General features: G+C 42.1%; 82 protein-coding genes, 2 tRNA genes, 3 rRNA genes, 1 pseudogene and 1 riboswitch (2 of these 89 cut by a window edge). Of the genes and pseudogenes, 48 read left to right on the top strand and 40 right to left on the bottom strand.

The genetic code is table 11. The features are described from left to right. On the top strand, nucleotides 1-336 hold the 3' end of the coding sequence (locus K8P02_RS13315) for a DUF3843 family protein (RefSeq protein WP_223381365.1). The gene continues 654 nt to the left of window position 1, outside the view; 336 of the gene's 990 nt are visible here — the last part of the coding sequence; its start codon lies beyond the left edge, outside the window; its stop codon occupies nucleotides 334-336. Nucleotides 337-581: 245 nt separating this feature from the next. Here the strand turns inward: K8P02_RS13315 and K8P02_RS13310 are convergent, their stop codons facing one another. From K8P02_RS13310 to K8P02_RS13285, 6 genes are all read right to left on the bottom strand, one after another. Continuing rightward, nucleotides 582-2738, bottom strand: a complete 2157-nt coding sequence (locus K8P02_RS13310) for a TonB family protein (RefSeq protein WP_025866742.1) — start codon at nucleotides 2736-2738, stop codon at nucleotides 582-584. Nucleotides 2739-2750: 12 nt separating this feature from the next. Continuing rightward, complete coding sequence (locus tag K8P02_RS13305; RefSeq protein WP_007487070.1) at nucleotides 2751-3113, bottom strand: BlaI/MecI/CopY family transcriptional regulator; 363 nt, start codon at nucleotides 3111-3113, stop codon at nucleotides 2751-2753. Nucleotides 3114-3230: 117 nt separating this feature from the next. Further along, on the bottom strand, nucleotides 3231-3437 hold the full coding sequence (locus K8P02_RS13300) for an Arc family DNA-binding protein (RefSeq protein ID WP_002562434.1): 207 nt from the start codon (nucleotides 3435-3437) through the stop codon (nucleotides 3231-3233). A gap of 134 nt (nucleotides 3438-3571) precedes the next feature. Then, the gene (locus K8P02_RS13295; protein WP_025866743.1) at nucleotides 3572-4510 is read right to left on the bottom strand and encodes an SPFH domain-containing protein; all 939 of its coding nucleotides are present in this window, start codon (nucleotides 4508-4510) and stop codon (nucleotides 3572-3574) included. 500 nt (nucleotides 4511-5010) lie between these two features. After that, on the bottom strand, nucleotides 5011-6243 hold the full coding sequence (locus tag K8P02_RS13290; RefSeq protein ID WP_025866744.1) for a PLP-dependent transferase: 1233 nt from the start codon (nucleotides 6241-6243) through the stop codon (nucleotides 5011-5013). Between the two features lie 36 nt (nucleotides 6244-6279). Next, the gene (locus tag K8P02_RS13285) at nucleotides 6280-7449 is read right to left on the bottom strand and encodes a MalY/PatB family protein (protein ID WP_223381363.1); all 1170 of its coding nucleotides are present in this window, start codon (nucleotides 7447-7449) and stop codon (nucleotides 6280-6282) included. 185 nt (nucleotides 7450-7634) lie between these two features. On the opposite strand from K8P02_RS13285, the gene K8P02_RS13280 reads away from it, so the two are divergent. The 4 genes from K8P02_RS13280 to rpiA all read left to right on the top strand — a co-directional run bounded on the left by K8P02_RS13280 (nucleotide 7635) and on the right by rpiA (nucleotide 11975). Next, entirely contained in the window at nucleotides 7635-8072 is a 438-nt protein-coding gene (locus K8P02_RS13280) for a hypothetical protein (RefSeq protein WP_025866745.1), read from the top strand. A 74-nt stretch (nucleotides 8073-8146) separates the two neighbouring features. Then, on the top strand, nucleotides 8147-8932 hold the full coding sequence (locus K8P02_RS13275; protein ID WP_195570438.1) for a Cof-type HAD-IIB family hydrolase: 786 nt from the start codon (nucleotides 8147-8149) through the stop codon (nucleotides 8930-8932). Between the two features lies 1 nt (nucleotide 8933). Next, on the top strand, nucleotides 8934-10982 hold the full coding sequence (locus K8P02_RS13270; protein WP_122201857.1) for an AAA family ATPase: 2049 nt from the start codon (nucleotides 8934-8936) through the stop codon (nucleotides 10980-10982). A gap of 285 nt (nucleotides 10983-11267) precedes the next feature. After that, on the top strand, nucleotides 11268-11975 hold the full coding sequence (gene rpiA, locus K8P02_RS13265; RefSeq protein ID WP_025866746.1) for a ribose 5-phosphate isomerase A: 708 nt from the start codon (nucleotides 11268-11270) through the stop codon (nucleotides 11973-11975). Between the two features lie 61 nt (nucleotides 11976-12036). On the opposite strand, the gene K8P02_RS13260 is transcribed toward rpiA, so the two are convergent. Together K8P02_RS13260 and K8P02_RS13255 are read right to left on the bottom strand one after the other, a co-directional pair. Next, nucleotides 12037-12549, bottom strand: a complete 513-nt coding sequence (locus tag K8P02_RS13260; RefSeq protein WP_044157945.1) for a TlpA family protein disulfide reductase — start codon at nucleotides 12547-12549, stop codon at nucleotides 12037-12039. Nucleotides 12550-12728: 179 nt separating this feature from the next. Continuing rightward, nucleotides 12729-13577 (bottom strand): outer membrane protein assembly factor BamD, encoded by an 849-nt coding sequence (locus tag K8P02_RS13255; RefSeq protein ID WP_002562425.1) that lies wholly within the window; start codon nucleotides 13575-13577, stop codon nucleotides 12729-12731. A 154-nt stretch (nucleotides 13578-13731) separates the two neighbouring features. Between K8P02_RS13255 and K8P02_RS13250 the strand changes: the two genes are divergently transcribed. From K8P02_RS13250 to K8P02_RS13240, 3 genes are all read left to right on the top strand, one after another. Next, a complete protein-coding gene (locus tag K8P02_RS13250) occupies nucleotides 13732-15165 on the top strand; it encodes a CCA tRNA nucleotidyltransferase (protein ID WP_122201858.1) in 1434 nt (477 codons plus the stop codon). A gap of 288 nt (nucleotides 15166-15453) precedes the next feature. Continuing rightward, nucleotides 15454-17550: a WD40 repeat domain-containing protein gene (locus K8P02_RS13245; RefSeq protein ID WP_155921408.1), complete on the top strand. Its 2097-nt coding sequence runs from the start codon at nucleotides 15454-15456 to the stop codon at nucleotides 17548-17550. A gap of 7 nt (nucleotides 17551-17557) precedes the next feature. Further along, nucleotides 17558-20320: a caspase family protein gene (locus K8P02_RS13240; protein ID WP_025866749.1), complete on the top strand. Its 2763-nt coding sequence runs from the start codon at nucleotides 17558-17560 to the stop codon at nucleotides 20318-20320. 94 nt (nucleotides 20321-20414) lie between these two features. Here K8P02_RS13240 and K8P02_RS13235 read toward each other — a convergent pair whose 3' ends face one another. The 3 genes from K8P02_RS13235 to K8P02_RS13225 all read right to left on the bottom strand — a co-directional run bounded on the left by K8P02_RS13235 (nucleotide 20415) and on the right by K8P02_RS13225 (nucleotide 25554). Beyond that, a complete protein-coding gene (locus tag K8P02_RS13235) occupies nucleotides 20415-21575 on the bottom strand; it encodes a M24 family metallopeptidase (protein WP_007487086.1) in 1161 nt (386 codons plus the stop codon). Nucleotides 21576-21846: 271 nt separating this feature from the next. After that, a complete protein-coding gene (gdhA, locus tag K8P02_RS13230; RefSeq protein WP_002562420.1) occupies nucleotides 21847-23184 on the bottom strand; it encodes an NADP-specific glutamate dehydrogenase in 1338 nt (445 codons plus the stop codon). 255 nt (nucleotides 23185-23439) lie between these two features. Further along, nucleotides 23440-25554 (bottom strand): prolyl oligopeptidase family serine peptidase, encoded by a 2115-nt coding sequence (locus K8P02_RS13225; RefSeq protein ID WP_025866750.1) that lies wholly within the window; start codon nucleotides 25552-25554, stop codon nucleotides 23440-23442. 141 nt (nucleotides 25555-25695) lie between these two features. On the opposite strand from K8P02_RS13225, the gene K8P02_RS13220 reads away from it, so the two are divergent. Then, on the top strand, nucleotides 25696-28665 hold the full coding sequence (locus tag K8P02_RS13220; protein WP_002562418.1) for a PEP/pyruvate-binding domain-containing protein: 2970 nt from the start codon (nucleotides 25696-25698) through the stop codon (nucleotides 28663-28665). Nucleotides 28666-28881: 216 nt separating this feature from the next. Here the strand turns inward: K8P02_RS13220 and K8P02_RS13215 are convergent, their stop codons facing one another. The 3 genes from K8P02_RS13215 to K8P02_RS13205 form a co-directional block, all read right to left on the bottom strand. Then, nucleotides 28882-29106, bottom strand: coding sequence for a winged helix-turn-helix domain-containing protein (locus tag K8P02_RS13215; protein ID WP_155921406.1), 225 nt, complete (start codon nucleotides 29104-29106; stop codon nucleotides 28882-28884). Nucleotides 29107-29889: 783 nt separating this feature from the next. Continuing rightward, the gene (locus tag K8P02_RS13210; protein WP_002562416.1) at nucleotides 29890-31029 is read right to left on the bottom strand and encodes a PDDEXK nuclease domain-containing protein; all 1140 of its coding nucleotides are present in this window, start codon (nucleotides 31027-31029) and stop codon (nucleotides 29890-29892) included. Between the two features lie 131 nt (nucleotides 31030-31160). Further along, nucleotides 31161-31595 (bottom strand): helix-turn-helix domain-containing protein, encoded by a 435-nt coding sequence (locus K8P02_RS13205; RefSeq protein ID WP_002562415.1) that lies wholly within the window; start codon nucleotides 31593-31595, stop codon nucleotides 31161-31163. Nucleotides 31596-31789: 194 nt separating this feature from the next. Here K8P02_RS13205 and K8P02_RS13200 point away from each other — a divergent pair, with 194 nt between their 5' ends. Next, on the top strand, nucleotides 31790-32068 hold the full coding sequence (locus K8P02_RS13200; RefSeq protein ID WP_025866752.1) for a hypothetical protein: 279 nt from the start codon (nucleotides 31790-31792) through the stop codon (nucleotides 32066-32068). A gap of 183 nt (nucleotides 32069-32251) precedes the next feature. Here the strand turns inward: K8P02_RS13200 and K8P02_RS13195 are convergent, their stop codons facing one another. The 5 genes from K8P02_RS13195 to K8P02_RS13175 all read right to left on the bottom strand — a co-directional run bounded on the left by K8P02_RS13195 (nucleotide 32252) and on the right by K8P02_RS13175 (nucleotide 38167). Continuing rightward, nucleotides 32252-33586 (bottom strand): NADP-specific glutamate dehydrogenase, encoded by a 1335-nt coding sequence (locus tag K8P02_RS13195; RefSeq protein WP_002562413.1) that lies wholly within the window; start codon nucleotides 33584-33586, stop codon nucleotides 32252-32254. Between the two features lie 222 nt (nucleotides 33587-33808). Further along, a complete protein-coding gene (locus K8P02_RS13190) occupies nucleotides 33809-33985 on the bottom strand; it encodes a hypothetical protein (RefSeq protein WP_155921407.1) in 177 nt (58 codons plus the stop codon). Next, nucleotides 33982-36270, bottom strand: coding sequence for an NADP-dependent malic enzyme (locus K8P02_RS13185; protein WP_007487109.1), 2289 nt, complete (start codon nucleotides 36268-36270; stop codon nucleotides 33982-33984). The genes K8P02_RS13190 and K8P02_RS13185 overlap by 4 nt, the downstream gene beginning before the upstream one ends. Nucleotides 36271-36495: 225 nt before the next feature. Next, nucleotides 36496-36978 carry a PepSY-like domain-containing protein gene (locus K8P02_RS13180; RefSeq protein WP_025866753.1) on the bottom strand — a complete coding sequence of 161 codons (483 nt, stop codon included), beginning with the start codon at nucleotides 36976-36978 and terminating at the stop codon, nucleotides 36496-36498. A 343-nt stretch (nucleotides 36979-37321) separates the two neighbouring features. Then, nucleotides 37322-38167 carry a helix-turn-helix domain-containing protein gene (locus tag K8P02_RS13175; RefSeq protein WP_195350697.1) on the bottom strand — a complete coding sequence of 282 codons (846 nt, stop codon included), beginning with the start codon at nucleotides 38165-38167 and terminating at the stop codon, nucleotides 37322-37324. 199 nt (nucleotides 38168-38366) lie between these two features. On the opposite strand from K8P02_RS13175, the gene K8P02_RS13170 reads away from it, so the two are divergent. The 4 genes from K8P02_RS13170 to K8P02_RS13155 are packed head-to-tail and all read left to right on the top strand — an operon-like array spanning nucleotide 38367 to nucleotide 44738. Then, nucleotides 38367-39497 carry an efflux RND transporter periplasmic adaptor subunit gene (locus K8P02_RS13170; RefSeq protein WP_195350699.1) on the top strand — a complete coding sequence of 377 codons (1131 nt, stop codon included), beginning with the start codon at nucleotides 38367-38369 and terminating at the stop codon, nucleotides 39495-39497. Between the two features lie 22 nt (nucleotides 39498-39519). Continuing rightward, entirely contained in the window at nucleotides 39520-42717 is a 3198-nt protein-coding gene (locus tag K8P02_RS13165; RefSeq protein WP_007487114.1) for an efflux RND transporter permease subunit, read from the top strand. Between the two features lie 31 nt (nucleotides 42718-42748). Then, on the top strand, nucleotides 42749-44122 hold the full coding sequence (locus K8P02_RS13160) for a TolC family protein (RefSeq protein ID WP_223381353.1): 1374 nt from the start codon (nucleotides 42749-42751) through the stop codon (nucleotides 44120-44122). A 16-nt stretch (nucleotides 44123-44138) separates the two neighbouring features. Then, a complete protein-coding gene (locus K8P02_RS13155; protein ID WP_195450161.1) occupies nucleotides 44139-44738 on the top strand; it encodes a TetR/AcrR family transcriptional regulator in 600 nt (199 codons plus the stop codon). Nucleotides 44739-45317: 579 nt separating this feature from the next. Here the strand turns inward: K8P02_RS13155 and K8P02_RS13150 are convergent. Next, nucleotides 45318-46598 (bottom strand): O-acetylhomoserine aminocarboxypropyltransferase/cysteine synthase family protein, encoded by a 1281-nt coding sequence (locus tag K8P02_RS13150; RefSeq protein ID WP_002562404.1) that lies wholly within the window; start codon nucleotides 46596-46598, stop codon nucleotides 45318-45320. Nucleotides 46599-46947: 349 nt separating this feature from the next. Here K8P02_RS13150 and K8P02_RS13145 point away from each other — a divergent pair, with 349 nt between their 5' ends. Both K8P02_RS13145 and K8P02_RS13140 read left to right on the top strand, forming a co-directional pair. Further along, a complete protein-coding gene (locus tag K8P02_RS13145) occupies nucleotides 46948-48003 on the top strand; it encodes an N-acetylmuramoyl-L-alanine amidase family protein (protein WP_002562403.1) in 1056 nt (351 codons plus the stop codon). Between the two features lie 87 nt (nucleotides 48004-48090). Next, nucleotides 48091-49029, top strand: a complete 939-nt coding sequence (locus tag K8P02_RS13140; RefSeq protein WP_025866754.1) for a homocysteine S-methyltransferase family protein — start codon at nucleotides 48091-48093, stop codon at nucleotides 49027-49029. A gap of 174 nt (nucleotides 49030-49203) precedes the next feature. Here the strand turns inward: K8P02_RS13140 and K8P02_RS13135 are convergent, their stop codons facing one another. The 3 genes from K8P02_RS13135 to accC all read right to left on the bottom strand — a co-directional run bounded on the left by K8P02_RS13135 (nucleotide 49204) and on the right by accC (nucleotide 52870). Further along, a complete protein-coding gene (locus K8P02_RS13135) occupies nucleotides 49204-50739 on the bottom strand; it encodes an acyl-CoA carboxylase subunit beta (protein ID WP_007487123.1) in 1536 nt (511 codons plus the stop codon). A gap of 1 nt (nucleotide 50740) precedes the next feature. Beyond that, nucleotides 50741-51250 carry an acetyl-CoA carboxylase biotin carboxyl carrier protein subunit gene (locus K8P02_RS13130; RefSeq protein ID WP_002562400.1) on the bottom strand — a complete coding sequence of 170 codons (510 nt, stop codon included), beginning with the start codon at nucleotides 51248-51250 and terminating at the stop codon, nucleotides 50741-50743. Between the two features lie 108 nt (nucleotides 51251-51358). Further along, on the bottom strand, nucleotides 51359-52870 hold the full coding sequence (accC, locus tag K8P02_RS13125; protein WP_007487126.1) for an acetyl-CoA carboxylase biotin carboxylase subunit: 1512 nt from the start codon (nucleotides 52868-52870) through the stop codon (nucleotides 51359-51361). A 136-nt stretch (nucleotides 52871-53006) separates the two neighbouring features. Next, nucleotides 53007-53221, bottom strand: a riboswitch (cobalamin riboswitch). Nucleotides 53222-53394: 173 nt separating this feature from the next. Here accC and K8P02_RS13120 point away from each other — a divergent pair. Further along, nucleotides 53395-55641 carry a cation:proton antiporter gene (locus tag K8P02_RS13120; RefSeq protein ID WP_007487127.1) on the top strand — a complete coding sequence of 749 codons (2247 nt, stop codon included), beginning with the start codon at nucleotides 53395-53397 and terminating at the stop codon, nucleotides 55639-55641. Nucleotides 55642-55729: 88 nt separating this feature from the next. Here K8P02_RS13120 and pncB read toward each other — a convergent pair whose 3' ends face one another. The 3 genes and pseudogenes from pncB to hdhA all read right to left on the bottom strand — a co-directional run bounded on the left by pncB (nucleotide 55730) and on the right by hdhA (nucleotide 58560). Then, nucleotides 55730-56896 (bottom strand): nicotinate phosphoribosyltransferase, encoded by a 1167-nt coding sequence (gene pncB, locus K8P02_RS13115; RefSeq protein WP_223381351.1) that lies wholly within the window; start codon nucleotides 56894-56896, stop codon nucleotides 55730-55732. A gap of 329 nt (nucleotides 56897-57225) precedes the next feature. Then, a pseudogene (locus K8P02_RS13110) lies at nucleotides 57226-57636 on the bottom strand (TetR/AcrR family transcriptional regulator); the annotation flags it as partial. Nucleotides 57637-57780: 144 nt separating this feature from the next. Then, nucleotides 57781-58560, bottom strand: a complete 780-nt coding sequence (gene hdhA, locus K8P02_RS13105) for a 7alpha-hydroxysteroid dehydrogenase (RefSeq protein ID WP_007487134.1) — start codon at nucleotides 58558-58560, stop codon at nucleotides 57781-57783. 710 nt (nucleotides 58561-59270) lie between these two features. Here hdhA and K8P02_RS13100 point away from each other — a divergent pair. The 12 genes from K8P02_RS13100 to leuB all read left to right on the top strand — a co-directional run bounded on the left by K8P02_RS13100 (nucleotide 59271) and on the right by leuB (nucleotide 74419). Next, the gene (locus K8P02_RS13100; RefSeq protein WP_025866755.1) at nucleotides 59271-60137 is read left to right on the top strand and encodes a DUF6845 domain-containing protein; all 867 of its coding nucleotides are present in this window, start codon (nucleotides 59271-59273) and stop codon (nucleotides 60135-60137) included. A 109-nt stretch (nucleotides 60138-60246) separates the two neighbouring features. Further along, entirely contained in the window at nucleotides 60247-60711 is a 465-nt protein-coding gene (locus tag K8P02_RS13095) for a MaoC family dehydratase (protein ID WP_002562392.1), read from the top strand. Between the two features lie 1577 nt (nucleotides 60712-62288). After that, nucleotides 62289-63811 (top strand): 16S ribosomal RNA (locus K8P02_RS13090). Between the two features lie 220 nt (nucleotides 63812-64031). After that, nucleotides 64032-64105: transfer RNA gene (locus tag K8P02_RS13085), tRNA-Ile, on the top strand. An 84-nt stretch (nucleotides 64106-64189) separates the two neighbouring features. Then, nucleotides 64190-64263: transfer RNA gene (locus tag K8P02_RS13080), tRNA-Ala, on the top strand. Nucleotides 64264-64458: 195 nt separating this feature from the next. Then, a 23S ribosomal RNA gene (locus K8P02_RS13075) occupies nucleotides 64459-67345 on the top strand. Between the two features lie 78 nt (nucleotides 67346-67423). After that, nucleotides 67424-67534, top strand: a 5S ribosomal RNA gene (gene rrf / locus K8P02_RS13070). Together the 16S, 23S and 5S rRNA genes with 2 tRNA genes alongside form the textbook arrangement of a ribosomal RNA operon. A gap of 505 nt (nucleotides 67535-68039) precedes the next feature. Then, on the top strand, nucleotides 68040-69536 hold the full coding sequence (locus K8P02_RS13065) for a 2-isopropylmalate synthase (RefSeq protein WP_002560884.1): 1497 nt from the start codon (nucleotides 68040-68042) through the stop codon (nucleotides 69534-69536). 42 nt (nucleotides 69537-69578) lie between these two features. Next, on the top strand, nucleotides 69579-70970 hold the full coding sequence (gene leuC, locus K8P02_RS13060) for a 3-isopropylmalate dehydratase large subunit (RefSeq protein WP_122202362.1): 1392 nt from the start codon (nucleotides 69579-69581) through the stop codon (nucleotides 70968-70970). A 78-nt stretch (nucleotides 70971-71048) separates the two neighbouring features. After that, nucleotides 71049-71639: a 3-isopropylmalate dehydratase small subunit gene (gene leuD, locus K8P02_RS13055; protein WP_223381348.1), complete on the top strand. Its 591-nt coding sequence runs from the start codon at nucleotides 71049-71051 to the stop codon at nucleotides 71637-71639. 54 nt (nucleotides 71640-71693) lie between these two features. Next, nucleotides 71694-73226 carry an alpha-isopropylmalate synthase regulatory domain-containing protein gene (locus K8P02_RS13050; RefSeq protein ID WP_002560887.1) on the top strand — a complete coding sequence of 511 codons (1533 nt, stop codon included), beginning with the start codon at nucleotides 71694-71696 and terminating at the stop codon, nucleotides 73224-73226. A 131-nt stretch (nucleotides 73227-73357) separates the two neighbouring features. Further along, nucleotides 73358-74419 (top strand): 3-isopropylmalate dehydrogenase, encoded by a 1062-nt coding sequence (gene leuB / locus K8P02_RS13045; protein ID WP_002560888.1) that lies wholly within the window; start codon nucleotides 73358-73360, stop codon nucleotides 74417-74419. A 400-nt stretch (nucleotides 74420-74819) separates the two neighbouring features. On the opposite strand, the gene K8P02_RS13040 is transcribed toward leuB, so the two are convergent. Both K8P02_RS13040 and K8P02_RS13035 read right to left on the bottom strand, forming a co-directional pair. Then, nucleotides 74820-75485 carry a phosphatase PAP2 family protein gene (locus K8P02_RS13040; RefSeq protein ID WP_025868106.1) on the bottom strand — a complete coding sequence of 222 codons (666 nt, stop codon included), beginning with the start codon at nucleotides 75483-75485 and terminating at the stop codon, nucleotides 74820-74822. A 51-nt stretch (nucleotides 75486-75536) separates the two neighbouring features. After that, entirely contained in the window at nucleotides 75537-77369 is a 1833-nt protein-coding gene (locus K8P02_RS13035) for an LTA synthase family protein (protein ID WP_025868107.1), read from the bottom strand. A gap of 88 nt (nucleotides 77370-77457) precedes the next feature. Between K8P02_RS13035 and cysK the strand changes: the two genes are divergently transcribed. After that, nucleotides 77458-78408 carry a cysteine synthase A gene (cysK, locus tag K8P02_RS13030; protein WP_025868108.1) on the top strand — a complete coding sequence of 317 codons (951 nt, stop codon included), beginning with the start codon at nucleotides 77458-77460 and terminating at the stop codon, nucleotides 78406-78408. A 131-nt stretch (nucleotides 78409-78539) separates the two neighbouring features. Continuing rightward, nucleotides 78540-79358, top strand: coding sequence for a tetratricopeptide repeat protein (locus tag K8P02_RS13025; RefSeq protein WP_025868109.1), 819 nt, complete (start codon nucleotides 78540-78542; stop codon nucleotides 79356-79358). Between the two features lie 11 nt (nucleotides 79359-79369). Here K8P02_RS13025 and recQ read toward each other — a convergent pair whose 3' ends face one another. After that, complete coding sequence (gene recQ, locus K8P02_RS13020; protein WP_223381346.1) at nucleotides 79370-81175, bottom strand: DNA helicase RecQ; 1806 nt, start codon at nucleotides 81173-81175, stop codon at nucleotides 79370-79372. 291 nt (nucleotides 81176-81466) lie between these two features. On the opposite strand from recQ, the gene K8P02_RS13015 reads away from it, so the two are divergent. The 7 genes from K8P02_RS13015 to hisS all read left to right on the top strand — a co-directional run bounded on the left by K8P02_RS13015 (nucleotide 81467) and on the right by hisS (nucleotide 89216). Next, a complete protein-coding gene (locus tag K8P02_RS13015) occupies nucleotides 81467-81934 on the top strand; it encodes a helix-turn-helix domain-containing protein (RefSeq protein ID WP_002560894.1) in 468 nt (155 codons plus the stop codon). A gap of 175 nt (nucleotides 81935-82109) precedes the next feature. Next, nucleotides 82110-84161, top strand: coding sequence for a dipeptidyl-peptidase 3 family protein (locus K8P02_RS13010; RefSeq protein WP_025868110.1), 2052 nt, complete (start codon nucleotides 82110-82112; stop codon nucleotides 84159-84161). Between the two features lie 5 nt (nucleotides 84162-84166). Next, on the top strand, nucleotides 84167-84826 hold the full coding sequence (locus K8P02_RS13005; RefSeq protein ID WP_025868111.1) for a DNA alkylation repair protein: 660 nt from the start codon (nucleotides 84167-84169) through the stop codon (nucleotides 84824-84826). Nucleotides 84827-85009: 183 nt separating this feature from the next. Next, nucleotides 85010-85498, top strand: a complete 489-nt coding sequence (locus K8P02_RS13000) for a Fur family transcriptional regulator (RefSeq protein ID WP_002560897.1) — start codon at nucleotides 85010-85012, stop codon at nucleotides 85496-85498. Then, the gene (locus tag K8P02_RS12995; RefSeq protein WP_002560898.1) at nucleotides 85495-86766 is read left to right on the top strand and encodes an adenylosuccinate synthase; all 1272 of its coding nucleotides are present in this window, start codon (nucleotides 85495-85497) and stop codon (nucleotides 86764-86766) included. The genes K8P02_RS13000 and K8P02_RS12995 overlap by 4 nt, the downstream gene beginning before the upstream one ends. Before the next feature lie 125 nt (nucleotides 86767-86891). Beyond that, nucleotides 86892-87572: a zinc metallopeptidase gene (locus K8P02_RS12990; RefSeq protein ID WP_002560899.1), complete on the top strand. Its 681-nt coding sequence runs from the start codon at nucleotides 86892-86894 to the stop codon at nucleotides 87570-87572. A gap of 279 nt (nucleotides 87573-87851) precedes the next feature. Next, entirely contained in the window at nucleotides 87852-89216 is a 1365-nt protein-coding gene (hisS, locus tag K8P02_RS12985) for a histidine--tRNA ligase (RefSeq protein ID WP_223381344.1), read from the top strand. Nucleotides 89217-89341: 125 nt separating this feature from the next. Here the strand turns inward: hisS and hydF are convergent, their stop codons facing one another. The 4 genes from hydF to K8P02_RS12965 all read right to left on the bottom strand — a co-directional run bounded on the left by hydF (nucleotide 89342) and on the right by K8P02_RS12965 (nucleotide 94567). Further along, a complete protein-coding gene (gene hydF / locus K8P02_RS12980) occupies nucleotides 89342-90520 on the bottom strand; it encodes a [FeFe] hydrogenase H-cluster maturation GTPase HydF (protein WP_025868112.1) in 1179 nt (392 codons plus the stop codon). A gap of 120 nt (nucleotides 90521-90640) precedes the next feature. Then, the gene (gene hydG, locus K8P02_RS12975) at nucleotides 90641-92059 is read right to left on the bottom strand and encodes a [FeFe] hydrogenase H-cluster radical SAM maturase HydG (protein ID WP_025868113.1); all 1419 of its coding nucleotides are present in this window, start codon (nucleotides 92057-92059) and stop codon (nucleotides 90641-90643) included. Nucleotides 92060-92070: 11 nt separating this feature from the next. Next, complete coding sequence (gene hydE / locus K8P02_RS12970; RefSeq protein ID WP_025868114.1) at nucleotides 92071-93117, bottom strand: [FeFe] hydrogenase H-cluster radical SAM maturase HydE; 1047 nt, start codon at nucleotides 93115-93117, stop codon at nucleotides 92071-92073. Next, the gene (locus tag K8P02_RS12965; RefSeq protein WP_025868115.1) at nucleotides 93101-94567 is read right to left on the bottom strand and encodes a monomeric [FeFe] hydrogenase; all 1467 of its coding nucleotides are present in this window, start codon (nucleotides 94565-94567) and stop codon (nucleotides 93101-93103) included. Before K8P02_RS12965 ends, hydE begins: the two co-directional genes overlap by 17 nt. Before the next feature lie 205 nt (nucleotides 94568-94772). Between K8P02_RS12965 and K8P02_RS12960 the strand changes: the two genes are divergently transcribed. Continuing rightward, nucleotides 94773-94928, top strand: coding sequence for a hypothetical protein (locus tag K8P02_RS12960; protein WP_002560905.1), 156 nt, complete (start codon nucleotides 94773-94775; stop codon nucleotides 94926-94928). Between the two features lie 160 nt (nucleotides 94929-95088). On the opposite strand, the gene K8P02_RS12955 is transcribed toward K8P02_RS12960, so the two are convergent. Both K8P02_RS12955 and K8P02_RS12950 read right to left on the bottom strand, forming a co-directional pair. Continuing rightward, entirely contained in the window at nucleotides 95089-96933 is a 1845-nt protein-coding gene (locus K8P02_RS12955; protein ID WP_195351189.1) for a heparinase II/III domain-containing protein, read from the bottom strand. 18 nt (nucleotides 96934-96951) lie between these two features. Then, nucleotides 96952-98202, bottom strand: coding sequence for a hypothetical protein (locus K8P02_RS12950; protein ID WP_025868116.1), 1251 nt, complete (start codon nucleotides 98200-98202; stop codon nucleotides 96952-96954). A gap of 628 nt (nucleotides 98203-98830) precedes the next feature. Here K8P02_RS12950 and K8P02_RS12945 point away from each other — a divergent pair. From K8P02_RS12945 to groL, 3 genes are all read left to right on the top strand, one after another. Further along, nucleotides 98831-99982: an ISAs1 family transposase gene (locus K8P02_RS12945; RefSeq protein ID WP_025868361.1), complete on the top strand. Its 1152-nt coding sequence runs from the start codon at nucleotides 98831-98833 to the stop codon at nucleotides 99980-99982. Between the two features lie 594 nt (nucleotides 99983-100576). Continuing rightward, complete coding sequence (locus K8P02_RS12940) at nucleotides 100577-100849, top strand: co-chaperone GroES (protein ID WP_002560908.1); 273 nt, start codon at nucleotides 100577-100579, stop codon at nucleotides 100847-100849. A gap of 41 nt (nucleotides 100850-100890) precedes the next feature. Further along, entirely contained in the window at nucleotides 100891-102528 is a 1638-nt protein-coding gene (gene groL, locus K8P02_RS12935) for a chaperonin GroEL (RefSeq protein ID WP_002560909.1), read from the top strand. A 126-nt stretch (nucleotides 102529-102654) separates the two neighbouring features. On the opposite strand, the gene K8P02_RS12930 is transcribed toward groL, so the two are convergent. The 4 genes from K8P02_RS12930 to K8P02_RS12915 form a co-directional block, all read right to left on the bottom strand. Next, nucleotides 102655-104202, bottom strand: coding sequence for a RagB/SusD family nutrient uptake outer membrane protein (locus tag K8P02_RS12930; RefSeq protein WP_025868012.1), 1548 nt, complete (start codon nucleotides 104200-104202; stop codon nucleotides 102655-102657). 20 nt (nucleotides 104203-104222) lie between these two features. Then, complete coding sequence (locus K8P02_RS12925) at nucleotides 104223-107342, bottom strand: SusC/RagA family TonB-linked outer membrane protein (RefSeq protein WP_002560911.1); 3120 nt, start codon at nucleotides 107340-107342, stop codon at nucleotides 104223-104225. 810 nt (nucleotides 107343-108152) lie between these two features. Continuing rightward, complete coding sequence (locus tag K8P02_RS12920; protein ID WP_025868013.1) at nucleotides 108153-109043, bottom strand: YitT family protein; 891 nt, start codon at nucleotides 109041-109043, stop codon at nucleotides 108153-108155. 285 nt (nucleotides 109044-109328) lie between these two features. Beyond that, a complete protein-coding gene (locus K8P02_RS12915; RefSeq protein WP_025868014.1) occupies nucleotides 109329-111068 on the bottom strand; it encodes a thiamine pyrophosphate-dependent enzyme in 1740 nt (579 codons plus the stop codon). A 241-nt stretch (nucleotides 111069-111309) separates the two neighbouring features. On the opposite strand from K8P02_RS12915, the gene K8P02_RS12910 reads away from it, so the two are divergent. Beyond that, entirely contained in the window at nucleotides 111310-111528 is a 219-nt protein-coding gene (locus K8P02_RS12910; protein ID WP_002560914.1) for a winged helix-turn-helix domain-containing protein, read from the top strand. A 171-nt stretch (nucleotides 111529-111699) separates the two neighbouring features. Here K8P02_RS12910 and K8P02_RS12905 read toward each other — a convergent pair whose 3' ends face one another. Further along, complete coding sequence (locus K8P02_RS12905) at nucleotides 111700-112116, bottom strand: DUF6249 domain-containing protein (protein WP_002560915.1); 417 nt, start codon at nucleotides 112114-112116, stop codon at nucleotides 111700-111702. Between the two features lie 230 nt (nucleotides 112117-112346). Between K8P02_RS12905 and K8P02_RS12900 the strand changes: the two genes are divergently transcribed. The 5 genes from K8P02_RS12900 to K8P02_RS12880 form a co-directional block, all read left to right on the top strand. Then, the gene (locus K8P02_RS12900) at nucleotides 112347-112895 is read left to right on the top strand and encodes an RNA polymerase sigma factor (RefSeq protein ID WP_025868015.1); all 549 of its coding nucleotides are present in this window, start codon (nucleotides 112347-112349) and stop codon (nucleotides 112893-112895) included. Between the two features lie 2 nt (nucleotides 112896-112897). Continuing rightward, nucleotides 112898-113266: a hypothetical protein gene (locus tag K8P02_RS12895; RefSeq protein WP_002560917.1), complete on the top strand. Its 369-nt coding sequence runs from the start codon at nucleotides 112898-112900 to the stop codon at nucleotides 113264-113266. A 217-nt stretch (nucleotides 113267-113483) separates the two neighbouring features. Next, nucleotides 113484-113843 carry a YkvA family protein gene (locus K8P02_RS12890; protein ID WP_002560918.1) on the top strand — a complete coding sequence of 120 codons (360 nt, stop codon included), beginning with the start codon at nucleotides 113484-113486 and terminating at the stop codon, nucleotides 113841-113843. A gap of 339 nt (nucleotides 113844-114182) precedes the next feature. Continuing rightward, entirely contained in the window at nucleotides 114183-114989 is an 807-nt protein-coding gene (locus K8P02_RS12885) for a carboxylesterase family protein (RefSeq protein WP_007486101.1), read from the top strand. 109 nt (nucleotides 114990-115098) lie between these two features. Then, a protein-coding gene (locus K8P02_RS12880) for an RNA polymerase sigma-70 factor (RefSeq protein WP_007486103.1) crosses the window boundary here: on the top strand, nucleotides 115099-115343 show its start. 373 nt of this gene lie beyond the right edge of the window; only the first 245 of its 618 coding nucleotides appear in the window; the start codon lies at nucleotides 115099-115101; its stop codon lies beyond the right edge, outside the window.

The following is a 115343-nucleotide window of genomic DNA, read 5'->3' as shown; positions in this document are numbered from 1 at the left end:
TGGAGTCGGACAGATATACCGGATAAGCTGGATGCGGAGTTTGGTAATACGGTTGTTTTTGCTAACCCCAAAGGAATTCTCGTAGCACCTGGTGTGGCATGGTTCTTTTGTGATAAGCGTAATGAAGTGGCATATGATAAGGAAATGGCTATGAAAGAGGGTTACAAGTTGTTTACGGATAAGGGGTATTGTCCGTTTGATTTGTTGAAATATGGTGTGGAACGGAATTTGTTCCCTGATGTCCGGTTGCCTTTTGAGAATGGAAAAGAAATATTAGGAAAGAACTGGGATTTTATTGCCCGTTACTTTCTGGGTGAATATTATGAAGGAACCTAATTATGACGATAAAAAATAATAATACCCGTTCAGGTGCTTCCCGCTCTAAAAGTAGCGAAAAGGCAAAGCCTACTGGGAAACGAATTGGAAAGTCAAAACCCGCTAAGGCGAACAATCAACTGAATAGACGGGTGAAATAATGTACTAAACCGGGAATTGTGTTAAAAGTTATATGAAACAAGGAATGGCGGACTCTATGTCCGGCACTCCTTGTTGAAACAATTAAGAGAGAGAGTATTTGTTTATTAATCAGCTTTTAGAGTAACAATAAGTGGAGTAGTGTTCTCTACTTTTACTTTCGCTGTTTTCATATCAATATAACTGATAGAAAGAGTTGAATTTTTAGGGGCATCCAATACGAAAGTTCCATCACGGTCTGCCACAGTACCGGTGGTGGTTCCTTCAATAAGTACACAGGCACCTACTACAGGGTTGCCGCTTGTGTCTTGTACTTTACCTGCTATTCTGATCTTTCCGTCCGATGGCATATTTACGCTTTGAACTTCTCCACGAACCCCACGGATGCGTATTCCTGTATCATTTGATCGGGTTATTATTCTTACTTCCGTTTTTCCGGATACATTCATAACTTTTATTCCATACGTGTTACCTTTTTCTGGGCGCAGTGCCTGGATTTCTGTAGCAGAAACAGGTTTGTCATTCAGAAAATAGGAAACGTCTTTAGCTTTCACATTATTTTCTTGATAGAGGGCGTCTAATCTTTCACCCAGAGTTTTCGTTGGTTTCTCTTTTTGGGCCGCATATTCTTCTTTGGTTTTCAAGGTTATCAGAATAACACCATTCGCTCCGCGTGCACCATAAATAGCAGTTGCCGAAGCATCTTTCAGTACAGAAATAGATTCTATCCAGTCCGGATTTATCGCATTCATCATATTATTACTAATTTCTTTACCATCTACGATAATGAGCGGATAGTCTGTTTTTTCAATTGGAAAACTTTCTTTAATCGAAAATGAAGTACTCTTTTCCATACGAAATGCTATAGGGAGGGTGTACTGGGTAGCTACTGCTTTGCTTTTTCCTTTCTCGTCTGTTTTCTTGCCGGGGGTCCATTGCGGCATATTCTCTATTAACCGGAGGGCTTCTGCATCTAAGGAAGGATCTACGCTACGTGCGATTTTAGGAGAAGTCACTTTTCCTTTTTCATCTACTACAAATTGTACGATAACACGCCCTTGTGTGCCTTTCTCTTTGGCTTCGGCCGGGTATTTCATATTCTTATCCAGATACTCCTTAAGGGCTTCTGTACCACCGGGAAACTCTGGCATTTCCTCCATATCTGACAGAGCGTCTTCTTTGGAAGAGATAGTAACGATAACGGCCTCTTTTTGTTTTGTTTTCACGGTATCCTTCACGGTAAGAGGTGCTGGAATAACTGTTGGATTTACTACGGTACTCTCAGCAGAAGGAATATTTTCTGCCACTTTCGTTTCTACAATTGCTGTCAAATCATTAACTTTGACGGCTGAAATCTCTGCAGCTTTTTCAGAGATCTCGGGACGGGCAAAGGCTGTTACTGTAACGGCTGCTAACGGGAGTACATACAGATACTTTAAGCGTGCCCATGGATTGGATTTTTCTTTTAACATCATAGTGATACGTTTTTTAAGTGTACTGTGATTAAAGCTGTTGGCCATAGAGTAGAGCCTTGTGCCGACAGCTTTTTTAATTAATAATAGTTGATATTGTTTTGCATCGACGCCTTCTTTAATAACCGTTTCATCTGCTTCATATTCATGAATGTTTTGCAATTCCTGTTTCAGTAACCAGGCTGCGGGATTAAACCATTGGAAGAATATGCAGACGTCTGCTATCAGTAAATCGATAGAATGACGGTTGCGGATGTGTGCTGTTTCGTGGATGAGTATTTCACGTCCGTTTTCCTCGATATCAGCACGGGAAATAACGATATATTTCATCCAGCTAAAAGGGGCTATCTCCTTATTATGTGTGATAACCTGTATACCGGAGTAATATTTTTCTTTTTTACCCGAACGGAGCAGTAGTAATAACCGGGTGAGTGAATAGAAATTTCGACAGGCAAAAAACAGAATACCTGCAAGGTAAGTAATCAGCCCTATCTGTATGCCCGACAATGTATTGCTATTAGCCTCTACAGGAGTAGTAACACTAACTGTGTCCTGATAGAAATTTGCCATTATCAGAAGTTGTTCAAGGGTGAGCATCGTTTTTGCCATTTCGGTGTGCTGGGTAGTAGTGACCTCAATCAGAGGAATGAGCAATGACAGGAGTAGAATCCCGAGCAGGGCAACCCTGTTGAAGCGGTGAAAGGTTTCTTTGCTTAGCAACAGTCTGTAGAATAGGTAGAACAATGCCAGGCAAATAGCTGATTTGAGTATGTAGGCAAAAAAGAGTCCCATAGTATTCGTTTTTTATTTGTTTGCTCGTTCTACTTCGTCAATGAGCTGCCTGAGATCATCAAGAGAGATATCTTCTTCCTTGACCAGTGAAGATACGGCACTAAGATAAGAGTTATTGAAATATTTGCTAATGACATTTTTTAAAGTACCCTTACGGAAAGCTTCTTCACTGACGATAGCGTAATATTGATAGGTATTGCCATAAGTATTGTGTGCAAGAAAACCTTTATCCTCCAGTCCGCGGACAATGGTGGACAGTGTATTGAAATGTGGCTTCGGTTCATTATAGAAAGCCAGCATCTCTTTTACAAACAAAGGGCCTTTTTCCCAGAAAAAACCCATGATCTCTTCTTCTTTCGCTGTTAGTCCTTTCATAACTTTATCTATGTTTAAGACAAAGAACGAAAAGTTTTAGTTCATAAACTAATTTTTGTAGTTAATAAAAACTAAAGAGATGATTTATACAGGGAGTCTGTTTAAACAACTCGTATTTTATGTATTTTCCTCTTCTTCTTGTTCCGGTTTTGGATTCTTAGATTTTTTGATTCGTCCACTTTTCTTCAACGCTTCGGCAATGATCCACTGAAGCTGGCCGTTCGTACTACGAAACTCATCGGCTGCCCATTTTTCAATGGCATCCATTGTTTCGGCATCTACGCGCAGAACGAAACTTTTAGTTGAAGATTCTTTTTTAGCCACGGTACTTATTCCTGTTTTTATGTCCTACGCCCCATCATCAATGTCTGATAATGAGGCGCAGAGAGATTTATTATTTTATTATTCAAACACTCTGTTTGCAGCATTAGTGGTATTTGCCACGAAATTCATTCTGATTAATGATTCAATGTTCCGGTATTTACTACTGGTTGGGCAGCCTCATCAGCGCAGAGTACAACAAGCAGGTTACTCACCATTGCTGCTTTCTTGTCTTCATCCAGTTCAACAATTTCCTCCTCCGAAAGTTTATGAAGTGCCATTTTTACCATAGAAACGGCTCCTTCTACTATTTTTTCTCTTGCACTGATAATGGCTGACGCTTGTTGACGGCGTAACATGACTGCAGCAATTTCGGGAGCATAGGCAAGGTAGTTGATACGAGCTTCAACAACCTCCATTCCTGCCATGGCGAGACGTTCGTTGAGTTTTTGTTCCAGTTGTTCGTTGATTTCTTCACCCCCAGAGCGTAGAGTAAGTTCTTCGACGTCGGATTCACTATCGTCATAGGCGTATTGTCCGGCTACCTGTCGGAGAGCGGCATCACTCTGTATCATCACGAAATTCTCAAAAGCATTCATACGACTGGCTACAGCATTACTACCGGTTGCCACGTTGGCCATGGTTTGAGAGTCTATTTCAAACATGGCTTTATAGGTATCTTTTAATTTCCATACAAGTACCAGTCCGATAAGAATCGGATTGCCGATTTTATCATTTACTTTGATAGGTTCTATGTCAAGGTTACGAGCGCGGAGAGAAAGCTTTTTTGCATCCAGGAAGGGATTCATCCAAAAGAAACCGGTTTCTTTGAATGTACCTTTGTATTTGCCGAAGAAAACCATAGTACGGGCTTCGTTTGGTTCCAGGCGATTGAATCCAGGTATAAAAAGCATGGAAATAAGGATTCCCAAAAGTCCTGCAGTGACAGTGAAACCATTGGGACGAGCAATGAGAAAGAACGAAGCAATACTTACTCCCAATAATAAAGCAATAATAAACAGCATGGCAAAACCATTCATCTTAAAGCCAGTGAAAAGAGTTTCTTTTGTTTCCATAAGTTATGATTTTAGTGATATCATTTTGATATCACAAATATATCATTATTATTTTAGTATAAACAATGGAAAAGGAATATATTCTTATATGTATTAATGTTTTTTATGAAGAAAGATTATAATAACGTAGTTAACTCGTTTTTGTACGGTTTTGAATGTATTTCACCACAGAGGTCGCAGAGGGCACAGAGTTTAAATTTTTAATGAAACGCAGATGAACGCAAATTCTCGCAAAGGGAAATAACGATAAAATAAAGAACTACAGTTTTTTAATCTGCGTTCTGCGATCATCCGCGTTTCATCAGAGAAAATAATATCTCTGTGCCCTCCGTGTCCTCTGTGGTGAACTGATTCATTTCGGATCAGCTTTGAATAAAACTTGAAACAGACTTCTATATTTAGTATATAAAAATTCCACAGACTAATATTTTCTCACAATAAGTGAAATAAAATATTAGTTTGTGGAAAACGATATAATCCGTAGAATTTCTCAGGCAGGGTTATACTAATGCCTGGCTGATATCGGTTAGTAAGTCTTCTGCACTTTCAAGCCCAACCGAGAGGCGGATTGTTTTTGGACTGACATCCATGCTTTGCCGTTGTTCTTCGGTGAAAGAACCGTAGATAGTGCTGGCCGGATGAATGGCAAGTGTTTTATTATCAAATAAATTGGTTGCCCGCCGAATGAGCTGCAAGCGATTCATAAAACGGAAGCAGGCTTCGCGTGATGCAAGGTCAAATGTAAGCATAGCACCGGGATAAGCACCAAACTGTTTCGTACTTAATTGATAAAACGGATTGGATTCGAGGCCGGTATAGTTAACCGCTTCCACTTGAGGCAGGGTTTGCAGGCGTTGTGCTAACTGTAGGCAAGTGGCAGCCTGCCGTGCATAGCGTACTTCCATAGTTTCGATACCTAACGTCTGCATATAAGCAACCTGGGGAGTCATGTATGCACCTAAATTACGGTGGATTTCCTTACGTAACTTCGCAGTAAAGGTAGAAGCACCAAACTGATCTGCCATGGAACGAAGTTTTTTCGAGTTCCTCCAGTCGAAGGTGCCATAATCGAGAATAAGACCACCCAGACTGGTGGCTCCGCCAGAAATGTATTTGGTACTGGAAACAATCTCGATATCTACCCCGAATTCATTGGCATGAAAGATGTGAAACGGCACAACAGTAGTATCTGCTATCAAAGGAGCACCTATCTGGTGTGCTATGCCGGAGAGTACTTTTAAATCGGCTACTTCAAGCTGGGGATTGGTGATAACTTCAAGAAAGACGGCGCAGGTGTTTTCATCAACCTGAGCACGAACAGCTTCGGGGTTTGTAAGGTCGTAAAAGCGAACTTCAACTCCGAATGCAGCGAGCGTACTTTTAAAAAATGAATAAGTATTACCGAAAAGGTGGGCGGAAGTAACAATGTTGGCTCCTGCTTGTGCCAATGTGAAAAAGATATTGCTGATAGCCGCCATACCGGAATTCAATGCTGTGACGCTTAGCGCACCTGTGATTGTTTGAATACGTTTCTCAAAATACTGAACGGTGGGATTGGTTATTCGCGAATATGCATGATCTGCCGTATGTCCGCAAAAAGCTTCCTCCATAGCTTCCGCCGTATCAAATTCATAAGCAGCAGTATTATATACCGGCATGGAGAGTGAATGATAAGCATCTTCTTTATCAAAAGGAGTATGCAGAAGTTCCGCTTCAAAGCTGTTCTTATTCATTTTATCTTTAGTTATTAATTCTCTGTTTATTATTGTTTATCGGTTGTCACATGCTTTTTTCAATTGTTTTAATGCTTTTTCGAGCACACTGCGTGGGCAGGCTACATTGAGTCGCATGAAACCTTCACCTTCTTTACCAAACATAGTTCCGTCGTTTAGTGCAAGATGTGCACCGTCCACAAAAAGGTCTACCAACTCTTTTTGATTCAGTCCCAATGTTCTGCAATCAAGAAAAACGAGGTAAGAAGCCTGTGGACGAATCATTTTAATATTCGGAATATATTCGCTAAGAAAGGCATCTGTGAAATCGATATTCGACTGAATATAGGCAAGAACCTGATCGAGCCATTCGGTGCCGTTACTATAGGCGGCAGCTACACTAAGGTAAGCGAACAAGTGTCCTTCGCTAAGCTCGCTTGCCTCCATGTATTCCTGAAAACAGCGACATATCTCTTTGTTCTCGATGATGCAGTACGAGCTTGCCAGTCCCGGCATATTAAATGCTTTGCTGGGAGACATGAACACGAGTGAATTTTGACGTGCTTTCTCTGACACAAGTGCAAAAGTGATATGCTGATACGGTGGTAAGGTCAGATCGGCATGAATTTCGTCAGAGATGACGAGTGTCTTGCTTTCATAGCATATTTCAGCTATTTGTTCCAGTTCTTCCCGTGTCCATACACGACCTCCGGGGTTGTGCGGATTGCTAAGAATCAATATCTTACATCCCTGTATGTCTTTACGGAAACGGTCAAAGTCAATATAATACTGTCCGTCGCGAAGTACCAACGGACTATACACCACTTCACGTTTATTTTTCTCTGTTACCAGAAAAAAAGGATGGTATACAGGTGGCATCACCATTACTTTATCGCCCTTTTCTGTGAAACATTGTATGGCAAATGCCAACCCACGGACAATACCCGGCATAAAAGTCAGTTCTTCACGCCCTACTTTCCAGCCATGACGACTCTGCAACCAATTGATAATGGAAGTATACCACTCTTCGCAGGCAAAAGTATAACCCAGCACTTCGTGTTCCAACCGTTTCCTCAAAGCTTCCATTACGAATGGCGGAGTACGAAAATCCATATCCGCTACCCACATAGGGAGCAGATCATTACGTCCCCAACGTTCGCTCACGGCATCCCACTTTACGGATTCCGTTCCACGACGGTCTATTATTTCATCAAAATTATATTTCATCTTAATATTCTGTTTTAGTACTAATATGCTTGCAAATGTACAATTCATCTGTTGCATAATGAAAACAGAAGTAAGAAAATTAATCCGGAAAGAAAAAAATACCACAAATGTGGTAGGGGATATGCAGTATTTACTATAATTATGCATTTTCTAATAAAGAATGCTAACTAAAAACATCTCATCCTATGAAAAAAATATCTGTTATTCTCCTTTTATTGGGACTTGTTGTTATTGCAGGATGCCATAATGATAAAGAAGAAGAGAGTGTTGTTTGTACGTGTGAGCTCCGCCAAATCAATATTCGTGCTGTTTATACCGATGGAACTCCGGTTGTTTTGGATAAGTTTGAAACGATTAATTTAGAGACCGGACAAAAAATGGAATTTGGCGGCGATACGCATTATATTATGGATGCGTATTATAAAGATAGCGGGCAATATCCGGTTATGAACGATGATTACCGGAAGGAATTGGAAAATAAGCCCTTAAAAATCAAGTTTCTTGGTTATAAGAACGAACAAGTTGTTATAAAAGAAGCCTTTATTGTTTCTGCTGATGAATGCCATGTATATATGGTTGATGGAAATGATAGCGTCATTTTGCCGTTACCCGATAAGCATTAACGTTCGCAAAGATTAAATAAAACCACAGCCGTTCTACTTCTTTTTTGTACTTTTGTAGCATAAAAAGGAACACTATGACGAAAGCCCTGTTTTTTGATATCGACGGTACATTAGTGAGTTTTGATACGCATGCTATCCCGGCCTCTACTATCGAGGCGTTGATTGCCGCTCACAAGAAAGGAATTAAGATTTTTATCGCCACAGGACGTCCGAAAGCGATTATCAACAATTTGTCTGCCATTCAGGATCTTGGATTGATAGACGGTTACATCACTATGAACGGAGCTTATTGCTTTGTGGGTGATGAAGTTATTTATAAGAGTGCTATTCTTCCCGGTGAAGTACAGACATTGGCACAAATCTGTGAGAAGAAAGGATATCCTTGCATTTTTGTCAGCGAACACAACTTGTCTGTTTGTCAACCCAATGAACTGGTTCATCAGATATTTTACGACTTCCTGCATGTGAACAAGATGCCGGTGAAGACTTTTGAAGAAGCCATACAAGAGGAAATTTTTCAGATGACTCCGTTTATTACCGCAGAAGAAGAGAAGGAGATACAATCGTTGATTCCAAATAGCGAATCCGGACGTTGGTTTCCGGCTTTTGCAGATATCACGGCAAAAGGAAATACAAAGCAAAAAGGCATTGACGAGATGATTGCACATTTTGGTCTTAAACTGGAAGAGACTATGTCATTCGGTGATGGAGGTAATGATATCAGCATGTTGCGTCATGCTGCCATTGGTGTCGCTATGGGAAATGCCAAAGATGATGTAAAGCAGACGGCAGATTATATAACTGCTTCTGTAGATGAAGATGGAATCGCAAAGGCTTTGAAACACTTCGGAGTGATTTAGAGTGGGTGCAACAACAGTAGATACTAACAATAAAGAGTTTCAGGATGCCCTGAATCTTATCCAATATACCCGCCAGTCTGTCTTTCTGACAGGAAAGGCCGGTACGGGTAAGTCCACGTTTCTGCGCTATATCTGTGCCAATACAAAAAAGAAGTATGTAGTGCTTGCTCCTACCGGTATTGCTGCCATTAATGCAGGTGGAAGTACTATGCATAGTTTTTTCAAACTTCCTTTTTATCCTATTCTGCCGGACGATCCGAATCTGAGCCTTCAACGGGGGCGTATCCATGAATTCTTTAAATATACAAAGCCACACCGGAAATTGCTTGAGCAGATAGAATTGGTGATTATTGATGAGATCTCGATGGTGAGGGCGGATATTATTGATGCTGTAGATCGTATTCTGCGGGTATATTCCCGTAATTTACGGGAACCTTTCGGGGGGAAACAAATACTGCTTGTAGGAGATGTATTCCAGTTGGAACCTGTGGTGAAAAACGATGAGCGGGAGATATTGAATCGTTTTTATCCTACGCCTTATTTTTTCTCTGCACGTGTGTTTGGTGAGATTGACCTCGTGTCAATTGAGTTGCAGAAGGTGTATCGGCAGAGTGATCCGGTCTTTGTCAGTGTACTTGACCATATACGCAATAATACTGCCGGAGCAGCCGATTTACAACTACTTAATACACGATATGGTACACAGATAGAAGAGAGTGAAGAAGATATGTACATCACTCTCGCTACACGACGGGATAATGTGGACTATATCAATGATAAAAAACTGGCCGAACTTCCCGGTGATCCGGTAACTTTTGAAGGTGAAATAGAGGGGGACTTTCCGGAAAGTAGTCTGCCCACTTCCAAAGACCTGGTGCTGAAGCCGGGTGCACAGATTATATTTATCAAGAATGACTATGACCGCCGTTGGGTAAATGGTACTATCGGTACCATAGCAGGTATTGACGATGACGACGGAACGATTTATGTTATAACAGATGATGGGAAGGAATGTGATGTAAAGCTGGATTCCTGGAGAAATATCCGTTATCGCTATAATGAAGAAAAAAAGGAGATTGAAGAGGAGGTTTTAGGAACTTTCACCCAATATCCCATTCGCCTGGCATGGGCTATCACTGTACACAAAAGTCAGGGATTGACATTCAGCCGTGTGGTTATCGATTTCACCGGAGGAGTCTTTGCCGGAGGACAGGCGTATGTGGCATTGAGCCGTTGTACATCGCTGGAGGGCATTCAACTAAAGAAGCCGATTAACCGGGCGGATGTTTTTGTACGACAGGAGATTGTGAATTTTGCCCAGCGTTTCAATAACCGGCAGGCTATAGACAAAGCGTTGAAACAAGCGCAGGCAGATGTGCAATATGTAGCTGCTGCCCGTGCTTTCGATCGTGGGGATATGGAGGAGTGTCTGGAACAATTCTTCCGCGCCATTCATTCACGTTATGACATTGAGAAGCCGGCTCCCCGCCGACTGATCCGTCGGAAGCTGGAAGTAATAAACACATTACGTGAACAGAACCGGCAACTGAAAGAGCAGATGCGGGCACAGCAGGAATATCTCAAGAAGTATGCCCGTGAATATTTACTTATGGGCAATGAATGTATCACGCAGGCACATGATGCCCGTGCTGCCCTTGCAAATTATGATAAAGCATTAGAGCTCTATCCTGACTACATAGATGCCTGGATTCGTAAAGGGATCACCTTATTTAATAATAAGGAATATTTTGATGCCGAAACTTGCTTTAGTACGGCTATACGCATTAGCCCTGCCAGCTTCAAGGCTTTTTATAACCGTGGGAAGCTTCGTCTGAAATCCGAGAATACGGAAGGAGCCATTGCCGATCTTGATAAGGCAACTTCATTGAAACCTGAACACCCTAAAGCGCATGAATTCTTTGGGGATGCTCTGTTGAAAGCAGGCAAAGAAGCGGAAGCAGCCCTTCAATGGCGTATCGCCGAGGAATTAAAGAAAGCGCTTTCCGCACGGGGAAGTACGCCAGGCGATGATAACAAAAGGGGTACTTAATTCGTTATTTATAGATAAACTTGTTTCAGTGTTATTTAAATTTGAACGGAAAGAAATCAAACTCATCACAGAGTGACACAGAGTAGTATTCCTCTGATTAAAATGCGGATGATCGCAAATGAACGCAGATTAAAAGACTGTAGTTCTTTATTATATATTTGTTTCCCTTTGCGAAAATCTGCGTTAATCCGCGTTTCATCAAAGATTTAAACTCTGTGGAACTCTGTGTTACTCTGTGGTGAAACACACTCAAAACTGGAAGTATAATAAACAAAATACATGATTATGGAATGGAGGAATAACTTGATTACCGGCTTGCAGTGGTCCGATGATATAATTAACAGGGAAGGCAAGGAACAGGTGGCACACCAATTGGCTGCACGGGTGAAAGACGGTGAAGTAATTGGTGCAGGTTCCGGTTCCACTGTCTATCTCACTCTTTTTGCCATAGCCGAAAGAATCCGGAAAGAACAGCTTCATGTTGAGGTGATTCCTGCTTCGATAGAGATTTCAATGACTTGTACGCAGTTGGGCATTCCACAGACAACTCTTTGGGAGAAGCATCCGGATTGGACTTTTGATGGTGCCGACGAGGTAGATCCCTTCCGCAATCTTATTAAAGGAAGAGGAGGAGCGTTGTTTAAAGAAAAACTATTGATAAAAAGCAGTGACCGGATTTTTATTGTTGTGGACGATAGTAAGTTTGTTTCCCGGCTGGGTAGTAAGTTTCCTGTTCCCGTTGAGGTCTTTCCTACTGCGATGGTGTATGTAGAAAATCAGTTGAAAGAACTTGGAGCCTCAAAGATTATCTTGCGCATGGCTAAAGGAAAAGACGGACCAATACTCACCGAGAATGGAAATTTTATTCTTGATACCTGGTTTGGGGAAATTGGTGAGTCCTTAGAAAAAGAGATAAAAAATATCACAGGGGTAATTGAAAGCGGACTTTTTATAGGATATGATATAGAAGTATTAGTCGCCAAACAAAAATAAGAATTGGGGTGCTTCCCGCACGGGGAGGTACGACAAGCGATGGTTTATCTTGAGTTCCGGATTATTCCGGAACTTTGATAAGGTTATTTATTTGTGTACTGATTGTTTCTGCAACAACATTGGAAGAGTCATCGGAAGTGAAAACAATAATCCCCTGGGGAGAGGCAATATAAATGCGAGGTATATTCTGTGAAGCGAACTTCTTGAAAACAGCATCATTCTCCTGGGCGGAATAGGGGATTGTAAGCTGGTTATTAGTCCAGTATTCTGTCAGACTTTCGTATCCCTGAGATCTGCTTATAATTATGAAACGGACAATCTCATTATCTTTGAACTGCTGATAAGCACTTTCTATTTCCGGCAGTTCTTTCCGGCAATCGGGGCATCCGGTATTGACGAATGCAATCAGGCATACCTTACCACGGAGTGTAGCTGTTGATACAATATTTCCACCATTATCCTCTACCGAGAACTCCGGTAAGGTATCTCCCGGTTTTAATGAAAATACATCCGGATCTTCCTGAATACACCTTCCGAAGATGAACAGGAGTGAAATTAACAATGTCAATCTCATGAAAGCTGACGCAATTGTACTTTTAGTATAGGGTATTGAAATTAACATTGCTGACGGTAAATTGAGTGATCTTGTTTTTACTTTGCAAAAGTACGTACTTCATACATACCAAAGTACGTACTTTTATCTATATAAAGTACGTATTTAACACAGTATTAAATACGTACTTTCTTTCTTACTTATTTGGTTTCTTTTTCAGTCGCTTCTTTCTGTTGTTTCTGTTCTATTTTCTTTGTTACAAATTGTATTTTCAGGTTAGCTTCTTCCTGTTCCTTCTTTATTTGCTCGATGGACGACAGTAGTTGTGATAATTCATAAATACCGGCAAGTGCTTGTCTGTCGGCAGAGGTCATGGTAGTAGTATACTTGCGGTCTCCAATGTATTCTACTTTGATATTTTTGTCCCGGTTCAGGTAGAGGAATCCCATTACATTGCCATCTGCCCCCATTTTATAATCTGCTTTTTCTATTTTTTCTCCCAGATCAGTTGTTTCATAACTGTCTTTAGATGCAGGAGTTTCGGCAAAACTACCATCAGGAGCTATTACTTTCACTGCAAAGTGATGAAGGTTACTTCCGCCGCAATAAATAGAAGTCATACTCATCACTCCCTGTTCATTCACTTGAAACCGCAGGAAGGAGCGGTGTAGATTCTTCTCTACCGTTTGGGTAGGCCAGAAGTAGTTACCCGTTTGTTGGTATTCAGCATCTTTTTCCAGTACGTATTTGTTTTTAATCGATTCAAATTCTTTCTGCTTTGTTTGCAAAATACTGTCCAGATAAACCAGGCTCTGCTGTTGTTCTTTTAATTCTATCTGCTGCATCAGGCTTATACCTTCTCTCCGTGCATCGAAAGCTTTGGGATAGAGTATTTTGATACTGTCTATCTGCAATTTGGCTTCGTTGTAATCTCCTTGCTCAAAGGCTGTACGGGCTGTAGTCAGTCTTTCATTGGCTTTTTTTTCTGCGTCGTTACCGCAAGAGGCTAATACAAGCGTGGCACATAGTCCTACAATCAGTTTCTTCATTTTGTTGTTCTTTAGTTATGAATGACAAAAATACAAATTTAGTGTGAAGAGCGTAGCGTGAAGGATGAAAAGTTGTACCTTTGCACTCCAAAAGTAGTAGTTGGCAGTTGGAATTCAATTCCGGCTACTAAATTCTAACTTCTAAATACCAATTATGATAGAGTTGACTCAGGAAGAACTGAAACAGCGATTTAACGATAAGATATTCGGTCAGATTTCAGAAACAGCCGATGCGCTCGGATTAGAGTGTTATGTGGTGGGCGGATACGTCCGCGATATTTTTCTGGAACGCCCTTCTAAAGATGTAGATGTAGTAGTGGTGGGAAGCGGCATTGAGATGGCGCAAGCATTGGGCAAACATTTGGGCAAAGGTGCTCATGTGGCACTTTTCAAGAATTTTGGTACTGCGCAGGTGAAGTATCACGGCACTGAAGTGGAGTTTGTGGGTGCCCGCAAAGAATCTTACCAGCGTGATTCACGAAAGCCCATTGTGGAAGACGGTACATTGGAAGATGATCAGAATCGTCGTGATTTTACGATCAATGCGCTTGCCGTTTGTTTGAATAAAGCACGGTTTGGTGAATTAGTCGATCCGTTTGGAGGGATAAATGATCTGAAAGAAAAGGTTATACGTACTCCGCTTGATCCGGATATAACATTTAGTGACGACCCTTTGCGGATGATGCGTTGCATTCGTTTTGCTACCCAACTTGGCTTCTACATTGATGATAATACTTTTGAATCGTTGTGTCGCAATTGTGAACGGATTAAAATTATTTCGCGTGAACGGATTGCAGATGAACTGAACAAGATCATTCTTTCTCCTGTACCTTCTAAAGGTTTTATCGATCTGGAACGGAGTGGGTTATTGCCACTTATTTTTCCCGAACTGGCAGCGTTGCAAGGAGTAGAAACACGGAATGGGCGGGCACATAAAGATAATTTTTATCATACGCTCGAAGTACTTGATAATATCAGTAAGAAAACGGATAACCTTTGGCTTCGTTGGGCAGCTCTGTTACACGATATTGCCAAACCTGCTACCAAACGGTGGGAACCTAAAATCGGATGGACTTTCCATAACCATAATTTCATTGGTGAAAAGATGATTCCTACCATCTTCCGGAATATGAAATTGCCCATGAACGAGAAGATGAAATATGTGCAGAAAATGGTAAGTCTGCATATGCGTCCTATCGTGATTGCCGATGACGTTGTGACGGATTCTGCCGTGCGTCGTCTGCTTTTTGAGGCAGGAGATGACATTGATGATCTGATGACTTTGTGTGAAGCTGATATCACTTCTAAAAATATGGAGCGTAAACAACGTTTCCTGAATAATTTTAGTTTGGTACGTCAGAAGCTTAAAGATCTGGAAGAGAAAGATCGTATTCGTAATTTTCAGCCTCCGGTAAGCGGTGAGGAGATTATGGAAATATTCGGACTTTCTCCCTGTAAGGAGATTGGTTCGTTAAAAAGTGCTATAAAAGATGCGATTTTAGATGGTATTATTCCTAACGAATATGAGGCTGCCCGTGAACTAATGCTCAAGAAAGCAGAAAGAATGGGACTTAAACCAATAAAGTGAAATAGGGATTCAGAGAAAAGTGCCGGTTGTATTTAAGTGAAATACAACCGGCACTTTTTATATATATAACTATTTTATAAAATGCTGTGTTGTAACGGAAAACCGTGATGGTTCTTGTCTTTTTGTTTGTTTCTGATGTTATTCTTTTTTCTTTTCTGTTTTATTTTCAAATAAAACTGTCTTTGCAATAAAAAAATACCGTTCATGTTATGGCTTGTTCGATAATTAATGTTTATTTTGCAAAACACATTTAAACATAAACTAAATCATTTTAAAGGTATGAATGGGATGGTACGTGAATTTAGCTCTTGTAGGAGCGTGGCTTTATTGTTTGTAGCTACTCTTTTTTGTGGACAAGCGATGGGGCAATTGGTCGAGAAAAGAACCTTTGTTTCACAAAAAAAAATCAATGCATTTGATAATACTACTTTTTGTACGGCCTATTTGTCGGACGGGACAATGTATACGATGCGTGACATTACGATTAGTGATTTAAGGAACATCGATCGTATTGTTTTTAATCCGACAGGAAGTTCACTGGCTGTGTTGCGCCAGAAGAAGCCGGTAGCTATTTTTTCTTTTCGCGACAGGAATAAAAAACTATTTGAACTGAAAGAAAAAAGAAAGGGACTGAAAGAAAAGCCGTTGGCACTGGCAATGTGCTACGGAAGTGATGCACGCAATTTTATTGTATCCAATTCGCTCGGGGAAATTGTGGTGTATGACACGAAAGAATATTTGCCTCAGGCTTATATTCAGGGAGATGCTCCTGCTACTTCGCTGGCGTTGAGTTCTAATAACTATTTTATAGCTTCGGCTGTAGGAAAAGAGGTTGTTATCTGGAATTTTCAGACCCGGGAAAAGCGAAAGTCTATTCCGATGCCGGCGGTAGTGAAAGAAGTTGCTTTTTCTCCGGATGCTTCGCTGTTGGCAGTGACGACGGATGATAAACGGCTCACGATTATTGATACCAAGAATTGGGATAAGGTGGATATCTTTGATAAACTGGGAGGAATACTGACCTCACCTTCTTTTCATCCGGAAGGAAAATATGTAAGTGTGGTACGCGATAATAAAGATATTATAATAGTCAATCTGAAAAATAGTGTTGTTGAGCAGGAACTACCCGAAGCACAAATAGGTGTTATGGGGACTCGTTTCTTTAAAAATAACCAGAACAGTGAAGTCTTTCTGTTGTCGAACCGCCCTTATCAGATTGTATTCTGGGATGCCAATGGTCTGAATCCTTTCTATGGTAAGATTATGGGTAAAGAGGTGGATGCCAAAATGAACGAATGGGTGAAGATGATGCAGGGTGAATCGATGGAAGATTATGCGATTCGTGTGAATGACGAAAGCCGTTTGAAGCAACAGCAGTTGTTTGCCCAGGAAGTGGCAACCGAACTGGCAGGCGATCGTATCTCTATTGACAATCCGTTCGTGGGCGATTATGATACTTCGAGCAACCTGCTCAATATCGGTTTTAAGGAGTTACCCTCTATCGCATTGGAAGTTCCGGCAGGCGAAGCAGGAGATTTCAATGATGCGAAGAATCTGAAATTTGAGAATGCTGTCTATGTACTGAATGACAAAGATGAATTTGAGCTTGCTTATGTGGAAGTGAAAAATGAAACGACCAATAAGGTGTATATTTATGATAATATCGGGCGTACAAAGCTGACTGCTTTGGAGGCAGATGCCAACTTTGTTCCGCTTGAAATTATGCAGCAGGCTACTCGCGAAGAAGTGCAGTTGAAGGAGATAAAGGAACAGGTGGTGGAAGAGAAAAAACAAGATAAACTGATTACAGATAATACACAGATTAATGTAAAAACAGAAGTAGTGCCGGGTGTGAATGCCGATGGTAAAAAGATTCTGAACTATAAAGTGGGGTATCAGTACGAAGTTATTAATAAGGAGTTTTCTGCAAAAGAAGATTTCCCCTCGGGAGGCTATAACATTGAAAAATCCAATGCTGCTATGTCTTTGATGAAGATTATCAAGAATGCCTTCGAAGGTGATTTCTCTAAATATCTTGCCGAAGGAAAACAGGTAAAAGTGATCATTACCGGTTCTGCCGATGCCAGTCCGATTCGTGGACGTATTGCTTATGATGGCCGTTACGGTGAATTTATGGATGAACCTTATTATAAAGACGGTAATCTGGATAATATAACGGTGACCAAAACATCGGGAATAACCCAGAATGAGCAACTTGCTTTGCTGCGTGCTGCCGGTGTACAAAACTATATTGATAAAAATGTAACAACATTGAATAATACGAAGAACGAATACGAGTATCATGTGGAAGTGGCCAAAGAACGTGGTGGTGAATTCCGAAAGATCAATGTAGAGTTCGTAATTATGGATGCATTCCAACAATAAACAAACAATGAAAAGATTTTTTTTACTGACAATCATTCTCACTGCGGGAGCAGTTGCAGGCAGAGTAGTAGCACAGGATGCTGCCTCTGCTTCCAAACGTGCCAATCAGCAGTATGTGCTTTTTGAAAGTGAGCGCGATAAAGGAACAAACGTAACTGCCATGTATGATTACCTGCTGGATAGTTATGCCAATTTCATTAAAGTGGTGGAGGCACCGGATAACGGTCAGTATCTGGAGGGGGCAAAGAACCGTTTGCGTTCTCTGTATCCCTACCTACTGAACGGAGCGGTGTATTACTCCGAGCAAAAGCAGCCGGCAAAAGCGCTGGATCTTGCTGCTGCTTATATTGATATGCCGCAGTTGCCGGCGTTTAGTAGTGAATTGCTGCCTAAAGACAGCCGTTATGCCTCGGTAGTGTATTACGCAGCTGTTTCGGCCTATAATTTGCAAAAGAATGAACAGGCTCTGAAATATTTCCGGGAGTATTTGAATACAGGTACGGAAGCACAGGAAAAAGACTGCTATGTATATATGAACATGATTTATCAGTCGCAGAAGAAGTATGCCGATCAGGAACGTATCTTGTTGAAAGCAAATGAGAAGTATCCGGTATCGCTCGATTTTTTGTATAATTTGGTTAATGTGTATATTGCTACCAATAATATGGAGAAACTACTGGGAGCAATTGACAAGATTTTGGCTGTTGATCCAAATAATGATAAGGTGTTGCCTATTAAAGCACGCATTCTCGAACGTCAGGGTAAAAATATAGAAGCGCTTGATATCTACAAACGTCTCTATGCACTTTATCCCAATAACTTTGAGTTGATGACCGGTGTGGCCCGTGCCAACTTTAATTGTGCAACGGAAATAGTAAATAACGGTGCTACGATTGCCAATGATACTGAGTATGCATTGGTTCGGCAGCGTGCCTCCAGTTATTTGTTGGATGCAAAAGATCTCTTTTTGAAGATTCTGGAGAAGGACCCCTCTTCCAAACTGTATATGCAGGGGCTTGCTGGAGTTTACCAGTATATGGACATGAAGGCCGAATATGAAGTGCTGAACAAAATAATTGAGGATGGTGCCTCCTATACTTCATTTCCCGGTCGTTTACTGGCTTATAATGAAAGCTTGAAAAATACTGAAAATGTAGTTCGGGAGCAACCATCCGTTCCGGTTCCGGTAGATCCGGCTATGTTAGTGATCCGGGTGGATAGTTTTATCGATGCCAATAATAATAAAGTGATTGATGCCGGTGAAAGCTTTGCTGTTCAGTTTACTGTTGAGAATAAAGGAAAGGGAGATGCTTATAATATTCGTCTCCGCTTGTCCGAACAGCAAGGGTATGATCAGTATTTTGAGGGGCCGCGTGAACTGGATGGAGGAAACATCCCTGCCGGTACTTCCAAAGAGTATACCTTCCGTTATATCGCTAAGAAAGAGATGCCTACTGCATTGGCTAAAATCAATATTTATGCTTTTGAAGCGAATGGATTTGATGCCGATCCTTCTGAATTGATAGTGAATGCACAGGAATATTCGATGCCGCGTTTGCGTATAGCCGACCATCAGTTCTTTGCATCTGAGGGATCTTCGATCACTTTGGGTAAGAATGGTAAACTGACAATTGCCGTACAGAACTTCGGAACAAAAACAGCGCATAACGTAAAACTGAATTTTACACTGCCGAAGAATGTCTATACTACGGATAGTCCGGAAATGACCATTGATAGTATTGCTCCGGGTGATGTGGCGACACTGGACTATGGTTTTCTCGTGAATAAACGTTTCGATGAGGATTCTGTGGCAGTGATGCTGGCAGTGACTGAATCTACGCGTTCGGCTTTTCTGAATGAAGCATATAAAGTGAAAGTGGGTGATTACCTTACTGCGGCAAGTACCATGAATTTAAGCGGAAATGTTATTGCGCGTAAGGCTGTTGCCAAAGACTTCTCGCTTACTTTTAAGAGTGAATTGATGGAAGATATTCCGGTAGGTGCTGTAAACCGTCATCGTTATGCATTGATTATTGGTAATGAAGATTATAGCATGACCGGTGCCAATGCAGAAATCAATGTACCTTATGCCGTGAATGATGCCATGGTATTTCGTGAGTATTGTATTCGTACATTCGGTGTGCCCGATAATCAGATAAAGGTGGTGCCTAATGCTACAGCCGGTATGATGCATGAGCAACTGGATTGGCTGGTAAATATGGCAAGTACTGATCCGGAAGCGGAGCTGATATTCTATTATTCGGGACATGGCAATAATGACGAAGCAACCAAAGAACCCTATTTGTTGCCTGTAGATATTACCGGTAAAAATATCCGCTTGGGTATCTCGTTGGCTGAGTTATATAAAGAATTGGCTACTTATCCGGTGAAGGGTGCGTACGTATTTCTCGATGCTTGTTTCAGTGGTGGCTATAAGAGTGCTGCTCCGCTGCTTGCACAGAAAGGAGTACGCGTAGTGCCGAAAGTAGGATTGCCTCAGGGTAACACTTTGAGTTTCTCTTCGAGTAGTGGTGATCAGACCTCAAGTGTTTATCACGATAAAAAGCAGGGCTATTATACTTATTTTCTGATTAAAACGATTAAGGATGCAAAAGGAAACCTTTCAATGAAAGAACTCTTTGAGAAAACCAGTGCTGCCGTGAAAAAAGCAACTGCCATGATTGGTAAAATACAGGAGCCGCAGTGCATGGTTTCTCCTACATGGACGGAGTGGGAGAATTTAAGGTTGGAAACTCAGATGGAGGAGTAGTGAGGAATGATTAGTGAGTAGTGATAAGTGATTAGTACCGTGCGACATGATGCGCAGCCTACTAATCACTTATCACTACTCACTAATCACTATTTCAGAGTTCAATAATTTCTTCATTACAGATCGTCAGTTTTTCAACTCCTTCGCTGGTGACAGCCCATGAGTTTTCAATACCAACAGGACCGACACCTGGTAGAACGATTTTGGGCTCTAAAGCAAATACCATACCTGGTTCCAGCTCTTGTTTCATACGTGGTGCAATTACAGGCATTTCGTTAATTTCCAATCCAATGCCATGACCGATGAAACGTGCCTGTTGGCTGATGCCCATGAAGTTTTCTGCAAATCCGGCTTTGGTAACCATCTCAATGGCAGTGTTATACAAATCTTCACATACAGCTCCCGGCTTAGCCAGTGAAGCAACCTCGTTTTGTATATCCAGACAAACCTGATGTGCGGCATAGGCTTTTTCACTTAGTTTACCAATAGAGAACACGCGGCTCATATCGCCCATATATCCGTTGAAGTTACCACCTAAATCTACCATTACGCTTTGGCCTTCTTTCAGCGGAGAGCCATTCACTCCTCCCGGCAGTGCCGGATCGAGCCCTTCACCTCCCAAAGCAAAGTCGTAGGGAGAAGGTGCAGCAGCGTTATCACCAGTCAGTACGCTTCCCATGAAGATTTCCATACTTTGACCGAATACGCGGAAAATACCTAATGATCCTTCCAGGCGCATCAAGCGTTCAATTTCGATGGAAAATTCGCGATCAGTCATTCCCGGACGATAGACAGAAGGAATCCGATCGTATGCTTTGGCATGTGCAATTCCCGAACGACGGAACAATTCTATTTCGATGGCTGTCTTTATACTCCGTGCCTGGCGGATAAGCGGGGTACCATTAACAACTTCTATATCGGGAAACATGGCAGCCAGGCGTACATATTCTGTATAGGGCAGTTCGTCACCTTCGAGCATCAGTTTGGTTGGCATAGGCAATTTTTCCTCTTTCAGGATATCTATGATCTGTTCCGGCTTGCGGACAGAGAAGATATGTTCTCCCGATATATTGTTGGGACGTTTTACAAATAAGCGGGCGGGAGCGTTAAGAGGTAAGTATAAATATCCGCTGACAACGCGGCCATACGTATAGAGCAAGTTTACATTACAAGTGATTAGTGCGGCATCAATGCCTTGTTGAGCCATTAGCCAGCGTATTTTATCGCGGCGCAGTTTTAATTCCGGTTGTAACATCTCATTATTATGTTTTGATTTTGAGATGCAAAGTTAGGCTATTTTAGTTGAAAATGAAACCTTCCGGTAAAAAAGTGCGCTACCCACGTCCTGTCCCAGGAGGAGAGTAGCGCAAACCACAAATACAAATACAACTAAACAAAGTTTTTCTATTTACGATTAAACAATCCGGAGATTTACGATTAGACGATTTACCATTTACGATTGAAGTTACTTGTGAATAAATAGATGTAATCCCAATCGTAAATAGTAAATCGTCCAATCGTAAATCTTAAATAATTCCTTGTCCAAGCATCGCATGAGCCACTTTCATGAATCCTGCAATGTTGGCACCTTTCATATAATTGATATAACCGTCACTTTCAGTACCATATTTTACGCATTGGGCGTGAATATCGTTCATAATCTGATGCAGATTCTTATCTACTTCTTCTGAAGTCCAGGAGATATGCATTGCATTTTGAGTCATTTCAAGGCCGGAAGTTGCTACACCTCCAGCATTGACTGCCTTACCCGGACCATACATGATACGTGCAGCAAGGAATGTATCAATAGCTTCCGGACGGCATCCCATATTAGACACTTCACCTACACACATCACTCCGTTAGCAACCAATTGTTTGGCGTCTTCTTCGTTCACTTCATTCTGAGTGGCGCAAGGCATAGCGATATCTACTTTCTGTTCCCAAGGTTTTTTACCCGGGTAGAAAGTTGCATTCGGATATTCTTCGGCATAAGGAGCTACAATGTCATTACCGCTGGCACGCAGTTCGAGCATATAGTCTATTTTCTCACCGGAAATACCATCCGGGTCATAGATGTAGCCGTCAGGACCAGAAATGGTAACCACTTTGGCACCTAATTCTGTAGCTTTAATAGCAGCACCCCATGCTACATTACCGAAACCGGAGATGGCTACTGTTTTACCTTCAAAACTGGTTCCTTTATCTTTCAGCATTTGCTGAACGAAATAGCAGGCACCAAAGCCGGTAGCTTCGGGACGGATACGGGAACCGCCGAACTCCATACCTTTACCGGTGAAAGTGCCAGTATGTTCGCGTGTCAGCTTTTTATACATACCAAACATATAACCAACTTCGCGGCCTCCTACACCTATATCACCGGCAGGTACATCCATATCCGGACCTATATGGCGCCATAATTCGAGCATAAAAGCCTGACAGAAACGCATGATTTCGGCATCGCTCTTTCCACGGGGAGAGAAGTCTGAACCACCTTTACCACCACCCATCGGCAGGGTAGTCAATGCGTTTTTGAATGTTTGTTCGAAGCCCAGGAACTTCAAAATAGAAAGGGTTACAGATGCATGGAAACGGATACCGCCTTTATACGGGCCGATAGCATTATTGAACTGTACACGATAGCCTAAATTGGTTTGTACTTCACCTTTATCATCTACCCATGTTACACGAAACGTAAAGATACGATCCGGTTCGACAAGTCTTTCTATTATTTTGGCTTTTTCGAACTCCGGATGCAGATTGTATATATCTTCAATAGAGAGAAGTACTTCTTTGACTGCCTGAAGGTACTCAGATTCACCGGGATGTTTCGCCTCAAGAGAGGACATAATTTTCTGAATGTTCATAATACTATGTTTTAAAAGGTTTATTCTGATAAAATGTCAGCTACTGACACTGCAAATATAGGAAAACTTTTCTATAAACCTCTTTTTTATGGTGATATTTTGATTAAATAATGATAAAATGACAAAAGTAGGAAGGGATTTACGATTAGACGATCCGGAAATTTACAATTAGACGATTTACGATTTACGATTGAAATTACTTGCAAATAAATGTAATCCCAATCGTAAATTGTAAATCGTCTAATCGTAAATTATTTAAAGTGTTGTTGGATTCATTTCCAAATTATACATAATAAATCCGTATATATCGGCTTGCTCTTCCAGTACTTTTGTCATTGGTTTCCCCGCTCCGTGTCCGGCTTTGCTATCGATGCGGATAAGGGTTGGATTAGTACCGTCATTGCACTCCTGCAAAGTAGCTGCAAATTTGAATGAATGGGCCGGAACTACTCGGTCGTCATGATCGGCAGTAGTAACCATGGTTGCCGGATACTTCGTACCAGGTTTCAGATTATGTAGTGGAGAGTATCCTTTAAGGTATTCGAACATCTCTTTGCTGTCTTCACTTGTTCCATAATCACTGGCCCAGTTCCAGCCGATAGTAAACTTATGATATCGGAGCATATCCATAACTCCCACCTGCGGAATGGCTACTTTGAACAGTTCGGGGCGTTGCGTCATACAGGCACCTACCAGCAAACCACCGTTTGAACCACCTACGATGGCTATTTTATCCGGATTGGTATACTCATTGTTGACAAGGAATTCGGCGGCAGATATAAAATCATTGAACACATTTTGCTTTTCCATCTTAGTACCGGCAACGTGCCACTCTTCACCGTATTCATTACCACCCCGCAGGTTTACCTGTGCATAAATACCTCCATTTTCAAGGAATGGAATGCGGTTGATGCTGAATCCCGGGTTGAGGCTGATGCCAAACCCTCCGTATCCATAAAGGAATACCGGGTTTTGCCCATCTCTCTTCAAGTCTTTTTTATATGTAAGGAACATCGGAATCATAACACCGTCTTTACTGGGGAAGAAGATCTGTTCGGTTATGAATTCGTCCGGGTTGAACTTTACTTTCGGAGCACGATACAGTTCATAAGTATTTGTATCCATATCATATTTATAGGTGGCTCCGGGAGTAGTAAATGAAGTAAAACCAAAAAAGCATTCTTTATCATCTTTGGTGCCGCTGAAACTTATGGAACCTAATGAGGGGAGTTTGATTTCATGTAATCTTTTCCCATTAAGATCATGGACATAAGCGTGGTTGGATGCGTCTTTGTCGTAAGTCAGAAAGAGTTTACCACCAATTATTTCTGCATCGGAAAGAACGTTGCTGCATTCGGGTACAAGTTCTGTCCAGTTTTCCAATATTGGATTGTTGATATCAGCCACCATAATCCGGTTTTTCGGAGCACCGTAATTGGTAAATATATACATTTTGTCACCGATAACCTCTATCGGAGAATATTGGTAATCAAAGTCAGTAGTCAACTGTATAAGTGGTGCATTTGATTTTTCTAAATCCTTTATAAATAAGTTGTTTCCTCTTCCGGCTCCCGATTCATATATAAAGAGAATGCGTTCATCTTTACTTGTGCCGGCCGAATAGAAACGTTTCGGATATGCGGGATTCTCGTATATTAGCTTATCCTCAGCTTGCGGAGTACCGATTTTATGGTAATATATCTTATGGTTTTCATTGACATTAGAGAATTCTTTACCTTTTGCCGGAGCATCGTATGCGCTATAATAAAATCCATCCTTTTGCCAGGCTGCTCCTGTGAACTTGGCCCAGTTAATATGATCTTCGAGCAATTTGCCTGTGGCGGTATCCATTACAAAGATCTCGGACCAGTCCGAACCACTACGCGAAATGGTATAAGCTGTATATTTACCATCGTTGGAAAAAGAGAGGCTGGTGAGTGCTACCGTACCATCATCTGATAATTGGTTCGGATCCAGAAAAACACGGGCTTCTCCGTCTAATGAGTCTTGTACATATAATACACTCTGGTTTTGCAATCCATCATTTTTATAAAAATAGTATTTTCCATGTTTCTTGAATGGAGTACCTATTTTCTCATAATTAGCCAGATCGGTTAAGCGTTTCAGCAATTGCTCACGGAAAGGTATTTGAGCCAGGTATGCGTTTGTCACTTTGTTTTCTGCTTCTACCCAGGCGGCGGTAGCAGCACTGGTATCATTCTCCAGCCAGCGATAAGGGTCGGGTACTTCTGTACCGAAGTACACATCTATTGTGTCTACTTTTGTCGTTTCCGGGTAGACCAATTTTTTTTTGGGGGATGTACATGACATGACCATAATTCCACTTAATAATAAGACTGTTCTTTTCATTATAAATAGTTGTTTGTAGTGAGAAAAATACAAATATATACAGAAGCGGTGAAATAACCACCTTTAATTCTATAAAATTCATTTGCATTTCCGGATAAAAAAGGCGAATTTTGTCTTTCAATTTTTAACTACAGGAAATCCATGCTCAGTAAATACAAATTAAATCAGCTTTATTTCAAAGATACGCAGTTTGCCAATCTGATGACGCGGCGTATTTTCAATGTCCTGTTGATAGCCAATCCGTATGACGCTTTTATGCTTGAAGATGACGGGCGTATTGATGAAAAAATTTTTAACGAATATACTTCCTTGTCGCTTCGCTATCCTCCCCGTTTTTCGCAGGTTTCTACAGAAGAGGAGGCTTTGGCACTGCTTGCAAGTATGACATTTGATCTTGTTATTTGTATGCCGGGTACGGGAGATAATGACAGTTTTGATATCGGGCGTCATATCAAGAGTTTGTATGAGCACATTCCTATTGTCATTCTTACTCCTTTCAGTCATGGTATTACAGCACGTATTGCCGATGAAGATCTGAGCGCATTTGATTATGTGTTCTGCTGGCTGGGCAATACCGATCTGCTGGTATCTATCATTAAGTTGATAGAGGATAAGATGAATTTGGAGCACGATGTGGCAGAAGTAGGAGTACAGCTTATTTTACTGGTGGAAGACGGCATCCGTTTCTACTCTTCGGTGTTGCCCAACCTGTATAAGTTCGTCCTGAAGCAGAGCCAGGAGTTTTCTACTGAGGCCCTGAATGCTCATCAGCGTACTTTGCGTATGCGTGGACGTCCTAAAATAGTACTGGCACGTACGTATGAAGAGGCTATTACTCTGTATGAAAAATATAAAAACAATATACTTGGGGTGATTACCGATGTGCGGTTTCCTCGTGTAGAGCGTGGGGAGAAGGATGGGTTGGCAGGTATTAAACTTTGTGCTGCCATACGAAAAGAAGATCCGTTCGTGCCCCTTATTATCCAGTCGTCCGAATCGGAGAATTCTTCCTATGCAGCCAAATATGGTGCCAGTTTTATTGATAAGAATTCCAAGAAAATGGATGTGGATCTGCGCCGTATTGTTTCTGACAATTTTGGTTTCGGAGATTTTGTCTTTCGTAACCCCGAAACGGGAGAGGAGATTGCCCGCGTGCGGAACCTGAAAGAGCTGCAAAATATTCTTTTTGCTGTTCCGGCCGAATCATTTTTGTATCACATTTCACGCAATCATGTATCGCGCTGGCTGTATTCGCGGGCTATGTTTCCCGTGGCGGAATTCCTTAAACCTATCACCTGGAATAGCTTGCAGGATGTAGATGCTCACCGGCGGATTATCTTCGAAGCCATTGTGAAGTATCGTAAGATGAAAAATCAGGGAGTGGTGGCTGTTTTTAAGCGCGACCGTTTCGACCGTTATTCCAATTTTGCCCGTATCGGTGATGGGTCTTTGGGAGGCAAGGGACGTGGACTGGCTTTCATTGATAATATGGTGAAGCGTCATCCTGAATTTGAAGAATTTGAGAATGCCCGTGTTGCCATCCCGAAGACGGTAGTACTCTGTACGGATGTCTTTGATGAATTTATGGACATCAATAATCTATATCAGATAGCTCTTTCTGACGCCGATGATGATGTGATTCTGAAATACTTTCTGAAAGCAAAGTTGCCGGACAGACTGGTAGAAGACTTTTTCACTTTTTTTGATGTGGTGAAGTCGCCTATTGCCATTCGTTCCTCTTCATTGTTGGAAGATTCCCATTATCAGCCATTTGCCGGGATTTACAATACTTATATGATTCCTTATCTGGATGATAAGTACGAGATGCTCCGTATGCTTTCCGATGCTATCAAAGGGGTGTATGCATCTGTCTATTTCAAAGACAGTAAAGCATATATGCAGGCTACCTCCAATGTGATCGATCAGGAGAAGATGGCTGTTATCCTGCAAGAAGTGGTGGGTAACCAGTATGGCGACCGCTATTATCCGTCTATGTCCGGTGTGGCCCGTTCGCTCAATTACTATCCGATAGGAGATGAGAAAGCGGAAGAGGGTACGGTCAATCTCGCTCTTGGGCTTGGTAAATACATTGTGGATGGCGGAATGACGCTTCGTTTCTCTCCCTATCACCCCAATCAGGTATTACAGACCAGTGAAATGGAAATAGCTTTAAAGGAGACGCAAACCCGCTTTTATGCGCTCGATCTTAAAAATGCAGGAGAAGACTTTTCTATTGATGACGGATTCAATCTGCTGAAACTTCATGTGAAAGAGGCGGAAAAAGATGGTGCGTTGCGTTACATTGCTTCTACTTATGATCCTTATGATCAGGTGATCCGCGATGGATTGTATCCGGGCGGACGCAAAGTGATCACGTTTGCCAATATTCTGCAACATGATGTATTCCCTTTGGCTCGTATCCTGCAATTGGTTTTGAAACATAGCGAACAGGAGATGCGTCGCCCTGTAGAGATAGAGTTTGCTGCTACTTTGAGTCGTGAACAAGATAAGACGGGTACATTCTACTTGTTGCAGATTCGTCCCATTGTCGATACAAAAGAGATGCTTGACGAAGATCTCACCGCTATTCCGGATGAAGATGTCATTCTGCGTTCTAACAACTCATTAGGACACGGAATCATGAATGAAGTGTGTGATATCATTTATGTTAAGACCGACGGATACAGTGCCTCCAATAATCAGGCTATTGCCTGGGAGATAGAAAAGATGAATCAGCAGTTCTTAAACGAAGGGAAGAATTATGTACTGGTTGGACCCGGACGATGGGGAAGTAGTGATACTTGGCTCGGCATTCCGGTGAAGTGGCCGCATATTTCTGCTGCCCGTGTCATTGTGGAAGCCGGGCTGACGAACTATCGGGTAGATCCCAGTCAGGGAACACACTTCTTCCAGAACCTTACTTCGTTTGGAGTGGGCTATTTCACTATTAATGCTTTTATGAATGACGGTGTTTATAATCAGGACTTCCTGAACGCACAGCCTGCTGTTGAAGAAACGAAATTCTTGCGGCATGTGCGGTTTGAAAAACCAATAGTAGTGAAGATGGATGGTAAGAAAAAGTTGGGAGTGGTGTTGATGCCACAAGATTGATTCTTTTGGTGGCGTTTTACTTTCACTATAGAACGCTAAGAGACAGTTTTGATTTAGCTCTGTTATGTAGTCTGTTTGTTATTGAGTGTGTAATGGAGCTGAATCAAAAGTAACAATATTTTAAACGCAAATATCCCCACATATCCGCTTTATTAAATTTTTAGTAGTGTAGATCATAAAGCAGATTTCCACTTTAAATGTAATTTAGTTTCCACTTTAGCCAAAAGAAAATTCAACATTCTCAATGCTTGCAAAAAGCATTCCCTCTTTTTTTCTTAATAAGATTTTGCTTTCTCTGGCCAGCCAACCAATAGCAAGAGCTACATCCTCAAACGTCAAACCCAGTTCATGGCACAAATCGAACATGGAGAGCTCACCTTTTTCATTTAAGATACGCCACACTTTTCCTGCATTTAAGCCAATTTTATTCTTTTCCATAATGCAAACTTTAAAAGATTAAACAATTTATTTATCTATAATTTAATCATTGTGAGCATATGAAAATAATGTTATACACATTATCTATCTACAAAGATAACATTTTTGCAGAAAAAAGCAAACTTAATCTGTATTAATTGGAAATGATATCATTCTGAGTTGCTCTCATATTGAAATAATTATATTTATCTTTTTGTAATGATTTAGAGATATAGAAACGGTGTGAAAATGGAAAGATAGGATAGCTTGCAAGGTGGAAAAATATTACAAAGAATGAGGATTGTAAATGCTTGACTATTAGTGTCGTATGTAAGTGGCTTTTTTCCTCTACGAGGAATGGGTCGAAACTCTACGAGGAATGGGGTGAAACTCTACGAGAAACGAGGCGATCCTCGTAGAGTAATGAATCAGATGTTTGTAATATCTTACAAGCAATATTTATAAAGGGAAATTATCTTGTTCTTGTTGTAATAAAAAATGCTTCAATTTATGGGTAGAATATTAGAACCTGTTTTCTGTTGAATAAGAATGTACACTTTGGTATCCTAAGAATGTACAGTTTTGTTATACAAGAATGTACATTCTTATTATACAAAAGTGTACATTCTTGTAAGCGTTGATTATCAGATTGTTATAGGTGTGGTTCTAACTTGCTGAATTACGAATTCTATAGTAGCTGGATTCGTTATTATTCAGTATAAAATTAATCCGGCTAACGGGTAATGCATCTATAAGAATGCAGGCAATTTCTATTGGTTGTTATTGGTGTATAGGCTATATATGACTTTAGATACCTTTGGAAATGAAATCTTTAATCTCTTCTTCACTGGGTAGCTGGACTTTGTATTTTTGCACAAAAATATTGGGGTCTAAACCTGCTGTTGCATAACGGACTAAAGTGTCTCCTTTTTCCGTACACAATAAGATGCCAATTGGAGGGTTATCATCAGGTTGCATTATTTCTGCTTTGAAGTAGTTGAGATACATATTCAGCTGGGATGCATATTCATGGTGGAATTTGTCAATTTTCAATTCCACTATAACATGGCATTTCAATATACGGTGATAGAATACAAGATCGGCAAAGAAATAATCTTCATCTATTAATATACGTTTCTGGCGAGCTTCAAAACAGAAACCATGTCCCATTTCCAACAGAAACTTTTGTAAATTATCAAGGATGGCTCGTTCTAAATCATTCTCTGTAACCAGTACTTGCTCATTTAATCCTAAGAATTCTAAGGTTATTGGAGTATTAATTACATCTGTAGGTTGAAGTTGTGTGGTTTGTTGTTGTACTAATGCGGAAAGTGCTTTTTTATTCTTGGATAAGCCACTACGTTCGTAATATAATGAGTTGATTTGTCGACCTAATTCTTTATATGACCAACATCCACGAATTGTTTCCATTTCATAAAAAGCACGTTTGACGGGATTGTCAATAGCTGATATTAAAGACAGGTTAGAGTAAGTAAGTTTATTGAATAGCTTATCAGCTGGAATCATCCATTTATGCATATCCATCAATTCGGCGGATGTCGTCCGCCGAATTTCATTTTCATATTTGGCGGATGCCATCTGCCGAATTGGGGTAGCGAATTCTGTAGTCAACGACCAACGGATTTCCGGGTTTGACATAACATATCCTAAGACTTCTTCTTTTAATTGCGGATAAATTAGATACAAACGTCTGAATTCCCGGAATCTACGTTCATTTAACCCTTTGGTGTTTAATCGCTTTTCTAAATTCTTTAAAAGTTGCTCACCGTAGGTTGCACGGTCTTCGCCATGCTGTTCAAACTCAACAATGTAGCATCCCATTAACCAATTGCGGGAAGTTAGTGCAAGATTTACAGAATGTGCAGCTTGTGCTTGCAAGGTATTCTGAATGGCACTGATATGATTAACTAAAGATTCAAAGTTCATATTTTTACTCTTTAGAAGACCTAAGCACATCTTACAGATAATATATAGACTGCACCATCATCTTTATGTGAGTTGGATTTGTTATTATTCAGTATAAAATTAATAGGGCTAACGGGTAATGCATCTATAACTTACTTCTGCTTTTCCAGATTTTGAATACGTTGCTCAAGCGCGGCGTACTTTTCATCTTTCTCTTTTAATAAGCGTTCATAAAGCTCGGTGATCTTGTCGATAGGACTAAAAGCATTGGTTTGATTGTTTGAATAGCCAGGAACAGTTACTCCCTCTTTATTATCATGTACATCATTTGTTATGCTTTCAAAAACTACTGATGGAGCATCTTCTTCCAGTGTTTTCAGATATTCTATCGGTACATTCAATGCTCTGGCAAATCTTTGCAGTATTTCATCATCAATCGTTTTGGTTCTTTCGTATCTCGAAATAGCCGGTTGTGACAGATGTACAAGCTCAGACATGGCATCCTGTTTGATCCCTTTTTCAATGCGGGTGCGTCTTATATTATGTCCATGATGGACATTCAGGTTCTGTAATTCTTCTGTTTCCATGTTTTTTTAGTTTTTCAACAATTACTATCAGCAAAAAGTTTCATCCGAAGCAAATATACGAAAAAAACGAATAGAATGAATAAAATGAATGTCACTTTGCTCAAAATGAAATAAATTGAATGTATTTATATTTGCTGGTGTAGTTTTTTTACACTTAATTTGTAAATTCAAGAATGATTAAAATAGGAGGTGAAATGATTAAGTTATTGACAACTAAAGAGTCTACGTTATTAAGAAAACTGGCTAACTTATTGAAAGAGTATGATGCTATCATCTCCTGTGATACTTCGGATGAAGTTAAAATTATTGTTTTTGAAGGAGATAAAGATGTCAAAAGGGTGCCTATAATACTCCCGAAGAGTTTTGATGAAGAGGATATTGCGGATCTGTTAAATGAAACAAGCAGGCGGATAGAGTGGATAGCCAAAAATAAAGAAGTTAATTTCCTCCTTCCGGATGAAGAGGAAGGCTGAGGCTTCTGCATCTAATGATGAATAACAATAGTTGTGACGTTGTATAGCAATATATGTAATGCTGTATAACAATATATGTAGTGGTACATAACAATAGATGTAATTTATAACATGAAAAAGCCGCTCCCTCGTAAAGAAGCGGCTTTTCATATTAACTATAGCTTTTTAAAAAAGGGTTGCTGATTATAATATACCCTGAGCCATCATTGCTTTGGCAACCTTCATGAATCCGGCTACGTTAGCACCTTTCACATAGTTTACATAACCATCGGCTTCAGTACCGTATTGTACACAAGCTTCGTGGATATTCTTCATGATGCTCTTCAGTTTTTCATCTACTTCTTCAGAGCTCCAGCTCAGTTTGATAGAGTTCTGGGTCATTTCCAGACCGGATACGGATACACCACCGGCATTGGCAGCTTTACCCGGAGCATACAGGATTTTTGCATCCTGGAATACTTTGATAGCTTCCGGAGTAGAAGGCATGTTTGCACCTTCGCTGACTGCGATACATCCGTTTGCAACCAACTGACGGGCATGGTCACCATTCAACTCATTCTGTGTTGCAGAAGGCAGAGCGATATCACATTTTTCACCCCAAGGTTTAGCTCCTTCTACATATTTGCAACCGTAAGTTTCGGCATATTCGCGGATACGGCCACGGTAGAGGTTCTTCAGTTCCATGATGTAATCCAATTTTGCGCGGTCGATACCGTCCGGATCATAGATGTAGCCGTCAGAGTCGGACATCGTAACTACTTTACCACCCAGTTCCAATACTTTTTCTGCTGTATATTGAGCTACGTTACCAGAACCTGAGATAAGACAAACTTTGCCTTTCAGATCGGTACCCTGCCTTTTCAGCATTTCCATCAGGAAGTAGATGTTACCATAACCGGTAGCTTCCGGACGAATCAGTGAACCACCAAATTCGCGGCCTTTACCTGTGAATGTTCCTGTGAATTCGTGAGTCAGTTTCTTGTACATACCGAACATGAAACCTACTTCGCGGCCACCTACACCGATGTCACCTGCCGGTACGTCGGTTTCAGGACCAATGTGGCGCCACAGTTCCAGCATGAAAGCCTGTACGAAACGCATTACTTCGGCGTTTGACTTTCCACGTGGAGAGAAATCGGAACCACCTTTACCACCACCCATCGGCAATGTAGTCAGTGAGTTTTTGAATGTTTGCTCGAAGGCAAGGAATTTAAGAATACTAAGGTTTACTGAAGCGTGGAAACGGATACCGCCTTTGTACGGGCCGATAGCGTTGTTGTGCTGAACACGGTAGCCCATGTTTGTCTGCACATTGCCTTTATCGTCTACCCAGGTCACACGGAATTGATATACTCTGTCGGGAATGCAAAGACGCTCAATCAGATTGGCTTTGTCGAATTCAGGATGTTTGTTGTATTCCTCTTCAATAGTAGCGAGTACTTCTTCTACTGCCTGATGATACTCCGGTTCATTGGGAAACCTTCTCTTCAAATCTTCTAATACCTTAGCTGCATTCATAATTCTTTTTTCTTTTTATTAGTTGAGTTTATAAGTTGACAAATGAATGATGAGAACAAGTTGACAAGGAAATCACTTACCTTACTATCTTTTGTCTTGTTTCTCTCTTTTTGATGTTGCAAAAGTAAACATAAAAATTGAACTTGCAAACATTTTATAAAGAAAAACGGCATAAAATATCAATTTTGATATTTTATGCCGCAAATATGGAATAAAAAGATATTATTTATTCTTTTTGAGCGATTTGTAGACAGGAATGAATACCAATGCTGCCGAAATGATAAGCATAAGTATCGTTGGGCCGTCAATACGCTCGGTGTATACTAATACTATGTAACAAAGCGCTACCCAAAGCAGAATGATGCAAACTATTTGTGATTTGGATAACGGGCGTTTCATATCCCTGCTTTTTTCTTGTCAACAATCGCATCGATAACCGCTACGGCTGTGATATTTACAATGTCGCGCACGGAGCTTTCGATATCGGTAAAGTGGATAGGCTTGTTCAATCCCATCTGGATAGGGCCAATCAGTTCTGTATCCGGAGTCATTGCCTGAATCAGTTTGTAACCGGAGTTGGCAGAACTGAGGTTGGGGAATACCAGTGTATTGACATCCTTACCCTTGAGACGGGTGAACGGATATTTAGCATCACGAAGTTCACGGTTCATGGCAAAGTTTACCTGCATTTCACCGTCAATAGCCAGTTCCGGATACTCTTTCTGCATATATGCCACAGCCTCGTGCACTTTGAGCGGACTACCTGCTTGGTCGGAACCGAAGTTAGAGTAGCTCAGCATGGCAATAACCGGAGTGTGATTAAAGAACCTCACAGTCTGGTCTGCCAATTTTGCAATATCTATCAGGGTAGAGGCATCCGGGTGACGGTTGATCAAGGTATCAGCCAGGAAGTAGGTTCCCTTTTTAGAATTCAGGATGTGCATTGTTCCGAAGTGGTTGTATTCCGGACGGATTCCGATTACTTCTTTGGCCACTTTGATTGTATTACTGTATTTAGTATACAATCCGGTGATGAAAGCGTCTGCATCTCCGGTTTCCACCATCATCATACCGAAGTAATTACGCTCAAACATTTTATCCGTTGCTTCGTCATACGTAGCACCTTCACGGGCACGTTTTTCGGCCAGTATCTTTGCATAACGTTCGCGGCGTTCTGTTTCGCGGTCGTGGCGCAGATTGACAATTTCGATACCCTCCAGGCTTAGGTCAAGTTCATGTGCCAGTTTTTCGATACGTTCTTCGTTACCTAATATAATAGGATGGCAAATACCTTCTGCTTTTGCTTCAACAGCAGCTTTCAACATATTGGGGTGACCACCTTCGGCAAATACGACACGTTGCGGATTACGGCGGGCCGTATCGTAAAGCTGGCGGGTGAGCTGTGACTCTTGTCCCATGAGTTCGCGAAGATGCGTTCTGTAAGCATCCCAGTCCTCGATATTTTTACGGGCTACACCACTTTTCATGGCAGCATGGGCCACGGCGATAGATACTTCTGTTATCAGACGTGGGTCTACCGGTTTCGGAATGAAGTATTCCGGTCCGAAAGTGAAGTTGTTTACATGATAAGCTTCGTTCACTACATCGGGTACGGGCTGTTTGGCCAGATTGGCAATAGCGTGCACGGCAGCAATTTTCATTTCTTCGTTAATGGCTTTGGCCTGTGTATCCAATGCACCACGGAAGATATAAGGGAAACCAATCACATTGTTGATCTGGTTCGGATAGTCCGAACGTCCGGTTGCCATCAATACATCGGGACGGGCAGCCATGGCGTCTTCATAAGAAATCTCCGGTGTCGGGTTGGCAAGTGCAAACACGATAGGAGAGGCAGCCATGCTGCGTACCATATCTTGTGAAAGTACATTTCCTTTTGACAGGCCGAGGAATACGTCTGCTCCTTTGATGGCTTCTGCCAGTGTATGAATGTCGGTACGGTCTGTGGCAAAATATCTTTTCTGTTCGTTCAGATCGGTACGGGCTTTGCTGATAACGCCTTTGCTATCCACCATTACGATGTTTTCGAGGCGTGCACCGAGTGATACGTATAGTTTTGTACACGATACGGCAGAAGCACCTGCACCGTTTACAACGATTTTCACATTTTCAATTTTCTTTCCGGCCACTTGCAGGGCATTGATCAGTCCGGCACTGGAGATAATAGCTGTTCCGTGCTGGTCGTCGTGCATAACAGGAATGTCGAGTTCTTCTTTCAACCGGCGTTCTATTTCAAAACATTCCGGTGCTTTAATATCCTCCAGATTGATACCGCCAAAAGTTGGTGCAATGGCTTTTACAGCTTCGATGAACTTGTCCGGGTCTTTTTCGTCTACTTCAATATCAAACACATCGATACCTGCATAGATTTTAAATAATAGTCCCTTACCTTCCATTACCGGTTTGCCACTTAGTGCACCTATATCGCCCAGACCGAGTACGGCTGTACCGTTGGAGATTACAGCTACCAGGTTTCCTTTGGCTGTATATTTATATGCATCCTGCGGGTTCTTTTCGATTTCGAGGCATGGTTCTGCCACACCGGGAGAGTAAGCAAGCGATAAGTCGGTTTGTGTACTATAGGGTTTGGTAGGAACTACCTCAATTTTACCGGGTTTGCCCTGTGAATGATAGAGCAAAGCGGCCTCTTTCGTTATTTTAGCCATGATACTGCGTTTTTATAAAGGTTATCATTTGTCTGCAAATGTAGGAATAAAAGTTCGAAACTGTAGTCTATCTGTTATAAATTCTATTAAATTAATAACAAAAAGGCACAAAAAGAGAGAAATAGTACCTCTTTTTGTGCCTTTTACGTATATATATTCTAAATTCATTTTCCGGTCTTCATACTCTGTCTTTTATTTTTTATTCTTCGTTTTTCGTTCTCTTATTTACAGGAAAGTTCCCGGTCCCAATATATCGTACATATTACTCACATTCCGGGTACGTAACAGTTGTCCGTTGGGGGTATAAAACAGCTGGTATTTCATATCTATATTGGCTTTTCCCACTTTAATAACGATAATGGGTTCCCATTTGGGAAATTCAACGTAGGTGACATCCTCAACAATTCCGTCCGCATAGTCGCTGGCGGCAAAAGCATTGTATACGGCAGGAGAGAGGCGGTCTACACTTACCAGCTCTGTCTGCGTCATGGCCCATTGTGCCTGGGCATTGAACCATACGTTCTTTTCAAGGCCGTTCATCATGAAGTCGGCACAATAATAACCGTCATCCTGTGACCAGGCAATGTCTTTGGCAGTGGGGTACATCTTTTTTAAAGCTGCCTGTACCTGGGCAGGGGCATAGCCGGCAAAGGCGGTGGTAGAAGCTATCAGCATAGCAAGCAATATACCAAGTTTTAATTTAATCATAGTCAAAGTGTTTAGTTAGGTGGATATTTTTGCTTACTAACACTCAGTGCTGCTTTTTGTTTGGTATTTCACCACAGAGGTCGCAGAGGGCACAGAGTTTAAATCTTTATTGAAACGCAGATGAACGCAAATTCTCGCAAAGGGAAATAACGATAAAATAAAGAACTACAGTTTTTTAATCTGCGTTCATCTGCGATCATCCGCGTTTCATCAGAGAAAATAATATCTCTGTGCCCTCCGTGTCCTCTGTGGTAAACTGATTCATTTCGGATCACTTATGAACTAAACAGTGTTTTAGCTTAGCGCAGCAATTGGCATATTGGCACATTGAATAATTGGCACATTATTTTTCTTTCCCATTCCGGTATTCCACCGGAGACATTCCCTCATGCCGTTTGAAGTACCTGCCCAGATAGGACTGATCCGGAAATCCCAATTTATCGGCTATTTCCTGGATGTTCAATTTAGAAGACTGGAGTAATACTTTTATTTCCAGTATGGCGAAGTCATCAATAATTTTCTTGGCAGAGTTTCCGGTTACGTTTCGGCAGATTCCTGTCAGGTATTTGGTGGAGATACAAAGTTTGTTGGCATAGAAAGTTACATCGCGTTGTGAACAGCAGTGTTCGTGTACCATAGCAATGAATTTACCAAAGATCTCATCCTGGCGATTGCTGCCTTCAATTTCACTTTTAGTAAAGTAGCGGTATGTTTTATCGTAAATATCAAGTAGAAAACTTTGCAGATGATTACGGGCTATCTGATTACGAAAGCGGTTTTCGTAGTCGATGTAGATCGCAGAAGTAGCATCCATAAGTCCGTTTATACCTTTGGTTGCATCTTCGGGGAGCGTATAGCAAGGATTCTCTTTCAGGTAATGAAAGAAGGGTGGGTCGAGCCGCAGACAGGCTTCCCGAAACATTTCGCCATAGGAAGCGAAAAAAGAAAGGTTGAAGTCGTTGCTTTTTCCGTCCAGACTGATTACGGTTCCGGGTAATAAAACAACTTGGGTGTTTTTTACTATCTCATATTTCCGGAGGTCGATAGTAATTTGTGCCCAACCGCTGCGACAGAATAAAATGACAGCGCAATCGAGCTTGTTTAAACGGTTGTGAAAAGCAGCAAGATCGCCTGTTCCGGCTATGAAAGATCTTTCCAGAGAGACGGTGAGCGGGTTTTTATATTCCATACTTTGTTCTTTATTTCACTGGCAAATATAGGAGTTTTAACTGAAAACAGAGATGTGTTGTTCCGAAAATGAACAAAACTGCGAACGGAATGAAAAGTTTTCTACGAAGAAATCCTTCTACCTTTGCCGCGACCAAATAGATAAGTCAACCAGTTGAAGGATCGACTGTATAGTAGAGAACATTAATTAAATGGGTATTATGAACAAAAAGGTATGTAGAATGAAGCACATGGTGATGCTATCATGTTGTTTGGCCGTTGCAGGATGCAAGCAGGCACCACAAGTACAAATGGAAAGCGGATATGAGGTGATGACGGCATCACCGTCCGACCGGGTATTGTTCAGTACATATTCGGCGACAATTCGCGGTCGGCAGGATATTGAGATTTATCCGCAAGTGAGTGGTACGTTGACTAAAGTATGTGTCACAGAAGGTCAGCGGGTAAAGAATGGGCAGGCATTGTTTATCATAGACCAGGTGCCTTATGAAGCGGCTTTACAGACGGCTTTGGCCAATGTGGAAGCAGCAAAGGCTACACTGGCAACGGCACAATTGACGTATGACAGCAAGCAGGAACTCTACAGACAGAATGTAGTTTCCGAATTCGATCTTAGCACGGCAAAGAACTCATTGCTGGCAGCCAAAGCACAGTTGGCACAGGTGAAGGCCCAGGAGGTGAATGCCCGCAATAACCTTTCTTATACGGTAGTGAAAAGTCCTGCCGATGGAGTTGTGGGAACTTTGCCTTATCGTGTAGGAGCGTTGGTCAGTGCCAGTCTGCCTGAAGCGTTGACTACCGTTTCTGACAATTCGGATATGTATGTTTACTTCTCTATGACTGAGAATCAGTTGTTAGGATTGATCAGGCAGTATGGCTCAAAAGAGGAGGCATTGAAGCAGATGCCGGCTATTGATTTGTTGCTGAACGACAAATCCGCTTATTCGGAAAAGGGAAGAATTGAGACGATTAGCGGGGTGATTGATCGTAGTACGGGAACTGTCAGTTTGCGTGCCGTATTCCCGAATGAGGGAGGGTTGCTTCATAGCGGTGGTGCCGGTAATGTGATTGTACCTGTGCAGAAAGCAGGTGCCATTGTTATTCCTCAGGCAGCTACATATGAAATCCAGGATAAGGTATTTGTATATAAGGTAGTAGACGGCAAGGCGCAATCGGCTCCTGTGCAGGTGACCCGTGTGAACGGTGGGAAAGAATATATCGTAGATAGCGGGTTGGAATCCGGTGAGGTGATTGTGGCAGAAGGAGTGGGATTGCTTCGTGAGGGTACACCAATTCAACCGAAAGACGCATTGCATGGTACATCAAAGTAATTAATGAAATAAAGACAAAATAATGAACTTAAGAACTTTCATTGAACGGCCGGTTCTATCGGCTGTCATCTCTATAACGATTGTCGTTGTCGGGATCATCGGACTGTTCACGTTGCCCGTCGAACAATATCCCGATATTGCTCCTCCCACCATTATGGTGAGTACCAGTTATTTTGGTGCCAGCGCAGAGACTTTGCAAAAGAGTGTGATTTCTCCGCTGGAAGAAGCAATTAATGGTGTGGAAGATATGACTTACATGACCTCTTCGGCCACCAATGCCGGTACGGTTTCCATTACTGTTTATTTCAAACAGGGTACCGACCCTGACATGGCGGCAGTAAACGTACAGAATCGTGTTTCCAAGGCTACAGGCCAGCTTCCGGCGGAAGTGACCCAGGTGGGAGTTACTACTTCCAAGCGGCAGACCAGTATCCTGCAGATGTTCTCTTTGTTCAGTCCGGACGATTCTTACGATGAAACTTTTCTTTCCAACTATATCAGTATCAACCTGAAACCTGAAATTCTCCGTATCTCCGGAGTAGGTGATATGATGATTATGGGTGGCGAATATAGCTTGCGTGTATGGATGAAACCCGATGTGATGGCGCAGTACAAACTTATTCCGAGCGATGTGACCTCCGTACTTGCCGAACAGAACATTGAATCGGCTACCGGATCGTTCGGTGAGAACTCCGATGAAACTTACCAATATACCATGAAGTATAAAGGGCGTTTGATTACTCCCGAAGAGTTTGGCGAAATTGTAATCCGCTCTACGGACAATGGCGAAGTACTGAAGCTGAAAGATATTGCCGATCTGGAACTAGGACAGGAAAGCTATGCCTATAAAGGTACTACCGATGGGCATAATGGCATTTCCTGTATGATTTTCCAGACAGCCGGTTCTAATGCTACCGAAGTAAACAATAACATTGATAAATTTCTGGAGGAAGCCCGGAAAGATTTACCGAAAGGGGTAGAGCTTACACAGCTGATGAGTTCCAATGACTTCTTGTATGCTTCTATTTATGAGGTAGTCAAGACGTTGATTGAAGCGATTATTCTGGTAATCCTGGTGGTGTATGTCTTCTTGCAGGACATTCGTTCCACGCTGATTCCGTTGGTCGGTATTATTGTTTCTTTGATCGGTACGTTTGCCTTTATGGCACTGGCGGGTTTCAGTATCAACCTGATCACGCTGTTTGCTTTGGTATTGGTGATCGGTACGGTGGTAGACGATGCCATTGTGGTGGTCGAGGCGGTACAGGCCCGGTTTGATGTGGGGTATAAATCCTCTTATATGGCGAGTATCGATGCGATGAAAGGCATCAGTAATGCGGTTATTACCTCTTCACTGGTATTTATGGCGGTATTTATTCCGGTATCTTTTATGGGAGGTACCTCCGGAACCTTCTATACGCAATTCGGATTGACAATGGCAGTTGCCGTGGGTATCTCCGCTGTCAACGCCCTTACGCTGAGTCCGGCGCTTTGTGCCCTGTTGCTGAAACCTTATATTAATGAAGACGGAACACAGAAGAATAATTTTGCTTCCCGTTTCCGCCGTGCATTTAATGCAGCTTTTGATGTGGTGGTAGATAAGTACAAAGGCATCGTATTGTTTTTCATCAAACGCAGATGGCTTACATGGTCTTTACTGGCTTGTTCGATAGCTTTGCTTCTGTTCTTTATGAATACCACGAAGACAGGGTTGGTACCGGATGAAGACCAGGGAGTGGTGTTTGTAAATGTCAGTACTGCTGCCGGTAGCTCACTCAAGACTACGAATACGATCATAGAACGTATCGAGAAGCGTCTGGAAGATATCCCGCAGGTGGCACATGTGCAGAAAGTGGCAGGTTACGGATTGTTGTCCGGACAGGGAAGTTCGTTCGGTATGCTGATTCTGAAGTTGAAACCCTGGGACGAACGTCCCGGCAAGGAAGACAATGTACAGGCGGTTATCGGCCGGGTATATGGCTCTACGGCAGATATTAAGGATGCTACTGTATTTGCTATTTCTCCGGGTATGATTCCGGGATACGGTATGGGTAATGCACTCGAGCTGCATATGCAAGACAAACAGGGAGGCGATGTAAACACTTTCTTCCAGACCACACAGCAATATCTGGGTGCTTTGAACCAGCGTCCTGAGATAGCAATGGCGTATTCTACATTTGATGTACGTTATCCGCAATGGTCGGTAGAAGTAGATGCTTCCAGATGTAAGCGTGCAGGTATTACGCCGGACCAGGTGCTCAGTACTTTGTCCGGATATTATGGCGGGCAGTATGTGTCCAACTTCAACCGGTTCTCAAAAGTATATAAGGTAATGATACAGGCCGATCCTGAATATCGTCTGGATGAGACTTCACTGAACAATACTTTTGTGCGTATGGCGAATGGAGAAATGGCTCCGCTGAGCCAGTTTGTAACATTGACACGTGTGTATGGTGCCGAATCGCTGAGCCGCTTCAATATGTACAACTCCATTGCGGTAAATGCGATGCCTGCCGAAGGTTACAGTACCGGTGACGCGATTCGTGCCGTGCAGGAGACTGCCGCTACTTCATTGCCCAAAGGCTATGGGTATGATTATGGAGGCATCACCCGTGAAGAGAACCAGCAGAGTGGTACTACGATTATCATATTTGCTATCTGTTTCCTCATGATTTACCTCATCCTGAGTGCACTTTATGAGAGCTTCATTGTACCTTTTGCCGTACTTCTGAGTGTACCCTGCGGACTCATGGGAAGTTTCCTTTTTGCTCGTATGTTCGGACTCGAGAACAATATCTATTTGCAAACGGGGCTTATCATGCTGATTGGTCTGTTGGCAAAGACAGCGATCTTGCTGACGGAATATGCAAGCGAGCGCCGTAAGGCAGGTATGGGGCTGATTGCTTCGGCACTGAGTGCAGCCAAAGCCCGTTTCCGTCCTATCCTGATGACAGTCCTTACGATGGTTTTCGGTCTGTTGCCTTTGATGGTAGCTTCCGGAGTAGGAGCCAATGGTAACCGTTCACTCGGAACCGGTACGGTAGGTGGTATGGTGGTTGGTACACTGGCACTGCTATTCATTGTTCCTTCGCTCTTTATAGCATTCCAGTGGTTACAGGAACGTTTGCGTCCGGTGCAGCCACAGGTTACCCACGATTGGCAGATTGAGGAAGAGATTGTGAAGAGCGACCGGGAAAAACAAGAAGCCGGTAAGGAATGACCTTAACCAAATTATTAAAAAGAAAAGAAATATGAAGAAGATAATTCTATTATCTGTGGCAACGACTTTTATACTGAGTAGTTGCGGCATTTATTCCAAATACAAACCTGCTACGGAGGTTCCCGAAGGGCTTTATGGGGCTACTGATACGCTTGTGTCTGCTACCGATACCGCTAATCTGGGAAATCTCTCCTGGCGTGAGGTCTTTACAGATCCGCACTTGCAGATGCTCATTGACTCTGCCCTGGTGCGTAATACTGATTTGCAAACCGCCCATTTGCGTGTGAAAGAGGCTGAGGCTACATTGCTTTCTGCCCGTTTATCCTATCTGCCTTCTTTCTCTCTTTCTCCGCAAGGCACGGTGAGTAGTTTTGATGGTGCGAAAGCTACGCAGACGTACACATTGCCCGTTTCTGCAAGCTGGGAGATTGATCTCTTCGGACGTATCACCAACGCCAAGCGCCGTGCAAAGGCGGTTCTTGCGCAGAGTCGGGAGTATGAACAGGCGGTGCAGACCCAACTGGTGTCGGCCGTTGCCAACAATTATTATACTCTGCTGATGCTCGACGCCCAGCTTGAAATATCTACAGCCACCGAGGCTGCCTGGGCGGAGAGTGTGACTGCCACCCGTGCTATGAAAGCAGCCGGTATGGTGACCGAAGCAGGGTTGGCGCAGACCGAAGCTACCTATTATAATATCCGTACATCGCTGCTCGATTTGAAAGAGCAGATCAATCAAGTGGAGAATGCCCTTTCCTTGTTGCTGTTTGATGTGCCTCAGAACATTCGGCGCGGCAAGCTCGAAGGGCAGCAATTGCCCGAAGAGCTCTTCGTTGGTGTACCTCTTCAGATGCTTGCCAACCGTCCCGATGTGCGCAGTGCAGAGCAGGCTTTGGCACAGGCTTTTTATACAACCAATAGTGCGCGTTCGGCTTTCTATCCTTCTATCACGTTGAGTGGTAGTGCCGGATGGACCAACTCGGCAGGTGCTCTGATTGTCAATCCGGGTAAGTTCATTGCTACGGCAGTTGCGTCGTTGACGCAGCCGTTGTTCAACCGGGGACAGAATATCGCCCAGCTCAAAATAGCGAAGGCACAGCAGGAGGAGGCACGTCTCAGCTTTGAACAGACGTTGCTCAATGCAGGTAGCGAGGTTAACAATGCACTGGTACAATATCAGACAGCCCGTGATAAATCGGAGTATTTCACTAAACAGGTTGCCTCACTGGAAAATGCCGCCCGAAGCACCCGTTTGTTGATGAAGCATGGCAATACCACGTATCTGGAAGTATTGACTGCCCAACAGACGTTGCTCAATGCACAACTTTCTCAGGTAGCTAACCGTTTCACCGAAATCCAGGGAGTTATTACATTGTATCAGGCTCTTGGTGGCGGAAGAATGTAAAAAGAGGAGGAATGAAATGAAGCCCGAAACTGCTCGTCGCCAAATTATTGATTATACCAAGCAGGAGATGATTCTGCACGGTGTCAGTCGTTTGACAATGGACCTTATTGCTCAGGGCATGGGCATGTCTAAACGGACGCTTTATCAGCTTTTTCCCAGCAAAGTCTGCCTGGTGCGTATCTGCCTGGCAGAGTTTGCTGCCGAGAAGCATAACCGGCTGCTTGCCTGGCAGAAAAGAGAAGAGTATTCCTGTACGGAGATTCTTTTCCGTACGATGGATGTTTACACATCGCTGATACATTATCAGGGCAGCACATTGTTGTTTGATCTGGCGGGGGATCCCGATTATCAACCTATGATGGAACGTGAAAAGACTTTCTGGTTGCAGCAACTGGCCGATGCGCTGAACCTTTGCAAGGCTTGCGGGGTGTTGGTGGCTGATGTCAATCCCGACCGTTTGGCGATGGAAATACTCACTATCCTTTATGAGAACTGTTTGCGTGGCGCTTCCTATGCCACGCAACGGTTGCTTGCTTATTCGTTGCTGCGTGGATTCTTTAAAGTGGATGATATCCGCTATATTGATAAGTGCTTGCCGATAACGCAGAAAGGATGAGGAGTTTATTTCACCACAGAGGACGCAGAGGACACGGAGTTTTAAATCTTTATTGAAACGCGGATTAACACAGATTCTCGCAAAGGGAAACAAATCTAAGATAAAGAACTACAGTCTTTTAATCTGTGTTTATCTGTGTTAATCCGCGTTTTATCAGATAAATAATACTCTGTGGAACTCTGTGCTACTCTGTGGTGAGTTCTGCTCATTTTTGTACAGCTTTGAACTCAATAACCAACTACTTGGAATGGAGAGTTATATTATTTTACATGGCCTTCCATCCCCAAGCCGTGCGTATTGCCCGGCTCCGAGGAGAAGGTCTCTCGGCTCCGGGGAGGACGTTGCTCGGCTCCGAGGAGGAGGCTGTTCGGCTCCGGGGAGAAAATATGGTTGTAAAGCTATTGATTATTAACTTGTTATAGAATAGAGTTTTTGTCTTCTCTATTCTATTACTGTGGTAATATTACTTTACTCCTCACAAAGATACTACTTTGGTGAATGATTACTATTATAAAAAGGAAGAGACATGAAGTCAATCTGCTTCGTGTCTCTTCCTTTTATATAATATAATGTATAGGCTTATGCGTTCAGCGCCTGCTCAATATCCGCAATAATGTCTTCGGCACTTTCTATACCCACCGAGAAGCGGATCAAGTCCGGGCGTACACCTGCTTCCATGAGTTGCTCATCAGTCAGCTGACGGTGTGTGTGGCTCGCAGGATGCAGTACACATGTACGGGCGTCTGCCACATGAGTCACGATAGCAGCCAGTTGCAGTGAATCCATAAATTTGATAGATACTTCGCGTCCGCCTTTCAGTCCGAAAGAGATAACACCGCAGGAACCGTTCGGCATATATTTCTGAGCCAGTTCGTAGTATTTGTTTCCCGGAAGACCACAATAGTTCACCCAGGCTACTTTGTCGTTTTTAGAAAGATATTCAGCTACTTTCTGTGCGTTGCCACAATGCTGAGGCATGCGGAGATGCAACGTTTCCAGTCCTAAATTCAACAGGAAAGCATTCTGCGGGCTTTGGATACTGCCTAAGTCGCGCATCAGTTGGGCAGTAGCTTTGGTTATATATGCCATTTTACCAAAAGAGGTAGTGTAGGTCAATCCATGGTAAGACTCATCCGGTGTGCAAAGTCCGGGGAATTTATCGGCATGGGCATCCCAGTCGAAGTTGCCACTGTCTACGATACAGCCGCCTACGCTGGTGGCATGTCCATCCATGTATTTGGTAGTAGAGTGTACCACGATGTCTGCTCCCCACTCAAACGGGCGGCAGTTGATAGGAGTAGGGAATGTATTGTCTACAATCAACGGAACGCCATTGCTATGGGCGATGCGGGCAAACTTTTCGATATCCAGTACTTCGAGAGACGGATTGGAGATTGTTTCGCCAAACAGTGCCTTGGTGTTAGGGCGGAAAGCCGCGGAGATTTCTTCCTCACTGGCATCGGGATTGACAAAAGTAACATCAATACCCAGCTTCTTCATCGTCACTCCGAACAGGTTGAATGTACCGCCGTAGATGGCCGATGAACAAACAAAATGATCGCCTGCCTGGCAAATGTTGAATATGGCATAAAAATTGGCTGCCTGCCCGCTGGAAGTCAGCATAGCAGCTACACCTCCTTCGAGTGCAGCAATCTTGGCAGCTACGGCATCGTTGGTCGGGTTTTGCAGGCGGGTGTAGAAATAACCACTATCCTCAAGATCAAACAAACGGGCCATCTGCTCACTGGTTTCATATTTGAAAGTAGTACTCTGATAGATGGGCAGCACACGTGGCTCCCCTTTTTTAGGAGTCCATCCTGCTTGTACACACAGGGTTTCGGGTTTGAATTGTTTTGCCATAATTGTTATTGGGTTTTCAGATTTATTGCCTTAAAAAAGTTATATCGATGCAAAAGTAGAGAAAATAATTGGTTTAAAAGGTTATCTTTGCGGAGTTATTCAATTGACAGTTGACAATTATTTAATTGACAGTTGACAGTTGACAGTTGACAATTGACAGTTATCCAGTTGGCAATTGTTCAACGAACGGTTACCTATTGACATTGAACACATAACTCGTATCCGCGCAGCCCACTGTCAACTGTCAATTGTCAACTGTCAATTGAATAACTGTCAATTGAATAACTGTCAACTGAATAACTGTCAATTAAATAATTTTCAACTTTCAACTTTCAATTTTCAATTAAATATGAATCGTCTCCTCTGTCTTTTTCTGTTTATCTCTTTTCTGTTTGTTGCCCCGGATATGTGGGCGCAGCAGAAAGCTACTCCGAAAGCCGGTGAAGGAATTTCGTCTTTCCTACTGCGCCACAATCGTGCTCCCAAGAAGTACTATGATGATTTTGTTGAGTTGAACAAAGCTAAATTAGGAAAAGATAAAACACTTAAAATGGGAGTTACCTATCTGATTCCTCCTGCAAAAAGTTCTGTATCTGCTGCTACGGCTAAGTCTGCTCCTGCCGGAAAAAACGTTGAGAAGCAGGATAAACCCAAACCTGCACGGCGGACAGAAATCAATGAACCTCTCTTCGGAAAATTGCTGGCAAACACAAAAGTAACCTCCAGTCGCCTGGCTGGTGCCTGTTTTTATGTAGTCAGCGGGCATGGCGGACCTGATCCCGGAGCTATTGGCAGGGTGGGGAAGCACGAGCTTCACGAGGATGAATATGCCTATGATATTGCTCTGCGTCTGGCACGTAACCTGATGCAGGAAGGAGCAGAAGTACATATCATTATTCAGGATGCCAAAGACGGAATCCGTGACGATGCTTACCTTTCTAACAGTAAACGGGAGACTTGTATGGGAGACCCCATTCCCTTGAATCAGGTGCAACGTCTGCAACAGCGATGTGACAAAATAAATGCCCTGTATCGCAATGACCGTAAAAACTATAAGTATTGCCGTGCCATCTTTATTCATGTAGATAGCCGTAGTAAAGGAACGCAGACGGATGTATTTTTCTACCACTCCAACCGCAAAGCTGATAGTAAACGATTGGCGAATAATATGAAAGACACTTTTGAGTCGAAGTATGGAAAACATCAACCAAACCGCGGTTTCTCCGGAACAGTGAGTGGGCGGAATCTATATGTATTGGCTCATACAACTCCCGTATCTGTATTTGTAGAACTGGGTAATATCCAGAACACACTTGACCAAAGACGACTGGTTATTCCTTCCAACCGGCAGGCATTGGCGAAATGGTTAATGGAAGGTTTTCTGAAAGATTATAAAGGGATGTGAATTTAGCAAGAACGGACAACCGGACTGTGAGAATAAACCCTATATTTGTCGGCGAATACGAAATAAAAACCTAAAAACTTACTTTGCATGAATCAGTTATCTTTTGTTGGTACTTACCGGACTTCTCCTTGTATTCTTACCGAAGGAGCCGTTGTAGAGCGTTTGCGTCGTGAGTTTCATATCCCCTTGGATGAAGATCTTATCCATGCTGCTTTAATCTATAATGATTCTTACCGTGAAGTCCTGGCAGGCATTTATAAACAATACATTGACATTGCCACCCGGCATCAGTTGCCTTTGATGCTGATGACACCTACCCGCAGAGCTAATACAGAAAGAATATCCGGTTCGGTTTACCGCAACCGGGATATATTGCGGGACAACGTTGCCTTTCTTTCGGAACTTCGCGGTACAGCTTCTACTCCCGTCTATATTGGTGGTTTGGCCGGTTGCCGGGGCGATGCTTATGATGGACGCTATCATCTCTCGGTGGAAGAAGCAACACAATTTCATTATCCTACTGTTCGTGCCCTGGCTGAGGCAGGCGCCGACTATTTGTTTGCAGGCATTATGCCTCAACTCACCGAGACCATTGGTATGGCCAATGCAATGGCAGCAACCGGATTACCCTATATCATCAGCTTTATGATTCGTCGTGACGGACGGTTGTTGGATGGAAGTTTTATCCATGATGCTATTGATACAATAGATAAAGAGGCAACCACCCGTCCACTTTGCTATATGGCAAACTGTGTACATCCCGATGTGCTGCACCAGGCTTTATCACATTCGCATAATGATACTCCTCTGGTGCGCGAACGCTTTCAGGGGCTTCAGGCTAATGCTTCCGTATTAACTCCCGAAGAATTGGAAGGGTGTACCCATCTGGAATCTTCTTCTCCCGAAGAGCTGGCAGACAGATTGATGACGTTACTCTGGGATTTCCCATTAAAAATTTGTGGAGGCTGTTGTGGTACGGACGAACGTCATCTCAATAGCTTTGCAGAGATTCTGACTCAACGTTGACCATTTTATAACGATAGACACTCCTTTTTGTTTTTGATCTCATGGTGCAAAGATAGAGTGTTACGATATTTGAGGAAATGGCTATATTACCTGTTTAGCTGGCTATTATTCTCGTATTTAGTTGAAAGTTGAGCGTAGCTAATTTTCAACTCTCAACTTTCAACTAAATAAGCTCTACAACGGCATATTTCCGTGCTTCTTAGGCGGATTGGTCTGCATCTTATTTTCTGTCATTTCCAGAGCCTGGATCAAACGCTTACGGGTTTGCTTCGGCAGGATTATTTCATCAATGAAGCCCAATTCGGCAGCCTGATAAGGGTTGGCAAACTTTTCTTTATAGGCTTCCAGCTCTTTTGCTTTTGTTTCTGCATCTGCTTTACGGAACAGAATATTTACCGCTCCATCAGCACCCATTACCGCAATTTCAGCACTTGGATAAGCAAAGTTTACGTCTGCTCCGGTCTGCTTGGAGTTCATTACGATGTAGGCACCACCGTATGCTTTACGGGTGATAACTGTGATCTTAGGTACGGTTGCTTCTGCAAATGCATATACAATCTTTGCTCCATGGCGTATGATACCGTTATTCTCTTGCGTATATCCCGGCAGGAATCCCGGAACATCTTCAAAGGTGATCAATGGAATATTGAAACAGTCGCAGAAACGAATGAAACGGCTTGCCTTGTCACTGGCATCAATATCAAGCACACCTGCCAGATAAGCCGGCTGATTGGCTACGATACCTACCGAGCGTCCGCCCAAACGTGCAAAACCAATGAGGATATTCTTGGCAAAGTTGGGCATTACTTCAAAGAAATAGCCGTTGTCTACCACACGCTCAATGATATCTTTCATATCATACGGTACGTTCGGGTCAGCCGGGACAATTGTATCCAGTGATGTATCTTCACGGTTGATATCATCGGTACTGTTTTGCTTCTTAGCCTCGTCCATATTGTTTTGTGGCAGGAAAGAAAGCAATTCGCGGATACTCATCAGCAACTCTTCTTCGCTGTTGGCCATGAAATGAGCCACTCCGCTTTTGCTGCTATGTGTCATTGCACCACCCAATTCCTCTTTACTCACTTCTTCGTGGATCACCGTTTTTACTACATCCGGGCCTGTCACAAACATGTGGCTCTTTTCTTTTACCATAAAGATAAAGTCCGTCAGTGCGGGAGAGTAACAGGCACCACCGGCACATGGACCCAAAATGGCAGAAATCTGCGGAATTACTCCACTTGCCATTGTGTTCTGATAGAAGATATCAGCATAGCCCGAAAGGCTTTCGATACCTTCCTGGATGCGGGCACCGCCCGAATCGTTTAAAGCGATGATGGGAGCTCCGTTTTTTAATGCTAATTGCTGCACTTTTACGATCTTTTTTGCATTGGATGCCGAGAGTGAACCACCATACACCGTGAAGTCATAGGCATAAACAAAGACCTGGCGGCCGTCTATTTTTCCATAACCGGACACAATGCCATCTCCGGGAATCTTGTTTTTGTCCATGCCGTAGTTGGTACACCGGTGCACCATTAACTTATCCAGTTCAACGAAAGTACCTTTGTCCAGCAGCATGTCAATACGTTCGCGGGCAGTCATTTTTCCACTTTCGTGTTGCTTTTCTATCTTATCGACACCTCCACCAAGGGATGCGATGCGGTCACGTTCTTTAAACGCGGCATATGCTTTATTTATTTCTTCCATTTTACTCTATGGTTTCAAGGGTTATTAATGTCTGGTCACCGGTGATGCTATCACCTTCCTGCACCAGTATTTCTTTAATGCGACAGTCCGAAGTTACTTTGTAGTTACTTTGCATTTTCATTGCTTCAATGACAATGGCGGTGTCTCCGGCTTTTACTTCCTGGCCCACACTAACGGGAATTTTCACAACCTTGCCCGGCATTGGAGAGGTGATGCGGTCGTTCTGTTCTTCATCTCCCTTTTTGCGCATACGGAGGTATTTTGCCTGACTATCTACAATTTCTACATTGTAACTGTTATAGTGTGTATTTACCTTATAACTCTTTCCGTTCTCACCGCGAATCAGCTGTGCGTTGGAGCTGTGTCCATCCATCAGGATGTTACAGGTTCCGTTTTCTGCCATTACTACATCTGCTTCAAACGTCTGTCCGTCTATGGTAAGTACCACTTTATTATCTTCCTTGCTGACCAATTCTATCTCGGCCACACGGTTTCCTATATGAATTTCCATAATTAATCATTTAAATAATGTGCCAATAAATATGTCAATGTGCCAATATGCTAATATGCCAATGTAGCAATGTTTTTCGGCAATACAGCGCAGCCAATTGGCACATTATTATATTCTTAATACCCCTTTATGTAGTCCGAATTCTTTCCACTTACTGATCGGACGGTTATCGGTAGCCGATCCGCTATTTTCTTCAAGATTCATCAGATAATCCATATAGGCGGCAATCATGGCAATCTTTTCAGAACGTTCGCTGGTGTGGGTGATACACTTTTGCAGTGCTTCGCCATTCTTTGCAATAAAACCGGTGTCATAATGCCCTTCTACAAAGTCGGCAGTATCCATGATACAACGCAGGTAACTGATGTTGTTTTTCACTCCTGTCAGTTTGTATTCGTGGAGTACCCGGCGCATGCGCTCAATGGCGTATTCGCGGGTGGTAGCCCATACAATCAGTTTACCAATCATCGGATCATAGTAGATAGGGATCTCATATCCTTCGTATACGTAGCTATCAATGCGTACACCGATGCCGTTTGGTTCAGTAATCTGTTTGATCACTCCCGGACTGGGCATGAAGTTCATTTCGGTGTCTTCTGCGCAGATACGACATTCAATGGCGTGTCCGCGTTGTTTGATATCCTCTTGTTTTAACTTCAACACCTGATTATCTGCTACTTTGATTTGCTCTTTTACCAGGTCTACTCCCACAACTTCCTCTGTAATCGGATGTTCTACTTGCAAGCGGGTATTCATTTCTAAGAAGTAGTAGTTGCGGTGTTTGTCTACCAGAAACTCAATTGTTCCTGCACCGATATAGTTGACGGCTTTGGCGGCAGCTACTGCCTTTTCGCCCATATCTTTGCGTAATTCGGGGGTTATAAATACCGAAGGACTTTCTTCTACGATTTTCTGGTTACGGCGTTGTACGGAACATTCACGTTCACATAGATGAATTACATTTCCGTGTTTATCACCCAGAATCTGAAATTCAATGTGATGTGGTTCCTCAACGAATTTCTCCAGATATACGGTATCGTCTCCAAATGAGGAGAGCGATTCGCTTTTGGCTGTAGTGTAGGCTTCTTCTACTTCATTAGCATTGTGGATCAGTCGCATCCCTTTTCCGCCACCGCCCATAGAAGCTTTCAGCATTACCGGATAGCCTATTTGGTTGCACAGTTCTACGGCTTCTTCCACGCTTTTCAGGTTTTCCTGCGTACCTGGAACTACCGGAACGCCCGCTTCAATCATTTTGATACGGGCAGCAATTTTATCTCCCATTGCCTCCATCGTTTCCGGATTCGGACCGATAAAGATGATCCCTTCTTCCTGGCAACGGCGGGCGAATGTGGCATTTTCCGATAAGAAGCCATATCCCGGATGTATGGCATCTGCATGGCACATCTTCGCCACTTCAAGGATCTTTTCTATATTCAGATAACTCTCTTTTGATGCGGCCGGACCGATGCAATAAGCTTCATCGGCATAGAGCACATGCTTTGCGGTGCGGTCTGCTTCTGAGAAAACAGCGATACTTGCTATTTCCATTTCCCGACAGGAGCGCATTACTCTCACGGCTATTTCTCCGCGATTGGCAACTAAGATTCTTTTTATCATATTCATTTCTCAATTAAATGCATATACGTATTAGTGCTTTTCCACCCTGTGGACACACTCCACCCGGTGAAAACACAGTATTTCTAAGATTTGGGGCTAAACGGCGATACTTTCTTTCCTAACCCACGAGGTGAGAAAGTATAAATTTTGACTGGCAGGTCTTCTGACTGACTCTCATCTTACAGGCCTTCCCGATGGATTTTTTACCTCCGTCAGTGGCGCGAATCTGGTTAATTTATAAGATGTTCTATAGAGCTTCACAGCAGCGGGACTGTCCGGGAGTTACACCCGATTCCCTTTTAATCTTCATCCGTTGACCACGGATTCCGAACCAAATCGTGCGCAAATATAGAGAATTATTGAATAGGACGAATCTTTTTTGCACGAAAGTTTACTTTTTGTGCAGTCTGAATAAAAAAGCAGGTGTAAAAGCCTGACAGTTGAAACACAATGCCCTCTTTTTTTGTTGTTTTAAATGAGGTACGTGACCTTATGCAAAATAAAAACCTATAAAAATACATTTCATGTCGCATTTACCAACTTTGATTGCCGACCTTGCACTGATATTGATATCCGCAAGTATTATAACTTTATTGTTTAAATGGTTAAAGCAACCTTTAGTTTTAGGCTATATTGTTGCCGGATTACTGGCTGGTCCTTATGTCCATATTTTCCCTACTGTAGGGGATATAGCAAATGTTAATATCTGGGCCGAAATAGGAGTTGTGTTTCTGCTTTTTGCTCTCGGTCTGGAGTTTAGTTTCAAGAAACTTATCAATGTGGGGTCAACAGCCTTTATCACGGCAACTACTGAAGTTATCAGTATGTTGCTGATAGGTTATATGGTGGGATATCTGCTGGGATGGGGTACCATGAATTCTATTTTTCTGGGTGGAATGCTGTCTATGTCATCCACTACCATTATTATCAAGGCTTTCGATGATTTAGGGTTGCGTAGCCAGCGGTTTACAGGTATTGTATTCGGTACACTGGTTGTGGAGGATCTGATTGCTATTCTGATGATGGTTCTTCTTTCTACGATGGCAGTAAGCAAAGATTTTGTGGGTGAAGAGTTGTTGGTAAGTGTGCTTAAGGTTGTTTTCTTCCTGATACTGTGGTTTCTTATCGGTATTTTTATCCTTCCGGCTTTCCTGAAAAAAGCAAAGAAGCTGATGAATAACGAAACACTTCTGATTGTTTCTCTCGGGCTTTGTTTGGGAATGGTAGTGCTGGCTACCTATACCGGATTCTCGGCAGCTTTAGGTGCGTTTATTATGGGTTCTATTTTAGCTGAAACGATTGAGGCGGAACATATTGAGCATATTATACAACCGGTGAAAGATCTCTTTGGAGCAATCTTCTTTGTGTCTGTCGGTATGTTGGTCAATCCGGCTGTATTGGTTGAATATGCCTGGCCGGTTATTATTATTACACTGGTCACCATTATCGGTAAAGCCATATTCTCTTCATTGGGTGTTCTTTTGTCGGGAGAGTCACTGAATATTTCCATCAAATCCGGGTTCAGTTTGGCACAAATCGGAGAATTCGCTTTTATCATTGCCGGCTTAGGTGTTTCTCTCAAAGTACTTGATCCGTTTATTTCTCCGATTATTGTGGCTGTATCTGTTATTACAACTTTCACTACTCCCTATTTTATTCGCCTGGCAAATCCTTTTGCCGAATGGCTTTATAAAGTATTACCACCCAAAGTTCAGGAAATGTTAGCTCGTTATGCTTCCGGTAAAAAGACTGTGAATCACGATAGTGATTGGAAGAAACTATTAAAAAACATTGTTGGCAGAGTCATTATTTATAGTGTATTGCTCACTGCTATCTGGCTATTGTCTGTAAAAACGCTATATCCTGCTGTCAGTGAACTGTTTACTCCTGTGACGATATGGGTCAATTTAGCGATGTGTCTGGCTACTCTTTTACTCATGACTCCTTTTTTGTGGGCGCTTATCTCCAATAAGTACAATTCTTCTGCAATATTTCTGAAACTGTGGGAAGATGAGAACTACAATCACGGTCGTCTTGTTGCTTTAGTACTGTTCCGAGTTTCTGTTGCTATTTTCTTTATTTCAGCAGTGGTCATCAGTTATTTTCATCTGAATATTGGGATAGGAGTGGTTATTGCTGTAGCTGTGGTGGCTTTGATTCTTATCCTTCGGGAAGATCTTACTCAATATTCGCGCCTGGAAACTCATTTTCTAACCAATCTTAATCTGCGGGAAGAGGTTGCCAAAAAACATCATCCGTTGAAAACGAGCTTCAACAGTGAATTCAATAATAAAGATATTGAACTTACCTCTGTTGTTGTATCTCCTTATTCGCGTTATATAGGCAAATCACTGGGTGAGCTTTCGTTCCGGCAGGAATTTGGTGTGAATGTGGTAGCTATTGTCCGTGGTGATCTTAAGATATACATCCCAAAAAGTTCTGAACGGATTTATCCACAGGATAAACTGGCAGTGGTTGGTACGGACGGGCAACTGCAAAAGTTTCGTGACGAAATAGAAAGCCCGCAAGGAGTACCGGATACAGAAAAGATGCACCAAGAGATGAATCTGCACTCTTTCACAGTAAATGAGGCTTTTCATTTCCTGGATAAAAGCATTGTCCAATCCCGCTTGGGTGAAAAGTATGATAGCATTGTTGTAGCTATTGAGCGGAATGGTGAGCTGGTTCCTCTGGATAAGGATGCTACTTTTCTGTTAGGTGATCTGGTATGGTTTGTCGGAGAACGGGAGAAGATCAGACAACTCTTTTAAGGAGTTGCCCGAAAAGTCTGTATCTACATAGATTTTTCTTATTTATACTTGTTATTTAAGCGTTGGAATGGCTCCACAGGAGTATCGGTTATTCCAGTCGTAAATCGTATAAACATGCCCGCACTTCTTCCGGGCTACCGATATGTTTTCCTATATCATCAGACAGTTTTACGCATTCGCGCCATTCCTGATTGACATTCATTTTACATTGGGTTAGCTTCATTACAATGTTAGAAGGTTTAAATCCGGTATCATTCGTCAGATTGGTCCCTATACCGAAGGCGCATCTTATTTTTCCACGACAATATTCCTGTATTTCCAGTGCTTTGCCAAAGTCGAGTGCATTGCTGAATACAATTGTTTTAGTGGTTGAATCGATACCAAGTTCTTTGTAGCGTGCAGTCAGTTTATCGATGAACTCTAATTCATTTCCCGAATCGCATCGTACACCGTCAAATAGTTTTGCTTGTTTGCGGCTGAGATTAGTCAAGAAGATGTCAGAAGTATAAGTGTCGGACAGTGCGATACCCAGATCGCCGTCATACACATTTACCCAGTTTTCCAGTGCTATGTAATTGGCATGTTTGTAACCGAACTGCGCTCCATGAAACATGAACCATTCGTGTGGATGCGTTCCCATCATCTTCATCTCATACTTCATAGCAAAGTAGCAGTTTGATGTGCCTGTGCAGTAGTGTGCAGACTTTTTTAAATAGCTTATCACTCTGTCCTGCACATCAAAAGAAAACCGCCTTCGTGTACCAAATTCAGAGAATGACAACTGATGTTCATTTGAGAGTACCACCTTTTCGGATAGTTTGCAGATTATCTCTTCCGTGTTGGCTACGTTTCCCTGTATCTGGTTTTTTATTTCTGAAACAATGGCGAGCAATGGTACTTCGTAAAGTGTCGATTTATAGAGGTAATCCGTTATTTCGATATTCAGGTGATGTTCTTTATCCAGATGGATGTCTATTTTCTCCGGTTGGAACCGGAAAGAAGAGAGCCATTCCCAGTATACCGGTGGTAGGAATCTGCAGTTACGGGTCATATATTCCAGTTCTTTATCAGCCAATGTCACTTTAGCCAGGTTGGCCACTTCTGTTTTCAGTTTACTCAGAAATACTTCTGTGTAGGCTGTTTCATCTCTGTCTTTAAAACTAAAAGTCCCCATTGCATAGGGAAACAACTTTATATAAGCATACGAAGTGGTAAACTTGTAGAGGTCTGTATCGAGTATGGTATGAATCATCATCTGTAGGTCTTTTTTTAAGAAAACACTATAAAGTTAGTATTTGTTGAGAAGAAACGCTACTCTACTCAGATATAATTACTTCATTTCTCTCTTTTTTGAGAGGGTAGGGCGCTACTTTGGCGTATCCCATACGCAACAATACTACCGGGATTTTTTTTCTGTTTGGTGAATTACTTCGCATTGCATTTGCTCTATCAGATCTTTGTTACATCTATCCGATAACAGGGCCAAAATGCAGATTCCTATTATCGTCATCTTGTTCATTTCCTTTTTTAACGTTTTTCTAATCAAATAGCTATCAGTATATTAATGCCTTTTTCCAATTCTTTTCAGCCGTCCTCGGTCTGAATGTTAATCCCGTTAAAAATCGAACACTCTTCTTCCAGCAAACTAGGATAGCTGATTGCAGCAGTGAAAATACTTGCCATTGCTGCGGTTTCTTTCTGAGGATGTTTAGATAGTTTGCCGACAGTATCCGCCAGCCATACTCTCTTTGCTTCCCTCTTTTCCCATAGTTCTTTTATAAAAGTATTGTTGGATGTCAATTCCCATCGGTATAACCTTCGGAGTGTGTAGTCTTGTCTTAGCATAGCAATTTGTCTTTTGAATATTTCTTTGATAAATTCGCCTATGTGCTCTTTGTCCGGCAGTTGTTCGTCGAAGTTTATCCAGTAATCGTGTTGCTGGATATAAGCTGCTATTAATCCATCCAGTGAATTGAAATAGTGATAAGTTAGCATTATCAAAAGGAAAAAGAAAATAAATTTTAAAAGCCTGTTTAAAATTTCCTTGGGATAAGCTGAAGAGAGCTTTTAAGAGGAAAGTTTAAACAGGCTGAGTGGTTAGTTTTAAGAAAAATATAGTATATGATATGTTGAAGGAGGTTATGCCAATTCTACTGTCGGGTTATGTATGGTCAGTCCTCCATCTGCTATTATGGTTTGTCCGGTGATGTATCGTGCATCTTCCGAGGCCAGAAAGGCAATAGTAGCTGCGATGTCCTGCGGTTCTCCCAGATAAGGAGTAGCGCACTGTCCTAGGAAAATATTACGTACATCTTCATTCATGTTGTTTAAAGCGGCAGGAGTGAGTACAAGTCCGGGAGCTACGGCGTTGCAACGGATGTTCTTTTTGCCTACTTGTGTGGCGATGTATCTGGTCAAGTTAATTACTCCGGCTTTACTTGCGCCATAAAGTGTACCGCTTGCATCAGCAGTAATTCCGCTGATGGAAGCCACATTAACAATATTACCTCCACCGTGTACCTTCATTATGGGTATAATGAGTTGTGAAAGATACATTGTACAGGATAGGTTAAGGTGGAATGCTTCGTCAAAATAGTCTATGTCCAGTTTCTCGATATTACCATCTCGTTTGGGATCAGTTCCGCCTACATTATTTACCAGTACATCTACCTGTCCATATTCTTTCATGGCAAATTCTGCCAGTTCTTTACTACTTTGAAGTACAGTTGCCGAGAAATAAGTGGCACGCACATCTGCTCCGGACTGGGTTAGTTCGGCAGCCAACTTGTCAGCCTTTTCTTTGGAATAATCAGCGATTATTACTTTCCCTCCTTCGGATACGATACGACGGGTGGTTGCCTCTCCAATACCGCTGGCTGCACCGGTAATGATGGCTACTTTATTTTCAAATCTGTTCATGATAGAATGGGTTTATGTGGGTTCTTCCCTTTTAAAACAATCAGCTATAAGAAAAAGTTATTTTTCTATATCTCGGTTTAATACGATTTCCGTTTTCATTAGTGACTTTTGCATCTGCCATTCTTTTATCTGCTCATTTGTTTATAAATCCGTTAAATGTTAACGAAATGCGCTGAATGTGTTAATGGCAGATCGATTCTATTAAACCATGTTATAATAAGCCCCGTTATGGCCAGGATATTTGGAGGTTTCCTAAAAATACGTACCTTTGTATTGTGTTTTTCATAGTATTAGATTTAAGGTTAACAAAGATTGGCTGTCTGGGATAGATAGCCTTTTTTTATGTCCATATATTACCTCTCCGGATTGTGAATGTATATGTTAATTGTTAACGTAATAAGTCTAAAGTGTTAACACAATCTCTTTACCATTAAACCATGTTATAATATGGCCTTTAAAGGTTCTGAAATTTGTTGATTTCCTGAGAATCGGTATCTTTGTACAGTGTTTTTTTCATAAGTATTAGATTTAAGGTTAACAAGGATTGGCTGCGCGTGATGCGTAGCCTTTTTTTGTTTATATGATAAATATCTGCTTCTTTTTTAAATTTATAAAATATCCGAAAGCAAAACGTCACTTATATTGTTATTAGTGCAATGTCGCCTGTCTTTTGGCTTATCTTGTTTATAAAATTATTAAAGAAAAGAATTATGAGAAAGAATTTATTATTATTTGGAGCACTGATCGGTGCCTTTTTGCTGGCCTCTTGTTCGGGAGGAAATAAGAGTCAATCAACTACTTCTGTGAGTACGGCAAATGTAGAAGATGCAATGGAAGTAGTTAAGTATTACAACACTTCTCTTAGTGTATTGAAAGATGTAGTGAATGAGAAAGACGTAAATGCCGTTCTGGGATATATGGAACAGAAAGGTAAAGCTCCTGCTCTTACGCCCATTGCACCTCCTGCCATTTCTGAGAAAGATACTGTGATGCTGATGAATCCGGGTACTTGCTTTAACGAAGAGACCCGTCAGAACCTGAAACAGAATTATGCAGGTCTGTTTCGTTCAAGAGCTCAGTTCTATTCCAATTTCAATACCTATTTGTCTTATTTGAAAACAAAGGATTATACTAAGGCGAACCAGCTTCTCGAAACGAGTTATCGGCTGAGTATAGAGATGGCCGAGTATAAAATGAATGTTTTTGATATTCTGAGTCCTTTTACCGAACAGGCTGAACAGGTGCTTCTGGCAGACAGCCCGTTGAAAGAGCAAATTATGTCTGTTCGTAAAATGGCATCCACGATGCAGAGTATTATTAATTTGTATGCCCGTAAGCATGTTGTGATGGAAACTGCACGCATTGACCTGAAAATAACCGAACTTACCGGGCAATTGGAGGCAGCCAGAAAACTTCCTGTCGTAGCTGGACACGAAAACGATATGAAAGCTTATCAGGCATTCTTGGCACAAGTTGAAACTTTCATCAAGCAAGCACAGAAAGTACGGGAAAAAGGAGAGTATACAGATGCCGATTATGAAATGTTGACCAGTGCATACGAAACGTCTGTCATATAAAAATTCCTGCTTAATCCAAAAAAATTATATCTTTGTGGCATTTTAGTACGTATGTGACAGTACGTACTAAAATGTTTTTTTTGTAAAATATCAATTTAATATAAGAAATATGGAGAAGGTTATTATCAATTCGTATGAGGAATTTGAAAAGTTAGTAGGTCAACAAATCGGAGTTTCGGATTATTTGGAAGTTTCGCAGGAACGTATTAATCTTTTTGCCGATGCAACTTTGGATCATCAGTGGATTCATGTCGATACAGAGCGTGCCAAAGTAGAAAGCCCGTATCATAGTACCATTGCTCATGGTTATCTTACTTTATCGTTGCTTCCTTATATGTGGAACCAGATTATTGAAGTGAATAACCTGAAGATGATGATAAATTACGGTATGGATAAGATGAAGTTCGGGCAGGCTGTACTACCCGGACAGAGTGTTCGTATGGTGGCAAGCCTTCATTCTCTGACCAATCTGCGCGGTGTGGCAAAAGCTGAAATCAAATTTGTTATTGAGATTAAAGATCAGCCTAAGAAGGCGCTCGAGGGGATTGCTATATTCTTATATTACTTTAATTAGAGATTTTGAGAACTTATTTTTAGTTCAATAAGTAATTAGGTAAGTTCTTTCAAATGAAACCTTTCCATCGGTATTATTCTTCTTTTGTATAGTTTTACCGTAGAGGAAAGTTTTTTTCTTTTTTCTCGTCCTCCATTCATATTCTTCAATCCGATTCTGTCAAATACACTTTGCCGGTCCATATTAAGCCATTATTATGAGAGAAGCACATTGCTTATAAATGAGATTCTACAAAAAAACTTGTATTCTTTCTGTTTTTATAGAGAATATCCAACTTGTACAATGCTCTTATCCTTAGCAATATACCTTTATATATGTAAGCGATAGCTTCGATATGAGAATAACTCAAAGATAAAGAAACCACAACACCCGGATGTTTTCTATAACAACATCCGGGTGTTTTTGAGTAGAACATCCGGATGTTGTGACTATAAGAAAGGTATATTATTACCAGTATGATATTGGTATTTTGCGTGTTATATATGTGTTGTCTATACTATAAATCTTAGCTTAGTATCTGTGTGTATTTTTCCATTTCTATTTTCTTTTGTTTTCCTCCCTTTCCTCTTGTTTCTTAATAAAATAAGTGTACAATCTTGTGTTTTGTAATTATCTGGTTTTCAATCAATTGCCTTTTTTGTTTTTTTTCTCTACGAGAAACGTCCCGTTTCTCTACGGAGATCGTCCCGTTTCTCTACGATGATCGTCCCGTTTCTCTACGAGTCTCTCTTCGCTTGTTTCCAATATTTTACACCCGCTTTTTCTCCCTCTGCCTCTTCCTTCCTGTTTTGTCAAAATCTCTCCCGTTTCATTTTAAGTATCTCCTTCTTCCTCTTTCCTTTTTATCCTTCTTTGTTTTTTTCTCTCTCGCGCATCCATATGCGCGCGTATATATTATAATGTGTTCCTCTTTTTCTCTTTCTTTCCCTGTTTCTTTTTTTATGTTTTACAACACCTTTGCAAATCAGCGTCTTACAAAAAAGATTTCTTTTTATTCTAAAATAATTCCTGATATATTTTGCTTATATTGTAAAAAGGTCTACTTTTGCATCCGCTTAGCAAGAGAGTCTAAGCCTTTTAAGATTGACATATTGAAAGCGCGGATTACCGGATAACGAATAAACAAAAAAAACTTCTGAAAAGATTTGGTTTTAAAGTTTAAAAGTTCTTATCTTTGCAGTCCGATTCGCAAATGAAAAGGCGTTTTTTTCTTTGTAGGTTTTTTCTCCTTTCGCAAGAGAGCTGTTAGAGAATCCTCGGAAAAAAAAACTAAAAAAAAACTTCCAGAAACATTTGGTAGTTATAAAAAAGTCCTTTACCTTTGCACCCGCTTTTGAAACGAAGCGATTTAAAAAAACGAAGCGTTCTTTGAAAAATTGATAAACAATACAAGTAGTACAAGTCCAAAACAGTAAAATGTTTTGAGAAATTAGAACCGTCAATACTTATATATATAGGTATTTGAAATAAGGTCAATAAATAACGGTATCCTGAACAGAGCAACGACTTTGCTATTGTCTTTTGGTAATTTCAATCGTAAATTTCCAATCGTCTAATAGTAAATCAACAATACTTTTACAATGAAGAGTTTGATCCTGGCTCAGGATGAACGCTAGCTACAGGCTTAACACATGCAAGTCGAGGGGCATCAGGATGTAGCAATACATTGCTGGCGACCGGCGCACGGGTGAGTAACACGTATCCAACCTGCCTTTTACTCGGGGATAGGCTTTCGAAAGAAAGATTAATACCCGATGGTATAATATTTCCGCATGGGATTATTATTAAAGAATTTCGGTAAAAGATGGGGATGCGTTCCATTAGGCAGTTGGCGGGGTAACGGCCCACCAAACCTTCGATGGATAGGGGTTCTGAGAGGAAGGTCCCCCACATTGGAACTGAGACACGGTCCAAACTCCTACGGGAGGCAGCAGTGAGGAATATTGGTCAATGGGCGGAAGCCTGAACCAGCCAAGTAGCGTGAAGGATGACTGCCCTATGGGTTGTAAACTTCTTTTATAGGGGAATAAAATGAGCCACGTGTGGCTTTTTGTATGTACCCTATGAATAAGGATCGGCTAACTCCGTGCCAGCAGCCGCGGTAATACGGAGGATCCGAGCGTTATCCGGATTTATTGGGTTTAAAGGGAGCGTAGGTGGACATGTAAGTCAGTTGTGAAAGTTTGCGGCTCAACCGTAAAATTGCAGTTGATACTGTGTGTCTTGAGTACAGTAGAGGTGGGCGGAATTCGTGGTGTAGCGGTGAAATGCTTAGATATCACGAAGAACTCCGATTGCGAAGGCAGCTCACTGGACTGTTACTGACACTGAGGCTCGAAAGTGTGGGTATCAAACAGGATTAGATACCCTGGTAGTCCACACAGTAAACGATGAATACTCGCTGTTTGCGATATACGGCAAGCGGCCAAGCGAAAGCATTAAGTATTCCACCTGGGGAGTACGCCGGCAACGGTGAAACTCAAAGGAATTGACGGGGGCCCGCACAAGCGGAGGAACATGTGGTTTAATTCGATGATACGCGAGGAACCTTACCCGGGCTTAAATTGCATTTGAATGTTGGGGAAACCCAACAGCCGTAAGGCAAATGTGAAGGTGCTGCATGGTTGTCGTCAGCTCGTGCCGTGAGGTGTCGGCTTAAGTGCCATAACGAGCGCAACCCTTATCTTTAGTTACTAACAGGTCATGCTGAGGACTCTAGAGAGACTGCCGTCGTAAGATGTGAGGAAGGTGGGGATGACGTCAAATCAGCACGGCCCTTACGTCCGGGGCTACACACGTGTTACAATGGGGGGTACAGAAGGCAGCTACACGGCGACGTGATGCTAATCCCAAAAGCCTCTCTCAGTTCGGATCGAAGTCTGCAACCCGACTTCGTGAAGCTGGATTCGCTAGTAATCGCGCATCAGCCACGGCGCGGTGAATACGTTCCCGGGCCTTGTACACACCGCCCGTCAAGCCATGGGAGCCGGGGGTACCTGAAGTACGTAACCGCAAGGAGCGTCCTAGGGTAAAACTGGTGACTGGGGCTAAGTCGTAACAAGGTAGCCGTACCGGAAGGTGCGGCTGGAACACCTCCTTTCTGGAGCGATACCGCGATTTTAATTGACAGTTGACAATTGACAGTTGACAATTCAACTCTGATTGTTCATACAATTAAAGACATATGACTTTATTAAGGTTCTAACTGTACTACTGGTACTTGTTTATTTATAGATATAGATCAACCATCTATAGAAGTATAGATAGAGATAAACAAGAGAAAACAGAAGCCGGGTCTAATAATAGGCTCAGTTTGAACTAGTCCTATAGCTCAGTTGGTTAGAGCGCTACACTGATAATGTAGAGGTCGGCAGTTCAACTCTGCCTGGGACTACTTCTCGAATTGACAATTGAAAGTTGAAAATGATAAATCCTTGTGATTAAGTCGTTCTTGATTCTTTCTTCTCAATTCTTCGAAGGGGGATTAGCTCAGCTGGCTAGAGCATCTGCCTTGCACGCAGAGGGTCAACGGTTCGAATCCGTTATTCTCCACTCTCTTTAGGTTTTTGAGTTTATATGTTTCTGAGTTGGTAAGTTTTAAAACTTACGACCTAATGAACAGACAAACTGACAAACTAAAAAGAAACGATCTTTGACATGTTGTACATAAAAAAAGTAAATTTAGTAAAGAGCTAAAAGTATATATCGAACCGTACGCTGTTGTTTTAACAGTATAAAGGCAAGATAATGAAAGTAAGAAAGGGCGCATGGCGGATGCCTTGGCTCTCGGAGGCGATGAAGGACGTGATAAGCTGCGATAAGCTGCGGGTAGGTGCAAATGACCTTTGATCCGCGGATTTCCGAATGGGACAACCCAATTGGTTGAAGACCAATTATACTGCACTGCAGTAGGCTAACGCAGGGAACTGAAACATCTTAGTACCTGCAGGAAAAGAAAATAAATAATGATTCCCCTAGTAGTGGCGAGCGAACGGGGAATAGCCCAAACCAATTATGTTACGGCATAATTGGGGTTGTAGGACCACGTTTTGGGACGAAAGTTGGTGAGTGGAATGATCTGGAAAGTTCAGTCATAGACGGTGATAACCCTGTACACGAAGCCATCTGAACCCTAGTGGTATCCTGAGTAGCGCGGAGCACGAGGAATTCTGCGTGAATCTGCCGGGACCATCCGGTAAGGCTAAATACTCCCGAGAGACCGATAGCGAACCAGTACTGTGAAGGAAAGGTGAAAAGCACTTCGAATAGAAGAGTGAAATAGTCCCTGAAACCGTGCGCCTACAAGCGGTCGGAGCAGCTTTTTGTTGTGACGGCGTGCCTTTTGCATAATGAACCTACGAGTTACTTTTTCCGGCAAGGTTAAGCGTCTGAAGACGTGCAGCCGAAGCGAAAGCGAGTCTGAACAGGGCGTTATAGTCGGAAGGAGTAGACGCGAAACCAAGTGATCTACCCTTGGGCAGGTTGAAGGTTAGGTAACACTAACTGGAGGACCGAACCGATAAGCGTTGAAAAGCTTCCGGATGACCTGAGGGTGGGGGTGAAAGGCTAATCAAACTTGGAGATAGCTCGTACTCCCCGAAATGCATTTAGGTGCAGCCTTGTGAATTACTAATGTGAGGTAGAGCGACTGATAAGATGCGAGGGCTTCGCCGCCTATCAAGTCTTGATAAACTCCGAATGCGCATTAGTTCAATCACAGGAGTGAGGGCATGGGTGCTAAGGTCCATGTCCGAAAGGAGAAGAATCCAGACCATCAGCTAAGGTCCCCAAATAAACACTAAGTTGAACTAACGAAGTCAGATTGCTAAGACAGCTAGGATGTTGGCTTGGAAGCAGCCATTCATTTAAAGAGTGCGTAACAGCTCACTAGTCGAGGAGTTTGGCGTGGATAATAATCGGGCATCAAGTGTTTTACCGAAGCTATGGGATCAGTAATGATCGGTAGGGGAGCATTCCACTCTGCGTTGAAGGTGTACCGTCAGGTATGCTGGAGCGTGTGGAAAAGCAAATGTAGGTATAAGTAACGATAAAGGGGGTGAGAAACCCCCTCGCCGAAAGACTAAGGTTTCCTGATCAACGCTAATCGGATCAGGGTTAGTCGGGTCCTAAGGCTCAGCCGAACGGTGATGCCGATGGCAGAACAGGTTAATATTCCTGTACTACCTTTAGGAGTGACGTGGAGACGGAGGCGTGACAGCGCCGCGAACTGACGGAATAGTTCGTTAAAGGGTGTAGATGTTGATTGCGGCAGGCAAATCCACCGCAAGAGTCGAACCTGATAGTATGGAGCGTTCTTCTGAACAATCCAATAGTGCGTGTAAACATACTCCCAAGAAAATCCGCTAAACTTAATCTTAAAGGTACCCGTACCGTAAACGGACACACGTAGTCGGGTTGAATATACTAAGGCGCTTGAGTGAATCACGGTTAAGGAACTAGGCAAATTGACCCTGTAACTTCGGGATAAAGGGTCCCCGTCAGTGATGGCGGGGCGCAGAGAATAGGTCCAGGCAACTGTTTAACAAAAACACAGGGCTGTGCAAAATTGAAAGATCACGTATACAGCCTGACACCTGCCCGGTGCTGGAAGGTTAAGAGGAGATGTCATCGCAAGAGAAGCATTGAATTGAAGCCCCAGTAAACGGCGGCCGTAACTATAACGGTCCTAAGGTAGCGAAATTCCTTGTCGGGTAAGTTCCGACCTGCACGAATGGTGTAATGATCTGGACACTGTCTCAACCGTGAGCTCAGTGAAATTGTAGTATCGGTGAAGATGCCGATTACCCGCGATGGGACGAAAAGACCCCGTGAACCTTTACTATAGCTTAACATTGAATTTGGGTAATTGATGTGTAGGATAGGCCGGAGACTTTGAAGCAGGTACGCCAGTATTTGTGGAGTCGCTGTTGAAATACGGCCCTTTGATTATTTGAGTTCTAACTCGTTGTTACGAGGACACTGTTTGGTGGGTAGTTTGACTGGGGTGGTCGCCTCCAAAAGTGTAACGGAGGCTTCTAAAGGTGCCCTCACGCCGATTGGTAACCGGCGGTAGAGTGTAATGGCATAAGGGCGCTTGACTGGGAGACTCACAAGTCGATCAGGTAGGAAACTAGAGCATAGTGATCCGGTGTTTCCGCATGGAAGGGACATCGCTCAAAGGATAAAAGGTACTCCGGGGATAACAGGCTGATCCCTCCCAAGAGCTCATATCGACGGAGGGGTTTGGCACCTCGATGTCGGCTCGTCACATCCTGGGGCTGGAGAAGGTCCCAAGGGTTGGGCTGTTCGCCCATTAAAGTGGCACGCGAGCTGGGTTCAGAACGTCGTGAGACAGTTCGGTCTCTATCTATCGTGGGCGTATGAAATTTGCGTGGCTCTGACACTAGTACGAGAGGACCGTGTTGGACTGACCGCTGGTTTACCAGTTGTGCCGCCAGGTGCATTGCTGGGTATCTAAGTCGGGATTGGATAAGTGCTGAAAGCATCTAAGTACGAAGCCAGCCACAAGATTAGATTTCTTAGGGTCGTCATAGACGATGACGTTGATAGGAGGCAGGTGTAAAGGTAGTAATATCATAGCCGAGCCTTACTAATTGCCCGTTGACTTTTGTTTTCTTTCCTTTTTGTATGGTTTATATATACGTTTAGTTCTTTTTGACTGAATTGCTTTTTGTACACATGTCTACCTTCTTCAGGTGACTATAGCATCAGGGTTCCACCTCTTCCCATTCCGAACAGAGAAGTTAAGCCTGATCACGCCGATGGTACTGCGTAACAGTGGGAGAGTAGGTAGTCGCCGTTTTTTGAATCCCCCTTTCGTCAAGATGATTGATGGAAGGGGGATTCTTTCGTTTTATTCACCGCTGAGTTTCACAGAGGAATAAGCCGTATTCTTGTTTATTCTGTTTATGAAGGATAATCAATACTCTGTGTTCCTCTGTGAAACTCGGTGGTGAAAAAATGATTTGTGTGATTTACGCTTTATTTCTGATTTTTTGTTATATATTTATTCTTAAAACTGCCTGTTTCTTATAGAATGATATTTTTTTGAATAAAAAAGTAACGTTTTATTTGGTGGGAAAGAAATAATCTCTACCTTTGCATCGTTAAATAACAAAAGAGATAACTAAGATGAATCAATCATTTATACATATTCTACTGTGTGGTATTATTATTCTGCTGGCAAAGGTCGGGGGAAGTGAGTGTCGCGCGTAAATGTGTATGATGAAAATATACGAAAGCCTTTCTCACTTCCTGGTGCGAAAGGCTTTTTTAATAGTGGATAATCAGATTAAAAACAATAAAAGATGAGTGACAGATTATTTATTTTCGACACCACCCTCCGTGATGGTGAACAGGTTCCGGGATGCCAGTTGAATACAGTGGAAAAGATTCAGGTTGCGAAAGCGTTGGAGACACTGGGAGTAGATGTAATTGAAGCTGGATTTCCTATTTCCAGTCCGGGGGATTTTAATTCGGTAATTGAGATTTCTAAAGCCGTGACATGGCCTACGATTTGTGCGTTGACACGTGCGGTTCAGAAAGATATTGATGTAGCAGTAGACGCATTGAAATTTGCTAAGCGTAAACGTATTCATACGGGAATTGGTACATCTGATTCACATATTAAATATAAATTCAATTCTAACCGTGAAGAAATAATCGAACGTGCAGTAGCTGCTGTTAAATATGCACGGCGTTTTGTAGACGATGTAGAGTTTTATGCAGAAGATGCAGGACGCACGGAGAATGAATATCTGGCACGGGTGGTAGAAGCGGTTATTAAAGCTGGTGCTACTGTAGTGAATATTCCTGATACAACAGGTTATTGTCTTCCTTCGGAATATGGAGCGAAAATTAAATATCTGGTAGATCATGTTTCTGGTATTGAAAATGCAATAATTTCGACTCACTGTCATAACGACTTAGGTATGGCTACTGCTAATACAATGGCTGGGGTACTGAATGGTGCACGTCAGGTGGAGGTGACTATTAATGGTATTGGTGAACGTGCAGGTAATACGGCGCTTGAAGAAATAGCAATGATTATCAAGAGTCATCATGAAATCGAGATAGAAACGAACATTAGTACACAGAAAATATATCCCACCAGTCGCATGGTATCGAGTTTGATGAATATGCCGGTACAACCTAATAAGGCTATCGTGGGGCGTAATGCTTTTGCCCATTCGTCGGGAATACATCAGGATGGCGTACTGAAGAATGTACAAACCTATGAAATTATTGATCCTAAGGATGTGGGTATTGATGATAACTCCATCGTATTGACTGCACGCAGTGGCCGTGCTGCTTTGAAAAATCGTCTTTCTATGTTGGGTGTAACGCTTGACCAGGAAAAATTGGACAAGGTATATGAGGAATTCCTGAAGCTTGCAGACCGGAAAAAAGATATTCATGATGATGATATTCTTGTATTGGCAGGAGCTGATCGTAGTGGGAATCATCGTATTAAACTGGAATATCTTCAGGTGACAAGTGGGGTAGGCGTACGGTCAGTTGCCAGTCTGGGACTGAACATCTCCGGAGAGAAGTTTGAAGCAGCCGCCAGTGGTAATGGTCCTGTTGATGCAGCTATCAAAGCATTGAAACGAATAATAGATCGTCATATGACATTGAAAGAATTTACTATCCAAGCCATTAGTAAAGGAAGTGATGATGTGGGTAAAGTGCATATGCAGGTAGAATATGACAACCAGATGTATTACGGATTTGGCGCAAATACGGATATTATTGCCGCTTCCGTAGAAGCTTATATCGACTGTATTAATAAGTTCACCAAGTAACTTTAATCGTAAATTGTAAATCGCTAAATTGTAAATAAACAGATGAATACATTATTTGATAAAATTTGGGATGCACATGTGGTTACCACAGTAGAAGATGGTCCCACTCAGCTCTATATCGACAGACTGTACTGTCATGAAGTAACGAGTCCGCAGGCTTTTGCCGGACTGCGTGAACGTGGAATAAAATGTTTCCGTCCGGAAAAGATATATTGTATGCCCGATCATAATACGCCGACACATGATCAGGATAAACCCATTGAAGATCCGATATCAAAAACACAGGTAGATACTTTGACGAAGAATGCGAAAGATTTTGGGTTGACTCACTTCGGCATGATGGACAAAAGAAACGGTATTATCCACGTAGTCGGTCCCGAACGTGGATTGACTTTGCCTGGAATGACTATTGTTTGCGGTGATTCACACACTTCTACCCATGGTGCGATGGGAGCGATTGCTTTTGGTATCGGAACAAGTGAGGTAGAGATGGTACTTGCCTCGCAATGTGTATTGCAGTCTCGTCCCAAGACAATGCGCATTACCGTGGATGGAAAATTAGGCAAGGGAGTGACAGCGAAAGATATTGCACTCTATATGATGTCTAAAATGACAACCAGTGGTGCTACCGGATATTTTGTGGAATATGCAGGTGAAGCCGTTCGCAGTTTGAGTATGGAAGGTCGCCTGACGTTGTGTAATCTTTCTATAGAGATGGGAGCACGTGGTGGTATGGTGGCTCCGGATGAGGTGACTTTTGAATATATCAAAGGACGTGAAAGCGCTCCGAAAGGAGAAGAGTGGGACAAAGCGATGGAGTATTGGAAAACACTGAAAAGTGATGCTGACGCTGTTTTTGATAAAGAAGTGCGTTTTGAGGCAGCCGATATAGAGCCAATGATTACTTATGGGACGAACCCGGGTATGGGCATGGGCATTACACAATCCATTCCGACTACGGAAGGAATGAATGAAACAACCAAAACTTCTTTTGTAAAGTCTCTGGATTATATGGGATTTAAACCGGGCGAACCGTTACTGGGCAAGAAGATTGATTATGTATTCTTAGGTGCATGTACCAATGGACGTATTGAGGACTTCCGTGCATTTGCTTCTCTGGTAAAGGGTAGGAAAAAGGCGGAACATGTGATAGCATGGCTGGTGCCAGGGTCCTGGATGGTAGATGCGCAAATTCGGGAAGAAGGATTGGATAAAATACTGGAAGAAGCCGGATTTGCGATCCGTCAGCCCGGATGTTCAGCTTGTCTGGCAATGAATGATGATAAGGTTCCTGCAGGTAAGTATTCAGTTTCTACGAGTAACCGGAATTTTGAAGGACGTCAGGGACCGGGAGCACGTACGTTGTTGGCAAGTCCTCTTGTAGCCGCTGCGGCAGCTGTGACAGGGGTGATAACAGATCCCAGAGAACTTTAATCGTAAATTGTAAACGTACCTATGTGATAAAGATTAAATAATATTTATGACCGTAGGGAATAAATTGTAAATAAACAGATGAAAGCAAAATTCAATATCATAACAAGTACATGTGTACCTCTTCCTTTGGAAAATGTGGATACAGACCAGATTATTCCGGCACGTTTTCTGAAAGCTACTACCCGTGAGGAAAAGTTTTTTGGCGATAACCTCTTCCGTGACTGGCGTTATCATCCGGATGGTTCGTTAAATAAAGACTTTGTGTTGAACAATCCCACCTATGGAGGACAGATATTGGTGGCAGGAAAGAACTTTGGTTCGGGTTCCAGCCGTGAACATGCTGCATGGGCAATAGCCGGATATGGCTTCCGTGTAGTGGTAAGTAGCTTCTTTGCCGATATTCATAAGAATAATGAGTTGAATAATTTTGTATTGCCTGTAGTGGTGACAGAGGAGTTTCTGGCGGAATTGTTTGATTCTATCTTTAAAAATCCTAAAACAGAGGCGGAAGTAAATCTGCCGGAACAGACTATTACTAATAAAGCTACCGGAAAGAGTGAACACTTCGAGATTAATACATATAAAAAACATTGTCTGATGAATGGATTGGACGATATCGATTTTTTGTTGACGAATAAGGATAAGATAGAGGCGTGGGAAAGAAAATGAATTAATTCCGTTGTCCGTGTGCCATAAAAATGATAACAACAATATTAAATAACGATGAAAAATAATCATCCCAAAATAGAAATCATGGACACTACTCTCCGCGATGGTGAACAAACCAGTGGAGTATCTTTTGTGCCTCATGAGAAACTAATGATTGCCCGACTGCTGTTGGAAGAGCTGAAGGTAGACCGTGTGGAAATAGCTTCGGCGCGTGTGTCTGAAGGAGAATTCGATGCGGTAAAGATGATTTGCGACTGGGCAGCGCGGAGAAATCTGCTACATAAAGTGGAAGTGCTGGGTTTCGTTGATGGTCGTACTTCGCTGGATTGGATACATGCTACCGGATGCCGCGTTATCAATTTGTTGTGTAAGGGATCTTTGAAACACTGTATGTATCAGTTGAAAAAGACACCGGAGGAACATATCGAAGACATACTTGCCGTAGTGAATTATGCCAATGAACTGGATATTGAAGTCAATGTATATCTGGAAGATTGGAGCAATGGTATGAAGGATTCACCCGAATATGTATTTCAGATTGTCGATGCTTTGAAAGAGACAAGTATCAAGCGTTTTATGCTGCCTGATACATTGGGGGTATTGAATCCGTTGCAAGTCATTGAATTTATGCGGAAGATGAAGAAGCGCTACCCTGATACACACTTTGATTTTCATGCGCATAATGACTATGATCTGGCAGTGAGCAATGTACTTGCAGCTGTACTAAGTGGAGTTAAAGGACTTCATACAACAATTAATGGATTGGGTGAACGTGCAGGTAATGCACCTTTGGCAAGTGTGCAGGCTATCTTGAAAGATCATTTTAATGCTATTACCAATATTGATGAAAGTCGTTTAAATGATGTAAGTCGTGTGGTAGAATCTTATTCGGGTATTGTGATACCTGCCAATAAGCCGATTGTAGGTGAAAATGTATTTACGCAGGTGGCCGGGGTACATGCTGATGGAGACAATAAGAGTAATCTTTATTGTAATGATCTTCTGCCTGAACGATTTGGTCGGATCCGTGAGTATGCTCTCGGAAAGACTTCGGGTAAGGCGAATATCCGTAAAAATCTTGAAAGTCTTGGCTTAGAGCTTGACGAAGAGTCTATGCGGAAAGTGACTGAGCGCATCATCGAATTAGGAGACAAGAAAGAGCTTGTCACACAGGAAGATCTTCCATATATCATCTCTGATGTACTGAAACACGACGGTATGAATAATAAAGTAAAACTGAAAAGCTATTTTGTAACGCTGGCGCATGGGTTAAAGCCGATGGCTACGTTGAGTGTTGAGATAGACGGGCAGATTCATGAGGAAAGTTCGTCGGGGGATGGTCAGTATGATGCCTTTGTGCGTGCTCTACGCAAAATCTATAAGGTGACGCTGGGACGGAAATTCCCAATGCTGATCAATTATGCAGTAAGTATTCCTCCCGGTGGGCGTACTGACGCTTTTGTACAGACTGTTATCACCTGGAGTTTTGGTGAGAAAGTGTTTCGTACTCGTGGTTTGGATGCCGACCAAACAGAAGCGGCTATCAAGGCGACTATTAAGATGCTGAATATAATAGAAGAATATTAATAATAGTGATTAATTTTAGTGATTAGTGAGAAGTGATTAGCAGGCTGCGCTATCATACCGAATGGTATTAATCACTTATCACTAATCATCAATCACTAAAATTAATCACTAATCACTAATCATTAATTAACATGGATTTTAAAATTGCAGTATTAGCAGGTGACGGTATCGGACCCGAAATTTCCGTACAGGGGGTAGAGGTAATGAGTGCCGTTTGCGAGAAGTTTGGACATAAAGTAAATTATGAATACGCCATTTGTGGTGCAGATGCGATCGATAAAGTGGGGGATCCCTTTCCGGAAGAAACTTACCGTGTATGTAAGGAAGCAGACGCTGTACTTTTTTCTGCTGTAGGTGATCCGAAGTTTGATAATGATCCTACAGCAAAAGTTCGTCCGGAGCAGGGACTGTTGGCTATGCGTAAGAAGCTGGGACTTTTTGCCAATATCCGTCCGGTGCAGACTTTTAAATGCCTGGTTCATAAGTCTCCTCTTCGTGCGGAACTGGTCGAAGGAGCTGATTTCCTTTGTATTCGTGAACTGACAGGAGGTATGTATTTTGGTGAAAAATATCAGGATAATGACAAAGCCTATGATACGAATATGTATACTCGTCCGGAGATAGAGCGTATACTGAAGGTTGCTTTTGAGTATGCAATGAAACGCCGCAAGCATCTTACGGTGGTAGATAAGGCAAATGTTCTTGCATCCAGTCGTTTATGGCGTCAGATAGCACAAGAAATGGCGCCTGCTTATCCTGAGGTAACCACTGACTATATGTTTGTGGATAATGCAGCAATGAAAATGATTCAGGAACCGAAGTTCTTTGATGTGATGGTGACTGAAAATACTTTTGGCGATATCCTCACGGATGAAGGTTCGGTTATAAGTGGTTCTATGGGATTGCTCCCTTCTGCTTCAACCGGCGAAAGTACTCCGGTATTTGAACCTATTCATGGTTCGTGGCCGCAGGCAAAGGGATTGAATATTGCTAATCCGTTGGCGCAAATTCTGTCAGTAGCTATGTTGTTTGAGTATTTTGACTGTAAAGAAGAAGGAGCGTTGATTCGCAAAGCTGTAGATGCATCACTGGACGAAAAGGTACGTACTCCGGAGATTCAGGTAGAAGGTGGTGAAAAGTATGGAACCAAAGAAGTTGGTAAATGGGTGGTTGATTATATTAAGAAGAGCTGATGATCAGTAAAAGAACCTCGATACAAAAATAAAAAGGGCCTAAAGCTTGACTTTAGCCTTTGAAAATCGTATCTTTGCCATTGTAATCATAAAATATATTCAGTTAGATTACACTTGAAGGAGAAAGTTTATCGCTTTCTCCTTTTTTGTGTCTATATCCTATATAAAGCTTCTGAATAGGGTATTTATTACCGGTCAGAAGGTATGTTAGCCCAAATAAGAAGGTATGTTACGGTGAATCACATGCCGTGTTGCGCTAGATTACATACTATGTTGCGATGCAAGTGCCATTGTGTTGCGATGCAACATGCGGCAAGACGAAAAACTGAGTTTGTTTCGTTAAGAATCAATAAATCTGCTCTTGACAGAAATTCTGTCTACCTCTTTTTTCTGTCTCTTATTATATCACTTGTATAGTCGAGTAGATCAGTATGCCTATCACCGTTAGTAATCCTGTATAAATGATAACTTGTGTTTGACGTGCTTTTCTGAAGTCTTCTTTGGTAACTCTTGTGAGCAGATAGTACATCAACATAGCTCCACCTAATCCTACTAACATTCCTACCACTAAATCTCCCGGATAATGCAATCCCAGATAGATGCGCGTGTAGCAATTAACGGCTGCCCATGTACAAATGAAAATACTGAGCCAGCGTTTGCGGAACAGGAACACCAGAAAAAACGCTAAACCAAAAGAGTTGGAAGCATGGCAAGAGGGAAAACCGAAGCCACCTCCACGTCTTCCGTTGACGATATGTACGAGGTCTGCAATGGGACTGGCAGGGTTGGAAGGGCGGGGGCGTTCTACGATGGGACGAATGACGGTTGCACAAACCTGATCGGCGAAAGTGATAGTCAGCGCGATGCCTATGAGGCAGAATAGAACGACTTTCCAGTTGAAATTTTTAAGTAATACATATAGTATACTTGCGTACATGGGTACCCATATCCACTTTCCAGTGAAAACGGGCATGAAATAGTCTCCGAATGTATTGTGAAATCCATTCAGGTAAAGTAATAAATTCTGGTCTGCTTCAACAAGTGATTGTAATAGTCCGTATGTCATATTGTTTAATATTAATTCAAATTTAGAGTCGGTAGGGGAGAATAGAACAACTTATCTTTTTGCAATGTCATCATATAGCTTTTGCAAGTATGTTTTTCCCTTATCCAGATTTTCACCTTTGTGTGTACCTTCATCCAGTACAACAGAATTTGATTCGCAATCAAATACAACTGCGTTATCGGGTGTTACCATTCCGAATGCATTTGGGAATGTAAAGAATGCAAAGTGAGGAGAATCCGGGTTTAGCATGTTCTTACTGAAAGTAAATTCGTCATGAGGCAATCCTAACTGTGCCAATAAAGTAGCAGCGATATCTATCTGAGAACCGTAAGTCGTTATTTGTCTGGGCTCCTTAACTGCGCCTCCGGTGAGGATCAACGGAATAGTGTAGCGGGCAGGTGAGAGGTTGTTAATATCCTCCGGATAGACTCCCAAATGATCCGGTACAAGAATTACCACGGTGTTCTTCCAAAGCGGAGTTTCTTTGAGTTGACGCACGAAATCTCCGGCACAACTATCAGTATAGGCAAACGCGTTTAGTCTGGCGTTGGATAGTTTGCTGTAAGGCACTTCAAATGGTTCGTGGCTACTGGATGTTTGCAATATTTTGAAGAATGGTTCTTTTTGTGGTTTGGTTTTCAGATCGGTTATCATTCGATTGAATACGATGTGGTCATGGGCACCCCATTTACTGAGACGTTCGGATACAGGAAAATCATCCTCGGAAATAATGTCTTCAATGCCAGTGGAAACAAGGAATGAACGCATATTGGTGAAGTCGGCATCTCCCCCGTAATAATATTGCAGGTCGTATCCTGCTTTTTTCAGGCTGGCAGGAATAGAGGGCAGACTTTGGGTTTTGCGTGTATACTTCATGATACTGGTGGTAGGCTGCGCCGGATAGCCACTGATGATGGATACCAGTCCCCGGTCCGTACGGAAGCTATTGGCATAGAAATGGGTGAACAAAATTCCTTCATTGGCAAATTTGTCCATGTTGACTGCTATGCCTGGTTCTCCACCGAGAGTTTCCATTAAATGAGAAGAAAAGCTCTCGAGCACTATCATGATAATATTGGGATGCTCGGTATTAAATAATTGCGGGATAGAATCTGTAACAGGTTTATCTGTCAGTGCTGCGAACAGGTGGTCTGCCTCTTCGGCTGGCAGAAAACGATATTGTTTATTGAAAGCAACTTGCCGGGAGAAAGAGTCCATCAAGCTAAAACAAGGATTGATGGCTGCGTGATTCAGTTTCTGATTGGCGCTGAAAAAAACTTTTCCGAGGTTCATGGTTGCAACACTGAATCCTCCGCGTATGGGGATAAACAATAGGGCAGTGGCCAATAACAGAACGCCGGATACACTTACCCGGCGAAAAGGTATTTTCAAGGGGCGTTTGGCGTTGTTCAATATGAAAGATAATAAGAAATAGAGAAGTGCTGCATAAACTACCATGCCCAATATACCTCCCAATACTATCCAGATACTGACACTGGCCAGTGCGTCTTTGGGCGAAGAGAAGAAATAAAATAACGGTGTAGTGTCAAGCCGGAATCCCCAATAACCATATAATCCAAGATCGCTTATAAATATGCAGGAGAGTAATATGGATACTATTATGATATAGATGCGGCGTATCTGTTGTAGTTTTTTAGAATCAGTCCAGGCAGATGCTATCAGCAGCAATCCCGGGATTACAGTCAAATATCCTGCCATCGAAAAGTCGAGCGGAAGCCCATGCCACATTACACTAAACCATTCTGTCCATGATACCTTATCATATAAGATGTGATAGTAGGCCATAAATGCAGGCTTTTGCAGGATAAATATAAATACAAAAAGGAAATAAGTAGTAACGAATTGTATAAGTCTTCTTTTCATACTATATACTTAAAAAGATTGAACGTAGGCAAAGGTACTATACTTTTCTTTATCTTTGTGCATTAACTGACGTAAAACAGTGGTAATTATGAAAAAAATAGCAAAGAATCTGATCGGTTTGATAGGGCATACCCCTTTGATGGAGTTGTCTGGCTATAGTACAAAACATGGTTTGACTGGCAGTATTGTAGCAAAACTGGAAGCATTCAATCCGGCCGGAAGCGTGAAAGACCGTGTAGCACTTTCGATGATTGAAGATGCCGAAGAGCGTGGAATCCTTAAACCGGGAGCAACGATAATAGAACCTACAAGTGGAAATACCGGCGTAGGTCTGGCAATGGTGGCTACTATTAAGGGATATCATTTAATATTGACCATGCCCGAAACGATGAGTCTGGAACGTAGAAACCTGCTAAAAGCTCTGGGAGCGCAAATTGTACTGACAGATGGGCTGAAAGGAATGGCAGGTTCTATTGTAAAGGCGCAGGAGCTGAAAGCAACTATTCCCGGTTCGGTGATACTTCAACAGTTCGAGAATCAGTCTAATGCGGCAGTGCATCAGCATACTACAGGTGAGGAAATCTGGGAAGATACAGATGGGCAGATAGCTGTTTTTGTGGCCGGTGTAGGTACAGGTGGGACTGTATGTGGAGTGGCTCGCGCATTGAAGAAACATAATCCGAATGTTTATGTAGTGGCCGTTGAACCTGCTGCCTCTCCGGTGCTGGCAGGTGGAGCAGCAGCTCCTCATCGGATACAAGGTATTGGTGCAAATTTTATTCCGAAGATCTATGATGCTTCCGTAGTGGATGAGGTAATGGGAGTACCTGATGATGAAGCAATACGTGGTGGGCGTGAATTGGCGGCTACGGAAGGATTGCTGGCAGGAATATCTTCTGGAGCGGCTGTTTATGCGGCACGAAAGTTGGCAGAGCGTCCTGAATTTGTCGGAAAAATGATTGTGGCACTGTTGCCCGATACCGGTGAACGTTATTTGTCGACAGAACTGTTTGCGTTCGATGCTTATCCGCTTGAATAAATAGTGATTAGTGAGTAGTGAGTAGTGATTAGTGATAAGTGCCATGCGGGTCTCACCGTTCACTATCCCATTGCTACTCACTTATCACTACTCACTAATCACTTATCACTACTCACTAACCACTATTTAAGATGAAATCTATATTTATCCTTTTTCTTCTCTTTTTCTCTTTATCGCTTTCGGCACAAACCTATAGTGAGTTGTCGGAACAAGCTATTGATTGTATAGAGAAAGATAGCCTTGTTCGGGCGGAAGAACTCCTTGTTCAGGCCATGAAACTTGAACCTTCTAATCCTCATAATGCTTTGCTCTTTTCGAATCTAGGATTAGTACAGAAACGTTTAGGGCGTTATGATGATGCACTTCAGTCGTATACTTATGCACTAAACATTGCTCCTACTGCTGTGCCTATTTTGCTGGATCGTGCCGCTCTTTATATGGAAAAGGGAATGACGGATCGTGCTTATCTGGATTATTGTGAGGCTCTTGATGCCGACAAAGTGAATAAGGAAGCTTTGTTGATGCGTGCCTATATTTATACGATCAGACGTGATTATAAAGCTGCTCGTGCGGATTATGACCGCTTGCTGGAAATTGACCCGAAGAGCTATAGTGGACGCCTTGGGTTGGCTACTCTTGAACAGAAAGAGGGAAAATTTCGCGAGGCGCTTGAGGTAATTAATAAATTGCTGGTTGAGAATCCGGATGACGCGACTCTTTATGTGGCGCGTGCCGATGTAGAACGTGAAATGGAACATGTAGAATTGGCTCTTGTTGATCTAGGACAAGCTATCCGCTTATCGCCATCATTGATTGATGCTTATTTACTTCGGGGCGATATCTATCTGCTTCAAAAGAAAAAAGGTCTTGCCAAAACAGATTTTGAAAAGGCTATTTCACTTGGAGTACCGCAATCCGATCTCTATGAGAGATTGAAACAATGTAAATAGTATAAGGCTTTCTACTCGAACTGGCGTATTACTTCTACAAATTCTTTGCCGTATTTCTTCTTTTTAAACTCACCGATACCGCTGATGTTTCCGAATGCTTCAATTGTCATGGGGCGGGAAATACTAAGCAGGTGCAATACTTTGTCTGATAATACAATGTAGGCGGGTATTGCTTCCTGGTCTGCCAGTTGTTTACGAACTCTTCGCAGGGCTTCAAACAAATCTTTATTTTTCGTAGGAGATACTTCTAAAGATAGTTCCTGATTGGTAACAATTTTCATTTTTCTTCCTTTCCGATTTTCGTTTTCGTCTCGTTTTATAATCACTAATTTCGCCTTTTGACGTCCAAATAGTACGTCATTTCCGATTTCCGTAACTTTTAAGTGGTTATTTTCATTGTATGCAATTTCAAAGTACCCAATTTGCAACATTTGTAACAAATAATCCTGCCAGTCTCGTGCCGGAATATCTCTTCCGGCTCCAAAAGTTTTTAGTTTATCATATCCTTTTTCTGTTAATTCAGCGGAGAAAGATCCACGTAAAATGTCAATTAACATGCTTGTACCTATCTGCTGCCCGGTACGCGTAATTGCACTTAATGCTTTTTGTACGATAATGGTTCCGTCAAAACGTTCCGGAGGGTTTCTGCAAACGTCACAATTTCCACAATCTTCCTCTGATTTTTCTCCGAAATAACTTAGTAAGATACGTCTGCGGCAAATGTCTGCTTCGGCGTATTGCTGCATACGTTGCAACTTCTCAAGATTGATGGTTTGCTGCTTACTTTCGGTGGCAAACTTTGTCAGCAGAATTAAGTCTCCTAATGAATAGAACAAGACTGTATCGCTTGGCATTCCGTCTCTTCCTGCTCGACCTATTTCCTGATAAAAACTCTCGATGCTTTTGGGAAGATTATAATGAATCACCCAGCGGACATTTGACTTGTCAATGCCCATGCCAAAAGCGATTGTGGCACATACTACCTGGATGCGGTCGTTGATAAAATCGTCTTGTGTATTGTCTCGTTGGTATGCTGAAAGCCCGGCGTGATAGACTCCACAGCGTATTCCGTGTTTTTGTAACATCTGTGCTACAGTCTCCGTTTTACTGCGACTCATACAATAGATAATGCCGCTTTCATCGGCGTGGCGGTCAATAAATTCCAGTATTGCTTTACTCTTTTCTTTCTGTTGATAACCGCGCTTTACAGTGAGGCTGAGATTGGGGCGATCGAAAGAAGAAATGAATATTTTCGGGTCGGTCAGATGCAGTTGACGAATGATGTCTCCACGGGTAATTTTATCTGCCGTTGCTGTCAGTGCAATGATGGGTACCTTCGGAAACATCTGATGTAATATTCCCATTTGAGCATACTCTGGGCGGAAATCATGTCCCCATTGCGAAATGCAGTGTGCTTCGTCAATGGCAAATAGAGAAAGGTTCATATCACGTAGCAGGTAGTCTACTTCCGTAATCAGTTTTTCGGGGGATATATAGAGCAATTTTATTTTTCCTTCTATACAAGCGTGACGCAGATTGGCATTCTCTGTTTCATCATTACTGCTATTCAAGGCTCCAGCGGCTATTCCGTTGGCACGGAGTGCTTCTACCTGATCTTTCATTAGTGAAATGAGTGGTGACACTACTATAGCAGTTCCTTCGCAAAGCAGAGCCGGGAGTTGGTAGCAAATGGATTTTCCACCTCCGGTAGGCATTAGTACCAGACTGTCTTTCCGGTTCAGCAGATTCCGGATAATTTCTTCTTGTAAGGGGCGAAAACTTTCATAACCAAAGTAGGTCTTCAGCGTTTGGATCATGGTTCGTATATTGAGACTTTTTGCAAAGGTACTATTTTCTTTTATCTATCATATATGTATGTATAAGATGGACAGAAATAAAGTCTTTCCGTGGAAGAAAACGATATGCTAAAAAGTTAAAGTTTCTTATTATAGCGCTTCTTCTCCCCTATTTTGACGTTTTTAACTACTTTCCTATAAAAAATATATACGCAAAATTTGTGTATGTGAAAATAATGTATGAAATTTGTAACATAATAATGTTGTTACATTGTAGCAATAATTAAAAACAAACCCTAACCAGTTAATTCAATGAGTGATTTAGAAAACAAAAAACAGGAAGAGACTCCAAAAAAGCGCCCTTACAATCTGAGGGAGAAGAAGGAGAAAAAAGCTGCTTACCGTTCTTTAATAAGACCGGAATTGGCAGATGAGTTGTATGACAAGATATTGAATATCGTTGTCGTTCAAAAGAAGTACAGAGATCCGGATTATTCAGCAAAAGATCTGGCCAAAGAGTTGAAAACGAATACGCGTTATTTATCTGCAGTCGTTAATTCTCGTTTTGGACAGAATTATTCTTGTCTTTTGAATGAATATAGAGTGAAGGATGCTCTTCATCTTTTGACTGATAAGAGATATGCCGATAAGAATGTAGAAGAGATCAGTGCAATGGTTGGTTTTGCCAATCGTCAGTCTTTTTATGCTGCTTTCTACAAGAATGTAGGCAAGACTCCTAATGGTTACCGTAAAGAACACGTTGAGAATAGCAAAAAGTAATCACGTATTTCTTTAGTTGAATAAAAAAGGAAATATTCCGGACGAAAAGTTTCGGGATACTTCCTTTTTCATGTTTTTAGAAGATGGGATGAGGGGGATGAATTATAATTTATGAATTGATCGTTCATATAACTTATACATAATCCTATAACTTTATAACTCTTATATACTACTTATGAAAAATCATCTTATTATTTCAGTTGCTACTGCTGCTGTTTTATTGACAGGGTGTAGCGGGACTAAAAAAACAACTGCTCAGGCAGATAAATTTGATTATACAGTGGAACAATTTGCCGATTTACAGATATTGCGTTACCGGGTTCCGGGATTTGAGGACCTGTCGCTTAAACAGAAAGAGTTAGTTTATTATCTTACTGAGGCTGCTCTTGAAGGACGAGACATCCTTTTTGATCAGAATGGGAAATATAATCTTCGTATCCGCCGGATGCTTGAAGCGATATATACTAATTATAAAGGTGATAAAAACAGTGCCGATTTTAAGAATATGGAGACTTACCTTAAACGGGTGTGGTTCTCTAACGGTATTCATCATCATTACGGGTCTGAGAAGTTCGTACCCGGATTCTCTCAGGATTTTCTCAAACAGGCAGTGTTAGGTGTAGATCCTGCGCTACTTCCGTTAGTCGAAGGGCAAACCGTAGAACAGCTGTGCGAAGAGATCTTTCCGGTGATTTTTAATCCCACTATTATGCCCAAACGGGTCAATCAGGCTGATGGGGAAGATCTTGTGTTGACTTCTGCTTGCAATTATTATGATGGAGTGACCCAGGCTGAAGCTGAAGCGTTCTATACTAAGATGAAAGATCCGAAAGATGAGACTCCGGTTTCTTATGGTTTGAATAGCCGTTTAGTAAAGGAGAATGGTAAGATTCAGGAGAAAGTGTGGAAAGTAGGCGGACTTTATACGCAGGCACTTGAAAAGATTGTCTATTGGTTGAAGAAAGCTGAAGGTGTAGCCGAAGATGATGCTCAGAAAGCTGCTATCAGCAAACTGATTGAGTTTTATGAAACTGGTGATTTGAAGACCTTTGATGAATATGCCATTTTGTGGGTGAAGGATTTGAATTCCCGTATCGATGTGGTAAATGGGTTCACGGAAAGTTATGGTGATCCGCTTGGAATGAAGGCGAGCTGGGAGTCTTTGGTCAATTTTAAAGATCTGGTGGCTACGCAGCGTACTGAAATTATCAGTAGTAATGCGCAATGGTTTGAAGATCACTCTCCGGTGGAAGCACAGTTTAAAAAGAGTGAAGTGAAGGGTGTATCAGCAAAGGTTATTACTGCTGCTATTTTGGCAGGGGATCTTTATCCTGCAACAGCTATTGGTATCAACTTGCCGAATGCTAACTGGATTCGTGCTCATCACGGTTCAAAGTCTGTGACTATTGGCAATATTACCGATGCTTATAATAAGGCTGCCCATGGCAATGGTTTTAATGAAGAGTTTGTGTATAGTGATGCCGAACGGGAACTGATTGACCAGTATTCTGACCTGACGGACGAATTACATACCGATCTGCATGAATGCTTGGGACATGGTTCGGGTAAGTTGCTTCCGGGAGTGGATCCTGATGCATTAAAAGCTTATGGTTCCACTATTGAAGAAGCGCGTGCCGATTTGTTCGGTTTATATTATGTAGCTGATCCGAAGTTGATTGAGCTTGGGTTACTTTCTAGTGACGAGGCTTACAAAGCACAATACTATACATATCTGATGAATGGTCTGATGACCCAACTTGTACGTATTCAGCCGGGTAATACAGTGGAGGAGGCGCATATGCGTAACAGACAGCTCATTGCCCGATGGGTGTTTGAGAAAGGGGCTGCCGATAAGGTAGTAGAACTGGTGAAGAAGGACGGCAAAACATATGTTGTCGTGAATGACTACGAGAAGGTGCGTCAGCTTTTCGGTGAATTGCTTGCTGAGATACAGCGTATTAAATCTACCGGTGACTTTGCTGCTGCCCGTGCTTTGGTTGAAGATTATGCAGTGAAGGTAGATCCAGTGCTTCATGCCGAAGTGCTTGAACGTTATAAGAAACTGAATCTGGCTCCATATAAAGGGTTTGTTAATCCTAAATATGAGGCAGTTACTGATGCAAACGGAACGATTACTGATGTGAAGGTATCATACGATGAAGGTTATGCAGAGCAAATGTTACGCTATAGTAAAGATTACTCTCCGCTACCTTCAGTAAATAACTGATCTGAATGGATATAAAAGAACAATTAAAAGATATAAAGACACAGCTCCGGCTCTCTATGAACGGGGTTGTGTCTCAAAGTATGCGTGAAAAGGGACTGAATTATAAGCTCAACTTCGGAGTGGAATTGCCCCGTATCAAAAGCATTGCTGCTGCCTATGAAAAGAACCATGATCTGGCGCAGGCATTGTGGAAAGAGGATATTCGTGAATGTAAAATTCTGGCAGGCATCTTACAGCCGGTAGATACTTTCTTTCCGGAGATAGCCGATATCTGGGTAGAGAATATGCCGAATATCGAAATAGCAGAACTTACCTGTATGAATCTTTTTCAGAATTTACCGTATGCTCCTGCCAAGTCTTTCCATTGGATAGCTTCGGAAGAGGAGTATGCACAGGTTTGTGGCTTCCTTACCATTGCCCGTTTATTGGTGAAGAAGGGAGATATGGCCGAACGTCCGGCAGGAGAGTTTCTCGACCAGGCTATTTGTGCAGTGCTATCCGGCACTTATCATGTACGTAATGCTGCTTTGCTTGCTATCCGTAAATATATGCAACACAGCGAAGAACATGCTTTCCAGGTTTGTCGCCTGGTAGAAAGTATGAAAGACTCTACTGTAGAGGCTGAGCAGATATTATATAATATGGTGGCGGAAGAGGCGGAATAATTTAATAATGTACTAATGTGCCAATGTGCCAATTACTGTGCAGCATGATAGTGCAGTATATGGGTATATTGGCACATTGTTTAATGACACATTGACACATTATTAATTGGTACATTATTTCTCATATTATTTTTGCTTTCCGCAAAAAAGGCTTAACTTTGTTGGCGCTAATTTCGTGCCGATATGGAAACTCAGAACGTAAAAGATACGGTAAGACAGATATTTACAGAATATCTTAATGCGAACGGGCATCGTAAGACCCCCGAACGTTATGCCATACTTGACACTATATATTCCATAGATGGACATTTTGACATAGATATGCTCTATTCGCAGATGATGAACCAGGAGAATTTTCGTGTAAGTCGTGCGACACTCTATAATACCATCATTCTGCTTATTAACGCCCGGCTGATTATCAAGCATCAGTTCGGAACTTCTTCCCAATACGAGAAATCATACAATCGCGAGACGCATCATCACCAGATTTGCACGCAGTGTGGTAAAGTGACAGAGTTTCAGAATGAAGCGCTGCAAAACGCTATTGAAAATACCAGGTTAAGTCGGTTTCAGCTTTCACATTACTCCTTATATATTTATGGGGTATGCAGCAAGTGTGACCGTGCCAATAAACGGAAAAAAGTAAGTAACAACAATAAAAAAGAAAGATGAAAGTAGATGTACTATTAGGATTACAATGGGGCGATGAAGGTAAAGGTAAAGTAGTCGACGTATTAACTCCGAGATACGACGTGGTAGCACGTTTCCAGGGTGGCCCGAATGCCGGTCATACACTTGAGTTCGAAGGACAAAAATATGTGCTCCGTTCCATTCCTTCCGGTATTTTTCAGGGAGATAAGGTAAACATCATCGGTAATGGTGTTGTGTTAGATCCGGCTTTGTTTAAAGCAGAGGCTGAATCACTTGAAGCATCGGGACACAACTTAAAAGACAGACTGCACATTTCAAAGAAAGCGCATCTCATTTTGCCTACACACCGTATTCTCGATGCTGCTTATGAAGCTGCTAAGGGGGATGCTAAAGTAGGTACTACCGGAAAAGGTATTGGCCCGACTTATACTGATAAGGTGAGCCGTAACGGTGTTCGCGTAGGTGATATCCTCGATAACTTCGACCAGAAATATGCTGCTGCCAAAGCTCGCCACGAACAAATCCTGAAAGGACTGAATTATACATATGATCTGACAGAGATTGAAAAAGCATGGATGGAAGGTATTGAATACCTGAAGCAGTTCCATCTGGTGGACAGTGAACATGAAGTGAACAACTTGTTGAGATCGGGTAAGAGCGTTCTTTGTGAAGGTGCACAGGGAACAATGCTTGATATCGATTTCGGTTCTTATCCGTTTGTAACTTCTTCAAATACAGTTTGTGCCGGTGCTTGTACCGGTTTGGGAGTAGCTCCTAACCGTATTGGTGAGGTGTATGGTATCTTCAAGGCTTATTGTACACGTGTTGGTTCAGGTCCGTTCCCTACCGAGTTGTTTGATGAAACAGGCGATAAGATTTGTACACTGGGGCATGAGTTTGGTTCGGTGACGGGTCGTAAGCGCCGTTGCGGATGGATTGACCTGGTAGCGTTGAAATATTCTGTGATGATCAACGGAGTTACTAAGCTCATTATGATGAAGAGTGATGTACTTGATACATTTGAGACGATCAAGGCTTGCGTTGCTTATAAAGTGAATGGTGAGGAGATAGATTATTTCCCTTATGATATCAATGAAAATGTAGAGCCTGTATATGCCGAACTTCCGGGATGGCAGGTTGACATGACGAAGATGCAGAGTGAAGATGAATTCCCCGAAGAATTCAATGCTTATCTCTCTTTCCTTGAAGAACAGTTGGATGTAGAGATTAAGATTGTTTCAGTAGGTCCGGACAGAGAACAGACTATTGAAAGATATACGGAAGAATAAACGCATTTTTAGATAATTCTTCATAAAACAGGAGGGAAACTATTGTGATATACAAAGTTTCCCTTTATTTTTGGCAAGCTATTTGTACAGATGTTTGTAGTATTCATTTTAATTAAAGAAAGTATATGATATCGTATTGGGTATTATTTATCGGAATTGCCGTAGTAAGCTGGTTGGTACAGATGAACTTGCAGAACAAGTTCAAGAAATATTCTAAGATACCTACCGGAAATGGAATGACAGGACGCGACGTGGCTATTAAGATGTTGAATGATAATGGAATCTATGACGTCAAAGTGACTCATACTCCCGGACAATTGACTGACCACTATAATCCTGCCAATAAGACAGTGAACCTGAGTGAAGGTGTATATGAAAGTAACAGTATTATGGCTGCTGCCGTAGCTGCTCATGAGTGCGGACATGCTCTTCAGCATGCGCAGGCTTATGCTCCGCTGACGATGCGTAGCAAGCTGGTTCCTGTAGTGAGCTTTGCTTCTCAATGGATGACCTGGTTGTTGCTGGCAGGTATCTTGTTGTTGAATTCGTTCCCTCAGTTGTTGCTGGCAGGTATTATCTTGTTTGCTATGACAACTTTGTTCAGCTTTGTCACTCTTCCGGTGGAGATCAATGCAAGTAAGCGTGCATTGGTATGGTTGAGCGCTTCGGGCATCACGAATTCACGTAATCATGCACAGGCAGAGGATGCGCTTCGTTCGGCTGCTTATACGTATGTGGTAGCTGCACTCAGTTCTTTGGCTACGTTGATTTATTATATAATGATATTCCTCGGCAGAAGAGATTAATCTGCTTCTATTGTTTACCACAGAGGACACAGAGAGCACAGAGTTTTATTTTATTGAAACGCAGATTAACACAGGTTATCGCAGATTAAGATATTGTTATTCCTTGTCTTATATTTGTTTTTCTTTGCGTTAATCTGCGTTTTATATAGATAATAAGCTCCGTGCCTTCTGTGTCCTCTGTGGTGAAATATAGATACGAGCGAGATTAACCCCAGATTCCCATGAATAATCAATAATTTCCTATAACTTTGCAGTTCGATAAATAAAACAGTTAGATTTATGGCAGCAAAACCAAGTATACCGAAAGGAACACGTGATTTTTCGCCCGTTGAGATGGCGAAGCGTAACTACATATTCAATACCATCCGCGATGTTTATCATCTTTATGGATTCCAGCAGATAGAAACTCCGTCTATGGAAATGCTTTCTACCCTGATGGGAAAGTATGGCGATGAAGGCGATAAACTTTTGTTTAAGATACAGAATTCGGGAGATTACTTCTCCGGCATCACTGATGAAGAATTACTGAGCCGTAATGCAGCAAAGCTGGCAAGTAAGTTTTGTGAAAAAGGATTGCGTTATGACCTCACAGTTCCGTTTGCCCGCTATGTGGTGATGCACCGTGATGAAATCACTTTTCCTTTCAAGCGTTACCAGATTCAACCCGTGTGGCGTGCGGATCGTCCTCAGAAAGGGCGTTACCGCGAGTTTTATCAGTGCGATGCCGATGTGGTAGGTAGTGATTCATTACTGAACGAAGTAGAGCTGATGCAGATTGTAGATACGGTGTTCACCCGTTTTGGTATCCGTGTCTGCATTAAGATCAACAACCGTAAGATCCTGACCGGTATTGCCGAGATTATCGGTGAAGCAGACAAGATTGTAGATATTACGGTGGCTATTGATAAGCTTGATAAGATCGGGCTGGAAAATGTGAACAGAGAGTTAGCTGATAAAGGAATCAGTGAAGAGGCGATTGCCAAGTTACAGCCTATTATCTTGTTGAGCGGAACGAATGCAGAGAAGTTAGCTACTTTGAAAACCGTACTTGCCGACAGCGAAATCGGAATCAAGGGAGTAGAAGAGAGCGAGTTTATCTTGAATACGCTTACAGCTATGGGGCTGAAGAATGAGATTGAATTAGACCTTACGCTGGCACGCGGCTTGAATTATTATACAGGAGCTATTTTTGAAGTGAAAGCACTGGATGTACAGATTGGTAGCATTACCGGTGGTGGACGCTACGATAATCTGACAGGTGTATTCGGTATGGCCGGTATATCGGGGGTAGGTATCTCTTTCGGTGCCGACCGTATCTTTGATGTACTCAATCAGCTGGAACTTTATCCGAAAGAAGCTGTAAATGGTACGCAATTGCTCTTTATTAATTTCGGAGAGAAAGAAGCAGCTTTTTCAATCGGTATTCTGGCGAAGGCTCGTGCGGCCGGTATCCGTGCAGAGATTTTTCCGGATGCTGCAAAGATGAAGAAACAGATGAGTTATGCCAATGCGAAGAACATCCCGTTTGTAGCTATTGTAGGCGAGAATGAGATGAATGAAGGCAAAGCGATGTTGAAAAATATGGAAACGGGAGAACAGCACCTTGTTTCGGCAGAAGAGCTGATTGAAACCCTTTTGAAATAGGCTTTTCGCTCCCCGGAGCTGAGGACCTTGCTCCCCGGAGTCGAACCATCTCCTCCCCGGAGCCGAGAGATATCCTCCCCGGTGCCGCGTAAATGGCGTAGCACCGGGGAGTTTTTTTATGCTTTTCAGAGTTCTATTTTGTCAAGTATTCCGCTTAGCCAGGCGATGGCTATTCCATAGTTTGTCATAGGTACTTTCTGTTCTTTGGCCTGTGCGATCCGGCTGAGTACATATTTCCGGTTGAACATACAAGCGCCACATTGGATGATAAGGTCGTACTTCTCCGGATTGGCCGGGAAATCATTGCCCGATACGATGTCTATCTGCAATCCTTCGCCTATTTTCTGGCGGAGCATACGAGGGAGTTTCACCCGGCCGATATCTTCCGACAGGGGGGCGTGCGTACAGGCTTCGGCTATCAGTACACGGGAGGTTTCTTTCAGCGTACCTATAGTGGCTGCACTGGCGGTGTAGTAGCCGATATCTCCTTTATAAGCGGCAAAGAGCACAGAGAAGGAAGTCAGTTTGCTTTCTGCCGGTTTCCGTTCATATACGGTTTTGAAGACTTGTGAGTCGGTAATTATCAACTTTGGAGGGCGGGAGAGAGCCTGAAGAGTAACCTCCATCTGGTCGGTAGTGCAACTCACGGCAATGCATTTCTTATCCAGCAGTTCCCGCAGGGTCTGTGCCTGTGGGAGAATGAGCCGCCCTTTCGGTGCCTGTATATCCTGCGGCATGACAAGTAAAACGAGGTCACCTGCCGAAACAAACTTTCCTGTGATGCTTTGTGCATCGAAGTCTTCGGGTAGACGCCGGATGATAGCCCGGCGAATGTCTTCCATACCTTGCCGGGTGTTTGCACTGACGATGAGGGGAGATTCTCCGGTCTTATTCTTTATGGCTGAGGCTATGGACGCTGCATCTTCCAGAATATCTGCTTTATTGAGCAGCAAGATTACCGGGATATTCTTTTCTTTCAACCGTTGTATCCATTGAAGCTCTTTGTCCATATCCGGATGGCAGAGCAGGAGGGCAATGTCTGTTTTTTCGGCTGCTTTCAGGGTGCGGGTCATCCGCATTTCGCCCAGCTCACCTTCATCGTCATATCCCGGAGTGTCGATAAAGAGGCAAGGGCCGACGCCCTGAATTTCCATTGCTTTGAGCACAGGATCGGTCGTTGTTCCCGGAGTATCGGAAACCAGTGCTACATCTTGTCCCGTCAAAGCATTGATAAGGGAAGATTTACCACTGTTTCGCCTTCCGAAGAGGGCGATATGGAGGCGGTTGGAATTGGGAGTCATCATAATTAATTAGTTGACAGTTGATAATTGACAGTTGATAATTGACAGTGGGCAGTTAGCTGCGCTATCATTGCTGCGTAATATCGCGCAGCTAACTGTCAATTGTCCACTGTCAATTGTCCATTAAAAACGAAAGTCCCTTTTCCCTCCAGCTATTTCTTTCAGGTTTCTCAGGGCTATTTCTTTTATCTTCGGGTTGGGGATTTTTCCGGCTTCTCGTATGATCAGTTCTTCTCCTTTGGCACGTGTGGCGGGTGAGGCATAGTCTTCCAGATATTCTTTCAGGGTAACCAGTGCATTCGGAGCGCAGCAATTAGCTATCTGCCCGGATTTGACGAGTGACATGAACCGGTCGCCCGTTCTCCCTGCCCGGTAGCAGGCGGTACAGAAGCTGGGGATGTACCCCATATCGAGTAGCCAGCCCACAATTTCGTCCAGCGTGCGTGTGTCGCTCAGGTCAAACTGAGCAGAGTTTTCCGATAATGGCTCCGGTTCGGCATAACCGCCTACGCTGGTTCGCGAACCTCCGCTGATCTGTGATATACCGATATCAAGCACTTGCCGACGCGATTCCTGCGATTCGCGGGTGGAAATGATCATCCCTGTATACGGCACGGCAATGCGGATCACTGCCACGATGCGGCGGAAAATCTCATCCGATATGGAGTTGGGAAAGTCTGCCGTATCAATGTCGTCCGCCGGACAGATACGTGGCACGCTAATCGTGTGCGGCCCTACTCCGAAAGTGGCTTCAAGGTGCTCTGCATGCATCAGCAGGCCCACAAAGTCATATCGGAATGTATTCAGACCGAAGAGTACTCCGATACCGACATCATCAATACCTCCCTGCATGGCGCGGTCCATGGCTTCGGTATGCCAGGCATAGTTACTTTTGGGGCCGGTGGGGTGGAGGAGCTCGTAATTTTCCTTGTGATAGGTCTCCTGAAAGAGGATATAGGTGCCGATTCCTGCATCTCTCAGTCGGGTATAGTTCTCTACTGTTGTAGCTGCAATATTCACGTTTACCCGGCGGATTGCCCCGTTCCTGTGTTTGATGCTATAGATGGTATCGATGGATTCAAGAATGTACTCAATTGGGTTGAGAAGCGGATGTTCTCCGGCTTCCAGTGCGAGGCGTTTGTGCCCCATGTCCTGTAAGGCGATTACTTCCCGGCGGATCTCTTCCTGTGTGAGCTTTTTGCGGGCAATGGTTTTATTCTTCAGGTGATAGGGGCAGTAGGTACAACCGTTGACGCAATAGTTGGAGAGATAAAGCGGTGCAAACATTACAATGCGGTTGCCGTAGAACTTCTGTTTGATTTCTTTGGCGAGGTGGAAGATGCGGTCTGTCAGTTCCGGCTGATCGCACTCTAATAGCAAGGCTGCCTCGCGGTGAGTGAGTCCTTTACATTGGGCGGCTTTGGTTATTAATTGCTCAATGAGCGCATGATTGTTTTTATTGGCACGGGCATATTCCAGTGTGTCCAAAACCTCCTGATGATTGATAAACTCTTCCGCTTTCTCCGAATCTACTCTATACATGGTTCAATAATTTATAGTTTATATTTCCCGAAGTCCCCTCTGTCGGTAACAATTCTGTAGCTGATGGCAGACAACTGTTGGTCCAATGCCGCAAGCCCTTCGGCAGCTTCGGCACCCAGAGAGGCTTTGTTGTTATATAGTTCGTACTTTCCCCTTACTTCCTGTGGGGAGAGGTTGGGCATCACTACATTGGCTCCTGCCAATATTCCCCGTTCGCGTCCGTCGGCGGCGAGGGTGGCGAGTGCCGTTGTCGCGGGGATAAGTGCTTGCGGATGCATCAGCCGGAAGATAGACAGCAGTCGTAACGTTTGTTCTACACTTCCCGAAGGCGACCCGGCAAAAGGGGTATTGGGATGCGGAATAAAGGGACCGATACCGATCATCTGCGGGCTGAAACGCTCTATGAACCGAATATCTTCAATGAGATGTTCCGTTGTCTGTCCGGGGCTTCCCACCATGATGCCCGTTCCCGTCTGATAGCCTATTTCCTTCAGCCATTGCAGGCATTGCAGGCGGGTATCCTGCCGCATTTCTGCCGGATGCAATTGGCGGTAATGCTCTTTATTATAGGTTTCGTGGCGCAACAGATAACGATTGGCCCCGGCACGGAAGAAGCGTTCATACTCCTCGCGTGACTTCTCCCCCAAAGACAGCGTGATGGCACAATCCGGAAACTCCCCTCTGATGGCCGCCACAGTCCCCTCGATCCAGTCGGAAGATTGTGCCGCATCTTCACCACCTTGCAGCACAAAGGTACGGAATCCGAGTTTATATCCCTGTCGGCAACAGTCGAGAATCGTTTCCCGGCTAAGCCGGTAGCGTTCCACCTGTATGTTTCCTTTTCGTATGCCACAGTAGTAGCAGTTGTTCCGGCAGCAGTTGCTTATTTCAATCAGCCCCCGGATGTAGATGTTGTTTCCGAAATTTTCCAGCGCCACTTCACGGGCCTGGGCATACAGATACGAAAGGACGTCTGGAGCCCGGCACGTCAGAAGCGCTTTGTAACCTTCCGGTGGGAGGCTATGTTCTTGTTTGAGTCTGTCAACTCCTATTTTCATAGGTCTCTTTTCGTTTGAGCAAATCCTGTACTAACTGTCGGCGGCCGGAAACAATATCATTGTGCGTGCTTGGTCCGGTGATACATCCTCCTTCGCAGGCCATAACTTCGATGAACTGTCCTGCTGCCTTGCCCGTTTTGGCACAAGCACGCAGCAGTGCTATGTTTTTCTTATTGATGTCCGATACCTGAAGTGCGCTTATTTTATCAGCTTCTTCTTTCAGATAGGCTTTGACAGCTCCCATCACACCGCCTGCCTGGGCAAAACCGTGTGCTTCGCGAACAGAGGTATATACCAAAGAGAACGGTTGTGTCTGTTCCAGCTGAATGTCCATTCCGTCGAGAATGGAACCTATCTCCTCAAATGTAAGGATGAAGTCCACAGCTTCGTCCCGGCGTATCTCTTTGCGTTTGGCTACACAAGGGCCAACGAATACAATCCGGGCGTCCGGATGCTTTGCTTTGGCAATACGTGCAGCGTAGTACATGGGCGATCCGGTAGCAGACACATACGGTTTCAGTTCCGGGATGTGCTTTTCTACCAGTTCGATGTAAGACGGGCAGCAAGAAGTGGTCATAAAAGCCTGGCCTTCTTCCAGTTTTTCCAGTAACTCGTGGGCTTCGTTGCTGGTGGTATCCATGGCACCCTGTGCCACCTCTATCACATCTGCGAAACCAATTTCGCGGAAGGCACCGTATACATGTTCTATACTTGTCTTAAACTGTCCGAGGATGGAAGGTGCTACGATGGCTACCATTTTCTCTCCTTTACGGATACGTTGCAGGATGTCAAAAGCCTGTGATACTTCGAAAATTGCACCGAACGGACATGCGTTCATACATTTTCCGCAATAGATACATTTGTCTTCATTTATATGCTCAATACCGTTCTCGTCTTTACTGATGGCTTTCACCGGACAGGCTTCTTCACAGGGGACAGGGATGTAAACGATGGCGTGATATGGGCAGCTTCTGTGGCATATACCACAACTGACGCAAGTGTCGTGGTCAATCATCGCCTGCCCGTTTTTCTTGAAGCGGATCGCATCTTTAGGGCAGTTCATGTAACAACTGCGTGCCACGCATCCACGGCACAGATTGGTTATCTCATAGTTGATTTGTACGCAAGACGAACAGGCTTCGTCTATCACGCAGAAGATGTTTTCTTTGGTACATTCTTCTCTTTCCAGTGCTTGTCGGGCATATTCCGAAAGGTTAGTCAGTTCGTCATGCTCATCTGTCATGTCGAGTCCCATCAAGGGGAGACATTTGTATTTCCATACAGCGCGTTCCTTATGGACGCAGCAACGGCCCAGAGGTTTCGATTTTTTGGGACTAAGTTCAATGGGAACCCGGTCAATTTTGTCAATTAATTCATCTTTCTTCCAGAGTCTTACGAGGTCCGCCAGCAGTTTGTGGCGAACGATCATAACGTTGTTAGTAAATGCCATAATGTTTTTTTAGGGTTGTTAGGGGCTGCAAAGATAGTGAACTGTTTGCTGAAAAACTAATATTCGTTAAAGATGATTGTAATATGTACTGCGGGTTATTGAAAATAGAAACGTTACCGGTTTGTAAGCGTATTGTAAAGTCCGGACTTTACTTTTGTAACATGAATGTTTTACCGGATTAATTCATAATGAGGAGGTAACTGATATGAATAAGAATGAATGGATACAAAGAAGCCGCTTTGCCATGATTGGTACATTGATGACGATTGCAAGCCTGATGTTTTTGTTTTACATAGGTAGTTCGCTTATGGGCACTACAAAGAAGTACCATGCACAGGAGATAACACAGAGCCTGTTCTGATAATATGTTTCACCACAGAGGACACGGAAACATAGAGTTTTAAATCTCTGATGAAACGCGGATGGACACAGATTATCGCAGATAAAAATTCGGTTATTCTTTCTCTTATTTTTGTTTTCCTTTGCGACAATCTGTGTTCAGCGTTTCAATGAACCATCGCCTACCGAACCTCTCCGTGCGGGATGCACCGTACTTTTAATGTTTCCTTTTGTCCTGCTTTCAGCCCCGTATCAAAGAAAATACGAACCGAACCGGGATTGGGTGAATCATAACTCTGTACCGGTGTATTATCGGCTACGGAGAAGGAAGCGGAGGCCGGACTATCGATAATCAGATGTAACTTTTTACCTTCTTTGGTCAACTCTATCGTATGCGGATCCAGCACTTTCGGAGCGGCGGAAGTGACCAGTGTCCAACGGACAGAGGCAGGTTTTGCAGCAGCCTGTACCCGGTCTGTTATTTGTAGATAATTCTCTTTGATAAGAACCACCTCTCTTGTAGCCTTTTTCAAATCGCCTTCAAACAGCGAAGTCAAGTCTACCGTAGCTCCCAGCTTGTCATCTTTCGTATAGGTTTTCGTGATAGGGGCAAAACCTTTCACATTATGTTTCTTACCGTTTACGGTTAGTGTATTGTGCACAAAATTGTTATAGCGGAAGATATCCCAGCGCTGTCCGTCCTGGTTGCTATCCCACAAACGCACATTCTCTTTCTCCAGCGAATAATATTCCTGCATACCCAAATCCTGAGCCCAGCGTACTCCCAACGCTTCGAATACAAAAGAGCCTGCATCCATATGTGCATGGCTGGTAGAGGCAGTTCCGCCTTTGATACCCACATAGCATCCTTCACCTTCTTTCCAGGAAGTGTGTACCAGTGCTACAGGAGTTTTACCATGTCCTACCCATATTTTGGCAGTCGGGGGAGTAACTTCCTTCATGTCAATAAGAGAACCGTAAATGAGTATAATGGGCAGAAAACGGGTCTCTTCGGCTGTGAAATGAGTATCTGCACGTGATAAGAATATCTTCTCATTCCATAGCAAAGAAGGATCTTTCTGGCGGGCAGCGAACCAGAAGGTAGCCGGTAAAGCCTGGATGGTTTCGCGTGCATCGCTGAAGTTAAAGGCAAGTCCGGTAGTTCCTGCCATGTATTCCATATAGCGGGCGGACTCCATAAAGCCTTCTACCTTGCACAATCCGCCGTCGGAACCTAAGGCAGACTCCAGTGCAGCAATCAGGAAAACATTAAAGGTGGTTCCGTATCCCCAGTAGTTGTATCCTTCCGGATAGTTACCGTCCGGCGCATATCCTTTCACCGAAATGCCGATGGTAGACATAGCCCGTTCGATGATTTCTATCGCTTCTTCCCGATGATCCTCCATTATAGCGAGTGCTCCGTATACCATACCGGCGTTGCAAACCTGGTTCCAGTTATTCTCTGTCCGCAGGAAAGAATTGTACTGGCGGTCTTTGGACGGGGCAAAACCTTTATTCAGAATCGATTCTTTAATCAGTTTCTTTGTTTCGGGCTGCAACTTATCATAAAGCCAGTCATAACCTAAAGAGACAGCCAGCGTCATCTCTCCCGTATCCAGAAAGTGAGAGGGATTCCAGTCCTGAAAAGAGCAAACGGCAATCATCTCCTGCTCGGCACGCAACCGGTATTTTTCATCATTCGTCATTCGGTAGACGAACGAAAGGTAGAAAATACGTCTTAGCGCTTCGCGGGATACAGCTAAAAGGCGGCGTCCCTCTTTCTTGTAGACTAATGTGGGCTGGGTGAGTAATTTGTCGGATTCATCCAGCATGTAATTATACACCCGTTGTAGTTCGACGCTTTCGCTGAGGCTTTTGTGAATACGTTGTTCTTCGCCTTGTTTCAGCAACAAGCGGGGATGCTCTTGCAGTTGGCTGTAATTGAACGTTTGCGCTTTAAGGTGTGTTGCACTTCCTATGCACAGGCACAGACAAGTGTAAATAAGAACAAGTACTTTGTTATTCATGGCCGGGATAAATTAGTATTAAAACATAAACATGGCGACTCCTACAATACGGTTGTTGCAGACGGAATGGGTATCTTTTATTTTTCCGTTAGAGGCATCCATTGAACCGTACCAGGCAGAACTTAATGTATATTCGAGTCCGAATTTCCAGTGGGCTACATTGTAAGTAAGTTCGGCTCCTGCCATTACTACCTGGTCAACATCGGTTCCTGTACCGTAAAGTTTGGTGGCGGCATCACCTGTTCCTAAATTTTTGGTATATCCTAAGAAGATACCCGGTTTCCACTTCTGACCGTACACTACGTTAAGCCATGAGCTGGAATTCAGAATAGAAGCATACTCCTGTTCACCGGTCAGCTTGTCTATTGCTTTAACACCGTAACCACCTAACATAGAAGTTTGGGTCAGGTTGCTGCCAAGTACACTTTTGGCTGCAATGAACCAGTTTTTATTGGTGTATCTCACATGTGCCTCGTAGGAGAGGGTAGTGATACGTTCGTCTACTTTATAGGTATGGGATATCACCTCTTGAGAATCGTTATCAGAACCAACGGGTACTGTCGCTTCCGTTCTTGGCTTGATAGATAACAGTTCAATACCCACGCCTGCCAGCCAGTTCTTGGCTTTATAGTCTATACCGGCATAAATCTCCGGTACGCAACTGTTTTTAATATAATTCTGGCTCTTTACATTATTCGGTCCTACCGACAGATATTGTGACTGCCAGATAGCTGCTGCGGTCAGTTGCATGTTCTTGTTCTTGAATTGATAGCGTATCTGCGGAGCACGGCTGAAAGGCTGAAAAGGTGCTCCTACCGATAAATTCAATATTTGTGGAGAGACATCACCAAACAGGGGATGCCAGGTCTGTCCCAATAATAGAGCAGATTTCCCCCAGTCCAGATTCAGATAGGCGTGTCTTAGGCGAACAGTGGAATAGCTTGTTCCTGAACCTCTGAAGTCTACTTCTACTTTGGCTGATGTTTTGGCTTTTCCGAGTTTCGGACCGGTCACATCCACTCCAAGCCGGGTGTATAAGGTATAAAAACTTCCATTAGCAGTCGCATTCAGGTCTTTACCATTTGCATCCAGTCTTTCGTCGAGCGGATACATGTAGAATAGACCGTCTACTGTTTCCTGATTGGCCCGGCTATTATAATAAAGGTCTGTGCGGATCTGACCATAAAATTTATAACTGAAATCTTTCTTCTGGGCCGATCCGTTTATTGCTGCCAGAAGGCATACTGTAAGTAGTAGATTCTTTTTCATAAGTAAAATGTTTGCGTAAAATGACGTGCAAAGGTACATAATTTATTCTGTAATTTGATTTGATTCAAATGGGAATAGTTTTGAGTGCATTTCACTACAGAGTAACACAGAGTTTAAATCTTTATTGAAACGCGGATAAACGCAGATTTTCGCAAAGGGAAACAAATCTAAGATAAAGAAATACAGTATTTCAATCTGTGTTTCTGTGTTAATTCGCCTTCCATCAGATAGATAGTACTCTGTGGAACTCTGTGTGGGTTTTACTCATTTCCGATCTGTTTTGAACTTAATGGCGTTTGTCATTGCTATCAGTCTCTTTCTCCGGTATTGATAAAGCTCTATCTCGTAGAGTAACGTATGAAGCCTCGGTGTGTAACGTTGTTTTAGATGTACATGTAAAGCGGTACGACATGTGCATCTCGTACAGTACGACATGTGCATCTCGTGCAGCTTTACATGTACATGTAAAACAAGACTGTGTACCGGGAAACAGGGCCGACGCATTAAATAATTTACTATTGTATATGTACTTTTCTTATTGTTATTTAATTGAATATTAATTGTTTAGCATTGTTTTATTTCGTTTATATTTCGTATATTTACATGGTAATATTAAACAGTAATTGACATGAAAATAGGTATAATTGACATTTGTAAGCAAATAGAGGACCCTCGGATGGATCGTAAAAAGTTACATAAAATGGAAACGATCATATATGTATCCATTGCTGCTGTCATCTGTGGTGCTCAGTCTTGGAATGAGATTGAAGAATTTGGCCATGCTAAATTCGATTTTTTTAAAAGTAGAATACCCGATTTAGAAGTTATCCCCAGCCATGATACTTTTAATCGTTTCTTCAGCATTATAAAACCATCCTATTTTGAGTTGATTTTCCGCAATTGGGTGAAACAAGTGTGTCAGGAGATTAAAGGTGTTGTAGCCATCGATGGAAAACTAATGCGTGGTCCTAGCAAATGTAATGATGAACATACTACCGGCAAAGAAGGCTTTAAGCTCTGGATGGTTTCAGCATGGTCCGCAGCTAACGGTATTTCTCTGGGTCAGGTAAAAGTGGATGATAAAAGTAATGAAATCACAGCTGTTCCTCTGCTAATCCATGCCTTGGATCTGGATGATTGTATCGTCACTATTGATGCCATGGGCTGTCAGTTGGAAATAACAAAAGCCATTATTGAACGGAATTCAAACTATATAATAGCTTTAAAGAAAAATCAAAAGAGTAGTTATGAATTAGCCAAGAAAATAATTGATGGGTATGAAAACAGAAATGTGATTCTCAATAGGGTTACCCGGCATACCAGCGAAAGTACAGGACATGGCAGGCTTGAAACAAGAGTCTGTACTGTAGTCAGTTATGGTCCGGTCATGGAGCCGATGTTTAAGGACAAATTTGCGGGATTGAGGTCAATAGTGGGCATGAAATCCGAAAGGATAATTTTGGCAACGGGGGAACGTTCTGAAAAAACGAGGTATTATATAACTTCACTTGAAAATACTAACCCGGAGGAAATAGCCAATGCCATTAGACAGCATTGGTCCATTGAAAACAATCTGCATTGGCAACTGGATGTTACCTTCAGGGAAGACTACAGCAAGAAAGTGCAGAATGCAGCAAGAAATTTCTCGGCAGTTACAAAAATGGCGCTCACCATTTTGAAGAATGATAAAGTCACAAAAGGAAGCATGAATCTCAAAAGGCTGAAAGCAGGATGGGATGAAAAATACCTGTCAACACTTTTACAGGACAGCGCATTTTAATGCGTCGGCCCTGTACCGGGAAAAGGAACGTTCCTTTCTGAGAAAGCCAAAGTACAACACCGGACAAGGGGATCGATGCCGTTCAGGGGCACTTCCGCTACCGAAAAGACAGGGCCATCATCTTCGTTACTGTACGGTTTTGAATGTATTTCACCACAGAGTAACACAGAGTTCCACAGAGTTTGAATCTTTATTGAAACGCAGATGATCGCAGATTTTCGCAAAGGGAAACAAATGTATGATAAAGAACCACAGTCTTTTAATCTGTGTCTATCTGTGTTAATCCGCGTTTTATCAGATAAATAGTACTCTGTGGAACTCTGTGCGATTCTGTGGTGAGTTTCATTTCTGATCTATAATGAGTTAAATTCAACTACTGATTCGCATGGTTCATAAACTACTATTCCATCTGTTACCAACTATAATTCCGCTAACTTTTGTCCTCTCTTGTCATTTTGTCAGTCTTTGTCTGCCAAACCAACATCTTTCCAACATCTTTTCGCTTTGGCACAGTTTTCGCAATTTGTTTTTCGTCCTTCCAAAAGGATGATGAATAATATAATTATGTATAACATATAAAACAAAAAAGTAACTATGAACATTAAACCATTAGCAGACAGAGTGCTTATACTCCCTGCACCTGCAGAAGAAAAAACAATTGGCGGTATCATTATTCCTGATACAGCAAAAGAAAAACCTTTGAAAGGTGAAGTTGTGGCAGTAGGTCACGGTACAAAGGACGAAGAGATGGTATTAAAGGTAGGTGACACCGTTCTTTATGGTAAATATGCCGGAACAGAACTTGAAGTGGAAGGTGCAAAATACCTTATCATGCGTCAGAGTGATGTTCTCGCTGTTTTGGGATAATTCATAATTGAAAATTAATAATTTATAATTGATATAGACTTATGGCAAAAGAAATATTATTCAATATCGATGCCCGTGACCAATTGAAAAAAGGTGTCGATGCTTTGGCAAATGCAGTAAAAGTAACACTTGGCCCGAAAGGACGTAACGTAATTATTGAAAAGAAGTTTGGCGCTCCTCACATCACTAAAGATGGTGTAACAGTGGCTAAAGAAGTAGAACTGGCAGATGCATACCAGAATACGGGTGCACAGTTAGTAAAGGAAGTTGCTTCTAAAACAGGTGATGATGCCGGTGACGGTACAACAACTGCAACTGTTCTTGCTCAGGCTATCGTAGCCGAAGGCTTGAAGAATGTAACTGCCGGTGCAAGCCCGATGGATATCAAACGTGGTATGGATAAGGCTGTTGCCAAAGTGGTTGAGTCTATTAAGAACCAGGCTGAAAAAGTAGGTGACAACTATGACAAGATTGAACAGGTTGCTACTGTTTCTGCCAACAATGACCCGGTTATCGGTAAATTGATTGCTGACGCCATGCGTAAAGTTTCCAAAGATGGTGTGATCACTATCGAAGAGGCTAAGGGTACTGATACTACTATTGGTGTAGTAGAAGGTATGCAATTCGACCGTGGTTATCTGTCTGCTTACTTTGTGACTAACACAGAGAAAATGGAATGTGAGATGGAGAAACCTTACATCCTTATATATGACAAGAAGATCTCTAACCTGAAAGATTTCTTGCCTATCCTTGAACCGGCTGTACAGACAGGCCGTCCTTTGTTGGTGATTGCAGAAGATGTAGATAGCGAAGCACTGACTACTTTGGTTGTGAACCGTCTGCGTTCTCAGTTGAAGATTTGTGCTGTGAAAGCTCCGGGCTTCGGTGATCGTCGTAAAGAGATGTTGGAAGACATTGCTATCCTGACAGGTGGTGTGGTGATCAGCGAAGAAAAAGGGTTGAAACTGGAACAGGCTACTCTCGAAATGTTGGGTACTGCTGACAAAGTGACTGTTTCTAAAGATAATACAACCATCGTAAACGGTGCTGGTGTAAAAGAAAATATCAAAGAACGTTGCGATCAGATTAAAGCACAGATTGCTGCTACTAAATCAGATTACGATCGCGAGAAACTGCAGGAACGTCTGGCTAAATTGTCAGGTGGTGTAGCAGTTCTTTATGTTGGTGCTGCTTCTGAAGTAGAGATGAAAGAGAAGAAAGACCGTGTAGATGATGCACTTCGTGCAACTCGTGCTGCTATCGAAGAAGGTATCATCCCGGGTGGTGGTGTAGCTTACATCCGTGCTATTGATGTGCTGGAAGGTATGAAAGGTGACAATGCCGATGAAACAACCGGTGTTGAAATTATCAAGCGTGCTATTGAAGAACCGCTTCGTCAGATTGTAGCTAATGCTGGCAAAGAAGGAGCTGTAGTAGTTCAGAAAGTTCGTGAAGGAAAAGGTGACTTCGGTTACAATGCCCGTATGGATGTTTACGAGAACCTGCACGCTGCCGGTGTAGTAGATCCTGCTAAGGTAGCCCGTGTAGCTTTGGAAAACGCAGCTTCTATCGCTGGTATGTTCCTGACTACTGAATGTGTAATTGTAGAAAAGAAAGAAGATAAACCCGAAATGCCTATGGGCGCTCCCGGAATGGGAGGGATGGGTGGAATGATGTAATATCATCCCATGATTAAAAAGAGAAGCCGCTTCAGATAATCTGGAGCGGCTTTTTTGTTTTATCAAATAAGTTCTGTTTCTTCCGGAAAGTCATTACGGATTTCCGGAAGCAATCAGAATATAAATTTAAGGGATATTGGGATTGGCATTGGTTTCACTCTCCGGAATCGCATATAGATAGTATGAACTGTTCGGAGTAAATTCTGTTCCATTAGGGAATGCTACTTCGTAGTGTCCGATTGGTTCGTTCTCTTCATACGTGCCATCTTCCTGCCAGCAATCTATCAGGTATTTAGTATCTTCCGGCTTGTCACCAGGAATGATCTTGATACCTTCTATCTGAGCCATTTCTTCTTTAGTCAGCATTTCACGTTCCAGGGATTTTTGAGTTCTTAAGATGTCAGTCATGCTGAATCCTTCTCCCCATAGTTCGCGACGGCGTTCTACTAAAATTTCCTCAACGAGGTCTTGCTTGTTTTTTCCTGTTACATCATAATCGGTCAGTCCTCTTGCGTTTCGCAATGTGTTGAGCGGAGCCACAGCATCTGTAATAGATGTTGTATTGTCTCTGGCCATAGCTTCGGCTTCAATCAGATACATTTCGGCAGAACGCATGACAACAATGTCACCAGTCTGGTCAGCGCGGATACGGAATTTACAATATCCCATATATCCTTCTCTCATCCATTTGAATAGTTCTCTACGGATATCATTCTTGGAGAACAGATTATAGAAATGAGGATCTGCCATAAAGCTATTATAGGAGTCGGGTTCCTCTGCATCTACATAGTAGAAGTTGTAGCTGGGATCGGACTGAGTCGTAGATTGAGGATGTCCCCATATCCATTCAGAATTACTTATATCATTGAAACCTTTATAGGTAGCAGCGTCTTTCATTAAAGGATATCCTTCCTGAGCCGCTTTTGCTGCTTTCGCCGCTTCTTCATATTGGCCTGTCAGTAAATAGGCACGTGCCAATAATCCGTTGACTACACTTACATTGGGTTTGTACTTTTCCTGTGCTGTGGATGGAGTAAAACCGTCCAAATCAGTTTTCGCCTGTTCGAGATCCTTAAAGATTTGTGTGTATATCTCTTCTACGGTAGCTCTGCCTTTAGGTTCTGTTTTTGATGTAGTAGGTTCTGTGTACAGCGGAACACAAGGCGCACTTTTATCTTTCAGGTACGTGAACTGATAATGCTGTACAAGATGCAGATAACAGAAAGCACGCAAAGCAAGTGCTTGTCCTTGTGCATACCGGAAGTCTTCATCTTCTGTATCTCCTTTGATGGAGATTACAGAATTGCAGTTGTCTATGGTCTTATAGAATGTAGTCCATGCAAAACTGGCTCTACCTGCAGTTGGAATAGAAACCTCATTTAATTTGTAAGTCGCACTAAATCCGTATGTGTTGGCAGTACGTAAAACAACATCACTACCCATCATGTCATCTGCTAAAGATAAGGCACGATAACCAATGTTTGCATAAGTTGTTCCGTATTCCATTAAGTTATACCATGCACCGATGAATATACGTTCGGCATTTTCGGGAGTAGGAGCCAGCCCCGAATCAACGGAATCTGTTGGAGTATGATCAAGGAAATCACCGCTACATCCGGTTACCATCAGTAAACCTGTAGCAAGTATAGCTGTATTCTTTATTAATTTTTTCATATTAAATTGTTGAATGCTGATTAGAATGAAACATTAATACCACCTGTTATCGATCTCATAGCAGGATATCTGTAATAAGTGACTCCTGTTATACCTTGTTCCGGGTCTAATCCCTGATGTCCGCTTAGGGTTAATAAATTATCTCCCTGAACAAAGATCTGAAGGTTGCTCAAACTTATTCTTCTTATTAATGACTGAGGAAGAGAATAAGATAACATCACATTCTTTAGACGTAAATATGAGTTATTGTACAGGAATCGCGTAGATGTACTGGTCCACTGGTTGCTTGTTGTACTAAGGGCGGGAACATCAGTATATCTGTTTTCAGGAGTCCAGCGATCTAACATTTCTGTTGACCAGGAGCGTCCGGCGGCAGAACCTGAGTGAAGAATCATTATTTTATCACGGTCATAAACATATCCGCCAATGCTATAAGAGAACATAGCCGATAACTCAATACCTTTATATGAGAATGAAGTATTGAAACCACCATATACTTTAGGTAAAGACGATTTGTTGACAAAGTAATAATTAGCTTTGCTATAATCATTGGTAGTAACTTTGATTGTATGGCCGTTTTCGTCTTTCTGATTCATATACCACAATGGTTCTCCATTGTCGGGATTGACTCCGGCCCATTCTTTGAGATAGAAATCATAGACAGAACGACCTTCCTGCAGTTTTGTGAAACTACCCTGAGGCATATCTTTCAAAGGCAATTCCGTTACTTTATTCTTGTAGTGGGTTAAGTTTAATCCCATATTCCATTTAAAGTCTTTCACGTCGATGATTGTACCTTTCAGTTCAATCTCGAAACCCGTATTTTTCAATGCTCCCACATTTTCATCAACGGAGGTGTATCCGAGTGAAGAAGCCAAAGGACGTGAATATAACAAATCTTTGGATTTACGTTGGAAGAAGTCGAAAGAACCCGATAGACGGTTGTTCCACAAAGAGAAGTCGATACCGACATTGAAATTTAAGTTGGTTTCCCATTTCAGATTAGGAGTAGCCAGACGGTCGGTTACCAATCCGCTTTCGTTGTTGTTCGAAATGATGGTATATAGACCGCTACTTGCATAATACGAGCCTAAATTGTCGTTTCCTTGTGCACCATAGCTTGCTTTCAACGTCAGTGCAGACAACCAGTTTTCGGTACCTTGCATAAAGGCTTCACGGTTTATTCTCCAGGAACCACCTACCGACCAGAAGTTACCCCAACGTGTCTCCGGAGCAAAACGTGAAGAACCATCGCGACGGTAAGAGCCACTCAGATAATACCTGTCTTTATAATCATACTGAGCATTCATCAGATATCCTACTAAAGAATAGTCAATGCGGTATCCTGAACCTCCTGTCACCTGTGAGCCTACAACCAACTCCGGATAATCAGGAATAGCCATTTTAGAACGTGAGGCTGTTAATTCGTCATAACGATAGGAGTATGCTTCTTGTCCTGCAAGGATGTTGAAGTGATGATCGCCTATTTTCTTGTCGTATGAGATAATATTATTCCAGGTCCATGAAAGTGTACGGTCATTTTCCCGGCTGGAGCCACCTCCTGTATTAACAGCAGGACCAATTTTAGGATTTGTGTAGTCCAATGAATTGAAATTGATCAGGTCAAAGTTGAAACTTGTCTTAAACTTTAGTCCTTCAATGAATGTCACTTCTAAGAATGTACGGGCTGATACTTCATCTCTCATACGTTCTGATTTGTCTAAAGGCAGTGTTGCCGGCAAGTTCCAGTTCGCATTGTTTGCACGGTATGAACCGAAGTCCGGAACCAGTTCGCCATCTTCTGTATCAAAAGAACCGTCTGCTTTCACTTTATAGATAGGGTAGAAGTTGGGCATTGTACGTCCTGCATTGATAACATTACTTGTTTTAGTATCAGATGATGTAGGGTAGTTTTGTTTAGAGTGGGCAAAACTGATGTTAGCACCTCCTTTTAACCATTTAGTCATCTCACTGGTGACATTGGTGCGGAGATTAAAACGTTCATAACCTGACTCTAAAGCAATACCCTTATCATTCAGGTAGCCTGCTGAAAAATAATACTGGTTTGTTTTGCTACCGCCGGAAGCATTTAGGCCAATTTCTGTACGCAGAGCCTGTTGTTCCATGGCATCCTGCCAGTCGAAATCCCATAACGGAGTTGCTCCTGCCAGCAATTTTCCATCTGTGCCTACCGGCTGAGGATAGTTGGTCCCGTAAGGGTTAGGGCCACTGTTCATCAGTCTTTTTACTAAGTTGGCAGAGGCTGCGGCAGCTGCTGCTTCAGGTGTTGGATAGTTCTTTTTGTCTTTGGCATATTGATTGCGCATTGCTTCCCAATATAGCTCAAAATAATCATTTGTACCTACCCTGTCATAGTCTCTGATAGCTCGGTTGGACCCTCCGAACGTAGCTTTAAGGTTTACGCTTGTTTTTGAATCAGTTTTACCTTGTTTGGTAGTAATGATGATGACACCATTGGCACCACGCGAACCATACAGAGCAGCAGATGCAGCATCTTTCAATACGGTCATAGATGCAATGTCTTCAGGATTAATAGCATTAATACTACCGTCGTAAGGAACTCCGTCTACTACATATAACGGAGAACTTGATGCATTGATAGAACCAATACCACGGATACGGATATCGGCATCAGTACCGGGCTGTCCACTGGTTGCACTGGCCTGTAATCCGGCTACTGTACCCTCTAATGCCTTTGATATACTGGATGTTTGCAGTTTAGCGATGTCTTCTCCTTTTACAGTGGCTGCAGCACCTGTGAAACTGTATTTTTTGGCAGTTGCATAGGCTACAACCATTACCTCATCCAGTTCTTTACTATCGCTTTCTAACGCCACATTGATTACTTGTTTGTTGTTGACTGCTATTTCAACTGTTTTCATTCCTACAAAACTAAAAACCAATGTTCCGTTAGAAGGAACCTGAATAGAGTACTTACCGTCAATATCGGTAATAGTTCCGGTGGTGGTACCTTTCAATAAGACAGAAACTCCTGGCATGGGTTCTCCATCTGCTGTTGCAATACCTGTTACGTGTAAATCTCTCAGTGTTTCAGCATGAAGTATTCCTACTGAACAAATGAGCAAGAACGCTGTCAGAAAGCGTAAATAGATTCTCATAATTAGTAATGTTGTTTTAGGATTAATAATAAAAAAGAAATATAAAGTTTAGTATCTGTTTGAAATTTATTTTATTGGCCACAGAGCTGCAGTGGTAGGGAGTATTTTTATTCTGTAGTGTTGCTGATTCTCCTGTTATGTTGTTTCTCTGTGTGCAAATCATTTATTTCTAAACAGATTATTAATATTAATTATAGTGAAAGCGGTGCAAAGATATAATATATATAATAATAATTAATAAAGTCTGAAGGTTTTTATTAGCAGGAAGTTATGAATATCTTCCGTTTTTGTATATTTATTGATGTTTTATTTATGTATTTCAGAGCATGAAGAAATGAAAAAGCTGTTTTTCTTTGATTTTATGTTAGTTCGTGATATTTAAGATAAAAGCAGGATTGTTGGAAGATGTTATTTGAGATTTATTGGATACAGAGTTAGAGCCTGTTTAAATTTTGCTCAGCATTAGCTTCGCTCAAAACATCTTCTATTATTAAATCTAATGTATAGTCTTTTGAGAGGAAAATTTAAACAGGCTCTTAGATTGTTCTATTTTATTGTAGCTATTAATGTTTTGTGTATAAGTAATTCATCCGTTTGTTATTCAGAACGTTTATAAAGTAAACGGGGAGGGTAGACTGCCATTATTTTCAATGCAGCTAAAGATAATAAATGTGATAATCTGATTTTATATTCATTCAACAAAATCAGGTTACGACCATTGCTTAGTATGTTCAGGAAGAGTTTTAAGACGATTCTTATTCTAATTTTGATGAAATGACAGATATTTGTGGGGGGAGAGTGGATCAGTAGTTATTTTACTTTTATATGATCGAATCCTTCTCCATAGACTCCGATAACGGCACTTTGTGAGACAAAAGCGTTTGGATCAATGTCCTTGATAATTCGGAATATGATGGTTGATTCTCTCTTTTTGGCCAGAATAAACATCATCTTTTGTTCTTTTCCTGTATAAAAGCCGGTAGCATTAATTATAGTTACCCCACGATGTGGATATTCGTTGATTTGTCTTCCTATCTCTTCGTATTTGGTGGAGATAATAAAGAATTGAACAGATTGTCGTGCACTGTTTACCACCTGATCCAGCACAAAACTGCAAACATAGAGGGTTACATATCCGTAAACGACTTTTTCCCAGTCCTTCAGGATAAAGTAGCTGGATGAGATAATGATGAGGTCACAAATGAGCATAACTCTTCCCAATGTGATGTCCCGGTATTTATTGATAACGGCAGCGATAATATCGGTTCCTCCGGTACTTCCGTTAGCAGAAAAGGCAATACCAATGCCACTGCCACAGAAGGAAGCTCCCAGCACGCAAGCCATGAAGGGTTGATCGTATAATAGAGTTACTCCTGCTGTCACTTTTTGAATGAGCGAAAGGAAAAAGGTGAGTGTTAGTACGCCAAATATCGTTTTCAGGCTAAATTTGAATCCTAATACTTTGAGAGACACCACTAATAAAATAGCATTGATGGCAAAGTATGTATATTGTACCGGAAAACCGGTAGCAAAATAGACAATGGAGGCGATACCGGGTACTCCTCCGGTAGTGATGTCATTGGGAAGTAAAAAAAGGGTCCAGCCAATTCCGTAGAGAATCATTCCTAAAGCTATCATAAGGTAGTCTCTTGCTTCTCTGGTTACAGTCTGTCCTGAGGGTTTTGATAGGATTGTTTTCATTGATATAGCCTTTGTATCTGTCCGTAATTTATTTTTTTTATCCGTTTCTTTTTGTATGTGCTATAAGGACACACTGTTATGTGATAACCCTTTATATGAATAATTGACTTTATTGTATTTTAACAATATAAATTCTGCTGTATGGAGTGTCTGTACATCCCTACACAATAAGAGTGTACGCCTTTGTAATGTAAAGGTGCACACTCTTCCAATTATAACTGAAGGTTTGCTTTTTTATTGCAAATCTACATATTATTACTGATCTTATTTCAGAAAGAAGATTTTCTAAAATACTTCTCTTATGTGTTTGTAATTTGAATTGATTGTATCAATTACCTCTTGTGAGCGTCCGTTAATCAATAGTTTGTACATGGATTGTGCAAAACCGACCATTTGTCCTATTTCAATTTTAGGAGGCATGGCTAACGCATTCGGATCAGTCATGATATTAACCAGAACAGGACCGTCTATCTCGAAGGCATTGTATAGGGTAGTGAGCACCTTGTCGGGATCTGATACATTAAATCCGGTCATTCCCATTGCTTCTGCTACTTGTGCAAAATCCGGATTGAGCATGTTGGTTTGCCAGTCCGGCAATCCGTCTACTTCCATTTCGAGCTTCACCATGCCTAAGGAACGATTATTGAATACGATGATTTTTATCGGAAGCTTATATTGTACAACGGTTTCCAGGTCGCCGAGTGTCATGGACAATCCTCCGTCACCACAGAGTGCAATAACTTGCTGGTCGGGGCGAGCCAGTGCTGCACCGATGGCTTGTGGCAATGCGTTTGCCATTGAGCCGTGATTGAAAGAACCGAGCATATGGCGTCTCTCTGTTGCTTGTAAATAGCGGGCGCCCCATACACAGGTCATTCCCGTATCAACGGTGAAGATAGCATCATCAGAAGCTAACTTGTCTATTTCGGACATGACGTACTCCGGGTGAATCAGATTTTCTTTTCCTCTGTCTTCGGTGTAAGCAATCAGATCTTTTTTCACACCTTCATACCGTTTCAGTTGCTTTAACAGGAATGAGTCGTCCTTTTTCTGTTGTAACATCGGCAGAAGTGCTTGTAGTGTTGATTTTACATCTCCACATAAGCCGATATCTACTTTGGCGCGGCGTCCCAGTCTTTCAGCTTTTATATCTATCTGAGCGATTTTTATGTCATCGGGCAAGAAAGCAGAATAGGGGAAATCTGTTCCTAACATAACCAGTACTTCTGCTTCATGCATGCTGTAGTAGCCCGAAGGCATTCCCAGAAGTCCGGTCATACCCACTTCATAAGGATTATCATATTGTACTTCCATTTTTCCTTTAAAAGTATAGGCAACCGGGGCATTGAGCCTTTCGGATAGTTGAATAACTTCGTCGTGAGCCCCTCTGCAACCAATACCGCAAAATAGTGTGATACGTTTGTAGTGATTCAGCATTGCTGCCAGTTGTATTAAGTCTTCTTCTGCAGGACAGACCGAAGAATCTTTTGGATAAATATGAACGGAAGAATCTATATTAACTGCCGATTTTTTTGCCAGGTCACCTGGGAGTCCTATTACGGAAACTCCTTTGCGGGTGGTTGCGGTTTGTAGAGCGGATTGTAACATACGGGGAAATTGTTGAGGAGTTGTTGCCACTTCGTTGTAATAACTGCAATCGCTGAACAATTTGATTGTATTTGTTTCCTGAAAATATTCTGTCCCGAATTCTCCGGTAGGAATAGTGGAGGCAATAGCCAGAACCGGTGCACCCGAGCGTTGAGCGTCATAAAGCCCGTTTATCAGATGAACATGTCCGGGACCACTACTTCCTGCACAACATCCTGGTAATCCGGTTAGTTGTGCTTCTGCACCGGCTGCATAGGCACCTGTTTCTTCATGGCGGACATGTATCCATTTTATTTCTTCGTTTTGCCTTACGGCTTCATTCACTTCGTTTAAGCTATCGCCTGTGACTGCGTAAATGCGTTTTACACCTGCTTCAATCAATGTCTCTACAAGTTGATTTGCTACCTTCTTTGCCATATTTGTTATTCAGTTATAGGTTAATGTAATAATGAAATAACATATTGTAATGGAAAAAGGTTGTACGTTTAACGTATGCTAAGAACAGTAATGTATTGGCCTATAAGATGATAATTGTGTTAAAAATGCCTTGTGTAATAGATTTTTAGTACTCTTGTAATAACTATATTTGTGCTGATTTGTTAACTTTAAAGCATAAATGGTAACCGATTGTATTTTAACCCCTAAATAACTGTATTAAATGGATAAAATGGAGATAGGCTTGAATGCCGGGAAAGTTTGGCAATTACTTTGCAACAATGAAAAGTGGAGCTACGGTAGCCTTAAAAGGAAATCCGGGCTGAAAGACAAAGAATTGGGAGCAGCTCTTGGCTGGTTGGCCAGAGAAGATAAAATTGAGTTTGAGCAGCAGGAAGAAGAACTATACATTTATCTTTGTGTGAATGTTTATATCGGATAGTTGAGCATAAGAGGGTATGTCAAAAGTTGTATTAGCTACCAATGGAACGCAGATTAACGCTAATTTGTGCAAAGTAAAAATTGCATCTGCGCCAATTTGCGTTAATCTGCGTTTCTAAAGTCACATATTGATAGCTTTATCAGGCTTTTGACATAGCCTATGTCAGCTTGTTTATTGTTCCTTGTTTTTTTTACTGATTTTGTTTTCAATAAGGAAAGCAGTGATAAGTCCTGCCCCTCCGAATAGCAATACGCTGGCACCATAAATGATGCTGGTCATTTGGCGTACATTCCAACTGATATTTTCCATAAATACATAGCGGGGAATAGAGATTGCACAGATAATGAAACCTATTAACAGTCCTAATCCTATACCGAACATCAGGCATCCTCCTTTTAGTGCACCAAAGGACCGGTTGTGACTGTAGTCTGGCAAAGAAAATTTTCCATTCAGGTCGGTGGTTGTAATTTTGTCACTTAGCTTTTCAATAATCGCCATTCGTTCGCGTCTACAAACAAAGAGTTCAAACAATTTATAAATTCCCAGTGTGATAATTCCCATAATAAGCGGAACCATAATAAAATCCATCATAATTGTATGTTTTTAAATGAATAATTTCGTTCTTTGTACTGTTTGACGCAGAAGAAAGAAAAAGGTTACAATCAGTAGTAAGTAGATAGTAGTAAGTAGCCAGTAGTTGGTAATTAGAATCCTTTTGGAATGGCAACGCCAATATGCTGCATAGATTCTTACTACTTACTACTATCTACTTACTACTGATTGTAACCTTTTTCTTCTCCTTGCGTCTAATGGATATCATGGTACAGAACGAAGAAGCACAATACATCGCACGAATCCTGAATGGAGAAACAGAATGTTTTTCTGTCTTTCTCGATCGTTACGGTCGTCCTCTTTATTCATTGATTGTGCAGATTGTGGGTTGTCCCGAAGATGCTGAAGAACTGGTACAAGATGTGTTTTTGAAAGCTTTTAAGAATCTGAGTGGATATAAGGGAGATTGTATTTTCTCTACCTGGCTGTATCGGATAGCTTACAATACGGCTATATCGGCTACCCGTAAAAAGAAGCATGAATTTCTTTATATAGAGGAGAATGCCATTAATAATGTACCGGATGAAAAAGTGGCAACTTTATTTGAACCAACGGATGATGAAGAGCGTATTTCCCGTTTGGCACATGCTGTTGATTTGTTGGGTGTAGAGGAAAAAGCGTTAATAACTCTTTTCTATTATGAAGAGAAATCGATAGAAGAGGTTGGAGGAATTTTAAAATTAACCGTTGCCAATGTTAAAGTGAGATTATACCGTGTTCGGAAGAAGTTATATTTACTAATGAATGAGGGTTGATTATGGATGTGAATGGAAATAATACTATTAAGAAAGCTTTGGAACGGAGGGAAACGACTGGACTTCCTTCCAATTTTTCCTTCCGTATGATGGAACAAGTACGGGCTGAAGCTCTGAAAATGGAAAGACGAAGAAAACGGATCACTGTTTTTTCTTTGACTATTGCCGTTACTGTATTGATAGCATTGGTAGTGTATTGTTTGTTTTTCTATTTAGACTTTAGTGTGGTTGATTTTATACCTCGTTGGAAGCCATCAGGAGCATCCTCTTCACTTTTAGGATTTTACAGCTACATCGCTCTACTATCTTTGGGACTGTTGGGAGCTGATTATTGGATTAGAAAAAAGAAAAAGTCAGCCTATAATAAATAAGTATAAAAGCAATACATCACAATTAAATGATTATTTAGCGGGTTATTATTGAAACGCAGATTAACGCGGATGAACGCAGATTTTCTGTAAGGGATATTATTTTCAAGCATAACGCAGCAACCTAATTTGCGAAAATCTGCGTTCATTTGCGTTTCAATAAATTCGTATTTATAGAGTATACTAATTTTGAATCAGTACTTATAAAAGAATTATGATTATGAATAAATTTTTTGCAAACTGGGATTTGGATCAACTTTTAGAGAATATCAAAGATATGGGTAAAAGTCTTGGCCGCACTTCAATGCGTCCGGTATTGTCTCTTTACTATGTGTTAAGGAGTCCGGAAACGCCACTGTCGGATAAACTTTTGATTGCTTCTGCTCTTTCTTATTTAGTTTTACCTATTGATTTGATATCTACAAGGCGGTGGCCGGTGATCGGATGGGTAGATGAAATGGCAGCCATAATGATAGCATATAAGAAAGTAAAAAGACACATTACCCCTGAAATAGAGTCCAAAGTGGATAATATATTGGAGAAATGGTTTCCGGCTTTAAAATATGAATTAATATCTTAATCTGCCTTGATTTAACATTATTAACGGATTTTGGAACTATTATTTTTTATCTGTATAAGAGTACGTATTTTTCATATCAGAAAGTACGTACTCTTTGTATATAAAAGTACGTATTTAATACATAGTTAAGTACGTATTTTGGCTTACCATATTATACAGGCTTGACAGGCTGAACTATTCCTTGTTAAGCCATCGTTTTTCTTTTATCACTCTCCTATGTTATTGTACGATTCTCCGGAATATTTTAATTGTTAAAAATCGATCTGTTTACTACCCTGTTTTCTTATATTCCTGTCTTATGATAAATACATTAAAACTTTGAATAAACTATAGTCAATTATGAAAAACCATCACGTGAGCAGGAAAGCAAAGGTGTTTTCTGCCTGTTTTTTCTTGGTAATAATAGGTTTGTGGAGCACTACTATAGAAGCACAGGAGCAATATGCCTATAAGTATAATGTTACTTCCAATGGAGAAGATACGCTTTATTACCGATGTTTACAACCGGATAATCTTTGCTCCGGAAAGAAATACCCTTTGGTTTTGTTTTTACATGGTGCGGGAGAACGTGGGAATGACAATGAAACTCAACTAAAACATGGCTCTGGATTATTTCTCAATCCGGTAAATAGAGAAAAGTTTCCGGCTTTTGTAATATTTCCGCAATGTCCTAAAAAAAACTTTGGTCCTTTTATTACTGAGCCTTCTAACTTTAATGGAAGTAGTTTCCCGGAAACATTCGAGATGAGCCCTTTTATTACTCAGGTGAAAAACTTATTGGATGATTATATGAGTAAGCCTGAGGTTGATAACGGCAGGATATACGTTATTGGTTTGTCGATGGGAGGAATGGGTGTCTACGATATGGTATGCCGGTTTCCGGATCTTTTTGCAGCGGCTGTTTCTATTTGCGGATCTGTGAATGTACAGCGGTTACCAAAAGCAAAGAAAGTATGTTTTCGGATATTTCACGGAGAAAAGGATATGGCTGTGCCTGTAGAGTGTTCCAGGCAAGCTTATGAAGTATTAAAAAGATGCGGTGCTAAAGTCGAATATATTGAATTCTATGGATGTGATCATCTTTCCTGGAATCCGGCTTTTAATTTTCCTGATTTTATGGATTGGCTATTTGAGCAGCAGAAGTAAATAATGAGTTTTTGTGAATAGTACAAATGTTTTTATTTATCTTTGAAGTACAACAATCAAATCTTTTACTTAATTTGGCTAAAATAATAAGCCGATCTGGGAATTAACTATGGCTATTACACTAAAAGATGCCGTTATTATCACTGATAATAATGTCATAGAGCATTTGAAAAAGGGAAATGAGTGTGCTTTCCGTTTTATTTTTGATAAATATTATGATTACCTGTGCTTGATTGCAGATAGTTATCTGAGGGATAATTTTATATCGGAAACGATAGTAGGAGAAATCATTTATAATTTGTGGGAAATAAAAGAGAGTGTGGATATTAAATATTCACTGCGGTCGTATCTGGT

It is taken from the genome of Bacteroides nordii, from assembly GCF_019930665.1.
Lineage (GTDB): Bacteria > Bacteroidota > Bacteroidia > Bacteroidales > Bacteroidaceae > Bacteroides > Bacteroides nordii.
Note: the sequence above shows the minus strand (reverse complement) of the source record. Positions and strands in the feature narration are given on the sequence as shown.

Bases quoted from the DNA above. Each gene is read 5' to 3' on its own strand.
- K8P02_RS13140 (WP_025866754.1), top strand. From the start codon at position 48,091: ATGAATCAGTTATCTTTTGTTGGTACTTACCGGACTTCTCCTTGTATT.
- K8P02_RS12885 (WP_007486101.1), top strand. From the start codon at position 114,183: ATGAAAAACCATCACGTGAGCAGGAAAGCAAAGGTGTTTTCTGCCTGT.
- K8P02_RS13310 (WP_025866742.1), bottom strand. From the start codon at position 2,738: ATGGGACTCTTTTTTGCCTACATACTCAAATCAGCTATTTGCCTGGCA.
- K8P02_RS12905 (WP_002560915.1), bottom strand. From the start codon at position 112,116: ATGGATTTTATTATGGTTCCGCTTATTATGGGAATTATCACACTGGGA.
- K8P02_RS13155 (WP_195450161.1), top strand. From the start codon at position 44,139: ATGAAGCCCGAAACTGCTCGTCGCCAAATTATTGATTATACCAAGCAG.
- K8P02_RS13180 (WP_025866753.1), bottom strand. From the start codon at position 36,978: ATGATTAAATTAAAACTTGGTATATTGCTTGCTATGCTGATAGCTTCT.
- K8P02_RS12995 (WP_002560898.1), top strand. From the start codon at position 85,495: ATGAAAGTAGATGTACTATTAGGATTACAATGGGGCGATGAAGGTAAA.
- K8P02_RS13225 (WP_025866750.1), bottom strand. From the start codon at position 25,554: ATGAAAAGAACAGTCTTATTATTAAGTGGAATTATGGTCATGTCATGT.
- K8P02_RS13285 (WP_223381363.1), bottom strand. From the start codon at position 7,449: ATGAAATATAATTTTGATGAAATAATAGACCGTCGTGGAACGGAATCC.
- K8P02_RS13040 (WP_025868106.1), bottom strand. From the start codon at position 75,485: ATGACATACGGACTATTACAATCACTTGTTGAAGCAGACCAGAATTTA.
- K8P02_RS13245 (WP_155921408.1), top strand. From the start codon at position 15,454: ATGGTACGTGAATTTAGCTCTTGTAGGAGCGTGGCTTTATTGTTTGTA.
- leuB (WP_002560888.1), top strand. From the start codon at position 73,358: ATGGATTTTAAAATTGCAGTATTAGCAGGTGACGGTATCGGACCCGAA.
- K8P02_RS13100 (WP_025866755.1), top strand. From the start codon at position 59,271: ATGAGAAAGAATTTATTATTATTTGGAGCACTGATCGGTGCCTTTTTG.
- K8P02_RS13035 (WP_025868107.1), bottom strand. From the start codon at position 77,369: ATGAAAAGAAGACTTATACAATTCGTTACTACTTATTTCCTTTTTGTA.
- accC (WP_007487126.1), bottom strand. From the start codon at position 52,870: ATGATAAAAAGAATCTTAGTTGCCAATCGCGGAGAAATAGCCGTGAGA.
- K8P02_RS12895 (WP_002560917.1), top strand. From the start codon at position 112,898: ATGGATGTGAATGGAAATAATACTATTAAGAAAGCTTTGGAACGGAGG.
- K8P02_RS13050 (WP_002560887.1), top strand. From the start codon at position 71,694: ATGAAAAATAATCATCCCAAAATAGAAATCATGGACACTACTCTCCGC.
- K8P02_RS13000 (WP_002560897.1), top strand. From the start codon at position 85,010: ATGGAAACTCAGAACGTAAAAGATACGGTAAGACAGATATTTACAGAA.
- K8P02_RS12910 (WP_002560914.1), top strand. From the start codon at position 111,310: ATGGATAAAATGGAGATAGGCTTGAATGCCGGGAAAGTTTGGCAATTA.
- K8P02_RS12965 (WP_025868115.1), bottom strand. From the start codon at position 94,567: ATGGCATTTACTAACAACGTTATGATCGTTCGCCACAAACTGCTGGCG.
- K8P02_RS13250 (WP_122201858.1), top strand. From the start codon at position 13,732: ATGATAGAGTTGACTCAGGAAGAACTGAAACAGCGATTTAACGATAAG.
- K8P02_RS13220 (WP_002562418.1), top strand. From the start codon at position 25,696: ATGCTCAGTAAATACAAATTAAATCAGCTTTATTTCAAAGATACGCAG.
- K8P02_RS13255 (WP_002562425.1), bottom strand. From the start codon at position 13,577: ATGAAGAAACTGATTGTAGGACTATGTGCCACGCTTGTATTAGCCTCT.
- recQ (WP_223381346.1), bottom strand. From the start codon at position 81,175: ATGATCCAAACGCTGAAGACCTACTTTGGTTATGAAAGTTTTCGCCCC.
- K8P02_RS13145 (WP_002562403.1), top strand. From the start codon at position 46,948: ATGAATCGTCTCCTCTGTCTTTTTCTGTTTATCTCTTTTCTGTTTGTT.
- K8P02_RS13195 (WP_002562413.1), bottom strand. From the start codon at position 33,586: ATGAATGCAGCTAAGGTATTAGAAGATTTGAAGAGAAGGTTTCCCAAT.
- K8P02_RS13305 (WP_007487070.1), bottom strand. From the start codon at position 3,113: ATGAAAGGACTAACAGCGAAAGAAGAAGAGATCATGGGTTTTTTCTGG.
- K8P02_RS13170 (WP_195350699.1), top strand. From the start codon at position 38,367: ATGAACAAAAAGGTATGTAGAATGAAGCACATGGTGATGCTATCATGT.
- K8P02_RS12930 (WP_025868012.1), bottom strand. From the start codon at position 104,202: ATGAAAAAATTAATAAAGAATACAGCTATACTTGCTACAGGTTTACTG.
- K8P02_RS13295 (WP_025866743.1), bottom strand. From the start codon at position 4,510: ATGGAAACAAAAGAAACTCTTTTCACTGGCTTTAAGATGAATGGTTTT.
- gdhA (WP_002562420.1), bottom strand. From the start codon at position 23,184: ATGAACATTCAGAAAATTATGTCCTCTCTTGAGGCGAAACATCCCGGT.
- K8P02_RS12900 (WP_025868015.1), top strand. From the start codon at position 112,347: ATGGTACAGAACGAAGAAGCACAATACATCGCACGAATCCTGAATGGA.
- leuC (WP_122202362.1), top strand. From the start codon at position 69,579: ATGAATACATTATTTGATAAAATTTGGGATGCACATGTGGTTACCACA.
- K8P02_RS12915 (WP_025868014.1), bottom strand. From the start codon at position 111,068: ATGGCAAAGAAGGTAGCAAATCAACTTGTAGAGACATTGATTGAAGCA.
- hisS (WP_223381344.1), top strand. From the start codon at position 87,852: ATGGCAGCAAAACCAAGTATACCGAAAGGAACACGTGATTTTTCGCCC.
- K8P02_RS12990 (WP_002560899.1), top strand. From the start codon at position 86,892: ATGATATCGTATTGGGTATTATTTATCGGAATTGCCGTAGTAAGCTGG.
- K8P02_RS13010 (WP_025868110.1), top strand. From the start codon at position 82,110: ATGAAAAATCATCTTATTATTTCAGTTGCTACTGCTGCTGTTTTATTG.
- K8P02_RS13290 (WP_025866744.1), bottom strand. From the start codon at position 6,243: ATGAATAAGAACAGCTTTGAAGCGGAACTTCTGCATACTCCTTTTGAT.
- rpiA (WP_025866746.1), top strand. From the start codon at position 11,268: ATGGAATGGAGGAATAACTTGATTACCGGCTTGCAGTGGTCCGATGAT.
- K8P02_RS13275 (WP_195570438.1), top strand. From the start codon at position 8,147: ATGACGAAAGCCCTGTTTTTTGATATCGACGGTACATTAGTGAGTTTT.
- K8P02_RS13210 (WP_002562416.1), bottom strand. From the start codon at position 31,029: ATGAACTTTGAATCTTTAGTTAATCATATCAGTGCCATTCAGAATACC.
- K8P02_RS13260 (WP_044157945.1), bottom strand. From the start codon at position 12,549: ATGAGATTGACATTGTTAATTTCACTCCTGTTCATCTTCGGAAGGTGT.
- K8P02_RS12890 (WP_002560918.1), top strand. From the start codon at position 113,484: ATGAATAAATTTTTTGCAAACTGGGATTTGGATCAACTTTTAGAGAAT.
- K8P02_RS13190 (WP_155921407.1), bottom strand. From the start codon at position 33,985: ATGAAACGCCCGTTATCCAAATCACAAATAGTTTGCATCATTCTGCTT.
- K8P02_RS12960 (WP_002560905.1), top strand. From the start codon at position 94,773: ATGAATAAGAATGAATGGATACAAAGAAGCCGCTTTGCCATGATTGGT.
- hdhA (WP_007487134.1), bottom strand. From the start codon at position 58,560: ATGAACAGATTTGAAAATAAAGTAGCCATCATTACCGGTGCAGCCAGC.
- K8P02_RS13015 (WP_002560894.1), top strand. From the start codon at position 81,467: ATGAGTGATTTAGAAAACAAAAAACAGGAAGAGACTCCAAAAAAGCGC.
- cysK (WP_025868108.1), top strand. From the start codon at position 77,458: ATGAAAAAAATAGCAAAGAATCTGATCGGTTTGATAGGGCATACCCCT.
- K8P02_RS12950 (WP_025868116.1), bottom strand. From the start codon at position 98,202: ATGAAAAAGAATCTACTACTTACAGTATGCCTTCTGGCAGCAATAAAC.
- K8P02_RS12940 (WP_002560908.1), top strand. From the start codon at position 100,577: ATGAACATTAAACCATTAGCAGACAGAGTGCTTATACTCCCTGCACCT.
- K8P02_RS13120 (WP_007487127.1), top strand. From the start codon at position 53,395: ATGTCGCATTTACCAACTTTGATTGCCGACCTTGCACTGATATTGATA.
- groL (WP_002560909.1), top strand. From the start codon at position 100,891: ATGGCAAAAGAAATATTATTCAATATCGATGCCCGTGACCAATTGAAA.
- pncB (WP_223381351.1), bottom strand. From the start codon at position 56,896: ATGATGATTCATACCATACTCGATACAGACCTCTACAAGTTTACCACT.
- leuD (WP_223381348.1), top strand. From the start codon at position 71,049: ATGAAAGCAAAATTCAATATCATAACAAGTACATGTGTACCTCTTCCT.
- K8P02_RS13135 (WP_007487123.1), bottom strand. From the start codon at position 50,739: ATGGAAGAAATAAATAAAGCATATGCCGCGTTTAAAGAACGTGACCGC.
- K8P02_RS12920 (WP_025868013.1), bottom strand. From the start codon at position 109,043: ATGAAAACAATCCTATCAAAACCCTCAGGACAGACTGTAACCAGAGAA.
- K8P02_RS13185 (WP_007487109.1), bottom strand. From the start codon at position 36,270: ATGGCTAAAATAACGAAAGAGGCCGCTTTGCTCTATCATTCACAGGGC.
- K8P02_RS12925 (WP_002560911.1), bottom strand. From the start codon at position 107,342: ATGAGAATCTATTTACGCTTTCTGACAGCGTTCTTGCTCATTTGTTCA.
- K8P02_RS13165 (WP_007487114.1), top strand. From the start codon at position 39,520: ATGAACTTAAGAACTTTCATTGAACGGCCGGTTCTATCGGCTGTCATC.
- K8P02_RS13025 (WP_025868109.1), top strand. From the start codon at position 78,540: ATGAAATCTATATTTATCCTTTTTCTTCTCTTTTTCTCTTTATCGCTT.
- K8P02_RS13065 (WP_002560884.1), top strand. From the start codon at position 68,040: ATGAGTGACAGATTATTTATTTTCGACACCACCCTCCGTGATGGTGAA.
- K8P02_RS12955 (WP_195351189.1), bottom strand. From the start codon at position 96,933: ATGAATAACAAAGTACTTGTTCTTATTTACACTTGTCTGTGCCTGTGC.
- K8P02_RS13005 (WP_025868111.1), top strand. From the start codon at position 84,167: ATGGATATAAAAGAACAATTAAAAGATATAAAGACACAGCTCCGGCTC.
- K8P02_RS13280 (WP_025866745.1), top strand. From the start codon at position 7,635: ATGAAAAAAATATCTGTTATTCTCCTTTTATTGGGACTTGTTGTTATT.
- K8P02_RS13175 (WP_195350697.1), bottom strand. From the start codon at position 38,167: ATGGAATATAAAAACCCGCTCACCGTCTCTCTGGAAAGATCTTTCATA.
- K8P02_RS13150 (WP_002562404.1), bottom strand. From the start codon at position 46,598: ATGGCAAAACAATTCAAACCCGAAACCCTGTGTGTACAAGCAGGATGG.
- hydE (WP_025868114.1), bottom strand. From the start codon at position 93,117: ATGAAAATAGGAGTTGACAGACTCAAACAAGAACATAGCCTCCCACCG.
- K8P02_RS13200 (WP_025866752.1), top strand. From the start codon at position 31,790: ATGATTAAGTTATTGACAACTAAAGAGTCTACGTTATTAAGAAAACTG.
- hydG (WP_025868113.1), bottom strand. From the start codon at position 92,059: ATGTATAGAGTAGATTCGGAGAAAGCGGAAGAGTTTATCAATCATCAG.
- hydF (WP_025868112.1), bottom strand. From the start codon at position 90,520: ATGATGACTCCCAATTCCAACCGCCTCCATATCGCCCTCTTCGGAAGG.
- K8P02_RS13205 (WP_002562415.1), bottom strand. From the start codon at position 31,595: ATGGAAACAGAAGAATTACAGAACCTGAATGTCCATCATGGACATAAT.
- K8P02_RS13130 (WP_002562400.1), bottom strand. From the start codon at position 51,250: ATGGAAATTCATATAGGAAACCGTGTGGCCGAGATAGAATTGGTCAGC.
- K8P02_RS12945 (WP_025868361.1), top strand. From the start codon at position 98,831: ATGAAAATAGGTATAATTGACATTTGTAAGCAAATAGAGGACCCTCGG.
- K8P02_RS13160 (WP_223381353.1), top strand. From the start codon at position 42,749: ATGAAGAAGATAATTCTATTATCTGTGGCAACGACTTTTATACTGAGT.
- K8P02_RS13240 (WP_025866749.1), top strand. From the start codon at position 17,558: ATGAAAAGATTTTTTTTACTGACAATCATTCTCACTGCGGGAGCAGTT.
- K8P02_RS13095 (WP_002562392.1), top strand. From the start codon at position 60,247: ATGGAGAAGGTTATTATCAATTCGTATGAGGAATTTGAAAAGTTAGTA.
- K8P02_RS13235 (WP_007487086.1), bottom strand. From the start codon at position 21,575: ATGTTACAACCGGAATTAAAACTGCGCCGCGATAAAATACGCTGGCTA.